An 84,984-nucleotide genomic window follows, 5' to 3' on the forward strand; every position below is an offset into this window, starting at 1 on the left:
AAGGAGAGAGCTTTGACCTTCTCCTTTATGACCTCCACAGACGGGGCTACGGAGAGAACCGCTTTTTTTACCATGTTGTAGATCGTTCCCGTGGATATAGGAAGTTTACAGGCCCCGTGGAGTATGTCGTGGATGCGGTCTATGGATACGGCTCCTATAGTGTTTAGGACGGAGACCAAAGCGATAGTCTCTGGACCATACTGGACGGTGGACCTAAGGAAAAGCCTAAGGAAAAGGACGAGCTAGGTCTATAACAGCATACATGCCCGCAAACTCCAAGTTAGCTAAAGGGAACCTCTAAAAACTCACTTTCGAGTCTCCTCGGAGAGACCGTCCCGCCTGCGCCCTGTTTCGCCCAATCGTATACTCGACCTGCCTGTTCCGTAAGAACCGCCTCGGAGGGCACGTCCTGTGCCCCCTCGGCTTGGGGCGACGTCCTGTCGACCCATTCTTACTACACGACGGCATGTCGAGTATACGGGCTCAAGTGGGCTCCGTCGGAACGGTCTCTCCGAGGATTAGAGTTTTTAGAGGTGCCCTAAAAAGAGTGGCAATTAAAGGGGGGAGAATTGACCCTTTAGGTGTGACAGGAGGTCCTCAAAGGACATGGATCCGAGATCGCCCTCGGAGCGATCTCTCACCGCCGCCGTGCCGCTCTCAAGCTCCTTATCGCCGACTACCAGCATGAAGGGGACTTTCTCCATCTGGGCGTCCCTTATCTTTTTGCCTAGCTTCTCGTCCCTTACGTCTAGCTCCACCCTGTAGTCCTCACATTTAAGCCTCGCCATGAGATCTCTGGCGTAAGCAACGTGGTCCTCTCCGACCGCCAATATCTTTATCTGGACAGGAGCTATCCAGAAGGGGAAGGCTCCTGCGTAATGCTCTATGAGTATGCCGAAGAACCGCTCCAGGCTGCCGAGTATCGTCCTGTGGAGCATGGCGGGACGGTGTTCTTTTCCATCAGGGCCTATGTAGTTTACGTCGAACTTCTCTGGCATCTGGAAGTCAAGCTGGATGGTGCCACACTGCCAGGTCCTGCCTATGCAGTCCTCCAGATGGAAGTCTATTTTAGGTCCGTAGAAGGCTCCATCACCGGGGTTTAGGATGTACTTCACCCCTCTTCTTTCCAGGACCTCCCTTAAAGAGTCTTCCGCCAGCGTCCAAAGCTCATCGGAACCCATGGAGTTCTCCGGCCTTGTGGAGAGCTCTATGTGGTATTTAAAGCCAAACACCTCGGAGTAGATATAGTCCACCATATCCATGATCAGGGAAACCTCGTCTTTGATCTGATCGGGGGTGCAGTAGTGGTGAGCGTCGTCCTGGGTGAAACATCTGACCCTCATCAGACCGTGAAGCACTCCGGACTTTTCGTGACGATGGACGGTCCCCAGCTCACCGAGCCTCAGGGGCAGCTCTCTGTAGCTGTGGAGGTCCGATTTATAGACCATGATCCCTCCAGGACAGTTCATAGGCTTGATGGCGTAGGGCTGTTCGTCGATCTCGGTGAAGTACATATTGTCCCGATAATGATCCCAGTGGCCCGACTGGATCCACAGATCTCTGTTGAGGATCAGAGGGGTCTTTATTTCGTCGTAGCCGTTCTTACGGTGGACCTTTCTCCAGAAGTCCACCAAGGTGTTGATAACCACCATGCCCTTAGGGTGGAAGAATGGGAAACCAGGCCCCTCTCTGTGGAGGGTGAAAAGGCCGAGCTCTCTGCCGAGCTTGCGGTGATCCCTCTTTTTGGCCTCCTCCATCCTGTGGATATAGCCTTCCAGCTCCTCCTGGGAGGCGAAGGCGGTTCCGTATATCCTGGTGAGCATTATGTTATTCTCGTCACCTCTCCAGTAGGCACCGGCGACGGAGAGAAGCTTGAAATACTTGAGATATCTGGTATTAGGAGCGTGAGGTCCACGACAGAGGTCGACATACTCGTCTTGCCAGTAAACGTTGACCGAGTCGTCCTCTATGGCCTCAAGGATCTCCACCTTATAGGGATCCTGACGTTCCCTGAAAAGGGCGATGGCATCCTCTCTGGAGATGTTCTTTCGGACTATAGGAATGCCTTTTTTTACGATCCGCCTCATCTCTTTCTCTATCTCAGAGAGGTCGGACTCGGAGATAGGCTCTTTAAACTCTATATCGTAGTAAAAACCGTCTTTTATAACCGGACCGATGGCCACCACCGAGCCAGGGAAAAGCCTGGTCACCGCCTGGGCGAGAAGGTGAGCGGTGGAGTGCCTGAGTATGTCCAGCCCCTCCTCCGATTCTGCGGTGATAGGGAGCACCTCGGAGTCGGCGGACAAAACCACGTCCAGATCAAGCTCCTGCCCGTTTACCTTAGCTGCCAGAGCCCCTTTATCCTGTTTCCACGATTTAAGGACGTCGCCGGAGGATAAAGAATCCGACTCCATTACCTTACCGTCTGCTCCAGAAAAACGATACATAAATATTCCTCCTAACGGTTAAATACAAAAATTGAACTTAATAGAACCTCTAAAACTCACATTCAGGTCCCCTCGGAGAGACCGTCCCGCCTGCGCCCTGTTTCGCCCAATCGTATACTCGACCTGCCTGTTCCGTACGAACCGCCTCGGAGGGCACGTCCTGTGCCCCCTCGGCTTGGTGCGACGTCCTGTCGCCCCATTCGTACTACACAACGGCAGGTCGAGTATACGGGCTCAAATGGGCTCCGTCGGAACGATCTCTCCGAGGGTCAGAGTTTTTAGAGGTGCCCTAAAGCGTTAACTGACTTCGCCGGGACTGGAGGATAGGCCGGTGCTGCCGAAGCCTCCTTCACCTCTCTCCGTTGAATCCAGGGAGTCTACATCCTCCCAGACAGCTCTGACAACAGGAGTCAGCACCATCTGAGCTATTCTATCCCCGGGGGATACCTCGAAAGGAGAATCTCCAAGGTTCATCAGAATTACCTTGACCTCTCCTCTGTAATCCGAATCTATGGTGCCAGGGGAATTTGGGACCAAGATAGATTTTTTAAGAGCCAGACCGCTTCTCGGCCTTATCTGAGCCTCAAAGCCAACTGGGACGGCGATCTTAAGGCCTGTAGGAACAGCCTCACATCGTCCTGGAGGGATCGCAACCGCCTCGGAGGCCAGTAAGTCCATACCGGCGGAGCCTTCGGTTTCATAGCGAGGAAGGGGAAGCCTTTGGGCTTCCCCTTCCCTTACCACGGGGACGAATACATCCACCTTTTATCTCCTGCCTCTTCCGCCGTCTCCGTTGCCGCCTCTGCGACGATCGTCACCACCAGGACGCCTTCTAGGTCCGTCAGATCCTGCAGGAGGTGCGGGAGGAAGGGTCCCTATAAAGGTGTCCCTCTCCGCCTCAAAGGGCAGGCAGGTCTCGAGGCCAGCCTCTTTAACCTTCGCCTCGTCGGCGAGGATCTTCTTTCTGGTTAGGTTAATTCTTCCCATGTCGTCGATCTCCCTGACCATGACCAAGACCTGATCTCCAGGCTTGAACACGTCCTCCACCTTGCCAACCCTATGGGTGCTTATCTCGCTGACGTGAAGGAGTCCCTCTTTTCCGGGAAGAACCTCCACAAAGGTCCCGAAGGCCATCAGTCTGGTGACCTTGCCCAGGAAGACCTCCCCGGCCTGAACCTCACGGACTATATCGCTGATCATCTTGATGGCGGCGTTGACCTCTTCCTGAGTCGCCCCTGCGACCAGAACCTGGCCGTTATCGTCGATGTTCACCTTAGCTCCGGTCTCCTGGGTGATCCCTCTGATGACCTTTCCGCCAGGTCCTATGACATCCCTGATCTTATCGACGTTGATAGTCATAGTCTGCATTCTAGGGGCGTTAGGTGAAAGATCTCTGGGCTCTGAGATAGCCTCTTCCATAACGTCCAGGATAGCCATTCTGGCATCTCTGGCCTGAGCCAACGCCTGCTGGAGGATAGCTCTGGTGATGCCTCCCGCTTTGTTGTCCATCTGAAGGGCGGTAACGCCGTCTCTGGTTCCAGCCACCTTAAAGTCCATATCTCCGTAGTGATCCTCAAGCCCCTGGATATCGGTCAGGACGACTACGTCGTCTCCCTCTTTGATCAGACCCATAGCGATGCCAGCGACGTGCCTCTTGATAGGAACTCCAGCACTCATGAGGGCCAGACTTCCGCCACATACCGACGCCTGGGAACTGGAACCGTTCGACTCGAGGATATCGGATACAACCCTGGTTACGTAGGGGAACTCGTCCTCTTTCGGGACCACCGGGAACAGTGCTCTTTCCGCTAAAACGCCGTGGCCTATCTCTCGCCTGCCCGGACCTCTCATAGGCCGAACCTCTCCTACGGAGAAAGGAGGGAAGTTATAGTGAAGAAGGAAGCTCTTGTTAGGCTCATCGTGCTTCAGGCCATCGATAAGCTGATCGTCTTCACCTAACATCCCCAAAGTGGCGGTAGCAAGCGCCTGGGTCTCTCCTCTGGTGAAAATAGCCGAACCGTGAACCCTGGGCAAAACGTCGACCTCACAGGATACCGCCCGAAGCTCGTCGGTCCTTCTGCCGTCGGCCCGTCTCTTTTCCTTGACGGTGATGGCTCTCATCATGGTCTTTACCCAGTGCTCTACCACCTTGGAGATATAGCCGCCTTTGTCGGGGTAAGACTCGGCGAAATGCTCCCTTGCCTTAGCCTCTATCTCCCGAATAGCCGATCCTCTCTCCTTTTTCTCGTGGATCATTACGGCACGGCCGATATCCTCTTTCAGATTGGCCTCGACCCACTGGTCTATCTCGGAGAACACCTGAGGAGGCTCGATGACTATCTTAGGACGTCCGATCTCCTCCCTCATCTGAAGCTGAAGGGCGACGATCTTCTTTATCTCCTGATGGGCCATCTCCATAGCGTCGACTAAAAGCTCCTCGGAAACCTCTTTAGAGCCCGACTCCACCATGGTGATACCGTCGGCGTGACCGCTGACCACAAGCTCCAGAGAGCTGTCTACCATCTGAGCCTCTGTAGGGTTAACGACCAACTCTCCGTCGATACAGCCGATCCTTACCGCTCCTACCGGTCCTCCCCAGGGGATATCCGATATAGTCAAAGCGGCGGATGCGGCGTTTATCGCCAGTATATTAGGGGCGTTAAGCTGGTCCACCGATAGGACCGTCGCGACAACGTGGACATCGTGACGCATCCATCCCTCAAAAAGCGACCTTATGGAGCGATCTATGACCCTCGCACTTATGGTGGCGGTCTGAGACGGACGGCCCTCCCTCTTTATGAATCCACCGGGAATCTTTCCTGCAGAGTAAAAACGTTCCTCAAAGTCGACGAGAAGGGGGAAAAAGTCCAGCCCCTCCCTGGGCTTATCGGTCATACAGGCGGTGGTAAGGACAACCGTCTCACCCTGGCTGGCCCAGATGGACCCAGAAGCCTGCTTTGCGACCTTACCGGTCTCAAATACCATCTCCTGTGCCCCAATAGTTACCTTATAGGTCTTCTTCATTCAATGAGTCCTCCTCTTCTTTTCTATCCCTTTTGATGGGGCTAAGCATACCACAAAAGCACCTAAAAAAAAGCGGGAACGGATAAAATCCGTCCCCACAAAAGCCCAAACTAGTGTCTGAGTCCCAGCCTCTCGATGAGGCTCTTATAGCGGTTGAAGTCCTTCTCCCTGACGTAGCGAAGCATCTTACGACGACGGCCGACCATGGTAAGGAGGCCCTTTTTTGAGTGATAGTCGTGCTTGTGGATCTTAAGATGCTCGGTGAGATCCCTGATCCTCTTGGTGAGGATGGCGATCTGAACCTCAGGAGATCCGGTGTCGCTACCGTGAGTGTGATAATCCTCGATAATTACGCCTTTCTGTTCTTTTGTAAGCATTTACGCACCTCTGAATCTGGCATTTAGCCGAAATCCTGAATCCAAGAAAAACCTCTACGGGCAAAACCTAGAACCAGGTGAGTCGAATTCTACCATCAAACCATGGCCTATACAAGAAGCAACGAAAAGATCCAGGAAAAAAACTCAAAAAAATCCTATTTCACTCTCGACAGAAGACTGTGGTTGTGTTTTAATACATGTAAACGGTGGGATACACCGATGAAATACAATCTTTTACCAGGGGTGGTACTAGTGAGAATTCTGATGATAGGGGATAAGGATACGGTAAACACAGGTGAAAACCAGAACCTTTTTGGAGATCTTTCCAGAGAGTTCACGGTGGTCAGGATAAGCGATCCTCAGGAAGGCCTGGAGATGCTTAAGTCCAACAAGTACGATTGCGTCATCATAGACAGAAAGAACGAACAGGACTCCTGCGGCATGGACCTCCTCAGCTTCAACAAAGAGAGCGGCATGGGGCTTCCTATAATGATCATATCCAGCGATAAAACCGTCGAAGATCTGGTCGAGATGTTCAACCAGGGAGCGGACGACTACGTTGGAGCTCCCTGCGACAGCAGAGAGATAATATCCAGGGTTCACTCCCTCATCCGTAGGAGTGCCCAGAGCCACAGGCCTCTTTTAACCTGCGGCAGATTGATTCTCGATCCTATCGCAAGGGAGTGCCGAATAGACGGAAACACCGTCCCATTGAGAAGAAGGGAGTTCGACATACTCGAGCTTCTCATGAAACACGATAATCAGGTCTTCTCCAGGGAGAGGATAATCACCGAGGTATGGCAGAAGGAGTACGACGGCACGAGCAACGTAGTCGACGTACACATAAAATACCTCAGAGACAAGCTCAGAGAGCATAAAATGGACTCTATCGTCGTAACGGTAAGAGGAGTCGGCTACAAGGTACAGTGTAGCGATCTAGTTTAAAAAAAGCCCTGAACCACACGGTTCAGGGCTTTTTTTAGATCTAGTTTTCCCTGGAGACGAGACCTTGAGATCTGCCGCTCTCGGACAGCTTGAAGGACCTGACCAACCCTCTGAGTTCCATAGAGACCTCCGCCAGCTCCTCCGATCCACGGGCTACCCGCTCCGCAGCGGAAGCCACCTCTCCTATCTGACTGCGAACCGTATCGGAAGAGGACGCCGCTAAACTCACCTTCGACGAAACGCCTTGAACCGCGCTGGCTATCTCCTCGCTGGACGCCGCCTGTTCCTGAGAGACCGCCGCGAGATCCTGGGTCGCCGAGGCTATTTTGGAAAGGCCGTCCATCATCTTATCTATGATAACCTTGGTGTTTTCCGCCAGGTCGCTAGACTCCTGGGACTCTTTAGCGTTTTTCTCCGACGAGGACACCACGATATCGAGGTTCTTGGTTATCTCGGAAGCCAGGTTCGCTATCTTCGTCGCCGCCTGATTGCTCTCCTCCGCCAGGTTCCGAACCTCCTCGGCTACCACAGCAAAACCTCGGCCAGCCTCGCCCGCCCGGGCCGCCTCTATAGCGGCGTTCAGGGCCAGAAGGTTGGTCTGATCCGCTATTCTGCTTATCTGAACCACAAAGCTCTGGATCTCCCTCGCTTGATCGCCGAGACCTTTCATCTCCTTAGCGGCACGAAGGGCCTCTTTAGCCATACCTTTAACGCTGGAGGCAACCTTACCGACGGCGTCTATTCCTTCCTCCCCGGCGGAACGAGCCTCATCGACCTCGTTGGCCATATCGGTACCCTTTTGTGCCGTAGACTGTGCCCCACTGGCGACCTCGTCCACCGAGACGTTCATCTCCTTGGCGGTTATCGCCAGGCTGTCCATCTGAGAGGAAACGTCATCCGCACCGGCTCTGGTCTCCTCCACTCCGGCGTTGGTCTCCTGGGCCACCGCGGAGAGATCCTCGGCGGTATTCCCAAGCCTCTCGGCGACGGAGGAGATAGCCTGGAGGGACTCCCGTTGTTTCGATATCATATCGGCGATGGCATCGGCCATCTGTCCTAACTCGTCCCCTCTGGTAGGGCCAAAGTCCTCCCTGGCGACGGTAAGATCGCCGCCTCTAGCCCTCTGAGCCAGCCCTATAACCGTCTGAAGAGGCCTGGTGACCCCTCTAGCCGCCATCAATACGACTAGGGCGACCAAAATCGTCACAGCCAGAGCCACGAAAGCTATGTAATAGAGGAGCGACCTGACGGGCTCCATGACCTTATTAATAGGGACCCCTACGACGAAGGACCAGGGAGTATCGGTCCCTCCGATGGAGATAGGCGTAGCCATAACGTAAATATCGGTGTTCATATGGTCGGCATATACGGTATGGGAATGCTCTCTGCCAGCTTTGACCGCATCGGCAAAGTCGTCGGTCCTATCGCCGTTCATGTCCCTCTCCGAATCCCGCATCTGCTTACCGATCCTCGAGGGATCGAAATGAGCCACCACTGTGCCGTTGTTGCTGAATATGGCGGAAACTCCTGTGCCGTAGGGCTTAATGCCCTCCACCATCCTCTGAAGCTCATCGACTACGATATCCACTCCTACGACACCTAAGACCTTGCCGTCTTTCTTAATAGGGGAAACCAGGCTTATGAGCAAAGTATCCTTTCCGTTCAGAGGATACATGTAGGGTTCCACTATCGTGTCCTCTCCTGTTTTAAGGGGAACCTGATAGTAGTCTCCAATCCCTGGCTTGTCGTAATCGACGAGAGGCTCCAGCTTTATCTCACCGCTCGAGCGATTCCAGTAGGGTATAAAGCGACCGGTTTCGTCGGAGCCTTCCCTGTTAGCGTAACGAGAATCGAGGCCGTCAAGGGCTTTAGGCTCCCAGCAGGACCATATACCGATAAAGCTTGGGTTTGACTCTAAAACTTTTTGAAGCATGTTGTTAAAATAGTTTCGTCTACCTCCAAGACCTATGGTTCCAAAGCCCTCCATTATCTGGGCCATCACCTGGGCGACCCCCAGCCCGGCCTCAAGCTTAGCCTGGACGTCTTTAGCGTGAACCTCCGCCAGGGCATGGGTGTACTCGATAGCCGAATCGGACTGCATAGATCCGGTCCTGGTGTACACCACCGTAGCCATAATGGCTATCCCCAAAACAACGGCACCCAAAACCACCGAGACAAGCTTCTTTCCTATGCTCAAAGTCTTCATAACTAGGCCGCTCCCCCCTTATCAAGAGTAAAAAACACAGTCTATTATAACACCAAGAATACCTATTAATCGGACTGCTAGCCCATAAATCGGGAGGCAGGACAGCACACAATAAAAACGACGTTCCGAACTCTATAGCTCGGAACGCCGTTTTTATTTTACTGGTTTAGAGGTATGGAGATAAAGGAGGTCCTTCCGTCCCTTCTTATGAGCAGAACCGCCGAATCTCCCTCTTTTAACGCCTTCGCCAGATCGGAAGGGCCGGATAGAGACAGGCCGTTGGCCTCTAGAATGACGTCTCCCTCTTTGATGCCCGCCCTTGCGGCGGCCGATCTCTCGCCGACCGACAGGACGACCACACCGTCGTCGGAGGGCAACCCGTATTTCTCTCGCCACTGAGCGGTGACTTTAGCTACCTTAACCCCAAGCCTGTCGACCTGACCGGAATCGGAAGCCCCAAAGGCCACAGTATCGTCGACCTCCGCTAAAAGCACCTCTACTGTCTCCTTCTTCGACCTGCGGACTATCTCAAGGGGGACCTTCTCCCCCGCCATATGGTGTCTGACCTTCATGACAAAATCCTGATGGTCTTTGACCTTCTTGCCGGCGATGGATTTTATGACGTCACCTCTACGGAGCCCCGCTTTCGCCGCCGGTGAATCAGGTATAACGTCGCTAACCAGGGCACCTTCGGTGCCCTCAAGTCCGTAGGCCTGGGCGAAATCTTTGGTGACAGGCTGGACGTACACCCCAAGCCAGCCCCTTCTCACCTTGCCGTAGGTCACTATATCGTCCATGACCTGTTTAGCCATGTCGATAGGTATAGCAAAACCGATCCCCTGGGCGTAGGGTATTATGGCGGTATTTATGCCGATAACCTTGCCGTCCAACCCAAGAAGAGGACCTCCGCTGTTGCCCGGGTTGATGGCCGCATCGGTCTGTAGGAAACCGTCAAAGTTGAAGTTTCTGGCGTTTATGCTCCTGTTTTTAGCGGAGACCACCCCTACTGTCACCGAGTGCTCCAGGCCAAGAGGGTTACCTATGGCGATAGCCCACTCCCCCACTCTGACACCCTCAGAATCGCCAAGCTCGAGTACCGGCAGATCTTTGGCCTCTATCTTAAGGACCGCCAGATCGAAAGTGGGATCCTTTCCTACCACCGAAGCCTCAAAGGTCCTGCCGTCGGAAAGGGTAACGGTTATCTTGTCCGCGTCCGATATGACGTGGTTGTTGGTGAGGATCTTCCCGTCGTCGCTGACGATAAACCCCGATCCCCGACCTCTCATAGGGACCATTTGAGAAAATTCCTTGAACCTATCGCCGAAGAACTCCCTGAAGAACGGATCGTTGCCGAAAGGAGACAGGTTCCTTCTGACCATCGCCTCGGTATCTATGTTGACCACCGCCGGAGCGGCCTTCTCGAAGAGATCGGCCACCGGGTTACCTGAATAGATATCCTGAGCCCATAGAGAAGAGCTTAGGGACAGAACGACGACCAATGCCCCAGCTAAAGCTGTTTTTTTAAGGTTAAAACTCATTATAGCCACCTCCCTGTGTTTTGTCTCACTTTACACCAAAGGGAAGTAATCTACATCGTAAATTTTACCGACCTAAATCAGAGCAATTTGACCTAAGGACGGCGATAGACCTGAAAAGCCAAACCATACCGACTATGGCCACCGCTATTCCGAGAACCTGCCCTAGCTTAAAGGGACCTATCCTGTCGCCTTCCCTTAAGACATCTACAAAAGCCCTCTCAAGGCCGTAGAGAATCATGAGCACCGGCCAAAGAACCGCTACAGGCGATTTTCGATCCGCTGTGCCGATCTTCGACTCAAGGTACCAGAGCAAAAGGGCGATCGCCGAGGCCCCACCGGAATAATAAAGCTGGGTAGGGTGAACCGGTGCGGTCATACCGGGAAACCGTACCCCCAGTAAACAGGAGGTCTCTCCACCGTAGCAACAGCCGTTCAGAAAACAGCCCCACCGACCTATGGCGATACAGGCCATAGTGGGAATGGAAGCGGCGTCAGCGACTTTCCAGACGGGAATCCCTTTTTTACGACAGAGCCATATCCCCGCAAGACCACAGCTCAAGGCAGCGGGCAAAGAGGACATCCCGCCCTCTAAAAGGTTTAGAAGCCTAGAGGGGTCGGCGGCGTAAACCGACCAGTTATCGAAATAACCGCCTATTCTGGCACCTAACAACATCGCCAGAAAACTCCATACCAGAATAGAGTGGAGCTTGTCGGGGTCGACTAAATAGCGAGCCTCCGCCCTGGACCTGGTCCAGAAAAGGGCCACCCATAAACCAGCGGTCCACAGCAGATAATAGCTGTGAACCGGGACGGATCCCAAATAAAAAAGGACCGGCTTCATCGACTATGGCCGCTTGGAGCGGTGTCTTTTACGGCCTTGATTGGTCAACCTCACCGCTACCTTTCTGTCGGGATCGACGCCGATAGAGTGGGTCTCTACGTCTTTTCTGTCCTTCAGAGCCATATGGATTATGCGTCTCTCCCAGCTCGTCATAGGATCGAGGTACACCGTCCTTCCGGTGTTGAGGACATCCCTAGCGGCGGAATTTGCCAGCCTCTGGAGGGAGATCTCCCTTCTATCCCTGTAACCATCGCTATCGAGACGGATCTTTCCGCTGGATGCCTGACGAGACATAAGGTTAGCAAGGTACTCCAGGGCCTTTATCGTATCCCCGTGCTTGCCTATGGCGATAGCGGCATCAGGACCGGAGATATTGAGTCCGAGACCGTCTCCCTTTTCTACCACGAGATCCAGATCCATCCTGGAAAGGAGCTCTCTGATCAGGTCCTCCTCGCAGGAGGGGCTCTCGCACTCGCAGGAGGGCTCGTTCAACGGCTCCTCCACCGGGGTCTCCACCGGTGCCTCTTCTACCGATGGCTCCTCTTCCGGCGAGTAGGCCATTTTAACCTCGACCCTGAGCCTTCTTCCGAAAAGACCGAAAAAGGCCTTTTCCTCGTCGAGAACCTTTACCACCAAGCTATCGGGAGATACCCCCCAAGATCTGGCTACCTGATATCGGGCCTCGTTTTCCGTCTTAACCTCAAGGACAACCTTCTGATTCTCCAAAACGAATCACTCCCTTCCGGTTTTAAAGCTCACCTTTCTTAAGGGGATTTTCCTTGTAAAGGGTTGGCTTTTCCTCGGTAGACACCTTACGGACGACCCACCACTGCTGGGCTACGCCGATAAAGGACGACATTCCCCAGTAGAGCATAACACCGCCAGGAAGACTAAGGCAGATAAATCCCATAAAAAGAGGCATGAAATAGTTCATCATAGCCATCTGAGGATTGCCGCTGGAGGTCATCTTCTGCTGATACCAGGTGACGAAGATTATCAAACCGAGGAGCAGAAGGTTGGGCCCGTAAACCCCTACGGAAGCCAATCCTCCGGGGTTTGCCGCTATGCCCTTAAGGACAGCGGTAAAACCTACCTGGACCCCCTCCTCTGTGACCATGCCAAGAGCGGAGGCCATAGTGGAGAGGACGGACCCTTCCAGGGTAACCCCTAAGAAAGAGGCTCCTCCGAAATCGGAGTTCATAAGGACCCTGAAAAGGAGGATCAGAATAGGCAGCTGAACGAGAAGAGGCAGACAGCCAGCGGCGGGGTTTACCTTGTTCTCCTTGTAGAGAGCCATGGTCTCCCTGCTAAGAGCCTCTTTATCGTCTTTGTACTTCTCCTGGAGCATCTTCAGTCTGGGCTGAAGCTTCTGCATCTTCTGCATACTCACGAGCTGCTTGTGGTTCAAGGGGTGAAGGGCGAGCCTCACCAGAAGGGTCAGACCTATAATCGCTAACCCCCAGGAACCTACAAAACCGTGAATGGCCGACATCAAACCGTACATAGCGTTACTCGCTGCTTCCCACAAAACGCTCACTCTCCCTCTATTTTAAGCGACCTCTGAAGCTATCGTCAGAGGGCACCGGATCGTATCCACCGGGGTTCCAAGGTCCACATTTAGCGATGCGACGGATAGTCATCCAACCGCCACGAAGGACCCCAAACCTATCCAGAGCCTCTATGGCGTACTGAGAACAGGTCGGATAAAAACGACAGTTTTTTCCTAAAAAAGGGGATACCAGAACCTGATATCCCCGAATAATCAAAATCACGATAGACCTCATCGGTTTTACCACGAAGGGCCAGGCCAACTATCGGTCAAAAAACCGGATCTCTTCATCAAAGACCCTAGATCGTAGTAAATATCCCTGCCGTTTGCGGTCAAACCTCTTGTACTGAGGCTAAACACCAACCATACCCCAGGACGAACCCAGGGAGCCAGCCTGCGGGCCGCCTCCCGAAGCACCCGTCTTCCGCGACTGCGGACACAGGCGTTACCCTGTCTTTTGCCCACCACCACGCCGAAACGGGTAACCCCGTCAGGCGCCTCGATAAACAACAACCGCACCAGCGAACCTCTGTGCCGACCGCCGGTGCGGAACACAGCGTCAAATTCCCATCCCTTCCTGAGACGCAAGGAAGGTGGATACGGAAAAGCCAACGCTACGGAACTATACTGCCAGTCTCTTACGACCTTTAGCCCTGCGGTTTGCCAGGATACGACGTCCGCTTGGGGAGCTGGAGCGGGCGAGGAAACCCATCTTTCTCTTCCTAGGTCTGTTGTGAGGCTGAAATGTCTGTTTCATTGCTACACCTGCTTTCTCTAATGTAAATAAAGGTATTTGCCGACAATTAAACCTATCGTTATACGGAGATAGGCGATCCCTCTCGCAGGATCTTCAACCGGGACAATATATCATACTCCACCAATGTGAGCAACAGCCCTATCTATCACTCTAACCCTCTTAATGGGCACGGATGGCAAACTTTCCAGGATCCTCCAGTTGGCTCTGGAGAGGACCCTGCCGTCGAGTATAGCCACCTTTCCTCTGTCCGAACCGGAGCGGATAAGCCTACCTATCGCCTGACGAAGGCTCATCTTCGCGCTAGGCAGGACGGATCTCATAAAACTGGCCTGTCCCTCCAGGTCTCGTCGAGCTATCTGAACTGGATCCTCTGGGTGGGGGAAGGGAACTCTGTCCACTATAACCTGGGTCAGCGAATCTCCGGGAACGTCCACCCCTTCCCTAAAGGACACCGTTCCAACCAGCACGGAGGTCCGGTCCTCTCGGAAGAGCCTCAATAGCTCGGACCTAGGTAATTCCCCCTGGACGAGTACAGAGTATCCGTCGTCGTTTTTCTTGAGATAGCTACCGACCCGCCGCAACAGCCTGGTCGAGCTGAGCAACACCAGAGAGCTACCTCGGTTATCCTTACATAGCTTTCGGACAACCCGACACACCCTATCGTCGTATCTTTCGTCCGTGACCGCCGTATCCAGATCGACCACCGAGATATCCATCTGACCTTTGAGATCGAATGGGGAATCGAGCAAAAGGGTCCTGTCGGGAACCAACCCCGTCTCCCTGATCCAGTAATCCAGCTTTCCGTCCACCGCCATAGTGGCGGAAAGGGCCACTATAACCGGCGAATCGCCGGAGACCCCGAAAGAGGAGGGTAGCATATCGCCGCACCAGCTAGGAGAGCTAAAAAGCCCTCCCTCCTCCCTCCAATAGGTCCAATGGGGATAGTCGGACACGTCCAGACACCACCGGAGGGACTCTATCATCTCCACCAGCACCTGAGACCAGGCCAGATACTCACCGTTATCCCTGGCGACATCCTCCCCTGCTGGCCCCATGTCGGATATATAGTCGTCGATCTTTCTACCTATAGAGGTTATAGGGCCTAAGCTATCCATGAGGGCCCTTCCGTCCCTGGTAAGCTGCTCGGGGGGATCGTTAAAGATTCCTCCTCTACCCCCTAAACTGTCCAGCCTGTCGAAAAAGGCCTTGGCCAGCTCCCCGGACTCTTTAACCAGCCCGGCCTGAGACTCTGGATCGTAGCCCAGGGCGTTACAGACGGCCTGATCCAGCCTAGGGAGGGGAACCCTTTTCAGATGTCTGAGCCAATCGTCTTTTCTGACCGATTGAGTCGATACCGACGAAAGGGCCTCCGCCATCCTATGGGCCTCATCGCAGAAAATCGCCTTAACAGGCACCGGGAAAGCCCCCCCTCTGCTGAGGGTATAGGCGAAAAAGAGGTGATAGTTAGCCACTACAACCTGCCACCTTGCGGCGTTTCTGAGAGACTTTTGGACGAAACATCGCTCTCTAAAAGGGCATCTGCCGCCGAGACAGCCCCTAAAGCTCGCCGATATACGCTCCACCACCGGATGACCTGGAGGCAGAGGTATCTCCGACAGGTCTCCTTCGTCGGTGGTGGAGAGCCAGGCCATTATGGTCTCCGACGCCTCTCCTCCGTCGTTGAAGGAGAGAAAGCCGTCGTCTCCTAAGTCAAAGGCCTTTCTCATACATCCGTAGTTTCCTCTTCCCTTCAGAAGTCCGAAAGAAACCGGGACCCCCATAACCTGGGAAAGGGCGGGAAGATCTTTCGATATCAGCTGTTCCTGAAGGGGAATACTGGAGGTAAGGACCAATACCGCTCCCCCCTCCTTTTGAACCCACTCTATAGCAGGAGCCAAAAAGGCAAAACTCTTCCCTACCCCTGTAGGGGCCTCGGCGGCCAGAAGATAGCCTCCTCCCGCTTTAAGACCCTCGGCAATAGCCTTAGAGAGGGTCTCCTGCTGGGCTCTATACTCGAAGCCCTCGAGTTTTGAACAAAAAAGGCCATCAGGCCCAAAGAAATCGGTCATGCAATCACCGTCGTTTTCTGATACAATCTTGTATTGCGCCCGAAGCATAGCCTATGGCTCTCGACACGACGAGCGTGTTAGAATATAATACGATTTTTTTCGAGGAGGTGAAACAAGGATGCCCAACAAACAGTCCGCAAAGAGACGAGTACGTACTTCGGAGAAGAACCGTCTTTACAACCGCTACTGGAAGAGTCGCTGCAAAACCGCAGCCAAGAGGGTTATCGAGTCCATAGCGGCGGGAGATACCGACCTGGCAGCTAAAAGGCTTGATATGGCTCAGTCCGTACTGGACAAGGCAGTCGTCAAAGGCGTGGTTCACAAAAACACCGCCGCTCGCCGCAAGTCCAGCCTGGCCGCAAAGGTCAAGGGACTGGCCACAGCCAAGGCCTAATGAAACGACCTCCTATGGAGGACCACCACCGAGAGGATGCGGAGACGCACCTCTCGTTTTTTTATGCCTAAAGCCTGGGGAGCAACAGCCTCTCAAGGCCTATCCATCCTTCCCCTGCGCCGGTCCTCTCCGCCATAGAGAGGCCCACGACCTCAGCCATAAGGGCCACAAGCTCTGAGAGATCGTAGAGCCCTGCCCCTTCCCAGGCCTGACGGGCCTGATACTGGGTCATGCCTAAAGCCCTCTCGAAGCCTCCGTCTTTTCCGTACTTTTTGAGATAAAAGGCAAAACGGATTCGCTTGTGAAGTGCCGCCAAGACGGGGATAAGCTCACCGGCATCCTCAAGCTCTCTCAAGCCCTGAATGCACAGCCCCGCCCTTCTTGAGCAAAAACCGTCCAGCAAAGTCAGCATTCCCCGTCCCTGCTGGTTTAAAACCATCTCCTTAACAAGCCCAAGGTCCACAGTAGCACCGTCGGCAACCTCGCCTAAAGTAGCCAGTACGGAGAGGAGCTCCTCTCCGTCGTCGAGCCACTCCACCATCGTAGAGGCCCCTTCGTGGGACAGGTCTATGCCCGAAGAACGGGCCTTGCCTATCAGCCATGAGACCCTTTTTGAGGGCCAAAAAGGCACCACCTCCGCCTCCATCAAGGAGGATTTTGCGACGACCTCTTTGCCCAAAAACTTCTTGTGGTTTCCCCGGTAGACTAAGATCAGCCTTACATCGCTATCGGGACCCTCGAGAACATCTATAGAAGCCGAAGGGAAACTCCCTAAAGAGGTCGGATCCTCCAGTATTCGTGCTACTTTCGAGGAAAACAGCCCTGTTGCCATCGAATCGGACATAAGCTCCGACCAGCTGTCCCAGGATTGGCCCTCTCTGACCTCATACCCCTGAGATCGACACTCGGAGACCGCCTCGGAAAGGAGACGCCGCTGAGAGGACTCAGCGGCGCTCACGATCACCAGATGGGGCACCGACTACTTCACCACCAGATTGACCAAACGGCCGGGGACCACTATGACCTTTACGACCTTCATCCCTTCCATTCGCTTCTGAACTCCAGGATGCTCTAAGGCTATTTTCTCCAGATCCTCTTTGGATATATCCGAGGGAACCTGGAGCTTTTCCCTGACCTTGCCGTTGACCTGAATCGCTATGGTAACCTCGTCGTCCACGGTCATATCGGGGTCGTACTCAGGCCACGCCTCAAGAGAAGCGCAGCTGGTCTTGCCAAGCCTCTCCCACAGCTCTTCGGCCATATGGGGAGCGTAGGGGCAGAGACAGAGGACGAAAGGCTCTATCAGCGATCTATACACCTGATCGTGCTTATAGCTCTCGTTTACGAAGACCATCATCTGGGCTATGGCGGTATTGAAGTTCAGAGAATCGGTGTCCTCGGACACCTTCTTTACGGTCTTATGGAGACACCGGGCCAGCTCCACAGGGGGAACGTCGTCAACCATAGGCCTGTCCATCAGACGCCACAGCCTCTCCAGAAAGCGGTGAACTCCTATAAGCCCCTGGGTGGACCAGGGCTTGGACATCTGGAGGGGGCCCATGAACATCTCGTACATCCTCATGGAATCGGCGCCGTAGTTCTTTATTATGTCGTCGGGGTTTATGACGTTTTTAAGGGACTTGGACATCTTGGCCACGACCCTCTCAAGGGGCTCCCCTGTGGCTGTCTCGACGAAAGAATCGGGACCGACCTCTGTGACCTGATCCATGGCCACCAGGGACTTGTCCTTCCTCTGATAGGCGTAGGAGGTTATCATTCCCTGGTTGACCAGCCTCCGGAAAGGCTCGTCGGTGTTGACAACTCCGATATCGAAAAGCACCTTATGCCAGAACCGGGCGTAGAGCAGATGAAGCACAGCGTGCTCCGCCCCTCCTACGTAGAGATCCACAGGCATCCAGTAGTCCACCTTATCCTGGCCGACGAACTCTCTGTCGTTTTTGGGATCCAGATACCTGAGGTAATACCAGCAGGACCCGGCCCACTGGGGCATGGTGTTTGTCTCCCTCTTGCCCTTACCGCCGCAACAGGGACAGGTGGTGTTTACCCACGACTCTATAGCCGCCAGTGGAGATTCTCCCGTCCCGGTTGGGACGTAGCTCTCCACCTCGGGCAACAGAAGAGGAAGCTGATCCTCCGGCACCGGCACTATGCCGCACTTCTCGCAGTGGACCAAGGGGATAGGCTCTCCCCAATACCTCTGCCTTGAGAAAACCCAATCACGGAGCTTGTAGTTTATGGCCCTGTTGCCCTTTCCCCTCTCCTCCAGCCACTGAATCGTGGCCTCTATGGCCTCCTCCTTGCCCATACCGTCCAGAAAACCCGAGTTCACGTGAGGACCGTCGCCGGTAAAGGCCTCCTTCGAGACATCGCCGCCCTGAAGAACCTCGATTATGGGAAGGTCGAACTTGGTGGCGAACTCCCAGTCCCTCTGGTCGTGGGCGGGAACTGCCATAATGGCCCCGGTCCCGTAGGATATTAGGATATAGTCGGAGATCCACACAGGAACTCTCTCGCCGTTCATGGGGTTTATGGCGTAGGCTCCGGTGAAGGCCCCGGTCTTGTCCTTGTTCAGCTCGGTCCTCTCCAGGTCAGATTTCAGCGACGCCTGTCTTATGTAATTGACCACCTCTTCCCGGTGCTCGTCGGTAGTTATGACGTCCACCAGGGGATGCTCAGGGGCAAGAACCATGTAAGTAGCACCGAAAAGGGTGTCGGGCCTGGTGGTGTAGACCCGAAGCTCTCCCTGTCCTCCCTCTAAGGAGAAGGCCACCTCAGCCCCGGTGCTCTTGCCTATCCAGTTTCTCTGCATGGCCTTTATGGCCTCGGGCCACTCCACCTTGTCGATATCCTGCAAAAGCCTCTCGGCGTAGGCGGTTATCCTGAGGATCCACTGGCGAAGGTTCTTCCTCTCCACCTGAGCCCCGCACCTCTCGCAACGGCCCTCTTTGACCTCTTCGTTGGCGAGTCCGGTCAGACAGGAGGGACACCAGTTGATAGGGGTCTCGGACTCGTAGGCCAGGCCCTTCTCGAAAAGCTTCAGAAATATCCACTGGGTCCAACGATAGTAGTCAGGTGTATGGGTCGATACCTCCCTGTCCCAGTCGTAGGAGAAACCCAGGGACTTTATCTGCTCCCTGAAGTTATCGATGTTGCTTTTGGTGGTTATCTCCGGATGGGTCCCGGTCTTTATGGCGTAGTTCTCCGCCGGAAGTCCGAATGAATCGAACCCCATAGGATGGAGGACGGCGTAGCCCTTCATCCTGAGGAATCTACAGTATATGTCCGTAGCGGTGTAGCCCTCTGGGTGGCCGACGTGAAGCCCTGCCCCGGAGGGATAGGGGAACATGTCGAGAACGTACCGCCTTCTGTCCTTCGGTATGGAGGGATCCTCCACCGCCTTGAAGGTCCTGTTGTCATCCCAATACTTTTGCCATTTACCCTCTATGGATCGAAAATCGTAATCCAAAGTCAACTCCTCCTCCGTATCTCTTTCTGGGCCGATTATACCCACAAAACCGCTGAGCCGCTAGCCAAGGCCTACGGAGGCCACAGCCTCAGCCAAAGACCTAACCCTTATGACCTTAACGTCAGGAGGCAGCTCCTCGCCCTCTCTGGCACTGACCACGGCGGTCTTAAAGCCCAGCCTGGCGGCCTCTTTAAGCCTCTGAGGGGTTCGACCGACAGGACGAATCTCCCCCACCAACCCGACCTCCCCGAGCAGACAACAGTCCGACGGTAGTGCCCTGTCGGACGCCGAGGAAACCAGAGCCATCGCCAGAGCCAGGTCCGCACCAGGGTCTCTCAGGTCAAGCCCTCCCGCCACGTTGGCGTAGACGTCCAGACCGGAGGTAGAGAGTCCACAGCGCTTTTGGATCACCGCCAACAGAAGGTGGAGCTTGTTCAAGGAAAAGCCCCTCGCCGTCCTCTTAGGATAGGGGAAAACGGTGGTCGCAGCCAAAGCCTGGACCTCCGCAACGAGGGGCCGACTTCCCTCCATGACCACGGTGACAGCCACCCCTGGAACCGACTCATCCCCCCTATTCCAGTAGAGGCCACTGGGATCCTCCACCGCCTTAAGGCCCCGCCCCTCCATCTGAAAGAGGCCCACCTCGTCGGTGCCACCGTATCGGTTTTTCGTGGCCCTAAGGACCCGATAGGCGGAGCTCTCCTCGCCGGAGAACAGCAGCACCGTGTCCACCATGTGCTCCAAAAGCATGGGCCCGGCGATCCGTCCCTCTTTGGTTATGTGGCCCACCAAAACCGTGGGGATGCCTCTGCTTTTTGCCACATCGATACACCTCTGGGCCACCGCTCTCACCTGGGTCGGAGTCCCAGGCCATCCCGACTCCTCGCCGGTCTTCATGGCCTGAACGCTGTCCACCACCAGCACACCGTGGTCCGACAGGACCTCTAACGCACCGTCCACGTCGCTGTGGCAGAATATCTCCAGCCCCTCCACGTCCGCCCCAAGCCGAGACGACCGAAGGGCAACCTGAGAGGCGGACTCCTCGCCGGAGACGTAGAGCACCTTAGATCCCGACCGAGCCAGGTTACCGCAGACCTGAAGGAGCAAAGTCGACTTCCCTATCCCGGGCTGTCCTCCTAGTAGGACCACACCTCCCTCGACCATACCGCCGCCTAAAACCCTGTCCAGCTCGCCTATCCCGGAGGAAAAACGCCGAGGGGGCTTTAGCCCCAGGACCTTCTGAGGTGACATAGGCCGAGCCCTTTCACTCTGGGCGCTAGAGGAGATCAGCTCCTGCTCTACGGACCCCCACTCTCCGCATTTAGGACACCTGCCCACAGGAGACAGGCTGACGTAGCCGCACTGGTAGCAGGAATACCTCACTTCGTTTTTTTTAGCCACAACATCACCCCCTTTGAGAATTTCCTCGGAGAGACCGTCCCGCCATCGCCCTGTCTCGCCCGGGCGTATACTCGACCTGCCTGTTCCGTACGAACCGCCTTGGAGGGCACGTCCTGTGCCCCCTCGGCTTGGGGCGACGTCCTGTCGCCCCATTCGTACTACACGACGGCATGTCGAGTATACGGGCTCGAACGGGCTACGTCGGAACGGTCTCTCCGAGGATTGGCGTTTTTAGAGATGCTCTTTAGACAAACGTGATCCATTTTAGCTATATTCCGGGAAACACGCCACTTTACAGCCGCAAAGAGAGATGTTATCATCTCTCCCATTGTCACTCTAACGATTTACCACAGTAAAGGATGTGCTCCTATGACCTGCACCATGATCAGAGTGGCCGAGGGATCGTCCAACGCCGGAGGAAAGATGGCCATAGCAATAGAGAGATGCCGACACCTTATGGTGGACCGGTTTAACCGCCACGGATACAGGCTCTTTTGGCCCTCAGGGCTTCAGCTTCTGGAGACCTGCTGGCTACTCCCTCCGTCCATAAGACGACAGCTAATAGTCCTAAACTCGCCAGCAGGAGAGCCCTGCTGTCTAAGGCCGGACATAACCTTAGCGGCGGTCAGCTACATGGCGAGCAACTACCCTCTCGACCAGTGGCCTCTCAGGATATGCTATTCCGACCGGGTGTACCGAAAGGCCCCTAAAGGATCGGCGATAGAGACGTTTCAGATAGGTGCGGAGCTACTGGGATGGGAGGGAGAGGGGGCGGATCTGGAGATGCTCCACCTTCTGGTTAAATCCCTGGACGACCTGGGCCTGACCGACACGGTGCTGGTGCTGAGCGACCCTTCTCTGGTGTCCAGGGCCATGGAGGGCATCGACCTGGACATGAGGGGAAAAATGATCCGGTCCCTTCAGGATCGGTCCTACCGTTCCTATATGGACCTTGCCAAAAACGCCCCAGGATCTCACAGAAAGTTTCTACAGGCCCTTCCGGAGCTCAAGGGCAAGGGGGAGGCCCTGGAGGAGATAAAAAAACTGACCGGCAAGGGAGAGACCGAGGCCTTAGAGAGGATACACCGTTCCATATCTTCGGTGATGTCGAAAGACAGGGTCTTCTTCGACCTGGCATCGGTGAGGGAGCTGGACTACTACAGCGGGCCGATTTTCGACGTCTACTCATCGGGATCGGGAACCTCCCTGGGGGGAGGGGGAAGGTACGACGGCCTTCTGAGCCGCTACGGCCTTTCAGGACAGGCCGTAGGATTCGGTTTAGACCTGGAGGAACTGGCAAAACAGTCGTCATATCGAAACCCCGAGCCTATCGTGGCGGTGTGGGGAGGGGGAACATCGGTGGAAAAGGCCCTTAACTCCTGCTCCCTCCTCCACGACCTAGGACTCACCACGGAGATACTGTGGAGCTCGGAGAAAAGCCAGTCCCAGGAGCGAACCAGAGCCAAAGGATACCGATGGTGGTTCGACCCGGAGAACAGGCTGATAATCGACGTCGAGAAGGGCCTGGAGATGGCCTTAGATAGATGGATAGAGGAAAGGAATGAACTACCATGATAACCATAGCCTTGCCAACAGGGCGGGTGCTCAAAGAGGCTATAGAGATACTGGAGGACGGAGGACTGCCCGTAGAGGGCCTTAAAAATCCCGGCAGGGAGCTGGTCATAGAGGAAGGTTCAACGAGGTACATTCTGGCAAAACCTATGGACGTACCTCTCTACGTCCACCGTGGGGTGGCGGACCTGGCACTGGCGGGAAGCGACGTCCTCTGGGAGTCGGGAAGCCAGCTTGTGGAGCTTCTGGACACAGGGAGGGGGCTGTGCTCCCTACAGGTGGCCGGTCCACCGGAGCTGTCGGATAGATTCAAAGGCCACAGGTCGGAGCTGATGGGACTTAAAGTAGCCACAAAATACCCGGAGATAGCTGACAGACACTTCTCTCGAAAGGCCATACAGATAGACCTTGTACACCTAAACGGCTCTATAGAGCTGGCCCCTAGGCTCGGCCTCACCGACTGCATACTGGACATAGTCCAGACCGGATCGACATTGAAGGCAAACGGCCTGGTCCTGCTGGAATACGTCGCTCCGGTTTCTCTGCGGCTGGTGGCGAGCAGAAAAGGGGCCTCCACCATGTGGGACAGAATAGGCCCTCTGGTGAACTCCATAAAAAAGGAAAGCTCCCAGCAGGTGGCCTCATGATCTCCCGGACAAGGACGACGAAAGAGACCTCCGTGGAGATATCCCTGGAGGTAGCCCCTACCGAGCAGACCGTATCGATAAAGACAGGATGTCCTTTTATGGACCACATGATAACCCTGCTGGCCTTCCACGGAGGATGGTCCCTGACGGTCTCCGCCCAAGGGGACGACGTGGACGACCACCACATCGCCGAGGACCTTGCCATAACCTTAGGGAGCGCCGTCCTTAAATCCCTGGAGGGCAGGACCTACAGAAGATACGGCTGGTGCGCCATGCCTATGGACGGAACACTGGTTCTTACGTCGGTGGACCTTAGCGGAAGAGGAAGCCTAACCTCGGACCTCCCCTTCCCCACCGAAAAGTGCGGATCCTTCGACACAGAGCTGATAGAGGAGTTCTGGAGGGCCTTTGCCCGAGAGTCTAGGTCCACGGTACACCTGAGGGCCCTATCGGTGGACAACTCCCACCACCTGGCAGAGGCCACCTTCAAGGGAATGGGACAGGCACTCAGACAGGCACTGGAGGACGACCGATCGGTCCGATCCACCAAGGGGGTGCTTGTTTGAAGATCGGCATCATAGACTACGGAGCGGGCAACCTGGGCAACGTGGTCAGAGCCCTGAAGAGGCTGGACCTGGAAGGTGCGGTGCTGTCTTTACCGGAGGAGGCTAAAAAGGCCTCCTTTTTGATACTGCCCGGGGTCGGCGCCTTCGATCCAGCTATGAAAAACCTGGCGGCCAGGGGCTGGGACGAGAGGATAATCGACTGGGCGGAGCGTGGAAACCCCATTCTAGGCATCTGCCTTGGAATGCAGCTAATGGCTCAAAGCAGCACCGAAGGAGGGCTGACACCGGGCCTAGGCCTTATAGACGGCCAGGTGGTTAAACTGGACATAACCCCATCCCCTCACATGGGATGGAACACCCTATCGGGATCGAAGGAACACTACTACTTCGTCCACAGCTACGGCATCGTCCGTTCTAAAGACGTTGCGACCACCACCGAGGTGGGAGGAACGTCTTTCGTGTCGTCGGCGGTCAAAGGCTCGGTGACGGGACTACAGTTCCACCCGGAGAGGAGCGGCCCCTCGGGGCTTCGGCTGCTGGATAAAATAATCAAAGGGAAGGGGCTGTGAGGACGTTGGAGCTATACCCCGCCATAGACCTGTACGGAGGAAAAGTGGTTCGGCTGGAGAACGGCCGGTTCGACATGATGAAAACCTACGGAGAGGACCCAGTGGAGACCGCACTGGAGCTGGCCCGCTCGGGCTGCCGATGGCTTCACCTCATAGACCTGGAAGGAGCCGAAAAAGGAAGGCCGATCCATCTGGAGACCTTAAAGGACATAAAGGCCGCCACAGGGACGTCCATACAGTACGGAGGAGGGCTGAGGACCGAAGGGCAGGTGGAAGAGGCTCTGAACTGTGGGGCCGACAGGGTTTACCTCGGGAGCCTTATATTCAAAGGAGACCCAAAAGCACTCTGGGGCAGGTTCGGCCCGAAAGTGGTCCCCTCGGTGGACGTCAAAGGGGGAACGGTAGCCATATCGGGCTGGACCGAGACGACCTCCCTGTCCCCAGACGAAGCCATAGGCCGACTGATGGACCTAGGCTACAGGACCTTTTTGGTGACCTCCATAGGCAGAGACGGAACGGCCTCGGGACCAGAGCTGTCCCTTTACGACGGACTGGACCACGAAAAGGCGAACCTCATAGCGGCGGGAGGCATAAGGAACCTGGAGGACATTAAAAATCTGGATAACGCTGGGGTCTCCGGCTCGGTCCTCGGGACGTGTCTCTACGAAAGCACCTTAAACCTGAAAGAAGCCATGGAGGCCCTGCAATGCTCACTAAAAGGATAATACCCTGCCTGGACGTAAAGGCCGGGCGGGTGGTGAAAGGCATCAACTTCAAAGACCTTAGAGACGCAGGAGATCCGGCGGAGCTGGCGGAGAGCTACATGAAAGAGGGAGCCGACGAGCTGGTACTGCTCGATATAAGCGCGTCGGAGGAAAGGAGGGGGACCATGGCCCGGTGGGTCCAGGCTGTGGCGGACAGACTGACCATACCTTTCACAGTGGGAGGGGGCATCTCCTCGGCGGACCAGGCCAGAGAGCTTGTATCCATAGGGGCGGACAAAATATCCCTCAACACCGCCGCCGTGGGCGACCCGGACCTCATATCCCGCTGTGCCGACCTCCTAGGCTCTCAGGCGGTGGTGGTGGCCATAGACGTCAAGAAAAAGGGCAAAAGCTGGAAGGTGTTCACCCACGGAGGAAACCTAGAGACCTCTTTGGACTGTTTAGACTGGATAGGGCAGGTCGAAAGGATGGGATGCGGCGAGATACTGCTCACCTCCATGGACGGCGATGGCACCAAAGAGGGCTACGACCTGGAGCTGCTGATTGAGGCGTCTAAAAGGACGTCGGTCCCTATAATAGCCTCCGGCGGGGCTGGATCGGCGGAGCACATAGCCCAGGCCCTGGAGTCGGGCGCTCAGGCGGCCCTGGCGGCGTCTATATTTCACTACGGCATACTCAGGATCAAAGAGGTAAAAGAACACCTCTCGGACAGAGGGATTTCCGTTAGAATAGGAGAATAATCGTGGAACGTATAAAAGACCTTAAATACGACGACCGAGGGCTCATACCGGTGGTCGTCCAGGACATAGACTCGGGGCAGGTCCTCATGGTGGCCTACTCCACCGAGGAGACCCTCATGATGACCGTCGAAAAAGGGGAAATGGTTTTCTTCAGCCGATCCAGACAGGAGATATGGCACAAAGGGGCCACCAGCGGCAACACCTTGGCCCTAGTCTCCCTCCACGCCGACTGCGACAGCGACACTATCCTGGCCCAGGTCCGTCCATCGGGACCGGCCTGCCACACAGGGGAGATCAGCTGTTTTCACAGGCCCATAACGGGAGACGACGGTGAGTCGCCGGTCTTTCTGGGAAAACTCTGGTCCTATTTGACCAAAAGGTCCAAAGCCGACCCCTCAGAGAGCTACACAGCCAGAATAGTCCAAGGGCCCATAGAGAGGGTGGCACAAAAAATAGGGGAAGAGGGAGTGGAGACCGCCCTGGCGGTGGTCCAAAGGGACGTAGAGCAGACGGTCTACGAGACCTCCGACCTGCTGTATCACTCCATGCTGGGGCTCATATCCCTTGGGATACCACTTGGCAGAATATGGCAGGAGCTTAAAAAAAGACACGAAGAGGACCGGAGATAAACTCCGGTCCTCTTCGTGTTTAACGATCGACTGGTGTGTCAAAAAAATATCCCGGCCCAGACTCGGAGAGCTCTATAGATCCCTCCTCTATCCACACGCCGCCTTTGGCCCTCATAATCGAGATAGCCCGACTAGCGGGTCTGTGGGTGACGGGGCTGACGTCCAGAGCCTGACCGGCGAGGGGAATACCTTTAACATTCGCCATAGACTTAACTATCAGGGACACCGTCCCATCGTCGTCGGACCCCTCAAGAGCCCCTATTATCCACCGACATGCGGCGTAAGCCTTGGCCGCCAGCAGAGAATCTCCGACCCTTACTCTGGTCGAATCCCACACATCGGTCTTGAGCCGTCTAAGGTCTCTGTCCTGCTTGAGCACAGGCCAATCCTGATCGACGGAGAAAATGCCGTCCAGCAGGACAACTCCCGAACGGGCGGCCCCAGCGGACCAGACAGGTATAGTCCTGTTTACGTTTCTCAGCTGACGGTACATCTCTCTGGTGGACATATCGTCCATCCAGATAACCATCATATCCGCCCCAAAACCGAGCATCTCCTGGATCACCATATTGTAGGAATCCTGCCCCCCTCCGGCAATCCAGAATATCTCCGGGTCCATTCCCTTTTTGGAGAGGCCCTCAGCGGTAGCCCTGGCACCTCGGGAAAGGTAGGGAGTCAGCATATCGGAAAACAACGCAACCTCGCTGGCAGGGGGAAGGACCGAGCTGGACATCTCCACCGAAGCCCTGGTGATGAAGCTCTTATGAAGCTGGAGGGCGAAGACCCCATCCTGAACCCCACCGGAAGACGATCTTATTGACGTATCCGAATCGTCGGCCAAAAGCAGAGGGGGATAACCGGGCCTCCAGGCCTCGACCAAAGCTCCGTTGGTCGAGGGGCCGGCAAAGGACAACACCGCCCGATAGCCCGACCGACTCCAGTCTCTCCAGCTAGCAACAGGGTCCCCTATATCGTCCTTTTTTAGCTCAAATAAAATATCTCTGCCTCTGATGCCTTGAACGGAGTCGTTAATCTGCGATTGAGAGTAGGAAACAACAGGTGAAATAGACTGGCCACTTGGACCACTCCAACCATCGGAGGGAGACAACACCAGGACAGGCCAGACCCACCCCTCCTTCAAGCCTCTCGCTACGCTATCTCCAAAGGCACAACCTTGAAGAGACATCAGAAGCAGGACGACAAAGAGGGCCCTCAATCTCACCGCTTATAACCTATAACGTTTTTAAGAAGGTCCACCCTCTTAGCGGCATCATCATCGGTTTCGATGCCCTTAGGGACGTAACCGTCTACCACTCCCACTATGCCACGGCCCTGATCGGTATCGGCGATTATTACCTGAAGGGGATTGGCGGTAGCGGCGAAAATTCTGCATACCTCCTGACAGGACTTCACCCTGTCCAGGACGTTTATGGGATATCCGTTTCGCATCATTATGACGAACGAGTGACCTGCGGAAAGAAGACAGGCGTTCTCCGCCGCAAGATCGGTCAGATCCTCACGGTTGCCGTCCTTTCTGACCAGACACTCTCCAGAAGCCTCACAGAAAGCTATTCCGAACTCAAGGGTCGGCGACGACGTCACCAGGGCCTCGTAAAGATCCTCAACGGTCTTTATGAAATGACTCTGCCCCAGAATAACGTTGCAACCCTCGGGAATAACCATCTCCGCGATGCTCCATCCTTTGATTTCAGCCATAATAAATAGTGCCTCCTTAGATATATTTTAGATTTTCGGAATGAAAATCTAAAAGCCTGCGAACCAAAACCGAGGGGCCATCCTCCTCGGGGGGAGGGACCACCCAGTGAGCCACCGAAAGCAGATCCTCAGGAGCGGAAGAAACGGCGACGGCCATATCTGCGAACTTTAAAAGCTCCAGATCGTTTTCGTTATCTCCCACAGCCACTATAGTATGATACTTAATCTCGGAAAAATCAAGCCATCTCTCCAGAGCTTTTCCCTTACTCACACCCTGAGGCAGGACATCTACAAAGCCATCTCCGGCCAGAACGACCTCCGTTGTACCTTCAAACCTCCGTCGAAGATCTCTGGACACAGCACCTGCCAGGGAGCCAGTGGGATCGAAGAACATCACCCTGAAAATCTCTCCCTCCGGTATTATCGGATCGGTCAGCATAGGAGAATAGGACAGCCCAGTTCGATCGAAAAACGCCATAGTCTTGACGTCCTGAGGACGGCAGAAGACGATCTCGTCTCCCATGACCTGGACCTCAAGTCCGTACTCCCAGCCTGCACTGAGAATCGCCAAAGCCAACTCTCGGTCCATGGTCCTCTCCCACAGAGCCCGGCCATTTCGGTCCATAACCCTACCTCCGTCGTAGACCACCGCAGGCAGATCGGAGCCTAAAGACTCCATGTGGGAAAGGGAGGTCGACAGAGTTCGCCCCGTCGCTACCATGACATCCCATCCGGCGGAGATAAGCCCCTCTATAGAGTCGGAGGTAGCCTTTGAGATTCTATCGGAACGATCGACCATAGTGCCGTCCAGATCGGTCACCAGAAGACGGCGAAAGGGCCCCGTCGATCGACGAGACCCTTTATCTTTAGGCGAAATCAATTGGACGCGTTCATCTTCTTCAGCTGCTGGATGACGTCCTCGGTGACATCGATCCCTCCGAAGAACACCTGAGCCTTATCGAGAATCACTGTGACGCCCTTGGCCTTCGCCACGGTGCGGATAGCCAGGTTTATCTCCTTGAAGAGGGGGGCCATAAGGGTCTGCTCCTCCACTGCGGCCTCCTGCTTCTTGGTGGCGTAGATCTCCGCCTTCACCTTGTTGTCGGTGGCCTTCTCTATTGCGGACTTAGCCTCGTTCTGCTTGGCCTCAAGGACCGCCTGTACTCTCTTGGTTACCTGCTCGAACTTAGGGTGCTGAAAGAGAATCTTCTGGGGCTCTATAACACCGATCTTCTCCGCTGCCAGGGCCACAGAGGAAAGGGCCATTGCGAACAGAACTCCCAGAGCTACCAACCTGACGGACTTTACAACACGCATACAAAAAAACCTCCTCGAATTATTTCTTTCCACGCCTCCAAAGGAAAGCGATCTGAACTCTTGTCTAAAAGCCCCTATATTACTGGGGAAAAATTCTACATCCTAAGTCACCGTAAGTCCACCGTAAAAATGCCTAATTCCTATAAATTAGTGTTTTCTTCCGCCAGCCTGAGACCTAAGATAGGACACCGCATCGGAAACCTTGTCCAGAAGGGGAGGGACCTCTTCCCTCAGGACCAAAGCGGGCTTAAAGGTCTTGCCTGCCTCAAAAGATCCTACAATGGATTCCATTATGGCCTCCAGTTCGCCTCGGGCCTTCTCAAAGCCCGCAAAGGCCTTTTCCTTCCCGCTACAACCCAGAAGCGAAGCGCACCGGCTAACGGCACTGAGGACCCAGTCCAACCCCTCCATTGCCTGAACCGACAGGGCCATAGCCTCGTCGATCTTCTCCTGCTCCAACAGGTCGGCCACATCGACCACTCCCTTACGAAGCTTAGGGATATACTTTTCCGCCGAAAGCAGGGACTGAACCACCAAATCGCCGATCTCCATAGAGACGAACTCCACCACCGATCCACCTTCGGTAGCCACAAAAGCCTGGGGATCCATCTCAACTCCGTCGATAAGGATAGAAGAGACAACCCTGCTCTGTCCAGCCAGTATAGAGGACACTTTTTGATAGACTTCTCCTTTATCGACCTCGTCAAGAGCCAGATCTACACCGTCAAGAACGATTTTCTCCATAAAAACACCTCCGATTTATCCCAACGATTATACCAGTAGATAGGGCAATATTAACACAAAAAACTAGGTCTTAGGTCTCTTAACTAAATCCACCAGGCCCAAAATACTCGCTGGACCGTAGCAGCTTTATTCGAGCTTACCGGTCTGCCGATGGAGAAGGTTCAGGACGTAATCAAAAAAACCTGCCTTGTATCCTGTGTCTAACTGGACTAGAATATGGATATGGGACAAACCGACTTAGGATATAAAGACTTATTTTCAAACAAAGAGATGGTGAAAGATCTTCTGACTGGATTTGTAAAGGAAGAGTGGATAGAGGAACTGGACTTCTCCAGGATGGATCGAGTCTCCGGGACATACGTCTCCGACGACCTTCGGGAAAGACAGGATGACATGGTCTGGAAGATAGGCTTCCGAGACAAGTGGATGTACATCTATATCCTTCTGGAGTTTCAGACCACTGTGGATTACTGGATGGGAGTGAGGCTCCTGACCTATATCGGACTGCTGTACCAGGATCTCATAAAAACTGGGGCTATCGATAAGAAGGAGGGACTCCCCCCGGTGCTGCCTCTGGTGCTCTACTCCGGCAAAAGACGTTGGACCGCTCCGATCTCTTTGGATAAACTGTTTACTAAAATCCCCCTAGGGCTGGACGTATACCAGCCCAGTTTTCGCTACTTTCTTATGGACGAAGGAAGATACGACGATAAAGATCTAGATATGCCAAAAAACCTGGTAGCGGCACTGATCAGGATGGGAAACAGCCCTTCCATTCACGATCTCCGTACGGTTATAGGGGAACTTGTAGACTGGCTTAAACTCCCGGAACACAAGAGAATACAGAGGTCTTTCATTGTTTTCCTGAGAAATGGACTGCTCTCCAAGAGGATACCAGGAAAGGACTTCTCGGATTGCGAGGATTTACTGGAGGTGGATACTATGCTTGCAGAAAAGGTAAAAGACTGGACCAGAGCCTGGGAAAAAGAGGGCCTACGAAAAGGGATGCGCCGAGGACGTCGAGTGGGTATAGCACAAGGCAGACAAGAAGGCATAGTGAAAGGCAGAGAGGAAGGTAGAGAGGAAGGCAGAGAGGAAGGCAGAGAGGAAGGCAGAGAAAAGGGCCTCATCCAGACTGCCATAAAGATGCTGGATAAAAACATGGACCTCGCCATCATCTCCGAGCTCACCGGTCTGTCGATGGAGAAGGTAGAGGACATCTCCCGAAACAGGGACAAATACACCGTAATGCTCGATGGATAACTATCGGCCTGCCCCACACCTGGGACAGGCCGATTATCTTGGATTCTATTTTTGATAACCAGACTACGTCTCATTCTTCTTCACGCTTGCGTGAAACACTTTCAACCTCAACCCTTCATCAACTCCGGCAGGATAGATGTTGCCCTGTCCTAATCCTCCTCCGACAGGCCCACGTAGATGGGAAGGGATATCTCAATGGAGTAGAACCGCTCGGCCACGGGAAAATCGCCGGGAGGGTAGCCAAAGCTTCCCAGACGTCGTTCGCCCTCAAATGCTCGAAAAGCTTAGTCCTTAATCTCTAGCAACTTTATGTCCAATGACTTCCATAGTCTCTCTGGCAGTTATTACCTAAAGTGCTAAAATAGAGCTATAGCTAGTATCTGGAGGTGAATCAGGATTGGCGAAAAAGCAGAGTTCAAACCAAGGACAGGACGATTCCCTGTGGAAAGACCTTCTGGAGCGTTTTTTCGTTCCCATGATACAGGTCGTCCTGCCGGATATGGCGGAGGACCTGGACCACTCCAGGCCCGTGGAGTTCTTGAACAAGGAAATGACCAGCTTAGCCCTGAACACCGAGAAAAATCCGACCCCTAAACAGTACGTTGACATGCTGGCGGACGTGCCCCTGATCAACGGTGAGAATGCCTGTATACTGCTCCACGTCGAGGTCCAGGGCAAAGGCGGCAAAGAGGACCTTCCCACCAGGATGAACCGATACAGAAGCATACTGGAGGCCAGATATCATCGTCCTATCGTAGGTCTGGCGATAATAACCTCCCCTATAGGGGAAAAACAATCCAAAGGGCTGTACCACTGGAAGATGTACGGGACAGAGGTTCTCTATCGATATTCGGTCCTAAATGCCTACGAAGGAGACGTGGAAAAACTCTCAGCCAGCGCAAACCCCTTCGACCTAGCTCATTTGGCGGCGATAAGGGCCTGGGAATGTCGTAAAAAAGGGGTCAGTAAGCTACGATACCTGAAGGAACTGGTTATAATCCTTAGGAACAGAGGCTGGCAGGAACACGAAAAAGCCCAGCTTGTCACCTTTATGGAGGGCATCGTCCGAATATACGACCCAGATAATCCCCAGGAATACCTGGAATGGATAGCTTTTCTTCAGGAGGAAAAGGAGGCAGGAGCCATGTACGTAAGCCTGATGGAGAGAAAAGGAATAAAAGAGGGAAAAAGAGAGGGCATACGCAGAGGTCTAGAGCGAGGAATGCAAAGAGGCATAAAAAAAGGCAGGCAGGAAGGCAGACAGGAGGGGGTCATTCAGGCGGTCATCAAGATGCTCGAAAAGGGTACAGACATCCAAACAATCTCCAACCTACTGGACCTGCCACTTGAAAAGGTCAAAGACATCTCGGATAACAGGGAAAAATACGCCGCCGAACTGGAAATGGGAAAATAGCCCAAGTACCTGCCTGCCCCTAGGGGCAGGCAGGTACTCTTTGGTTAGCGGGAATAAGACTACAGAGCTAACCGGTCGGCGATCAGGGATATTACCCTGTCCTGATCCTGCTCCGACAGGCCCACGTAGATTGGAAGGGATATCTCCATGGAGAAGAACCGCTCGGCCACGGGAAAATCGCCGGGAGCGTAGCCAAAGCTCTTTCGATAATAGGGATGAAGATGGACGGGAGGATAATGCACCTGAACCCAGATATCGTTCGCCCTCAGATGCTCGAAAAGCTCCGCCCTTATCTCTGCTGGCACACGGAAGGCGTATAGATGGTAGCCGTGGCCCGGATCGGACGCGGGGACGATACACCCAGGCAGAGAGCCAAACACCCTGTCGTACCTCTTAGCTATAGCTCGCCTGCACTCTATAAACCGGTCCAGCTTGGACATCTGGCTCAGACCCAGGGCACACTGGATATCGCAAAGACGATAGTTGTAGCCCAGGTCGATCATCTCGTTTGACCACGGCCCCTCGTAAAACTCCATCCTGTCTTTATCCTTGATTATCCCATGAGACCTGAAAACCCTGAGCCTATGGGCTAGATCGTCGTCGTCGGTGACGACCGCCCCACCTTCTCCGGTGGTGATGTGCTTTACAGGGTGAAAGCTGAAGGCGGTCATATCCGCGTCCTGTCCCACCATTCGCCTCCCCCTGGAGGCTCCAAGGGAATGACACCCGTCCTCAACGACCAAAGCCCCTACGGACCTGGCCATATCCAGAAAAGGCTCCAGGTCGACGGGATAACCGCTGTAGCTGACCGAGGCTATGACCTTCGTTTTAGGGGAAAGCCTATCCCTGACCGCCTCTGGGTCGAGACAGCCGGTCTTTTCGTCTATATCGGCAAAGACCGGAATCCCTCGCTGATAAAGCACCGAGTTCGACGTAGCGGCAAAGGTCAAAGGAGAGGTTATAACCTCCTCCCCCTCTACCACTCCAGCGGCGTACATAGCCCCATGGAGAGCTGCTGTTCCGCTTGAGAAAACCACGGCGTGGCGACACCCAACCTTCGCGGCCAAAGCATCCTCAAAAGAATCCACAGCTGGGCCCTGGGTCAGCCACTCTCCCCTAAGCACCGCTGAAACAGCGGCGATATCGTCGTCGTCGATAAACTGATGGCCGTAAGGTATCATAGAATCCCTCCCAAAATATCTCAATAAGGCAAAACAGGATCCCAGGCCAATTTACGATGGAGGTCTATCGACCCATTCGCCAGGGACAGCTCCACCACCTTCGTACTGACCTTATAATAATCCGCCGCATCCTCTACGGTGGACTCGGAAAAATCGGAATTCATAAAATCCAGGAGACCGGATAAGGGGCTCAAAAACTCCGACGCAAAAGCCCTTTGAAACTTTTGCCGAGACTTCCGAAAATCGGTGGAAACCAGATAGGATCCATTACCGCCGTACTCTATACAGTCTCCAATGAGACGAGCTATCTCAAATCTCTTACCGTCGGGATGTCTCTTTCTAAGGTGAAACGAAAGGCCGTCGCCATCTGGGGCAGCAAGGGATATCCTCTGTTTTTCGGGAGGAATCCAGCCTTCGAGATCGGAAATTTTCACCTCTACAAGCTCACATAGCTTTTCCGTGGTGATAGGGCTATTGCCTAGGTCAAGGGCCTGGCGTAGGCTGTAGGCCATCTCCTTAGCTCTCTGCCAAGGGTAGGCACGGCCATCTCTATCAGGAGGGCTATACCAACCTAAGTTGGGCTTGCCAGCCAGACCTGAAGACTCAAGGAGATCTTTGACCTTCGCTACATTTCCACCGTAAGCCGGTGCTATTTCCGAAAAGACCGGCTCTCCCATACTGTCGGAAAAGGACAAAGCGACCTCAATAACATCCTCCGGGCATTCATCGGGATCATAACCCAACTGGGCCTCAAGCCTTCGGTAAGCGGCAGAAGAAAAATCGCCTCTCTCTTCGCTTAGCTCATCCCAAAGTCCCGCCAGGTCGGAAGCAGCTATATTTTCAGCCTCCAGTCTGGCTAGGACTAAACTCACAAAGCCCTCAAGTTCCCTCTCAAAGACAGCGCCGTCTATCTCCTCCGGAAAGCTTAGGCTTTTGATATATCTAATAGACTGAGCAGAATCGGAGGATGGAGCGGACCATACCCTCATACAATCGCCGTCTGTCGCCATTACAACCTTAGGCCAGATAAAACCCTCGTTGGCCGCAGCGAGCTCATGGGACATTCGCCAGTTTACGGTAGGCATAATCCCCTGAGGTGGAAGAGGTTCATAGAGCAAACGCCACCAGGACGAAGCAATCCAAGCAGCTAAAGGATACGCCGATAAAAGCACCGACTCTTCCGTCTTCTCGGACCAAATATTCAAGTTTTGAGCCAGGTTCTCACCGTTTACCTGAAGCTGGAAGAATCCCATAGTCCGAGCAACTTCCACAGGTCCAGGATCCTCCGGTCTTGGAAACCACTCAAAAGAAAGGTCAAAAGCCATGGGAATCCCTCCATCGAGTCAAAATTAAGTCATAAAAAGGATTATCTCTCTGCAAAGGATAGCCGTGATAGGATCCCATTTGGGACGATTCCAACTGTGCCTCAAGAGGAACACCCTCCTTAACAGACCATATATTTTTGGGCCAATCACCTACAAAGCGATCGCTGATAAGACCACTGCGACATCCCTCCCTTAAAAGACAGAGAGCCTCTTTTCGAGAAAACACATGGACAACATCGCACAACGATTTTCCCGGTCTCGCACCGCTAGGTGGAGTTAACCCAAAATCGCCAGGCTTCATTTTATGTTCAGGGTTCCCACCGTAAACGACCCTACAAGCAAGAGAGTTTAGGTATTCTAGTGGCATAGGGACAGCTAATTTTCTCTTTAAATTAAATTTACCGTTTCTTTTTTTGATAACGATCACCTCTTAGTGGTTAAAAAACTCGTTACCTGGTCGGCTCCGTCTAAGGGGATGCAGCCTTTTGGGGGAGGGGTTGCGACGGTTATTCCCTCCAGAAGGGACGACTCGGTGACGTCGAGCCACCAGCCAAGGTTATGGCCCCAGCCTAAAGACGACAGAGTAGCGCCTATGGCTCTCTGATTCTCGGCAACCTGAAACACCACCGTGGGCTTTCCCAGAGCAAGGGCCTCGTAGCTGGTCACGCTGGAGGTGCACACGACCTTAGAGGCCCTTGAGATAAGGTCATCAAAGGATCTAGGAGCCCTCCATACGGTGAGCCCCTCCTTTCCCTGGGCGGCATCAAAGACCTCCCTGCGGTAATCGTCGGATACCATCGGCCCCAGCACCGCCACAACAGGGGGCCAGGATGGCCCATACCATCGTGCCATATCCAGCGTCGCCCCACCGATATCGGAAGATCCAGCGACGAAGAGGACGAAACCGTCGTCTTTGGGAACCAGCTCCCGAAATGACCTTCTGAGCAGGCAATACTTTGGCCCAAGGAGCTTCACCACGTTATCGCTGTAGGGGATAGAGTCGGAGCCGACGTTATAGTTGAGGATAAAATCGGCGTGTCTATCCACAGGGATATGGCGAAAATCGTCTACGATCATCAGCTTAGCATAATGTCGAATCCCATCGAGGACCGACTGAGAAAGACGATAGCTGTCGGCGATGACCATATCCACCCCATCGAACTGCCCCGGCCTGTGGAGTTCCGAATAAAAGGCAGGGGAGCCAAAATCGGGAAAATCGCCACCGGCGGCCTCGGGTATACAAAAGCGAACCGAGAAGCCTCCCTCCTCCAAAGAGGCGGCCAGGGCCCTGCACCGGCTGATGTGTCCTCCACCGATGGAGGGACCTCCGTCGGCTAGGATCAGTACCGAGAGGGAGCCCATTCGGATCGTAACATTCCCATCCAATAGATATCGACTGCCTTACCGTCCCTGAGGAGATGCTCCCTCCAGCACCCCTCAACACGAAAACCATGACGTATGTACATGGCGAGGGCTCGCTCGTTTGTAGAGAGAACGGAGGTATAGAGACGACGGAGCCCCAGGTCGGAGAATCCCCAGCCTACAATGTGTTGGACCATCAAAGATCCCAACCCTCGTCCGATATAATCTCTTTCCCCTATGTAAAGCCCCCATTCTCCGTGACCTTGGACAAAATCGATATCTCGAATGGATACCATGCCAATCGGTTTATCCTCATAAAAGACCACCGATACCTTTGACGATTGACCTTTTAGAACACTATCCAACCACATAAGATGCTGTTCCTCGGTGATAAAGTCGCAGGATATCATCGACTTAGATATAAAAGGATCGTTTCTCCACACACAAAGAAGAGATCTAACCTCTTCCGAAACGTCAGCTAGATCTCTGAATAAAAGAGTCATTTTTATTAGATCATCTCCCAGCCTATCCACTGGTCAGCCTCGATATCCACCTTTGCCACCCTGCCCTTGACCAGGTCGCTGTGTTTAGGGGCTATGCCGTATCCCGGCCTTTTGCAGCAGATCATATCCTCGGTTATTACGGTTCCGGCGGGAATGTCGCATCGGGCGTGGAGGCTTCTCCTCGCCTTATGGTAAAACTCCATCTCCTCTTCGGAAGGGCCAAGCTTCCTGCCGTCTCCCATAGCGGACTCCACATCCCGAATCTGGCGGACCAGCTCCTTTAGCTCCCCAGGCTCTATAGCGAAGGGATGGTCCGGTCCCTCCATGGACCTGTCCAAGGTGAAGTGTTTCTCCACGACGGAGGCCCCCATAGCCACGGCGGCCACGGAAACGTGGACCCCTGGGGTGTGGTCCGAAAGGCCCACGGCGGTGCCGAAAGCCCTGCGGATGGTCTCCATGGAACGTAGGTTCATTATATGGGCCGGAGCCGGATAGACCGAGGCACACTGGAGAAAGACGATCTGCTCGTTTCCTGCGTTCCGACAGGTGATGTAGGCGTCCTGTATCTCCTCCATGTTGGCAAGGCCGGTGGATATTATCATGGGCTTGCCCTTTGAGGCGCAGTAGCCCAGCAGATCCAGGTCAACTATCTCGAAGGAGGCGATTTTGAAGAAATCGCTCAACTCGTCCAACTCGTCAACCGCCTTATGGTCGAAGGGGGTAGCGAAAAATAGAATGCCCTTTTCTTTGCAGTAGGAAGCCAGATCGGGAAGCCAGTGCCTCGGGGTCTCTATCTCCGATATGAGGGTGTGGAGATTCTTGTCGTAGCCCGAGTGATGAGGTGTCTTCTTGGAATAAAGGCTGTCCGCCGAGTATATCTGGAACTTTACCGCGTCCGCTCCAGCCTCAACGGCGGCGTCTATATGCCGCAACGCCAGGTCGTAGGAACGATTGTGGTTCGCACCTATCTCGGCGATTATAAAGCAGGAGCTACCTTCCTCTATAGGTTTTCCACCTAGAGAAATAGAACATACCATATCTCATACTCCTCCTATCCTTTGGGATAAAGCCTCAAAAATTCGTCCCTAAGGACACCGTATTCCAGAAGGTCTCTGAACTCGCCGTGTTTCCACAGGGCCTGTCTCCTTCTCCCCTCTTGGACCATGCCCAGGGATGCGGCCAATCCCTGCATTCCCAGATTGTCCTCAGAGGTTCCGCAGTGGATTCTATGAAGACCCAGCTCGGAAAACCCATGGGCACAGAGAAGGACTGCCCCCTCCTTGCCGTACCCCTTGCCCCAGAAGGCCTTATCTCCCATCATCACGGCGAACTCGGCGCTTCTGTCTATCCAGTTTATGGACTGAAGGGACATATTTCCTATATGGACGTCACCCTCCCTCAGCACTACCGCCATGACCAGAGAGGACCGGCTTCCGGTGACCGAATCGACGTAGGCCAGGGCCTCTTTTTTGGATAAAGGCCACCGACCGTGGGAGTTAAACCGACAGACCTCCTGATCGTTGAGCCACTGGGGATAGTTACCTTCGACATCCTCAGGAGCAAGGGCCCTGAGATAGACCCTTTCGCCCTGAAGAAAAACCATCAGAGAAGCTCCTCCCTGTTGTCCCACACCTTCCAGAAGGCCTTTAGAACGTCGTCCAGATCGTCTTTGGTCATAGGGGGACGCATGAGCTCGTGAAGGAACAGCTCCTCTCCGTACATACGCTCGGCGACGGGACAGATCCCTTTGGAGTAATCGACCTCGCCGTCGTACCAGGGAGCCACGAAGGGACAACCGCCGCTTCCGTAGGCCATTTTATTCTGGAACATCGGCTGTAGATAGAGAGGCTTGCAGTAGCCCGAGCTGACCTTCACTCCCTCCCCTTCCCTCAGTTCGGTGAGAGGAAGCTCCGCCTTCACCGCCTCGATAAAGGTATCCCTGTCCACTCCCGCCACAGCCCTGTCGAACTTAAGGGGATGGACGTAGAAAGCGTGGGTGGTGTCGGGACGGATAAAGGTAGGCTTTATGGCGGGGATCTCACTAAGGGCATCGTTCAGGTATAGACAATTCTCCTGCCTTTTTTCAAGAAGGTCTGGAAGTCTGTCCAGTTGGCACCGGGCTACGGAGGCCTCCAGCTCGGTCATACGGTAGTTAAAACCTATCATATTGTTCAGGTAGGTCCTACCGGCCTTCTCCACCACAGCCTCGGCGTGGTTTCTTATCAGCCTGACCCTCATGGCAAGCTCGTCGTCGTCGGTTACGACGAAGCCTCCCTCTCCTGTATGGATGTGTTTGTGGTAGTTGAGGGAAAAACAGCCCATGTGGCCCAAGGTTCCGGCCTTTTTGTCCTTCCAGGTCGCTCCAGGTGCCTGGGCACAGTCCTCTATGACGTAGAGACCGTGTTTTTGGGCTATGTGGTTTATCCTGTCTCTGTCGTAGGGCTGGCCGAATATATCGACCACTATTATGGCCCTGGTCCTGGAGGTTATCCTGGACTCGACGGAATCGGGATCCAGACAGTAATGGTCCTCCTCTATATCGGCGAAGACCGGGACGGCGTTATAGACCAAAGGAGCGGTGGCGGAGGCACTCATGGTATAGGGAGAGACTATTATCTCCTCCCCTGGCTCCACTCCTGTGGCACCGACGGCACAGTAGAGGGCGGAGGTGCAGGAGTTGACTGAAATAGCGTGTTTAACCCCTAAAAAGGCCGCCCACTCCCTCTCCACCGCCTGAACCTCGGGACCGCCGTAAAAATCGTCGTGCCATACCCCCAGAAAACGGGACAGAACCCCTGAATCGATGACCCGACATAGGGCCTCTTTCTCCCTGTCGCCCATGATACGGTAGGCGGGGAATTTCTCGGTCCTGACCGGATTTCCACCTTTTATAGCCAGCTTCATAGCTCCACCTCCCCGGACTCCTGCAAAACCCTGTACATAAGCTCCGCCCTGTGCCAGTCCTCTGGGGTATCTATGTCCTGAACCAGATATCTGGGGAGGACAAATCCCAAGGCGTCGGCCATGTAGACCTTTTTTTCACTTAAGAACTTAGCCGCATCGAGCCAGTAAAACTGTCCTGCGTCGTGATAGCCATCGGGCAGGTCGTTGGACCTGGTAAGCTCGTGCTCCGGCCAAAACATGGAGACAGTGCCGTCTTCGGACATCTTGAGGCCCCTGAATATGGGAAAGGGAAAGGAGGTCACGGAGAAAACCGCCCCTACGTTCCGCTCCACAAGCATCTCCTTGGCCTTGGATATATCAGAAGGCCGTACGAAAGGGGCGGTGGACAATATACAGCAGGCCCTCTCGACGTGGTGGCCCTGTCCCTGAAGCTCCTTTATGCCGTGCTCTATAACAGGGGCCAGAGGGGTGTGGTCGTCGGAAAGCTCCTCGGGCCTGAAGATAACCTCCGCTCCGCAGCTCAAAGCGACCTCCCCAAACTCTTTCGAGTTGGTCGATACCACCACTTTATCGAAACATCCAGCGGCCAGAGCGGCCTTTATGGGATAGGCCATTATGGGCATTCCCAAAAAGGGCTTTATGTTCTTGCCCTTTATCCTCTTGCTTCCGCTTCTAGCCGGTATTAAGGCTATGTCCACAAAAACCCCTCCGATCGAGAAAAAGTAATCTACTAACCCCTCATAGACTGAATTATATCAGAGCAGAGGGAGCTGGCGGACCTGTGTCTCTCCAGCTCGGGCCGGATCGGTCCTCTGCCTTTGGCGGCCTCATCGACCCAAAGCCCCACCGATTTGGGAACGCCCTGTTCAGTGGCGGAGAAAAAGATTCCCTCTGGCCTGGTGATATAGGCCAGATCCTTTCTGACCATGCCAGGCTGAAGGCTGAGGGCTGGAATGCCCATAAGCCAGCACTCGTAGAGCAAAATAGAGGCCATTCCGGCCACGGCGGAGGACGAAAAGGCCAGCTCCCTGCCCTCGCCTGGACGGATCACCTCGCCTAAGAGGCCCCCTCGGTGTTGGTCCCACATGGAGATAAGGGCACATCGGTCCTCTCTTGGATGGGGGGCAACCATCACCTTCACGTCGCCACAGTAGGGCTGAAGGGCTCGGCAGAAAAGGGGAAACACGGTCTTTTCGGTGTACCCCCTGTAGCCTGGCGAGGACCGATCGGTTCCCTGGTCCATCTCCACAGGCTCGGAGGCGAAAACCACCGTCATTCGACCATCGTCGTCCCTGGGGAGAGGGGAAGATGGAACCAGTCCCGCAAAGCCCGGATGGCCTACGACCTTTATAATCCCCTCCGGTATGCCCTCGGAAAGAGCGTCCTCTCTGGCATCGTAGTCCACAACTCCGTAGATATCGGGCAAAAAAAGCCCCTTGCCGTCTATCTCAAGCCTGCGGCGGTAGTTGACCCAGCTTTCCAACATACAGAAAACCGGAACATCCCCCGATCGACAGGCTCTGGCGAGGGCAAGGGGATCTGTGTCCTTCACGCTAGTTCCCATGGCGCAGCCGTCGAAAAGGCCCTTTTTTGCCATATCCACGGCGGTGGAAAGATCCATGTCTCCGTATCCAGTGGTGTGCCAGAACCCCTGGTCCACCGCACAGATCCGATGCCCTCTGGACCTCAGCTCTTCGGCCACAGGCTGAAGGGCTCGGGCGGACCCTACGTCACCGCCTACAAACAAAAAATTCATCTCAACCCCTCCATAACCATCTCCATTATCCTCTGGGTCTTCATAGCGGAGGACAGGGAACTTACGGGCTCTCGTCCATCCTCGAAGGAGGCTATAAGGTCCTCCAGGGACAGGGCCATGCCGTTACAATCGCTGAGGGAGCCGAAGGGGTGGCTAGGGGTGGACCTCATAAGCCAGGAGCTTGGATATGCGTGGTCTTTTTTTACCTCCCTAAGCTCGACCCAGCTCCCTCCGTTTCGTATCTCCAGCTGTGCCTTTTGGAAGGTCAAAGTCCAGTCAAGACAGTGATAGTCTCCCGCCACACCGATAAAGGTGACCGGAACATCACCGCACAGAAGGGAGAAAGAGGGGGTTCCCCGGTCCTGTCCCGCCCAAGAGGATATAAAGGACATATCCCTATCTCCGAGAAGATAGTGGACCGTGTCCAGGCCGTGACAGCCGTTGCGATAGAGTTTTTGACCGTAGTGGACCGTCACCGAAAGGACCTCTCCCCAGAGGGATCTGGCTATAGACTCCCTAATCGAGCTAAAGGGCTGGGCATATCGACGCTGATAGCCGACCATCAAGGTTGTGGCCCCAGACCTCAAAGCCTTTATAAGCTCCTCGCCCTCCTTGACCGAAGCCACAGGGGGCTTTTCCAGCCACACCATCGGGATCTTGGCCTGAATACAGGCCAAGGCGTGGGAGAAATGGTGTTCCGTCGGGGAGCAGATACTGACCAGATCGGGGCTCTCTCCCTCAAGCATAGGGGCCAGGTCGTCGTAAAGGGCCACTTTGGCGAAACCGGCAAAAGACTCCCTCTCGGAGGGAACTGGTGAACAGGCCGCCACAAGCTGGACCTGAGACCGCTGCAAAAGGCAGGACAGGTGGGTCAGAGGGGGCACGCCGATGCCCCCATCGTACCCCCAGGCTATGTTGCCAAGTCCGACTAAAACCGCCCTGTAGGGGTTAGTCTTCGTCAAAGTCGATCCCCACCTGGAACCTGGGAACCCATCGACCTTGCTCCTTGACGAACAGCTTTTTGTTTACGAACCGGTCGGCGACATCCCAGAACTCATCTACGGATATGTCTATATATCTGCAAAAATCTCGAATATAGCTATCTCCGCACTTGCCGTCGTACTCCTTGACGAGCCAAATAGCGTCCTCTCTGGTCAGGCGGCCCTCCCTTATATCGTAGCAGGCCTCGTCGGTGGCGAAGCCAAAGCCAAACTTGAGGTATTTGAGCATCTGGTTGACCATGACCATGTCGGAGTCTAAAGCGGTAAACCTCCTATAACGACCTATATCGTGTAGATCTTCGTAGGCACGCCCCCAAAGTCCTCTTGAAACGGCGAAATCGGCGTTCCCAACTTGAGACCACTCTTTAGCATAGTACTGAAGAAAAATAGCACGAATACCCTTATTTTTCATAGATTCTATATTGGGCACTTGATAGAAGAAGAGATCCTCAGCAACAACATCCTCGCCGACCAGGTCGAGAGCGTTTCCACCTGCCATAGAATCAAGGTTAACCACACTGTAAGCATCGTCGTCACAGCTTTGACCAGTTCCAGCGGTCCCCAAAGTAAGAGCAGCGTTTTCACCCTGGATAATAAGTGGAATATTAAAAAAATCAGCAGCGATATAGGACGAAGCCCAAAGGAAATATTCCGTAGGCTTTACTGGGTTTCCACAACTATAGAAATATCGCTTAAAAAGAGAACGAACGACCTTAGGATTGGGACGAAGATGGATAGCGTCGAAACCAGCGGAGACGAGGTTTTCAAGGTTATGCCTTCCAACATCGGTGATGCCATCGGGAAGGGCGTTCACCAGAAGGGGCCTCAGACCAAGTTTGTCCCTGGCATAAAAGGCCTGAAAGGTGCTGTCCTTGCCGCCGCTGACGCCGACGACACAGTCGTAGGGAGTGGAGCTGGATCTAGACCTAGCCTCATCGGCTATGGCCTTAAGGGCCTCCTCTCTGGAGGACCAGTCAATTAATTTTTTTTGCTCCTCATAGCGACAGGCGTAGCAAACCCCTTCTTCGTCGAAAACAACGCCGGGACGGGTATCGGGCTGAAGGCATTTCTTGCAATATTTCATAACCCCACCTCCTATAGAAGACATATTTTAGATATCGCTTCGGGACTTAAAAACACATCGTTCGTTCCAGAGTTGTACTCAAACCCCAGAGGAACCATGGAGCCCACCTCCCCTAGAGGGTTTTTCAGGTAGTTACAGGATCCATCGAAAGGTATGGAGGGTATTATGACGTAGTGGTCGTCGAACTCCACGGTCCTAAGGGAATCGTCGGCAGGGCACATAACCTCGTGGAGCTTCTCCCCAGGCCTGATGCCTACTATCTTGTGAGGCAAACCGGGGGCTATGGCCTCCGCTATGTCTACCACCTTGGCAGAGGGAATCTTAGGCACGAATACCTCCCCCCTACCCATCCTCTGAAAGGCCTTCACCACGAACTCGACCCCCTGATCCAAAGTGATCCAGAACCTGGTCATACCTTCGTGGGTTATAGGTATCTCGGTGGCCCCATCTTCGACCAGCTTTTTGAAAAAGGGTATGACCGATCCTCTGGAGCCTATGACGTTTCCGTACCTGACCACGGCAAAACGGGTTTTACCGTCGCCTACCAGGTTATTGGCGGCGGTGAACAGCTTGTCGGAGCATAGTTTTGTGGCTCCGTAGAGGTTTACAGGGTTTGCGGCCTTGTCGGTGGAGAGGGCAATCACCCTGTCCACGTCGTTGGCGATACTGGCCCTTATGACGTTATAGGCCCCGTCGACGTTGGTCTTTATACACTCCATAGGGTTATACTCGGCGGCGGGAACCTGTTTTAAGGCGGCGGCGTGGATGACGAAATCCACCCCCTTCATAGCCATGGAGAGCCTCTCTCCATCCCTGACGTCTCCGATAAAGTACCTCATGCAGTGATGGTCGAAGGTCTGGGCCATCTCGTACTGTTTGAACTCGTCCCTGGAGTAGACTATAACCCGTTTTGGGGCCCAGTTCTTGAGGAGACGGCCTATAAAGGCCTTGCCGAAGGAACCGGTTCCACCGGTTATCAGCACTGTTTTACCGTTAAACATAGATACACCTCTATCCTGTATTTTAAAGAAAAAGAGGCCACCGCAGCCAAAGCGGAAGCCTCTTCCTGTTCAGTCTTTTTAAGCCTCCAGGTCGATAAGGGCCCCAAACATATCCTTTACGTGCTGGATGAAGTTAACCACTTCATCGGGTGGGATCTTTCGGACCACGTTGTCGTGGCCCTTGTTGTCCATCTCCATCACAAGCACCTGGTAGACGTCGGCTTCCTTGCGATATTCGAACTTGAGGTTTCTGTCGAAAGCCGAGGCAACCCTCTCCGCCTGCTGTAGAGCCTGGTCCAGCTCTTTAGGATCAAGAGCTTCCTTAACCGCCGGTTCCTGTTTTTGGTACTTTACCTGAGGATAGGCGGCACCGGACCGGATAGACGACTCGCTGGAGGCCACCTTCCCGACTCCGTTATAGGTTGCGGGAACTGGCGCAGATCTCTCGATCATGGCAAACTACCTCCTCTGCGAAGAGGGGAGAGGGCTAGCCCTCTCCCCCTTTTTCGTTCGTCTATGCCGCTATACTACCTGAGGAGCTGAAGGACGTTCTGAGGCAGCTGGTTAGCCTGTCCCAGCATGGAGTTTCCGGCCTGCATGAGGATGTTGAGCTTGGTGAAGTTCATCATCTCTTTGGCCATGTCGACGTCTCTGATACGGCTCTCAGAAGCGGTCAGGTTGGTGCTTGCGGTGGTCAGGTTATTGATGGTGTGCTCCAGTCGGTTCTGGTAGGCACCGAGGTTCGCCCTCTGGTCGGACACCCTGGCTATGGCGCTGTCGAGCACGGTGATGGACCGAGCGGCGTTCTCCCTGTCGGTAACCTGGATGTTGTTGACCCCAAGGGCACGGGCGTTCATGTTACCTATGTTGATTCCCATATCTTCCTTCTCGTTGGCGCCGATCTGGAAGACGGTGGTGTTGTCCGCAAGGTGGACGGTGGTCTCGTAGCTGTCGTCCTTGGCGGACGCAACCCACTTGGCGGTATCCTTGTTCCACTCGACCTTGACGTCGGCCATGGAGTCGAAGGTGACGTCGATGTTCTTGTGGACCACACCGACCAGGTTGTTGCCTGTAACCTTGACGTCCTTGGCTATGACCTTCGCAGGATCGTGGGCGTCGGTTACGGTGACGTTGAAGCTGTTCTCGACGCTCTTTTGGATTACGTTGAGGCTCAGGGCGTTGATGAGCTCCTCGTCTCCTATGAAGGTCAGCTCTCCGTCCTTGCCGTTGATGGCACTGCTGATTACCATGGTTCCGGCAACAGAGTAGGGAGAATCGGGGTTGTCCGCCGCCTCTTCCACGGTGATGTAGTTGGCAAAGGTATCGGACTTGGAGAGACCGTCAAGCTCGCCCTGGCCTAAGGTGTCCCTGATAGCGTCGTTAAGCTTCTCAGCCACGCTGTCAAGAGTATCGTCCTTATAGAGGGTAATGGAGGCTTTTTTGCCGTCTCCCTGGACTATGGTAAGGGTCTGGGGGTCCTCCATCATGAAGTTACCGTTGGAATCCCAGAACTTATCAAGGTCGTATACCTTGGTTCCGCCGTCGGCGATCTCACCTATGCCTTGCTTCTCGATCTTGAAGGAAGCGGCATAGTCTCTACCATCAGGCGAAGTTAAGTTGTTGTAGGCGTTCTCAAGAGCACCGAACTCAAAGGTGACAGTGCTCTTCTTAGCTTCACCGAAGTCTGCACTGGTGGAGACGGTGTTGAGCTGGAAGAAGGAGAAATCCACCGAATTGTTGTTGAGCGCATTATCGTTAAAGGCATACTCCATTACCGTAGAAGGAGAGGAAGCTGCAGTACCCGAGTCAGTACGGTTTATTGTAACGACATCGTCGGTAGCAGCAGCAGAAGACCTAAGGTTTATGACCGTTTTATCGCCAACGGTGAAGGCAGTAAGAGCATCAGACACATCAAACACCGATATAGTATTGGCACCGTAGTCACCACCTAAACTATTGTCGGCACTTACTATTTTGGTGATCGTTCCCTGCCCCTCTGCACTGGTTCCGTCTTTGTTGACCTGAACGTACGTATAGGAGAAGGTTACTGTTTTAGCATCCTCATCAATACTGTCAACCTCGAAAAGTAGAGACATATTTGCACCAACGGAAGCAGTCGCAGCGTTTGCGACAGAAAAAACCGATAATGAAGAAGTATCTACGCCAGCCTTCTCGTAGAATACCTGGGTTACATCACCATTACCGGTTGCAGCAGGGCTGGTTCTAGTCTCTACCCTGTAATCTCCCTCTATGAGGTTGGCGCCGTTCATGGAAATGGCCATGATATTGTCATCGGAGGGCTTGACCGTTGTCATGCCTTGGTTATTCGATGCGCCACCGTTACTCACGATTCCGGTTCCATCCTCTACGCTCCAGCCGATCTCAAAGGTAGCTCCCGCCTCTTTTAAAACTATAGCGAACGTAGCAGCACCAGAATCAGCGGTGATTATCGCATCGTCTCTCAGACCGGGAGTATCGTTAAACTTATCCGCCAAAGCGGTAGCGGTATCAGCATTAGCAACAGTCTGGGTAAAGTTAAGGGTGTAGGTGTTGCCGTTTACCTTTAAGGTTACAGAGTCTCCGTCATCCAAATCTCCGTTAAACTCTCCCTCAAAGTTGGCAAAACCGGTAGTGTGCTCGGTCATGCTCTCCTGAACGGCGTGTTTGACCTTGAAGATATCGGTCTTCTGGATCTGTCCCTTACCGGCAGTAGCGTCTATGGTGAGCTTGTAGTTGCCCTCCATGGCCGACTTCTGGCCGAACTGGTCGATGGTGCGGAGACCGCCACGGACGTTGACCTTGGTGTCGAGGTTGTCGGTGGACCAGAGGACTGCGGCGTCGCCGTTGAGGAGCTTCTTCTTGTTGAACTGGGTCGTGTTGGAGATACGGTCGACTTCCTCGGTGAGCTGATCGACCTCAAGCTGGATAACCTGACGGTCGTTGGCGGTGAGGGTGTCGTTGGCCGCCTGGACGGAGAGCTCTCTCATCCTCTGGAGGATGGAGTGGGTCTCGCTGAGGGCTCCCTCGGCGGTCTGGATCATGTTGATGCCGTCCTGGGCGTTGGCGTTTGCCTGATCCAGGCCACGGACCTGAGAACGCATCTTCTCGCTGATGGCGAGCCCTGCGGCGTCGTCGGCGGCGCTGTTGATGCGAAGACCGGATGACAGCTTGGCTATAGCCTTCTGCATGCCTCTGTTGGTGGAGTTAACCGCGTTGTAGGCGTATAACGCCGGTATGTTGTGATTGACTCTCATGGTTTAAACCTCCTTGTGATTTATATTCCCCTTCCGTGGGGAAAACTTGGACAAACAGGCTGAGGTTATGACCGATCCCGGGAACACGGTCAATCCCCTTCGCCTACCTCTTTTATCGGATCGCCATCTATAGGACTTGAGCTTTTTTCCTGAAGAATTTTTACCAGATATCTCTCTATGACGTCGGCCCTGTCGGTGTCGGAGTTTAGCCTTTCAAGCTCTTTCTCCAGGGCTGAAACCATGGCCTGAAAGTATTTAATGTTATCCGGATCGGTCTGTTTTATCAGCATGTCCTCGGTGTCGACCTTCCGCCTTTCGAGAAGCCTTTCGAGCATGTAGACAATCTCCGGATCCTCAGGGGTGTAGGAGTAGGCGTTTGCAAGGCTCTCCAGAGCTGCCTGGGGATTTCCGATCCAGCACAGATCCCGTCCCATGAGGGATCTTGCCCTGTCTTTAAGCAGAGCTGTGGCAGCATCAAGGCCCATTTGGGATCCCTCAAAGCCCTCTATGGCGGCTTGATAGCTGAAAGAGGCCTCGACGTAACGGCCTTCTTGATGGAGATGGCGACCGATAGCCCAGAGGACCCAAGGGCTCCATTTCGCTGAGACAGGGTCAACCCTGGACAGGAGAAAATCCACCATCACCGACTCAACTATAGTAAGGCCCTCTTCCTGCTCTTTCTTCAATAGAGGCTCAAGCTGGGCCTGGATGGCCTCCTCGTCAGGTGGAAACTGTATGTTTGAGGAATTAAAAAAGTCGGACAGAGTGGAGGAAGCTCTCATATATCTGATCCAGTCGAGAAAAACAGTGGCCGCTATGCCGTGGGCCTGGAAAAACTCTCTGTGGACCTTGAACCAGGTGGACCTTTCGTCTTCGTCGGACAGACTTAGTCTCGATTGGTCCGCTATCAGTATAGCTACGTAGCTCTGTCCAACGTAGCCTAAGAAAGGGTTCTTTTTCGACAAGTCACAAAGTAGATTTGTCATTCTAGACGCCATTTGGTGTGGAAATTCGCCAGTCGCCTCAATAGCTTCCTCCAGATCGTCCATAAGGGTCTTGCCCTCTTCAATAAAGTCCAGAGATTCTTTAAACATGCCTTCTATGGAGTTAAGTTTTTTTTCTACCTCGGCAATGTCTCTATCCTTAGGGGCAAAACCTACGCCGGAATTAACCCTGTCAAAACTGTTATCTACGGAGATATCTATTCCTGCTAGGTATTCCGACAGGGGCCTTATCTCGGTCCCTCTTATCAGTGCCCCTCCCTCGGTGCAGTCCCATACGGAACAGGATATCTTAGGGATCATCTCCTCGAAGGTGTCCACAAAGAGCTTCCATGGGACGATGCTATCGACCATTCCCCCTAGGGCTCCGGGAATACTGATCGGCTGTTCAAGCTCCGCTCCGCTTTTTTCCTCTATCCAGGGAGTTCCTCCTGCGTGGGTGACCTTTCCCGGGCCGAAGGCCAGGTCCTGGCCCACCAGGGCAATTCTGTCAACCCCGAGGAATGAAAGTATCCCCATAGCCATATGGGCCACAGAGGAACCGGAGGGAAGAACAGAACCTCCTAAAGCTCCAGCTATAACCTCTCGGTCCAGGTTTATGCTTTCTTTGCCGACGACACACAGTTTTCCGGGCCATCTTCCGGCTATCTGTGGATAGCATACCGACTGTACCACCAGGACTATATCCTTGAGGCTAGGGTCCTCCCGATCGTACATAGGCCTAAAGTATTTGGTGTAGGTCGGCTCTCCTCTCTCCAGGGCACAGACAAAATGGGGCCTTATGCCCATCTCGGAAAGCTTGTTAAGAAGGGTGTCCGCCGCCACTATGACCAGCTTATCCTCCATGCCCTTTAAAAGGTGGATGTTTTTATCCAGGGAGGGACCGGCGGAAAGGACCACGCCGTGGTAGCCTTTGAAGGCGTTTTTTAGGGGCTCCAGCCTCTCTCTAAACATTATCCAGGGCGCCGCCATAGCCATCTGGCGAACACCTAGAAGGGTATCCTCCGCCGAGTCCCCGAGGGTCTGCATCCTGTAACGTATCCTTTGGACGTAGAACCTGAGAGAAGCGTTAAATGTCTCAGATGCCTGTTCCACCTCTCCAGGGTGGGAGTGAACGTCCAAAACACCACCTACAAAGGTTCCTCTATTGGCATAGGCCTGAGATATTAGTTCATCTATAAGCGTTTGTTCGCTCCCAAGCATGAAGTAGACATTACTAGGGTGTCCCTCAACGAAGAAAGGTATGCTCTCGAGAGCGAACATCATCATCCTCATATTAGGCTCCAGGAGGACTATTGTCTGCCGTTTTTTCGAGTTGTTCAGGATGCCCGTCAGGTAACGAGGGCTACCCAACCCCGCCATTATGAGGACCGGTTTTGTGCCCTCAGGGGTGGCGTCAAGGCACGAGTTCGGCTCGAAGAAGGGCTGTTCGTAGAGGCCGGACCACCAGGTTCCCCTTGGGGTCTCTCTGGCGTTTATGGAGAACCGGTCTTTGGCGTTTTTCATGTAGTCCCTGACCTTCTGGGCGAAGAGGGGCTGTCTTTCGTCCAGGGCCTTGAGGTTGGCCACAAGTATGGGGTTCAGTTTTTCCTCAATCATGGCTGGCCTCCTGTTTTGTCTCGTCTTTTTTGTTTTTTTTCCCCAAGGCGTCGCCTAGGGCCTTTATGGTCATAGAGTCTTTGGTGTAGCCTCCCGCTTTCAGGTTGGCCGCTTTTATGTCGTCCATAACCTCTTTTCTCCACACCGGAACGTCTCTAGGGGCCTTTATGGCGAGTCTGACGCTGTCCCCTTTAACCTCCACCACGGTTATCTCCATCTCCTGGCCTATGAGGAGCGATTCACCGGGCTTTCTACTGAGGACCAGCACCGCTAGGCCTGGCTTTCTCTGCCCTGCATGGCCGCTTTCGCCTCGGCGCTGAGCACCGGGTGCCAGACGGAGTACCTTTCGTCTATGGCGACTATCTGCCTGGCCTCACGGCTGTCTAAGTTGACCACTATAGGGGCAACCATATTGGCTGTCGCCTCCCAGGGGGAGTCTAAAGGTATGGTTATGACCACCAGAACCCCGGTCCTGTCGGGCTTCGACCTATCGAGGCCGATGGCGTCGGCGTCCTCTCCCGGTATGTCCAGGGTGTAGCCCTGATCCACGTAGAAAGGGGAGGATACAGGCAGGGCCAGATTGCCGTCGTCCAGGCTCTGGAGCCATTTTACCGGGTCGTCCTCCTCTCCCAGCAGTATCCAGTTTTTTTTCTCCTCGAAGGCCGGTATGCCCTGGGCGAAGTGAATTGCGTCCTTTTCGTCGTAGGAGACCGAGCCGAAGCGGCTGGTCTCCAGGCTGTGAACTGTGTCGGTCATGGCGTAGGCTCCTTTATCTCAGAAAGTCCACCAGTGTGGGCTGGATTATTTTGGCGACCGTGGCGAGGCCCGCCTGGTATATGGCCTGGGCCATGAGGTATTCCATAGAGCCTTTTGCCAAGTCGGTGTCGCCTATGGTGCTTTTTAGGTCCGAGTAGTTCAGGTTGTTCTCGGTGAGTCGGCTCTGGCTGCCTTCGTAGCGGTTTATGAGAGCTCCCACCTCGGTTCTGGCCTTTAGGACCGTGGTTATCTGGTCGTCTATGTCGGAGAGCATGGAGGATACTCCCTGCACGTCCTGGCTTCTGACGGCGTCTATGAGGTCGTCCATGAAGCCGAAGAAGTCGGTAGCCCTCTGGTCCGCTCCGGTCCGTCTGGTGACGTTCTGTCCCCAGGGGGTGTTAGGGCTCCTGTCGGGGGATGATAGGGTTCCTCCACCGGTCAAAGCGGTGGCGGACGACACCTCGAAGTTCAGGCCCCTCGGGGAGGACATTATTATGTGCTTATCCCCAGAGCTATCGGTGTAGAGCTCCGCCTTTACGTCCTGTCCCTGAAAGCGGGCGTTGATCAGGTCGGGTATTTTCTCAAGCTCCGATAGCTCCAGCGCATCGGTGTTATCGATATCCAGCTGTCTCAGGTCGATGGTGTGCTCATAGCCGTCAACCTTTACGGTCAGCGTGTGGTTAGCGGATATATCCATCGGGTCGAGTGCCCCAAGGTCGTCTATCTTGACCGCAGTGTCGATTCCAAAGGCCTCGGCGGCTCCTGTTGAGCCATCGCTCATGGTGGCTGGCTCAAGGTCGACTATGTTCACCGCCGAGCCGTCCTTTGCGGCGATGGAGAGGCGGACGTCGTTGTTGTTGGGATCGTCGAGGTCCGTGTCTATGTAGGCCACGTCAAGCCAGTCTCCGGCGTATTTTTCAATTTTCTCCGCTAGGTCCTTTGAGGTGTCCCCTGGGGATACGGAGATATTGACCGACCGGCCCAAGCTCTCGAACCGTATGACACCACCGGATCCGGCGGCTACAGCCAGATTCTGGTCCACGGCGTTACCGGCTACGCCGGTGGATATGCCGCTTTGGAGGGCCAGCCCTGCGCTGTAGCCTTTAAGTGCGGGGTCTCCGAAGGGGAGGTCCGCAAACCTCATAGGTTCGCCGCTGGTGGAGAACATGGCGACCTCGGGGTTTCCTGCCGGTCCGGTCAGGTCGACGGTCTTTATTAGGTATTGGCCGTCGGAGCCTTTGCCCACCTGTTTTTGGATCTCTTTGGCCATTTTTGCGGAGTCCACTTTTCCGGTGACGGTGTCGACCACGTCCTCGGCGTACAGCTTTACCGTGTAGTCCCTGTCTCCGACGGAGACCTTCATCCTCGCAGGCATTCTGGGGTCTAAGTCGGTCCCGGTGGGGAAAGTGGCCCCTGACTGGGCGTAGACGGCGGTGGAGAGCCCCATGGACTGAGCCAGGTTGGTGTTTGGGTTTGCAAGGTCCGAATCGGGAGCTATGTCTATTACGTTGACGGGCTGGCCGTCTTTGGTCCTCAGAATCAGCTTTTGCGTTCCCTTTTCCTCGTTGCTGCCGGAGGTATCGGGACCGGCGACCTTGTCTCCCGGGTCGGTCTGGACTATTACGTCGAGCCAGTCTCCAGCTACCGCCCGGATCTCTTTAGCCAGGTCGTCCAGGGACATATCGGGGCCAGCGTTTACCATGACCTCCGCCTTGTGGTCCCCTCCTTCTAAGTACCAGTGGACTTTGTTATCGTCGCTTAGGCCGGTTATCGCGTAATCCGGCGGGAACTCGGTGCTTTTGAGGGTCGTCTCCATTCCCAGCAGGGAGGATAGCCCCGTGTGGCTGTGGTCGGGAGGAAGGGTTACCTCCTCCGCCACTACGGTGGAGGCCCCGAACATGGTCTCAAGGCCGTCGGTGAAGTCGACCTCAAGCTGGGTTCCCGGCTGTTTTGCCACTATGGCCAGTGAGGCGTTGGCGGTTCCTCCGTTTACGACCTTGCCGTAGACTCCCTCAACCTCCGATATGGCCTTGGCCATATCTTCGAGGCTCATTCCCGTTCCGAAGGATATGGTCGTAGATTCTCCGGTTCCAAGGGATATGGTCATGTCCCCTCCGTCGGGGAGGGTATAAGCGCCACCGGTATCGTCTACGTTGGTGGATCCTATGGCCCTGGGCATCTGGATTACGTCGGTCTCCGGCCAGGATGTCAGGGCTATTCTCTCCCCTGTGTGGCTCCTTATCTGGAGTCTCTGGGTCTGGGAGTCCGATCCCTGAACGACCCTGACGGAGACGAGACGGCCTGAGTCTCCCATGTTCATGGAGTTCTCTATGGTCTTTGCGATGTCGTCGAGGCTCATCGGCTTCATCTCTTCTGGGTCACGGTAGCGGTTGTAGTCGGTGTCCGGGCTGTTGGCCACGTAGCCGTTGTCGTTGTCTAACCAGCCGTCCTCGGGGATTCGGACCTTTACCGCCCTGTCGCCGACGGTTAACTGGATTATCTCGTTTCTGCCGGACCACTCGAAATCGGTAGGCAGGTCGACGCTTTCGAGGGTGTACTGGGTGTGGTCTTGGGGAAATACCTGTCTGCCGTTGAAGGAGACGTCGCTGACTATGCCCCGCTCCATCTCGTACTGAACCCTGAACTCGTTGCCCATGTAGGCTACGTCGCCGTTTGCGTCCCTCTGAAAGGGCGGAATCGCGGTGGAGGCGCCTGAGAGCAGGTAGCGCCCCTCTACGCTGTAGTTCGCCGCCTGTCTGATGCCCTCTTGGATCTGGATAAGCTCCTGGGCGACCGCCTCGGCCTCTTCGTCGTCGTAGCTTCCGTTGCCCGATTTGACAGCCAATTCCCTGACACGGGCGATCATGTCGCCTATTTGGTTCATGGCGGTGTCGGTGTTTTTCAGCCAGGTGAGGCCGTCGTCCATGTTCCTTATGTACTGTTCGTTTTCGTATATGGTGGTCCCTAGAGAAAGCTCTCTGGTGACGTCTATAGGAGAGTCGGAGGGACGGTGGTTGAGCTTGCCGGTGGAGAGCTGTTTGTTCAGCTTCATCAGCTTGGACAGGTTGTTGTGCATGTCGTTCATTATGCCGCCGTACATCATAGAGTTTGTGACTCTCATGTTTTTCCCTCCTTACATACCGACTCGGCCCATGCCGTTTATTATCTTGTCCAGCATTTCGTCCAGTGTGGTGACGTAACGAGAGATGGCGTTGAACCCCTGCTGGAACTTCATTATGTCCATCATCTCCTCGTCGATGTTTACCCCCATGACCGACTGTCTCTGTTGCTGAATCTGGTCCACCAGGGCGGTCTGGTTGGACTGCATGGACTGAGCCCTCTGGCTCTGGACTCCCAGCCTGGCGATGAAGTCCTCGTAGTATTCGTTGAAGGTGGAGCTGTCGCCGTCTAAGACCTTTGCCTGTTTCAGCTGGGCCATGTTTATGGCGTTGCCACCGTCTCCCTCGCCTTTGGTCTTTCCCGATCCGTCCCCTGCGGCGGTAGCCAGCATGGCGGGAGCGATCTTCAGCTCTCGGTTTACGGTGAGAGATCCGGCGGCGCCTTTCATCTGCCCTATGGACTCGAAGAAGGCGGTTCCTGTTACGTTAGCGTAGTTTCCGGTGCCGTGTCCTGCGTAGTGGACGGCGTTCATCTCCGACGCAAGGCCGTAGGCTATTTCGTCGAAGTTAGCCATGTGCTCGAGGATTACGTCATCTCGAACCTCAAGCATCGACCTTATCTGGCCGCCTTTTACGTGATGTTCTATCCTTATGGAGCTGTTTCCAGTGGATTTGAGCTGGAACTCGATCCCCTTTGACGCCTCGGTCATCTCCGAAGCCTGGTAGCCGTCGGAGGGGCCTATAGCCCTTGCCTGGCGAAACTCGTTGAAGGAGGATAGAAATTTATCGTTGTTCACCATCAACATGGCGTCGGTGGAGCTGGTTATGACCTCGGTGGAGTATTCGGTGGCCGTTCCCCCCATGAGGCCGAGCCTTCTTGCGGCGTAGGTGTCCCCTTTGTCGGAGCCCATTATGTTTATCCTGTTGGCCTCGCCGATTGAGTTGCTCTCCAAAACCATGTAGTAGTCTCCGCTGCCGTCGGTCTTTATCTCCGCCCTCAGCCACTGGGATGGGTCGGAGGGTGCTCCATCTCCCGCTTTGTAGGAGCTGTTTATCTTGTTAGCGATGGTCCTCAGGCTGTCTCCGTCCTCTATTTCGATGGTCACCTCAGGGGAGTCGTTTTTGAGTCCCACCACGGAGGATAGGAAGTCGCCTTTCATGTCGCTGAACGAGAGAAGGTGATCGTCGCCGGATCGGACCACCAGTCGATCCACGGTGCCGGAGGACTCGACCATGACGTTTAGCCTGCCTCCGACCCCTGTGTCGTTCTGGAGGAAGGATTGAAGGTCGTCGAGGGAGACTTCCTGCCCTACCCCTACTGTAGCGGAGGTGGTGTTCCCACAACGGCTGGACAGCTCCCATTCGGAGGTTCCACTATTCCACTCCAAGGTGACGTACATCTCGTCGGGGTTGCCGGGCATGTCCTTCAGATCCTGGGAGGCGATTCGGAAGACGTGTTCCGTAGGGTCGTCCCCACCGGGAGCCTTTAGCAGAATGGGGCTTCCTGTCTGGTTGTCCAGCTGTTTTCCCGTGGCCCTTACGCCGGAGGTCCCGACCTGAAGCCTGAGGGTTCCCTCTATGTTCATGGCTGAGTCGGGATCGCTGACCGGAAGTCTGCCTATGGCACCGTTTATCTGGGCTCCTCCTACGGACCAGGCGGTCTCGGTTGCAAGTCGTTCTACGGATACCGAGTGAACCGCCTCGGGGGCCTGCTGGTCGATTATTACCGACAGGACGTCCAGGTCGGAGACGTGGTCGAAGGTGTTGTCCTCGACCTGTACGTCGTAGTATCCCTGGTTGCCCGGGACAGGGACCAGCTCCAGGTGTCTGGCTTTATCGCCCTGGACCAAGGTCCTGCCGCCTAGGTATATTTTGTACTCGCCGTCGGTGGTGTCGCAGGGAGAGCCGACCTCGGCGTCTATGAGGGAGCAGAGTTTTTCCGCCATGAGGTCACGACGGTCGTAGAGGTCGTTAGGGTTGCCACCTACTCCCTCTATCTCGCTTATTGTTACGTTTAAGGCGGCTATCTGGTCGATATAGGTGTTGGCCTCTTTGACTTTAAGGGATACCTGGCCGTTTAGGCCGTTTCGGTATTCGTCGTAGTTTCTGGAGAGACTTTCGAGGTAGACCCCAAGGGTGTCCGATTTGGTTATGAGGTTCTGCCTCGCCGAGGTGTCGTCGGGCCTTTTGGATACCTCCTGTAAGGCGGACCAGAAGTCGTCCAGGCCGACCCGGACGCTTTCTCCATGAGGCTCGTTTACGAAGGTCTCTAAGGTGTCCAGAGCCTGGGTCATAACGTCCCAGTAGCCTTTTACGGTGCTTTCCTCCCTGTATTGGAGGTCGAGAAACTGGTCCCTGAGCCTGACTATGGCGTCGATTTTGACCCCCGTCCCTATCTGGCCTGGGAGGGCGGGGCGGTTTAGGCCCGGCTCTGTGAATGGGTCGGTGGTGGAGGCCTCCACCCTCTGTTTTGAGTAGCCTTCGGTGGCGGCGTTTGAGATGTTGTGACCGGCGGTCTCGAAGCCTCTACGGCAGTAGTCCAGAGCCCGTCTTCCCATCTCGAAGCCGAAAAAGCTGTTTATCATGGAGGTCACCTAGCCTTTCAGGTCGAGGCCCGATACCTCCGAGGAGGTGCTTCCGAGCCTTCGCCATTCGTTGATCATCATTTCGTTGAGGGCCTTGCTCTCCTCCACAAGGGTGCCAAGTATCTGTATCTCCGACTGGGCTTTGGTCACAGTCTTTCGGAGGGCTTTACCGGCGGAGAGAAGTTCGTCCCTTTTAGGTCCCGATACGGCCACCAAGCTGTCCAAGGTTGGATCACAGCCCTGTTCGGAGGCTATCTTTGTGACCAAGGCGGAGCGGAGAGAATCCTCCACCGAGGCCTGTCTCTGGGCCCGATCCAGTTCCTGCATCAGGTCGGTCAAAAGTTCGAGGCGCCCCTCTTTGAGCGCCTCTCTCTGCCTCTTTACAACGTCCAGCACCGCCTCTATGGCCTTGGTCTGGGACGAGAGGTGCTGGATCAACTGAGCCTGCCACATATCAGTCCTCAAGGATTCCGGCGGCTATGAGCCGGGCTGCGATGAACCGGTTATCGGGGTTGTAGGTTCCTGACTCTATGCGGTTTTTTATGCCGTCGACTTTGTCCTGTCGGACGTCGGGAATTTTTTTGGCTTCCGCCATAGATCTGGACAGCACCTGGCCGAAGCCGCTAACCTCCAGGCCATCGGCGTTTCTGTCCTGCTCTTTGGGCAGGGGATTGGATTTTTTTACCGCCTTTGATACGGTGTATGTGTAGCTCGGGCCTATTTTGTCTATCATGGAGTATCCCCCCTTGTTTGTCTGCTTGAGTATCGGGCTTTTGTAACCGGGGCTTTAACGCCATCGGGACAAAAAGAAAAGAGGCCCTAAGGCCTCTTTTCTCGGTACTAACCGCCTCTTTTTTCCCTTCGTTCCTGACGAAACATGGTCTTTCTTTTATGCTCCCCTTCGGAGGAGAAGCCCTGGACCAGCCTTTGCCGACAGGAGTCGCAGTAGTCCTGACCGGGGAATACCTCTGCCCCACAGGAACGGCAGCGAGGTCTGCCATCGTCTTTAGTGGCCAATTCGAGCCGACCCTGGTCGACCAGTATCTGGATGAACTCCTCTTCTACGTCTATTATCTCCGCTAAGGTGGATACGTCCATCCTTTCGTTTCGGTGGTCCCTTATGGCGGTCCTGGCAAGGGCGTAGATCTCGTCCAGTTTTCCCCAACAGTCTGGACATACGTCAGGACCTGGGGTGGCAAATACCTTGTCGCAAAAGCGGCAGTGTTTAAGTTCCAAAGGAAATCCCTCCTTTTTTTTCGACCACAGATCGACTCCACGTGATAAATCGCACCCTATCAGGACGGGCTTCCCCTAAAGCCCGATAGGCCCTGTAAAGGGTTGTCCCGGTGGTCTTTACATCGTCAACTATAACAGCTTCCCTTCCATTCAGACAAGGGCCGTCCCAACGGAGGGCGTTTTCGGGCATTTCCGTTCGACCCGATCCATCCAAAGAGGTCTGGCAGGAGAGGGTTTTGTTCCACCTCAGTTTGTCGACTATAGGAAATCCCCAGACCTTCGATATTCCGGCGACGATCCACCGGGCCTGGTTGTATTTTCTGGGGCTCCCTCGGTGGAGGGGAACGGGGATTATCGCCGCATGTTCGGGCTTTGGAAAAACCGAGGCCATCTGTATCCCCATCTCAAGGCCTATCGCTCCGTTGCCCTGGTACTTTAAGGATAGCACCAATTCCCTTGCCATTCCACCGTGAGGTGCGGCGGAGTACCATTCGAGGTTCCCGTGAGTTGGGCAGGGCAGAGAGCCTTCGCAGAGCAGACAGACAGGCCCTGATGGGACGATCAGCTCGGAGCAGCAGCTGGGACAGAGGTCCTCCCCTATGGCACCGCAGACCGGGCAGGCGGAGGGCCAGATGAGGTGAAGCAGGTATTTCAGCATCAGGAGTACTCTATAGGACGGCGAAGGAGCATCATCATTCCGTCTTTTGGTTTAAATCCCTGGTTTGCCAAGAAAGGCTCCAGTTCGCTGGTGTAGGTTATGACCATAGGGACGTCTTTCATCATCGGGTGGTTGAGGGCGTAGTCTATGAGCGACGATCCTAGCCCTTTGCCCTGATGGTCTGGGTGGACGACGATGTCCCATAGGGAGGCTCTGAAGACGAAGTCGGTGAGCACCCGGCAGAAGGCTATGAGCTGGCCTTTATACCTTATGGAGAAGCAAAGGTCGGTTCCTAGAAGCATTTTCTCTATCTGGGAGACCGACCGGCTTCTCCCCCAACCGGTAAAACGATAGAGCCCCTGGAGTTCCCCTGGAGAGAGGGCCATTTTGCTGTCGTAGAACAGGTATTCTCGATCGGTCAAGAGTTTCACCTCCCGCTGGGCTCGACTTTTATCAGAACCCTGACAGGCCCTTCGGTGTATATGTCCCTGTCCGCCAGCACCTCGACTATCTGAGGGGTGGAGGCGTCTTTGAGCTTTTCGACAGCTTCGTAAAAGTCTGTTGCGTCTATCTGCCCCACCGTCCTAGTTAAGGGGTCCGCCAGTATGCCGTCTCTGACCGCTATACCGTTGACCTCCCTCAGGACCGAGTGGAGGGCCGATTCTATTTCGTCGTTACCCATGGAGGGGGGAAGAACTCGCCTCAGCAGGATTTCCCCTTCACGGTAGACCTGGACGCTTTCGTATACCCGATACTCCAGGTAGATAGGTTCTCCGGCTATTACGTTCGATTTTGCCCTGGCCCTTATGACTTTTCGGCTGTCTATTACCTTGCACCGATCCATAACCCTTCTTTCGTCCGCTTCGTCCCAAGATACTGATATGTCCTGGTAGGGCATAGATACCCGTCTGGATACGACGAACCTGACTTTGTCCTTGAGCCTGGCCATTATATCCAGCAGGTCTTCGTCGCTAACTCCCTCGGGGACCACTTCCTGGGCTAGAAGCTCTTCCGCAAAGGCGACGACTTTACCTTCTCTGACCTCCTCAAGGCCTTTTCTGAGTGTACTGGCCTCCAGGCTGAGGGATTCTATCTGGCTTTGAAGCGATTCCCTCTGGGTTTTGAGCTGGGATATCTCTTTTTTGGTGTCCTCAAGCTCTGTGGTCGATCGCTCAAGTTTTTCGAGGCTGTCGATATACTGGATTTCCATTAGCTCCGATTCAGTCCTGCTGGTCTGGAGGCTGGCTGTTAGTTCGGTGATCTGCCTCTGGACGTATTTCATGCTGAAAAGGGCGGTTCTCACCGTGTCGGAGAGTATGGAAAGGGCGACCATTATGCCAAAGGCTATGACCATGCCGGTCAGGGCGGTTATTACCGAGCTGGTGTATTTGGGCCTCAGTCCCAGCAGGGTTATCCTTTTTTTGGCTATTTTCATGCCTAATATGTCGCCAAGAAGGGCTACCGCGGAGCTCAGGAGAAGGGTGAAGAGGATGAGACTCCAGTTTATTTCGGGCAGTATCTCTCCGAGGCCGGTCATAGCTGATCCTCCAAAATAGAGCGAATCTCGCTCTCCGTCCATAGTCGGCCTTCGTCTATGCCAGGGCACCGTCTGGAGGCCCAGGCCCACTGGTCAGGGCTTTCCAGTATGTCCTCCCAGAAGGGCCAGGTTCGGCACTGAGTGGGTCTGACCTGGTATATGGCACAGCGGGCGGTGGCGGGATCGTAGAACAGGCATTCGCCGTTGGCTTTTTCCCCTATGCTAGGGTCCCCCCAACGGTGAGTTACGTATTCCGCCCTGAAGCGTTCTTTCGATATTTTCAGGTGGTCACAGATCTTTTCTTCTTCTCCTTCGGTGAAGTATATGGCCCCAGGCTCCCCTCGACAGCATCTTCCGCATCCGATGCAGGAGAACCGGAGTCCTTCGCTCCACCAAGGAGATAGTTCAGCCAGGCTATTCATCGCCCTTCAGGCTGTCGTACAGGACTTTCCAGAGACCGTTGCCGTCTTTACCGGCCAGGGATTCGGCGGACATCTCTATGGCCAGGTCCTCCATGGCCCCGAAAGGTCTATCCTGGTCCTTTCGACCTCCCATTTCCCTTGCCTGGGAGGCCATTTTTTTCCACATCTGGGCCAGGAATATTGCCTCAAAGTCGGCACAGGCTTTTTTGAGGGTTTCGTTTTCCTTTGCTCTAATTAGCGATGGAGCGGGAGTCTCGGATATTTTCATCGTTGTAAAACTCCTTTCTACATTATGACAAGCTCTCCGTGGAGTGCCCCTGCCCGATCGATAGCCTGGAGTATGCCTATGACGTCTCTAGGGGTGGCACCTACGGCATTGACCGCGTCAACAAGCTGGTCCACGGTGGTGGTGGAGTCCATCTTTATAAAAGACCCTCTCTCTTCCTCTACGTTGACCTGGTTGTTGGCGTAGGGTGTCGTTACCCCCTGAGAGAAGGGGTTGGGCTGGGATACCTGGTTGTCCTGGTCTATTCTGACGGTTAGGTCCCCGTGGGCCACAGCCACAGAGCTTATCTGGACGTTTCCTCCCATTACCACCGTTCCGGTCCTTTCGTTGACGACCACTCTGGCCTGTATATCCGGGGTTACCCTCATGTTTTCCATGTCCGCCACGAAGGCCGAAGGAGATGAGGCGTAGGCACCGGGAAGCTGTACCGCCACCCTTCCGGCGTCTAGAGGGGTGGCTATGTTACCGAATTTTCCGTTTATGGCGTCCGCCACCCTTCTGGCGGTGGTGAAGTCGGGGTTTCTCAGGAGAAGGGACATGTATCCTCCAGAGCTGAACATGGTGGGGACATCCCTTTCGACTATGGCTCCCCCACCTATCTGGCCGACTGTGACGACGTTTTTAGCCACGCTCGACCCTCCTTTACCGGCGGAGAATCCCCCCACTAGAACCGGGCCCTGGGCCACTGCGTAGACCGATCCGTTTGCCGCCTGGAGGGGTGTCTGTAGAAGAACGCCACCTTGGAGGCTTTTTGCGTCACCTATGGCACTGATGGTAACGTCCACTGTCTGACCGGGCCTGACGAAGGGAGGAAGGGTTGCTGTGACCGCCACCACCGCCACGTTTTTGCTCTTTACGTCCTTTTCGGTTAAGGTGACGCCAAAGCGTCTCATGAGGTTTCTGAGGGCCTGGATGGACATGTTGGATTTGTCTCCCGTCCCCTGAAGGCCCATGACCACCCCAACGCCGGAGAGCTGGTTCGATCTGACGCCGTCTATGTCGACCAGGTCTTTTATGCGAACCTGAGGGTGGATGTTGGCCCAGGCGGTGGAGGTTATTATGGTCAGAACTATAAGCAACTTTAGCGTGGCAGATAAGGTTTTAGACATAGGTTTTCCCCCTAGAATATGGCCTGAAGAATCTGGGTCAGGAATCCAGGCTTCTGTATTTTTGTTAGGGTCCCTTTGCCGTCCACTATGAGGTCTACGTTGGCGACTCTGCTGCTGTCGATGGTGTTGTTGCCGTCCACGTCCTGAGGCCTTATGGCTCCCCTTATCCTCATCCGTAAGGTCTCTCCGTGGGTCTGGAGGTCTCTGGTTCCCTCTATGACAAGGTTTCCGTTAGGAAGGACCTCGGTGACCATACAGGTTATCTGGGCATTGGTCGAGTAGCTCCTGCTGGATTTTCCGTCTCCTGTGGAGGATGCGGTGGAGGAGAGCCCCAGCCCTCGGATGAAGTCCAGAAGCCCCGTTCCCTGGGAGACCGTCGCGCTGCCGTTTTTGGTAGTAGCGGTTTGGGCTTGGTCTTTGGTGGTGGTTTTTTCGTCCACCCTTACGGTGACGATGTCCCCTACACTCCTCGGCCTTTCGTCCCCTATGTAGTTGGTGCCGTCCTGCCAGAGGGACTGGGCCCAGATGGGAGAGGTCCAGAGGCTCAGGATGCAAATTGACATAATTATCGTTTTTTTATTCATTTGAGGTAACCTCCACTGTGTCCGGGCCGGTTACGGTTCCCGATACGATAGATCTGGTCCTGTTGTTTCGGACCTTTATGACGTCCCCTATGGATCCGCTTTCCATAGCTCTTCCGGAGGTAGAGACTATTAGGCCCCCTTTTCGATGGATAATCCGCACCCTGGAGCCGGAACGGACGATCTCTACGTCATCGATAGTCCTAGCGGTAAAGGGCTGTCCTTTTGCCATGTCTCTGGTGGCTGCCATTCCGATCAGTACAGCTGGGTCGGAGTAGTAGCTTCTGTTTCTCTCGTACTCTACCGTCATCATCGCAAGATCGGAAGGACTAACTATATCCCCTCTCCCTATGGGCTTTTGGGCTACCACCCCGGGAATGAGCCATCGAAGTCTGACGGGGATGGTCTGCTCTCCCTGGTTCGTCGAGAATCGCAGGTTGACCGACGGCGAGCCTGGATAGAGACGTTCGGGGAGGAGAAGGCCTGCTGGGAGGGCTCTATCGCTGACGACCTCCAGCACTCCCGGCCAGCCTGCGGCCTTTCTAAGCTGGATTTCCAGGTCAGTCTCCTTTCTGAAGGGGACCGAATCGGCCATGGTCAGTTTTATCTTTATTCCTCCGATTCCAGCCTGAGCTAGGGCGGAGGTAACGTCACCAGGGACTATTCTGTTTCCTTTAGGGCTGATCTCCGCCGAGGAAGCGAGCATAAGCAGATCAGGACGATCGCAGGCTATTTGGGCCAGATGGGATAGGCGGATGTTCGATCTCGGGACGACCGATCCACTACCTATCTCTATGAATAGGTCCACCGCCTGGGCTCTACCGCACAGGCAGAGAGCGAAAGCTAGACCTATAGCCATACGACGACGGCGGGTCCAGAGGACCCGCCGGACATCGAAAATCACCGGTAGCACCTCAAATCAGCGTTTGAGGTTGTTGGCCAGTTCGAGGAACCTGTCGGCGGTCTGGATGGTCTTGGAGTTGGCCTCGTAGGCCCTCTGAGCCACTATGAGGTTGACCATTTCCTCGACGACCTGGACGTTAGATCTCTCAAGTATGCCCTGTTCAAGGGTTGGAAAACCGTCATCCCCTGGGTTGCCCACCTGTGGGGCTCCGCTGGCCTCGGTCTCTCTGAAGAGGTTTCTGCCTATAGCCCTGAGACCGGCGGGGTTGACGAATCGGACCAGCTCTATCTGGCCGACCTCCTGGTTTGCCTCGTCTCCAGGCTGTTTGACGAATACCTGTCCCGTGGAGCTTATGGTTATGTCGGTGGCGTCCTCCGGTATGACTATAGCAGGTTCCAGAAGGTAGCCGTCGGAGGTGACTATCTGGCCGTCGCCGTCTTTACGCCACTCGCCGTTTGCCGAGTAGGCTATCTCCCCGTTAGGGGTTATAACCTGAAAGTAGGCGTTACCCTCTATGGCTATGTCCAGAGGGTTGTCGGTTACCTCAAAGTTGCCCGGGGTGACTATTCTGGTGGTGCCGGTGACCCTAGCTCCAAGGCCTACCTGAATGCCTGTAGGGACTGTAGTGCCTCCCTCTACAGGGGCTCCGGGCTCCCGGTTTATCTGGTAGAGTAAGTCGGCGAAGTTGGTCTTCACCTTTTTGAATCCCACGGTGTTGACGTTCGCCAGGTTGTTGGAGGTTACGTCCAGGTTCGTCTGCTGGGCGATCATTCCGGTGGCTCCACTCCAAAGGGATCTTATCATGGCTATTCCTCCTTACACTTTACCAAGTGAGGTTATCAGTCGGCCGGTCATGTCGTCGGAGGTCTGAACGCCTTTGGAGGCCGCCTCGTAGGATCTCTGAGCCTCTATCATTCGGACCATTTCCTCGACTACGCTGACGTTGGACCTCTCCAGGATTCCAACGGTCACCTGAGGGTTTTCCTGAGGGATAGGTCCTCCAGATTCCTCGGTCTCCACGAGAAGATTTTTTCCGACCTGTCTGAGGTAGGTGGGGGTTTCGAACTGGACTAGCTGTATCTGGCCCACCGCCTCTCCGTCCGCTATGACCTGTCCGTCGTCGGAGAATCCTACAGTGGCAACCTCTCCGACCTCAATAGGACCGCCTTCTCCAACCAGCAGGTGTCCGTCAGGGGTGACTATCTGGCCGTCCTGGTTGACGATGAAGTGGCCCGCTCTGGTGTAAAACTGGTTACCCTCTCCGTCCATGACGACGAAGAAGCTGCTGACGTCCTCAAGGGCCAAATCCATTTGGCTGTCGGTTACCTGCATGTTTCCCGCCTCGGTTGACATATAGGTCTCCGAGAGTACCTGGTTCATAGAGGCCACTCCGATAGGCCGACTCCTCCAGGGCCAGGGGGGGATCTCCCCTTGGCTCTTGGCGGGGTCGATCCTCTCCATCAGAACCTCGGGAAAGGATTTCGCTACCGCTTTTCTGGCCCTGAAACCTGCGGTGTCCACGTTAGCCAGGTTGTTTGCGGTGGCGTCCAATGTAGTCTGTTGGACCATCATCGCCGATACTCCGGCGTATATTCCCTTATGCAAAGCTATGCCCCCTTACCAGCGGCGACGTCGACCCCTTCTGGCGGAGAACAGTATGCCCCCTTTGCCGGAGTCGAGAAGCCGGTTTATGTTGGCAAGAGCTACGCCCGTTCCCAGGGCCACCGATTCGGTGGGCTGGTCAGCGGCAAAGCACCGTATGCCAGTCTGTCTGGAGATAAGTTCCGGTAATCCCCTCAGGAGAGAGCCTCCTCCTGTGAGGACCACTCCTCCGTCTATTATATCGGCGGAAAGCTCCGGCGGCGTGAGCTCTAAAACGTTTCTGACCCCGTCCACTATGGACTGGACCCTTTCGCCTATAGCGGAACATACGCTTCTGCTGCTGACCTCTATCTGACGAGGGAGTCCCTGAACCAGGTCTCTGCCTTTTAGTGTCATTTCCATTTCCTCTCCGTCAGGGAGGCAGGTTCCTATCATTATCTTGAGGTTTTCCGCCATCTGCTCCCCTATGGCCAGGTTATACTGTCTGCGGAGATACCTCATTATGCACTCGTCGAATTTGTCGCCGCCGATTCGGAGGGATTTGGATACCACTATTCCCCCTAGGGATATGACCGCTACGTCGGTGGTTCCTCCGCCTATGTCGACGACCATCTTGCCTCTCGGTTCCTCTACGTTTAGGTTAGCCCCTATGGCAGCGGCCATCGGCTCCTCTATGAGGTAGGCTTCCCTGGCTCCGACCTCGACGGCGGCCTCAAGGACCGCTCTTCTCTCTACGTCGGTAGCACCGGAGGGAACGCATATCATTACCCTATTTCGGAAGAACCGTCTGAAACCGGTGTTTACCCGTCTCATAAAGTAGCGGAGCATGGTCTCGGTCATGGTGTAGTCCGCTATGACTCCGTCCCTGAGGGGACGGACGGAGACCACGTTGCCAGGGGTTCTGCCGACCATGTTCTTGGCCTCGTAGCCGACCGCCAGTATTTTACCGCTCTCTTGGTCTACTGCGACTACCGAGGGCTCTCTGAGGACTACACCTCGACCTTTTACGTATATGAGGACCGTGGCGGTCCCCAGATCTATTCCTATATCGTTTCCAAAACCAAACACCTGGCGATCTCCTCCTAAGTTGCAACCTTTGTCCTTATTCTCTCTAACACCGACGATTTTACCGTTAAAAATCGTCGTAGCCAACCCGCCAGAAAAATAAACCTGAAGATGGGGCTGTTGTGGCCGAGTCGGTTCGATTTCCTCCGTTCAGTAGGTCTTTAAACCACTCGGGGGATCTTCTCCCTTTCCCTACTTCGTCCAGGTTGCCGACTATTATCCTGACCATGTTGGTAAGGAAGGCGGTTCCTCTTATCCTGAGGACCGATAATCTGCCTCGTCGGATGTGTCTCGCCTTCAGTATCTCTCGGTAGCTGTTTTCCGGTTTCTCCGATAGCTTGCAGAAGGCTCCAAAGTCGTGTCTGCCGAGTAGAAAGGAGCAACACCTATCGACCAGAAGATTATCCCAGTCGTCCGCCTTTCTCCACCACACCATAGGCCTTATATGGGGGTAACAGGATGGGCCGTGCCATATGAAGTAGGCGTATTCCCTCCAAAGGGCACTGGCTCTGGCGTCGAAGTCTTCTGGCACCGAAGAGGCCCTGATAACCGATACGGTATCAGGAAGGTTGTTGTTCAAGGCCATGGTAAGTCTATAGGGGCTCCACTCTTTGGATAGATCGAAAGAGGCCACCTGTCCTCTGCTATGGACTCCTCCGTCGGTCCTGCCCGCTCCGGTTACCCTCACTGGGCTTCCTTCCAGTATGGCGAGGGCGTCCTCCAGTGCTTTTTGAACGGTGAGGACTTCCGGCTGTAGCTGCCAGCCTGCGAAGGCGTGGCCTATGTAGGATAGCTCTACGGCATATCTCACAGGTTTAACCGCCTTTCCAGCACCGTTATGGCTACGACGGAGATTATCACAAAGGAGAGGGATAGGCCATCCCTCCAGCTCCAGATGAAGGGCTTCATCCTGGTTCGCCCTCCACCGCCTCTGTAGCACCGAGCTTCCATCGCCACGGCGAGGTCATCGGCCCTCTGAAATACTATCACAAAAAGAGGTATAAGAACCGGTATGAAGGCCCTAAGTCGCCTGATGAGACCACCTCTGTCCAGATCCGCCCCTCGGGCCAGCTGGGCTTTCATTATCCTGTCGGTTTCGTTGAGCAAGGTCGGGATGAACCGGAGGGCTATGGTCATCATCATGGATATCTCGTGGGCCGGCACGCCTATTCTCTTGAAGGGCGACAGAAGAGACTCTATTCCGTCCGCCAAAGCCATCGGGCTGGTGGTCAAGGTCAGTAAATTAGCGAAAAGGACGAGAAACAACAATCTGAGGGACATATAGATGCCCATCCTTATGCCTTCTTCGGTTATCGACAGAGGTCCGATCTCCCATAGAGGCACGCCTGACGTGAAGAATATATTGATGAAGGCGGTGAAAACGATAAGTATCATAACAGGTCGAACGGTCCTTAGCATCATGGAGATCCCTATTCGGGATATCTGGGATAAAGCCAGCAGGATAAGCGCCCAGAGGGAGAAGCCTAAGGGCTCTTTGACCATAAAGACCCCTGTTACCAGGGCGATGACCGAGATTATTTTACACCTTGGATCTGCCCTGTGAACAGGGGATTCGGCAGGAACGTACTGTCCAAAGCTCATGTTGTCCAGAAATTTCACTTTGGGGCTCCTTTTCTTTTTTCCTCTATGCTGTTCGCCAGCACGGTAGGGTCACAGGAGAAGGGCAGCTCCATTCCCTTTAGGCTCAGCTGAACCCATAGTTTGGCTACGTCAGGAAGGATCAGTCCTGGAACAGGGCTGGAGGATATGTAGAGAGAGGTTTCCTCCGGTGTGCCTGAGTGAACTACCTCTCCTAGCTGAAGGGCGATTATCCTGTCGCTGAGCTCCAGGGCTATCTCTAGGTCGTGAGTAACCATGATTATCGCCGTTCCCTGGTGATGGACTTTTCTGAGGAGCGAGAGTAGGTGTCCTCTGCCCGATGCGTCCAGCCCTGCGGTAGGCTCGTCCAGCACGAGGTAAGAGGGTTTTACCGCCAGGACCGAGGCTATGGCGACCCTCCTTTTTTCACCGCCCGATAGTTTGAAGGGAGATCTATCCATGTAGGTACTATCCAGGCCTACCTGTTCCAGAACGCTTTCAGAGAGGTCGTCCAGGCTTTCCTTCATTCCCCAGTTTTTAGGCCCAAAGGAGAGTTCTTCTTTTACGGTCTCCGCAAAGAGCTGTTGTTCGGGATATTGAAACACCAATCCAACTCTTTTTCTTATCTCCCTCAGGTCTTTTTTGGAGGATACCGATAGTCCGTCCACCGACAGGGTGCCCACGTGAGGCAGTAAGAGTGCGTTCATGTGCTGTGCCAGAGTTGATTTGCCGCTTCCTGTGTGGCCTACTATGGAGGTCCAGGAACCTTGAGGTATGTCCAGGGTTATATCCTGGAGGGCGGTCACCTCCAGAGGTGTGCCTTGATGGTATACGTGACCTAGGTTGTTTATAGAGATGGACATAGAGCCTGTACCAGCCTTTCCGGCTCAGGAGGGACGTCTTTGGCTATTAGCCCCTTTTTCACCAGGTTTCGCCATAAGGACATCATAGGGGGAAGCTCAAGACCCCAGGCCTCAAGCTCTTCCCTCAAGAAAAGTTCCTCTGGGGTTCCGGTCCACTGAGTTTCGCCTTTTTTAAGCACGACCACTTTGGTGGCGCTATCTATCTCTTCCAGTCTGTGGGTTATGTGGATTATGGTCGTCCCTTTGCTGTGAAGGGATTTTAAGAGGTCCATTACCTCTTTTCGACCTTGAGGATCGAGCATAGCGGTAGGTTCGTCCAGCACTATACAGGGGGTGTCCATGGCGATAGCTCCCGCTATGGCCAGTCTCTGTTTTTGTCCTCCTGAGAGGGTATAGGAGGCCACGTCCCCTTTATCCCACAGTCCAGCTATTTTCAAAGCTCTATCGACCCTGGCCCTTATTTCCTCGGTGGGAAGACCAAGGTTTTCAGGTCCAAAGGCGGTGTCGTCCTCCACCACCGTGGACACTATCTGATTCTCCGGGTTCTGAAATACCATGGAGACGGTTTTTCTGATGTCCCAGAGGTTTTTCTCGTCTTTACTGTCCATACCGGAGATAAAACAAGCGCCCTGCATCGGAATGAGCAGGGCGTTGAAGTGTTTAGCCAGCGTGGACTTTCCGGAGCCGTTGCCCCCTAGTAGGGCAACCCAGTCGCCCCTTTGCACCTCGAGATCTATTCCGTCGAGGGCAAGATTGCCCGCCTCCATGTAGGAGTAGCAGATACCCTGGAGAGAGGCAATGGAGATTTCGTCCATCCTAGACCAGTGCGATGACCGCCATAGGAGAGGCGTCGCCGTTCCGATACCCCGTACGGACGATACGGGTGTATCCACCGGGACGCTCGGTATAGCGCTTGGCCACGTCGTCGAAAAGCTTGTTGACCGCGGCCTTGTGGTTCAGCCTCGATATGACGATCCTTCTGTCATGAAGGGAACCACCTCTGGCCCTGGTGATTATTTTCTCCGCCACCCGGCGCACCTCTTTTGCTCTGGTCACCGTGGTCTCGATGCTCTCTTCGAGGATCAGGCTGGCGACCAGGTTGGCCAACATGGCCCTACGATGGCTGCCAGGGCGACCGAGTTTTCTTCTATCCACTCGATGTCTCATTCAGACTCGTCCTCCTTGTCCGTTGTGTCTCCAGCTCTGTCGTTCTGGAGGGAGAGACCGAGGTTTTCCAGTTTTTCCTCGATCTCCTTCAGGGAAATTTTGCCGAGGTTTCTGATCTTCAGGAGATCGTCCTTTGCTCGACTCACCAGATCGCCGATGGTGTGAATGCCCCCTCGAAGGAGACAGTTCTCGCTTCTTATGGAAAGCTCCAGGTCTCGAACGCCTCTGGAGAAAAGGGTATTTTCCTCTTTCTCTGAAGCGTCATCTACCCCGTCTTCTTTGGATTCGACCTGAGGTACGTCCGCTTCATCGACGACGGGCTGTTCCGACGGGTGAAGCTTCTGTATGTCCTCTACGACTATGGTGAAGTATTTACGAAGAAGCTTGGCAGCCTCGGCGACAGCCACGTCAGGGGCTACTACCCCGTCGGTGACCACGTTCATTACTATTTTTTCGTAGTCCGTCTTCTGGCCGACCCTCTCCGCCTGAACTTCGTACTTCACCCTCTGAATGGGGGTAAAAATAGCGTCGATCAGGAGAGCGTCCACAGGAAGATAGTTGGGCCTGGGACGGTCGTTGGAGGCGTACCCTACGCCTTGCTCAATGTAGACCTCCAGGGACAGTCTGGTTCCCTCGGCCAAGGTGCATATGTAGGCCTCAGGATCGACAAATTCTATGTCGCTATCGGGCTGAAAGTCGGCAGCTGTTACCTTTCGTTCTCCCTCTACGTCGAGCCTCAGCACCCTGACTTCGGGACAGTGAGACCTTATAGGAATGTGCTTCAGGTTCAGCAGCAGTTCTATTACGTCTTCTTCGACTCCAGGGATGGTGCTGAACTCATGGACGACGCCGTCAATGCGCACAGAGGTTATAGCGGCCCCTTTAATGGAGGACAGCAACACCCGCCTCAGGGCGTTCCCTAAGGTAACGCCAAAGCCTCGTTCCAAGGGACCGATGACGACCCTGGCACTGGTTGCCGAACATTCTTCAACTCGGATTTCAGGCCTCATAAATTCCAATGATCCCAACACCTTTCGCTGATAAATCGTCGTTCCTGACTATCTCTCCCAAGGTCAGCCACCGGTTATGTCTGTGACCGCCTACCACCGCTATACGCGACGTCTTTTGGGAGGACGGCACCCATTGTGTGGTATGGGGGTGGCGTCTTTTATGCTGTTGACCTGGATACCCGCACCCTGAAGGGCTCGGATGGCCGACTCACGACCAGGGCCGGGGCCCTTGACCACCACGTCGACCTCTTTGAGACCGTGATCCTGGGCGGCTTTGGCAGCCTGCTGGGACGCGATCTGTGCTGCGAAAGGAGTGGATTTTCTGGTTCCTTTGAATCCGACGTTTCCGCCGGAGGCCCAGGCTATTACCGCTCCGCCTTTATCGGTGATGCTCACGATGGTGTTGTTGAAGGTGGAGAATACGTGAGCGACACCGTAGGATATGTTCTTTTTCTCTTTCTTTTTGCCTCTACGCTGTATACGCTTGGCCACGAAGGTTTACCTCCTTTGACTCCCGGCTACTTCTTCTTGCCGGCAACGGTGCGTTTCGGACCTTTTCTGGTTCTTGCGTTGGTTTTGGTCCTCTGGCCTCTAAGAGGAAGCCCCTGTCTGTGGCGAATCCCTCTGTAACATCCTATATCCATGAGACGTTTTATGTTCATGGTCACCTCACGGCGAAGGTCTCCCTCCACCATGTAGTTGGCAAGTATCTCCGTGCGGAGAGACTGGGCCTCCTCTTCGGTGAGGTCCTTTACCCTGGTGTCGGGGCTAACCCCTACCTTGGCAAGTATCTTCTGGGAGGACGTAAGTCCTATGCCGAAGATGTAGGTTAGACCTATCTCAACTCTCTTTTCCCTTGGCAGATCGACTCCTGCAATACGGGCCATCGCCTTACCTCCTCGCTCCCTGGCGCTGCTTGTGGCGGGGATCCCTGCTGCATATAACTCGGACCACGCCTCTTCGCTTGATTATACGACAATGCTCGCACATCGGCTTAACCGAAGATTTAACTTTCATTTTACACGCTCCTCCTGCTATTGTTCCCCGAGCTGGGGCGGAGTTTTGAGGACAAACTACTTATATCTATAGATAATTCGCCCTCTTGTCAAGTCGTAGGGTGAAAGCTCTACGAGAACTTTATCGCCTGGCAGTATACGGATGAAGTGCATTCGCATTTTACCGGACACGTGGGCCAGTACTTTGTGTTCGTTCTCCAGCTTTACCCGAAACATGGCGTTAGGCAGGGGCTCTACGACTACTCCGCGAACTTGGATGACATCGTCTTTATTGGGCATATATTTCCCTCCTTAGTCTTCCCAGGGAGTCAGGATTTCAGGGTCCCCATCGGTGATGAGCACCGTTTTCTCAAAGTGGGCCGCATCGGATCCGTCGGCGGTAGAGACTAACCAGCCATCGGCTCCCGATATGAGTTCCTCCCGGCCAGCCATGACCATAGGCTCTATGGCCAGTGTCATGCCGGGCTTGAGGGTTATTCCTCTACCGGGACGACCGTAGTTAGGCACCATAGGTGCCTCATGAGGTCTTTTGCCTATGCCGTGGCCCGAGTATTCCCTGACCAGGCCGTAGCCTGCCGGGATAATCAGCGATTCCACCGCATGGCCTATGTCGCCTAAGGTGTTGCCCGATCTGGCGGCGTCCACTGCCCTGTCCAGACTCCTTCTGGTGATTTCCAGAAGGGCTTTCCTTTCCCCGGAGATCTCTCCCACAGGGTAGGTGTAGCAAGCGTCTCCGTGATAGCCCTCTAAACAGGCCATTATGTCGACGCTGACGATATCACCGTTTTCAAGGTACCGGTCCTCGCTGGGGATCCCATGGACGACCTCGTCGTTTATGGAGGCGCACACGGATGCGGGGTAAGGGGTCGGGATGCCTGGAACTACATATCCCTTTTCAGAGGGGTAGGCTCCCGATTTCCGGATGTAGTCCTCCGCTGCCCTGTCTATGTCGGCGGTGGATATGCCGGGCCGGATCATCTCCCGAAGGAGCATGATCACGTCGGCCACTATTCGGCCAGCCCGGCGCATTTTACCTATTTCCTGGTTCTTTTTTATGGAGATCATCAGGACCGTCCAACTATAGCGTCGATCTTATCGGGCACGTCGTCGCCTTTTACCGCATCCACTTTAAAGAGCTGTTCTCTGGCGAGGTAATAGGTGACTAACGGTGCGGTCTGTTCGTGATAGACCTCCAGCCTGTTCCTGATGACAGATTCGTGGTCGTCGTCTCTCTGGTAAAGCTGGCCATCACAGCTGTCGCAGATATCCCCTTTTGAGGATGGTTTGTAGGATACGTTGAAGATCTTCCCGCAACCTCTGCACATACGACGACCTGAGAGCCTATTGACGACGGTTTCATCGTCTACGTCCAGCAGTATTACCCCGTCCAGGGCTATGTTAAGTCTGGTAAGAAGCTGGTCCAGAGCCTCTGCCTGAGGCACCGTCCTGGGGAATCCGTCCAGGAGAAAGCCTTTTTCGCAGTCTTTCTCCTGAAGCCTGGACTCGACCATCTCTATGATCAGGTCATCAGGGACTAGCTTCCCTGAGTCCATGTATCCCTTCGCCTTTACGCCCAGTTCAGTGCCCGCTTTTACGTTGGCCCTGAGGATATCGCCGGTGGAGATATGAGCCACTCCGTGTCGCTCAACGATTTTTTCCGCCTGGGTTCCTTTGCCGGCTCCAGGAGGGCCGATGAGTATAATCCTCATTTCAGCCACCTAGAACCTCAAAAGTCCCGCTCCAGCGGCACCGTTACGACGTTTGAGGATTCCCTCGTAATGCCTCATCAAGAGCTTACCCTCTATCTGGTGTACCAGGTCAAGGGCAACTCCAACCACTATTAGGACCGCCGTTCCACCGAAGTAGAAGGTGGTTATCCCCATGAGGTTGGTCATCAAGTTAGGTATCAAGGCTATTACAGCGAGGAAGGTCGCCCCCCCTAAGGTGATCCGAGACATTACCTTCTCTATGTAGTCAGAGGTCGGTTTGCCAGGGCGTATACCGAGGATAAACCCGCCGTACTTCTTCATGTTGTTAGCTATGTCCGCCGGGTTGAAGACCATGGCGGTGTAGAAGTAGGCGAAGAACAGGATAAGAAGCACGTAGAGAACGGTGTAAACCGGACTCCCAGGAGCCATCATGTTCTGAAGCCTGACCGCAAAGTCACCGGAGAAGAACTTCAATACCGTGTAGGGGAATATGAGGATAGAGGATGCGAAGATTATGGGCATGACCCCTCCCTGGTTGACCTTTAACGGTATGAATGTACTCTGTCCGCCGTAGACTTTGTTTCCCACGACTTTTTTGGCGTACTGTACAGGCAGACGACGCTGACCTTCCTGAAGGACGATACATCCAGCGATAACCGCTACCATGACTATGAGGCTGAGAAGTATAACCAGGACGTGGATCTCTCCAAGACGGATCATGCTCCATGTCCTGATCACCGCTTCAGGAAGCCTGGCGACGATTCCGGCGAAGATCAACAGGGAGATGCCGTTTCCTATTCCGTGATCGGAGATTTCCTCGCCAAGCCACATAACCGCAACAGCTCCGGCGACTATGGTAACCATGGCCGTGATCATGAAGAAGAGGCCACCGGTGAATACCCCTATCCGCTCAAGCCAGAGGACCATGCCTATAGCCTGGATCGATGCGAATCCGACGGCACTCAACCTGGTTATCTGGATGATTTTCTTCTGTCCTTCCGGTCCTTCCTTTTGCATTTTTTCAAGAGCCGGGAACACTACTACCAGTAGCTGCATGACGATGCTGGCGTTGATGTAAGGGGCCACTCCAAGGGCGAATATGCTAAAGCGCCTCAGAGCACCTCCGGCGAACATGTCCAGGAATCCAAGAACTCCGCCTCCCTCGAAAAGGTGGGCCATAGCCGCCGAGTCTATTCCGGGGGTAGGAACGTGAGCTCCCAGCCTAAAGACGAAGAGCATACCTAAGGTGAAGAGTATCCGCCTCTTAAGGTCAGGAAGCCTGAATGCATCACGGAAGGAGTCGATCACCTCAGATCACCTCGGCTTTCCCGCCGGCAGACTCGATCTTCTTTATGGCCTCAGCACTGAAGGCGTTGGCTCGAACGGTAAGGGCCTTGGTCAGATCTCCCTTCGCCAAGACTTTAACCAGACCGTCCTTACTGCGGATGAGACGTTTGGCCTCCAGCTCGATGGCGGTAACTACCGAACCGGCGTCAAAACGATTCTCCAGAAGGTCCAGGTTGATTACCTGGTATGATGTCCCGAAACGGAAGTTGCTGAACCCTCTTTTGGGGGTTCTACGGACAAGAGGCATCTGGCCTCCCTCAAATCCGGGGCGAACGCCGCCGCCGCTTCTCGATTTCTGTCCTTTGTGTCCACGTCCGGAGGTCTTGCCGTTGCCGCAGCCTATGCCACAGCCGACCCTTTTAGCCTTCCGCTTTGTACCCGGTGCAGGGTGCAGGTCGTTGAGATTCACTGGCTTTCCCTCCTTTATTCCTCAATTGGCGAGCACTCAACCAGATGGGCCACTTTGGCCACCATGCCTCTTATCTGAGGGGTGTCCTCGTGGATCACCGTCGAGTTCAGTTTTTTAAGCCCTAGGGCCTTTACCGTTCTACCCTGTCTGGGAGGACGGCCTATTGCGCTTTTTCTCCAGGTAATGAGAAGTTTAGCCATATCAAAAACCTCCTATTCGGCCTCCTGGGTCCGCTTTTTACCGCGGAGAGCCAGGATTTCGTCAGGGGTTCTCATGGCGCCCACAGCGTCCAGGGTTGCCCTGGCGACGTTGATGGGGTTGTTGGTACGTCCTACGACTTTGGTGAGGACGTCTTTGACCCCGCCGAGCTCCATGATGGCACGGACAACACCACCGGCGATAACTCCCGTACCGGGGGCGGCAGGCTTGAGCAGAACTTCGGCGGAGCCGAATCTACCCAGTATAGGATGGGGAATGGTCTTGCCTACCTTCTTAACGGTACGAAGGTCCTTCTTGGCGGACTCTATTCCCTTTCTGACAGCCTCGGATATCTCTCGGGCTTTACCCATGCCTACTCCTACTTTATGTTCGCCGTCTCCGACTACAACCAGGACGCTGAAACGGAATCTCTTTCCGCCTTTTACGACCTTGCTGACACGGTTAATGGCAACGACTCGCTCCAGCATATCGGAACTGGTCTGTCTACCGTTCATGCTCCCCCTCCTTACAGCTTAAGGCCCGACTCGCGAGCGGCCTCGGCCAACGCCTTTACGCGACCGTGAAACATATGACCGCCCCTGTCGAATACCACTTCGGTGATGCCTTTCTCCAGAGCCCTGCGGGCTACCAGAGATCCGACAGCCTTGGCGGCCTCGACGGTTCCGTGACTCGAGAGCTCGGACCTGAGGGCCTTGTCTATGGTGGAGGCGGACACCAGGGTGTGACCTGCAGCGTCGTCTATGATCTGCACGTAGATCTCGCTGAGGCTCCTGAATACCGACATCCTGGGGCGCTCGGGGGTTCCGGCAAGCCTCTTTCTCAGGCGGTTGTGCCGGACGACCCTCATGGTGTTTCTGCTTTTCATTTTGATCATGATGAGATCACCCCTATTTGGATCCGGCTTTGCCGGCTTTGCGGATTATGTGCTCGCCCTGGTAGCGAATTCCCTTGCCCTTGTAGGGCTCAGGCGGACGATAACCTCTGATGATGGCGGCGGTCTGACCGACCACCTGTTTGTCTATGCCTTTGACGCTTATCCTGGTAGGACCGTCGGTGGCAAACTCGATACCCTCCGGTGCCTCATGGACGACGGGATGGGAAAAGCCAAGGTTAAGAAGGAGGTCTTTGCCCTGCATCTGAGCCTTGTAGCCGACTCCCACGATCTCGAGCTTGGTCTCGTAGCCGTCGGTGACACCGGTCACCATGTTCTGGACCATAGCTCTGACCATGCCGTGGGCGGCTTTGGTCTTCTTCATCTCGTTGGCCCTCTGGACCAAGACGGTTCCGTCGGCCACCTGAAGAGAGATGTCCTCTATGACGGGCATAGAGAGCTCTCCCTTAGGTCCCTTAACGACGATTTTATCGTTCACCACGTCCACGGAAGATCCGTTAGGAAGGGCGATGATTTTACGTCCGATTCTCGACATGAAAGTCCCTCCCGTTACCAGACGTAGCAGACTATTTCCCCACCAAAGCCGGCGTTTCTGGCTTCTGCGTCGGTCTTAAGACCGGCGGAGGTGGAGATGATAGCGATGCCAAGGCCACCCATGACCTTAGGCAGCTTGTCCTTGCCTGCGTACATTCTGCGACCGGGTTTGCTTATCCGGCGCAGTCCCTGAACTACCCTCTCCCTGTTAGGACCGTAGCTGAGGAATACCCTCAGTATCCCGTAGGGTTTTTTGGGGTCGTTTATGACCTTGTAATTGCGGATATATCCTTCACCTTTAAGGATCTTGGCTATGGAGAGCTTTGTCTTGCTTATAGGCATATCCACCGCCTCATGGTAGACCATGTTGGCGTTTCTGATCCGAGTGAGCATGTCCGCTATGGGATCGTTGACGTACATCCTGGTTTGTGCCCCCTTTCAGTGACCGCTGTTACCAGCTGGACTTGACGATGCCGGGAATCTGACCTTCCCGAGCCAGCTTGCGGAAGCAGCAGCGGCACATGTCGAACTTCCGCATAAATCCGTGAACGCGGCCGCAGAGAGGGCACCTGTTGTATTTACGTACCTTGAACTTAGGAGTCAAGGTAGCTTTGTGCTCCATGGCTTTTCTGGCCATACTCTGTTCCCCTTCCTCTACTTGGCGAAGGGCATGCCCAGTTTGCTAAGCAGGGCAATTCCCTCTTCGTCGGTCTTGGCGGTGGAGACAAACGAGATGTTCATCCCCTTGGATACCATTATCTTGTCGTAGTTGATCTCAGGGAATATAAGCTGATCCTTGAGACCGAGGTTGTAGTTGCCCCTGCCATCGAAGGACTTGGCTGATATGCCCCTGAAGTCCTTGATTCGAGGGAGAACTACGCTGACAAGACGGTCCAGAAACTCCCACATCCTGGAGCCTCTGAGGGTTACGGAACATCCGATAGGGGAGTTCTCCCTCAGCTTAAATCCTGCGACGGATTTTTTGGCCCTTTTGATCATGGGACGCTGGCCCGATATGGTAGACAATTCCGAGACCGATGCGTTTACGTACTTGGCGTCCTGCTTGCCCTCTCCGACTCCGATATTGATGACTATCTTGACAAGGCGAGGGATCTCCATAGGATTCCCGTAGCCAAACTCCTTCTGAAGCGCAGGAGCGGCTTCGCCTGCGTATTTTTCGAGCATACGAGGTTTCATTGCTGCGCCTCCTCCTCTAGACCTGGTCCACTATTTCGCCGCTGACCTTGGCGACCCTCACCTTACGGCCGTCCTCTAAGAAGGCGTGGCCGACCCTGGTGGGCTTGCCGCTGGTGGGACACACCAGCATAACCTTGGAGGCGTAGATGGGATTTTCCTGTTTCACGATTCCGCCCTGGGGGCTTTTCTGGGAGGGTTTAGCGTGTTTGGAGGCGACGTTTACCCCTTCAACCAGCACCTTATCCCTGTTCTTCTCCGAGTCCCTGAGGATCTTGAGAACTTTGCCCTCTTTGCCTTTGTCTTTACCGGAGATCACACGGACGCGATCGCCTTTTTTAAGTCGCATTCTGCTCATACCATGTGCCCCCTTACACGACCTCAGGCGCCAGCGAGAGGATCCTCATGTACTTCCTGGCCCTGAGCTCTCTGGCAACGGGGCCGAAGATACGGGTCCCTCTGGGATCGCCGTTGTTGTCGATGATCACGGCGGCGTTGTCGTCAAAACGCACGTAGGATCCGTCGGCCCTGCGATGCTCTTTTCTGGTCCTGACTATGACGGCCTTGACAACCTTGCCTTTGGCCACGTTGCTGTTGGGAATGGCTTCCTTGACGGAGGCCACTATGACGTCACCTACGTCTCCCCAACGGCGACGGCTTCCGCCGACCACCTGGATGCACATGATTTTCTTGGCACCCGAGTTGTCCGCCACATTGAGGACGGTGCGAAGCTGAATCATTCTCTACTCCTCCTCTTTGGACTCGGCGGTAGCTCCGAGTACAGGAGCTCTCTCGATTATCCTGACCACCGACCAGCACTTGTTCTTGCTGATAGGGCGCTCCTCGCCGATCAGGACTTTGTCGCCTTTACGACAGGAGTTATCCTGGTCGTGGGCGATGAATTTCTTTGCCTTTATTATTCTCTTGCCGTACAGAGGGTGCTCCGCATGACGGATCACCTGGACCGATACCGACTTGTCCATTTTGTCGCTGACGACTGTACCTATACGTGTCTTACGATGAGGCGTACGGGTCTCCATCTGTCCTTACCTCCTTCCACCGGTTCCCAGACCTTGTTCTTTCTCGTGAACGACGGTAAGGACTCTGGCGATGGTCTTCTTGACCTCACCGATCCGGCTCGTGTTCTTGAGCTGGCCGATGGCGTTCTGAAAGCGCAGGTTAAAGAGCTCCTCTTTGTACTGACGATGCTTCTCCTGCAGCTCTTCTATGGTCAAATCACGCAGACTCTTGGCATCCATGGCTTACTCACCACCCAAACCTTCCCGAGCTACAAGCCTCACCTTGATGGGAAGCTTGTAAGAGGCCGTTCTGAAGGCCCTCTCGACTGTCTCGCGGGGAACTCCCGCTACTTCAAACATGATCCTGCCTCTTTTTACCGGAGATACCCAGAACTCAGGGGATCCTTTTCCCTTACCCATACGGGTCTCAAGAGGCTTCTTCGTGAAGGCCACGTCGGGAAATATCCTTATCCAGACCTTGCCGCCTTTACGAAGCTTTCTGGTTATGGCCACACGGGTGGCCTCTATCTGACGAGCGGTGATGTAGCCGCACTCAAGAGCCTGAAGCCCGAAATCACCGAAGGCTACGTAAGCTCCGCCCTTAGTGTCACCGGTAAGCTTCTCCCTGTGAGGTTTGCGCCATTTTGTGCGCTTTGGCATCAACATCAGCTACGCCCCCCTTCTCTGCGGCCCTTTCTGGGCTGACGAGGCGCAGGGGTGTTGATGGCCTTCTCGTCCCTGTAGATCCAGACCTTTACGCCGATTACTCCGTACATGGTCTTGGCCTCGGCCAGACCGTAGTCGATGTCGGCTCTGAGGGTGGAAAGGGGAAGCTGGCCTTCGTTGTACCACTCGGTACGGGCGATCTCCGCTCCACCGAGACGACCGGCACACTGGATCTTGATCCCTTTGCCTCCGGCCTTCATGGTGCGGAAGATGGACTGCTTCATGGCACGACGGAAACTGACCCTGTGAGCGAGGGCAGCTGCGACGTTTTCAGCCACAAGCTGAGCCTCTACCTCGGGGTTCTTTATCTCCTGAACGTTGACCATGACCTTGGATCCGGTCATCTCCTGAAGCTCGTCCTTTATCTTCTGGATCTCCGCTCCGTTTTTGCCTATTACTACACCAGGCCGGGCGGTCCAAATTGAGAAGCGCAGGACTTTGCCTACACGCTCTATCTCCACTTTGGAGATTCCAGCACCCTCCCAACGGCCTTTGATCCACTCACGAAGCTTGAGATCCTCGTGAAGGTTTTTGGCATAGTTCTTACCGTCAGCGAACCAGCGGGACTCCCAGTCCCTGGTTATACCGACTCTGTATCCAACAGGGTGTACCTTCTGACCCATCTCTCAGCCCTCCTTAACGTTCTGCGACCGACACGGTGATGTGGCTCGTGCGATGGCGGTAGGGATGGGCCCGCCCCATCGACACAGGACGGAAGCGTTTCATGCTAGGTCCCTGATCGGCAAAGGCCTCTACGACTACCAGCTTGTCTACGTCCAGACCACAGTTGTGCTCTGCGTTAGCCACGGCACTCTTGAGGACCTTCTCGATAACCTTGGCGGCTTTCTTCGGGGTGTAGCGAAGGGCTACCAGCGCCTCTCCTACTTTTTTGCCCCTGATAAGGGTCAGTACCTGGCGAACCTTGAAAGGAGAGAGCCGGACCTGTTTGGCACGTGCTTTTGCCTCCATAATCCCTTTTCCTCCCTATCTCCTGACGCCGGAACGGCGCTCCTGTCCGGCGTGACCGCCGAACTTCCTGGTGGGAGCGAACTCCCCTAGCTTATGACCGACCATATTCTCGCTGATGTAGATAGGTATGTGAATACGGCCATTGTGAATAGCGATGGTGTGTCCGATCATCGCTGGGACGATCATGCTTGCACGAGACCAGGTCTTGAGGACCTTTCTCTCGCCACTCTGGTTAAAGGCTTCTACGCGGCCGAGAAGTCTCTGCTCAACGTAGGGTCCCTTTTTGGCGGAACGAGCCATTGAATTACCCCCTCATCTCTACTTGGCAAACCGGCGACGGACGATGAACTTATCCGAAGGCTTCTTCCTGCGAGTCCTGTAGCCCTTTGCAGGCGTTCCCCAAGGGGAGACCGGGTGTTTGTGGGATTTGCTCTTTCCTTCACCACCACCCATGGGATGGTCCACAGGGTTCATGACCATGGCCCTAACATGGGGTTTCCTGCCGAGCCAACGGGTCTTTCCCGCTTTTCCTGCGCTGGCGTTCTCGTGTTCCGTGTTGCCGACCTGACCAATGGTGGCCATGCACTGAAGCAACACAAGGCGAAGCTCTCCGCTTGGCATCCTTATGAAGGCGTACTTGCCCTCTTTGGCCATGAGCTGAGCGGTGGTTCCGGCGGAGCGAACCATTACGCCGCCTCTGCCTGGCTCTAGCTCGATGTTGTGGACCATAGTACCTACCGGTATATCGGCGAGCTTCAGGGCGTTGCCTGGAACTATGTCAGATCCAGGGCCAGCCATGATGGTCATACCTACGTTCAGACCGACGGGGCAGAGGATGTAGCGCTTCTCTCCATCTGCATCGTGGATGAGGGCGATCCTGGCCGAACGGTTGGGATCGTACTCTATCGCGGCGACCTTGCCGGGAACTCCGAGTTTGCTTCTTTTGAAGTCTATTACACGATAACGTCTGGAGTTACCGCCGCCACGATGGCGCATGGTTATCCTTCCGTTATTGTTCCTTCCTCCCTTTTTGCTGAGGGGGGCCAAAAGCGACTTTTCCGGCTCGCCTTTGGTTATCTCCTCATAGGTTGGAATGCTCATGAAACGCCTTCCCGGCGTTGTGGGATTAAACTTTCTGATTCCCATTCTTCCGTCCTCCCGTCAGAGCTAGACGCTGGCGCCTTCGAAGAACTCGATGCGTTCTCCCTCGGCCAGTGTGACGATGGCCTTTTTCCAGGCCCTGCTCTTCCCGAGGAAAACGCCCATTCTCTTGGGCTTAGAGCGAACTTTCAGCGTGTGAACCTTTTCGACTTTAACCTTGAAGACCGTCTCTACCGCTTTGCGGACCTCGGTCTTATTAGCCTGAGGATGAATCTCAAAGGTGTACTTGTTCTCTTCCATCATTCGGCTGCTTTTCTCCGTTACTATAGGCCGTACGATGATGTCGTGAGCCATGAGTTTCATTAGGCGTACACCTCCTCCAGTTTTTTGACCGCCCCTGCGCTCATGACGATATGTCCGTGCTTGAGCAGGTCGTAGACGTTGATGCTGTCGACATGCATTACCCTGGCGCCAGGGATGTTTCTGGCGGATTTCGTCACGTTCATATCCGACGAGTCCAGGATAACCAGAGGCTTGACCGCACCGAGAGCCTGAAAGAAGCCTTTCATGATCTTAGTGGACGGTGCTTCCATGGAAAGGGACTGAATACCCAGTATCTGAGCGTCTCTGACCTTCTGGGACAGGGCACTGCAGATAGCCAGTTTCCGTACCTTCTTGTTTACCTTTTGACGGTAGCTCCTGGGCTTAGGACCGTGGACTACTCCACCGCCGACCCAGATAGGAGATCTGGTACTGCCGTGACGGGCACGTCCAGTGTGTTTCTGTCTCCAAGGCTTCTTTCCTCCACCTCTTACCTCGCCTCTGCTCTTGGCGGATGCAGTTCCCTGCCGGCGATTGGCCAGCTGAGCTACAACCACCTGATGCATGGCGGGAATGTGAAGAGGTACGTCAAAAACCACGTCGGAAAGGTTGAGCTCTCCGACCGATTCGCCGCTTATATTGACAAGCTTGATGCTCGGCATTTTCTATTGACCTCCTTGCCCGTGCCGACTAGCCCTTTTTATGGAGCAGGACCAGGCAGTTTTTGGCACCAGGAATGGCACCCTTGACGAGGACGAGGTTGTTCTCCCGATCCACGGCGACCACGGAGAGGTTTTTCACCGTGACCCTCTCGTTTCCGAGCTGACCAGGCATCGTCTTACCCTTGAAGACCCGACTGGGGCTACTGCTAGCACCGCTGGAGTTAGGCTTACGGTGGGTTTTGGAAACACCGTGGCTCGCCTGGGCTCCTCCGAAGTTGTAGCGCTTCATAACTCCGGCAAAACCCTTTCCTTTGCTGGTTCCGGTAGCGTCGATTTTCTCACCAGGCTCGAAGATGGAGACGTCCACGGTGCTTCCGACCTTATAGTCGGAGGTGCAGCAGAGCCTGAACTCCCTGAGCCACCGTTTGGCCTCGCTTCCTGCTTTCTCGAAAAAGCCCTTCATGGGCTTCGTTACTTTGCGATGATTCGCCTTTCCAAAACCGAGAAGTAAGGCGTCGTAGCCGTTTTCCTCTTTGGTTCTGACGGCGAGGACCGGACATGGACCGGCTTCGACCACCGTGACGGGGACAGCCTGTCCCTGCTCGTTGTAGATCTGGGTCATGCCCAGTTTCAAACCCAGGATACCAAGACTCATATTGTTCACTCCTTTGCTCAGAGCTTCCCGCTAAAGCTTGATCTGGATGTCAACTCCAGAGGGAAGATTCAGCTGCATAAGGGCATCCATGGTTTTCTGATTGGGATCGAGTATGTCGATCAGCCTCTTATGCGTTCTCATCTCAAAATGCTCTCTGGCGTCCTTGTCCACGTGAGGAGACCTAAGAACGCAGTATTTGTTTATCTCCGTAGGGAGAGGGATCGGGCCAGAGACCCTGGCCCCACTCCGCTCCGCCGTCTCAGCTATCTGAGACGCAGATGTGTCTAGGACCTTGTGATCGAAGGCCTTTAGACGGATGCGGATCTTTTTGGACACGACTGTGACCTCCTGTATTACTCTAAGATCTCGGTTACGACGCCAGCGCCGACGGTGTGACCGCCCTCACGGATGGCGAAACGAAGGCCCGGATCCATGGCGATGGGGTGGATAAGCTCGACCTTGAAGGTGGCGTTGTCCCCAGGCATTACCATCTCGACTCCCTCAGGAAGCTCGATGGCTCCGGTGACGTCGGTGGTACGGAAGTAGAACTGAGGCTTGTAGCCCTTGAAGAAGGGAGTGTGACGGCCGCCCTCTTCCTTCTTGAGGACGTAGACCTCAGCCTTGAACTTGGTGTGAGGCTTGATCGATCCGGGCTTGGCCAGAACCTGACCGCGCTCGACGTCGTCTTTGCCGGTTCCACGAAGAAGGACCCCTACGTTATCTCCAGCCAGAGCCTCGTCGAGGATCTTGCGGAACATCTCGAGGGAGGTGGCAACGGTCTTCTGGGTGTCCCTGATCCCGACT

General features: G+C 54.6%; 100 protein-coding genes. 11 read left to right on the forward strand and 89 right to left on the reverse strand.

From position 1 onward, the window contains the following. Window positions 1–554: 554 nt before the first annotated feature. The 4 genes from thrS to rpsO form a co-directional block, all read right to left on the reverse strand. Window positions 555–2,447 (reverse strand): threonine--tRNA ligase, encoded by a 1,893-nt coding sequence (thrS, locus tag B9Y55_RS03115; protein ID WP_085543904.1) that lies wholly within the window; start codon window positions 2,445–2,447, stop codon window positions 555–557. Between the two features lie 297 nt (window positions 2,448–2,744). Further along, window positions 2,745–3,209, reverse strand: a complete 465-nt coding sequence (gene dut / locus B9Y55_RS03120; RefSeq protein WP_085543905.1) for a dUTP diphosphatase — start codon at window positions 3,207–3,209, stop codon at window positions 2,745–2,747. 3 nt (window positions 3,210–3,212) lie between these two features. Continuing rightward, window positions 3,213–5,471 (reverse strand): polyribonucleotide nucleotidyltransferase, encoded by a 2,259-nt coding sequence (locus B9Y55_RS03125; protein WP_085543906.1) that lies wholly within the window; start codon window positions 5,469–5,471, stop codon window positions 3,213–3,215. A gap of 110 nt (window positions 5,472–5,581) precedes the next feature. Then, the gene (rpsO, locus tag B9Y55_RS03130) at window positions 5,582–5,848 is read right to left on the reverse strand and encodes a 30S ribosomal protein S15 (protein WP_085543907.1); all 267 of its coding nucleotides are present in this window, start codon (window positions 5,846–5,848) and stop codon (window positions 5,582–5,584) included. A gap of 252 nt (window positions 5,849–6,100) precedes the next feature. Between rpsO and B9Y55_RS03135 the strand changes: the two genes are divergently transcribed. Beyond that, window positions 6,101–6,793 carry a response regulator transcription factor gene (locus B9Y55_RS03135; RefSeq protein WP_085543908.1) on the forward strand — a complete coding sequence of 231 codons (693 nt, stop codon included), beginning with the start codon at window positions 6,101–6,103 and terminating at the stop codon, window positions 6,791–6,793. 40 nt (window positions 6,794–6,833) lie between these two features. Here the strand turns inward: B9Y55_RS03135 and B9Y55_RS03140 are convergent, their stop codons facing one another. The 9 genes from B9Y55_RS03140 to B9Y55_RS03180 form a co-directional block, all read right to left on the reverse strand. After that, entirely contained in the window at window positions 6,834–8,999 is a 2,166-nt protein-coding gene (locus B9Y55_RS03140; protein ID WP_085543909.1) for a methyl-accepting chemotaxis protein, read from the reverse strand. Between the two features lie 158 nt (window positions 9,000–9,157). Next, window positions 9,158–10,537: a DegQ family serine endoprotease gene (locus tag B9Y55_RS03145; RefSeq protein ID WP_085543910.1), complete on the reverse strand. Its 1,380-nt coding sequence runs from the start codon at window positions 10,535–10,537 to the stop codon at window positions 9,158–9,160. Window positions 10,538–10,601: 64 nt separating this feature from the next. After that, window positions 10,602–11,378, reverse strand: coding sequence for a prolipoprotein diacylglyceryl transferase (locus B9Y55_RS03150; protein ID WP_085543911.1), 777 nt, complete (start codon window positions 11,376–11,378; stop codon window positions 10,602–10,604). Window positions 11,379–11,381: 3 nt separating this feature from the next. Then, window positions 11,382–12,104 (reverse strand): R3H domain-containing nucleic acid-binding protein, encoded by a 723-nt coding sequence (locus tag B9Y55_RS03155; protein WP_085543912.1) that lies wholly within the window; start codon window positions 12,102–12,104, stop codon window positions 11,382–11,384. A gap of 22 nt (window positions 12,105–12,126) precedes the next feature. Next, the gene (locus B9Y55_RS03160; protein WP_234986115.1) at window positions 12,127–12,915 is read right to left on the reverse strand and encodes a YidC/Oxa1 family membrane protein insertase; all 789 of its coding nucleotides are present in this window, start codon (window positions 12,913–12,915) and stop codon (window positions 12,127–12,129) included. 7 nt (window positions 12,916–12,922) lie between these two features. Beyond that, the gene (gene yidD, locus B9Y55_RS03165; protein WP_407641439.1) at window positions 12,923–13,150 is read right to left on the reverse strand and encodes a membrane protein insertion efficiency factor YidD; all 228 of its coding nucleotides are present in this window, start codon (window positions 13,148–13,150) and stop codon (window positions 12,923–12,925) included. 17 nt (window positions 13,151–13,167) lie between these two features. Further along, complete coding sequence (rnpA, locus tag B9Y55_RS03170) at window positions 13,168–13,539, reverse strand: ribonuclease P protein component (RefSeq protein ID WP_234986116.1); 372 nt, start codon at window positions 13,537–13,539, stop codon at window positions 13,168–13,170. Window positions 13,540–13,549: 10 nt separating this feature from the next. Beyond that, the gene (gene rpmH, locus B9Y55_RS03175; RefSeq protein ID WP_005661824.1) at window positions 13,550–13,684 is read right to left on the reverse strand and encodes a 50S ribosomal protein L34; all 135 of its coding nucleotides are present in this window, start codon (window positions 13,682–13,684) and stop codon (window positions 13,550–13,552) included. 110 nt (window positions 13,685–13,794) lie between these two features. Next, complete coding sequence (locus B9Y55_RS03180; RefSeq protein ID WP_159448213.1) at window positions 13,795–15,753, reverse strand: ATP-dependent DNA helicase; 1,959 nt, start codon at window positions 15,751–15,753, stop codon at window positions 13,795–13,797. A gap of 118 nt (window positions 15,754–15,871) precedes the next feature. Here B9Y55_RS03180 and rpsT point away from each other — a divergent pair, with 118 nt between their 5' ends. Next, window positions 15,872–16,147, forward strand: a complete 276-nt coding sequence (gene rpsT / locus B9Y55_RS03185) for a 30S ribosomal protein S20 (RefSeq protein WP_085543915.1) — start codon at window positions 15,872–15,874, stop codon at window positions 16,145–16,147. 67 nt (window positions 16,148–16,214) lie between these two features. Here the strand turns inward: rpsT and B9Y55_RS03190 are convergent, their stop codons facing one another. The 3 genes from B9Y55_RS03190 to radA are packed head-to-tail and all read right to left on the reverse strand — an operon-like array spanning window position 16,215 to window position 21,035. Further along, window positions 16,215–17,105, reverse strand: a complete 891-nt coding sequence (locus B9Y55_RS03190) for a DNA polymerase III subunit delta (RefSeq protein WP_159448214.1) — start codon at window positions 17,103–17,105, stop codon at window positions 16,215–16,217. A gap of 21 nt (window positions 17,106–17,126) precedes the next feature. Beyond that, window positions 17,127–19,634 (reverse strand): leucine--tRNA ligase, encoded by a 2,508-nt coding sequence (leuS, locus tag B9Y55_RS03195; RefSeq protein WP_085543917.1) that lies wholly within the window; start codon window positions 19,632–19,634, stop codon window positions 17,127–17,129. Window positions 19,635–19,694: 60 nt separating this feature from the next. Then, window positions 19,695–21,035 carry a DNA repair protein RadA gene (gene radA / locus B9Y55_RS03200; protein WP_085543918.1) on the reverse strand — a complete coding sequence of 447 codons (1,341 nt, stop codon included), beginning with the start codon at window positions 21,033–21,035 and terminating at the stop codon, window positions 19,695–19,697. A gap of 369 nt (window positions 21,036–21,404) precedes the next feature. On the opposite strand from radA, the gene B9Y55_RS03205 reads away from it, so the two are divergent. Genes B9Y55_RS03205 through hisIE form a run of 7 tightly spaced genes read left to right on the forward strand, consistent with a single transcriptional unit; the run spans window position 21,405 to window position 26,483 of the window. Further along, a complete protein-coding gene (locus B9Y55_RS03205) occupies window positions 21,405–22,610 on the forward strand; it encodes an ATP phosphoribosyltransferase regulatory subunit (protein ID WP_085543919.1) in 1,206 nt (401 codons plus the stop codon). Beyond that, window positions 22,607–23,254: an ATP phosphoribosyltransferase gene (gene hisG / locus B9Y55_RS03210; protein ID WP_085543920.1), complete on the forward strand. Its 648-nt coding sequence runs from the start codon at window positions 22,607–22,609 to the stop codon at window positions 23,252–23,254. Before B9Y55_RS03205 ends, hisG begins: the two co-directional genes overlap by 4 nt. Next, on the forward strand, window positions 23,251–23,820 hold the full coding sequence (locus B9Y55_RS03215) for an imidazoleglycerol-phosphate dehydratase (RefSeq protein ID WP_085543921.1): 570 nt from the start codon (window positions 23,251–23,253) through the stop codon (window positions 23,818–23,820). Before hisG ends, B9Y55_RS03215 begins: the two co-directional genes overlap by 4 nt. After that, window positions 23,817–24,389: an imidazole glycerol phosphate synthase subunit HisH gene (gene hisH, locus B9Y55_RS03220; protein ID WP_234986117.1), complete on the forward strand. Its 573-nt coding sequence runs from the start codon at window positions 23,817–23,819 to the stop codon at window positions 24,387–24,389. The genes B9Y55_RS03215 and hisH overlap by 4 nt, the downstream gene beginning before the upstream one ends. After that, entirely contained in the window at window positions 24,386–25,114 is a 729-nt protein-coding gene (locus B9Y55_RS03225; protein WP_085543922.1) for a 1-(5-phosphoribosyl)-5-[(5-phosphoribosylamino)methylideneamino]imidazole-4-carboxamide isomerase, read from the forward strand. Before hisH ends, B9Y55_RS03225 begins: the two co-directional genes overlap by 4 nt. Continuing rightward, window positions 25,096–25,854: an imidazole glycerol phosphate synthase subunit HisF gene (hisF, locus tag B9Y55_RS03230; protein WP_085543923.1), complete on the forward strand. Its 759-nt coding sequence runs from the start codon at window positions 25,096–25,098 to the stop codon at window positions 25,852–25,854. Before B9Y55_RS03225 ends, hisF begins: the two co-directional genes overlap by 19 nt. Window positions 25,855–25,856: 2 nt before the next feature. Beyond that, window positions 25,857–26,483 (forward strand): bifunctional phosphoribosyl-AMP cyclohydrolase/phosphoribosyl-ATP diphosphatase HisIE, encoded by a 627-nt coding sequence (gene hisIE, locus B9Y55_RS03235; protein ID WP_085543924.1) that lies wholly within the window; start codon window positions 25,857–25,859, stop codon window positions 26,481–26,483. A 19-nt stretch (window positions 26,484–26,502) separates the two neighbouring features. Here hisIE and B9Y55_RS03240 read toward each other — a convergent pair whose 3' ends face one another. The 5 genes from B9Y55_RS03240 to B9Y55_RS03260 all read right to left on the reverse strand — a co-directional run bounded on the left by B9Y55_RS03240 (window position 26,503) and on the right by B9Y55_RS03260 (window position 30,260). Then, complete coding sequence (locus tag B9Y55_RS03240; protein ID WP_143340796.1) at window positions 26,503–27,669, reverse strand: ABC transporter substrate-binding protein; 1,167 nt, start codon at window positions 27,667–27,669, stop codon at window positions 26,503–26,505. Window positions 27,670–27,701: 32 nt separating this feature from the next. Then, a complete protein-coding gene (locus tag B9Y55_RS03245) occupies window positions 27,702–28,199 on the reverse strand; it encodes an adenosine-specific kinase (protein ID WP_085543926.1) in 498 nt (165 codons plus the stop codon). 16 nt (window positions 28,200–28,215) lie between these two features. Beyond that, window positions 28,216–29,079: an HAD family hydrolase gene (locus tag B9Y55_RS03250; protein ID WP_085543927.1), complete on the reverse strand. Its 864-nt coding sequence runs from the start codon at window positions 29,077–29,079 to the stop codon at window positions 28,216–28,218. Beyond that, on the reverse strand, window positions 29,076–29,516 hold the full coding sequence (locus B9Y55_RS03255) for an OmpH/Skp family outer membrane protein (RefSeq protein ID WP_085543928.1): 441 nt from the start codon (window positions 29,514–29,516) through the stop codon (window positions 29,076–29,078). The genes B9Y55_RS03250 and B9Y55_RS03255 overlap by 4 nt, the downstream gene beginning before the upstream one ends. Window positions 29,517–29,663: 147 nt before the next feature. Further along, a complete protein-coding gene (locus tag B9Y55_RS03260) occupies window positions 29,664–30,260 on the reverse strand; it encodes a hypothetical protein (RefSeq protein WP_085543929.1) in 597 nt (198 codons plus the stop codon). Window positions 30,261–30,482: 222 nt separating this feature from the next. Between B9Y55_RS03260 and B9Y55_RS03265 the strand changes: the two genes are divergently transcribed. Then, entirely contained in the window at window positions 30,483–31,523 is a 1,041-nt protein-coding gene (locus tag B9Y55_RS03265; RefSeq protein ID WP_268753273.1) for an Rpn family recombination-promoting nuclease/putative transposase, read from the forward strand. Window positions 31,524–31,920: 397 nt separating this feature from the next. Further along, on the forward strand, window positions 31,921–32,937 hold the full coding sequence (locus B9Y55_RS03270) for an RpnC/YadD family protein (protein ID WP_085543931.1): 1,017 nt from the start codon (window positions 31,921–31,923) through the stop codon (window positions 32,935–32,937). Window positions 32,938–32,996: 59 nt separating this feature from the next. Here the strand turns inward: B9Y55_RS03270 and pseC are convergent, their stop codons facing one another. The 68 genes from pseC to B9Y55_RS03615 form a co-directional block, all read right to left on the reverse strand. After that, the gene (gene pseC, locus B9Y55_RS03275) at window positions 32,997–34,118 is read right to left on the reverse strand and encodes a UDP-4-amino-4,6-dideoxy-N-acetyl-beta-L-altrosamine transaminase (protein ID WP_085543932.1); all 1,122 of its coding nucleotides are present in this window, start codon (window positions 34,116–34,118) and stop codon (window positions 32,997–32,999) included. 20 nt (window positions 34,119–34,138) lie between these two features. After that, complete coding sequence (locus tag B9Y55_RS03280) at window positions 34,139–35,443, reverse strand: M78 family metallopeptidase domain-containing protein (protein ID WP_085543933.1); 1,305 nt, start codon at window positions 35,441–35,443, stop codon at window positions 34,139–34,141. 423 nt (window positions 35,444–35,866) lie between these two features. Beyond that, on the reverse strand, window positions 35,867–36,805 hold the full coding sequence (locus B9Y55_RS03290; RefSeq protein ID WP_085543934.1) for a hypothetical protein: 939 nt from the start codon (window positions 36,803–36,805) through the stop codon (window positions 35,867–35,869). Next, window positions 36,784–37,308, reverse strand: a complete 525-nt coding sequence (pseH, locus tag B9Y55_RS03295) for a UDP-4-amino-4,6-dideoxy-N-acetyl-beta-L-altrosamine N-acetyltransferase (protein WP_143340797.1) — start codon at window positions 37,306–37,308, stop codon at window positions 36,784–36,786. The genes B9Y55_RS03290 and pseH overlap by 22 nt, the downstream gene beginning before the upstream one ends. A 5-nt stretch (window positions 37,309–37,313) precedes the next feature. Next, the gene (locus B9Y55_RS03300; protein WP_085543936.1) at window positions 37,314–38,345 is read right to left on the reverse strand and encodes an N-acetylneuraminate synthase family protein; all 1,032 of its coding nucleotides are present in this window, start codon (window positions 38,343–38,345) and stop codon (window positions 37,314–37,316) included. Between the two features lie 14 nt (window positions 38,346–38,359). Further along, window positions 38,360–38,911 carry a GNAT family N-acetyltransferase gene (locus tag B9Y55_RS03305; RefSeq protein ID WP_085543937.1) on the reverse strand — a complete coding sequence of 184 codons (552 nt, stop codon included), beginning with the start codon at window positions 38,909–38,911 and terminating at the stop codon, window positions 38,360–38,362. Continuing rightward, window positions 38,911–40,212 (reverse strand): DegT/DnrJ/EryC1/StrS family aminotransferase, encoded by a 1,302-nt coding sequence (locus B9Y55_RS03310; protein WP_085543938.1) that lies wholly within the window; start codon window positions 40,210–40,212, stop codon window positions 38,911–38,913. Before B9Y55_RS03310 ends, B9Y55_RS03305 begins: the two co-directional genes overlap by 1 nt. Continuing rightward, window positions 40,209–40,910 (reverse strand): pseudaminic acid cytidylyltransferase, encoded by a 702-nt coding sequence (gene pseF / locus B9Y55_RS03315; protein ID WP_085543939.1) that lies wholly within the window; start codon window positions 40,908–40,910, stop codon window positions 40,209–40,211. Before pseF ends, B9Y55_RS03310 begins: the two co-directional genes overlap by 4 nt. A 32-nt stretch (window positions 40,911–40,942) precedes the next feature. Continuing rightward, complete coding sequence (locus B9Y55_RS03320) at window positions 40,943–41,968, reverse strand: hypothetical protein (protein ID WP_085543940.1); 1,026 nt, start codon at window positions 41,966–41,968, stop codon at window positions 40,943–40,945. After that, window positions 41,965–42,930, reverse strand: a complete 966-nt coding sequence (locus B9Y55_RS03325; RefSeq protein WP_085543941.1) for a Gfo/Idh/MocA family protein — start codon at window positions 42,928–42,930, stop codon at window positions 41,965–41,967. The genes B9Y55_RS03320 and B9Y55_RS03325 overlap by 4 nt, the downstream gene beginning before the upstream one ends. Next, a complete protein-coding gene (locus B9Y55_RS03330; RefSeq protein WP_085543942.1) occupies window positions 42,917–44,053 on the reverse strand; it encodes an N-acetyl sugar amidotransferase in 1,137 nt (378 codons plus the stop codon). The genes B9Y55_RS03325 and B9Y55_RS03330 overlap by 14 nt, the downstream gene beginning before the upstream one ends. Before the next feature lie 11 nt (window positions 44,054–44,064). After that, window positions 44,065–45,054 (reverse strand): UDP-N-acetylglucosamine 4,6-dehydratase (inverting), encoded by a 990-nt coding sequence (gene pseB, locus B9Y55_RS03335; RefSeq protein WP_085543943.1) that lies wholly within the window; start codon window positions 45,052–45,054, stop codon window positions 44,065–44,067. A 78-nt stretch (window positions 45,055–45,132) separates the two neighbouring features. Then, the gene (locus tag B9Y55_RS03340) at window positions 45,133–45,507 is read right to left on the reverse strand and encodes a flagellar protein FlaG (RefSeq protein WP_085543944.1); all 375 of its coding nucleotides are present in this window, start codon (window positions 45,505–45,507) and stop codon (window positions 45,133–45,135) included. 74 nt (window positions 45,508–45,581) lie between these two features. After that, window positions 45,582–48,308 carry a flagellin N-terminal helical domain-containing protein gene (locus tag B9Y55_RS13435; protein ID WP_085543945.1) on the reverse strand — a complete coding sequence of 909 codons (2,727 nt, stop codon included), beginning with the start codon at window positions 48,306–48,308 and terminating at the stop codon, window positions 45,582–45,584. Between the two features lie 89 nt (window positions 48,309–48,397). Then, window positions 48,398–50,908, reverse strand: a complete 2,511-nt coding sequence (locus B9Y55_RS03350; RefSeq protein ID WP_085543946.1) for a 6-hydroxymethylpterin diphosphokinase MptE-like protein — start codon at window positions 50,906–50,908, stop codon at window positions 48,398–48,400. Then, window positions 50,901–51,176 (reverse strand): carbon storage regulator CsrA, encoded by a 276-nt coding sequence (csrA, locus tag B9Y55_RS03355; RefSeq protein ID WP_085543947.1) that lies wholly within the window; start codon window positions 51,174–51,176, stop codon window positions 50,901–50,903. The genes B9Y55_RS03350 and csrA overlap by 8 nt, the downstream gene beginning before the upstream one ends. Window positions 51,177–51,178: 2 nt before the next feature. Beyond that, window positions 51,179–51,664 carry a flagellar assembly protein FliW gene (fliW, locus tag B9Y55_RS03360; protein ID WP_085543948.1) on the reverse strand — a complete coding sequence of 162 codons (486 nt, stop codon included), beginning with the start codon at window positions 51,662–51,664 and terminating at the stop codon, window positions 51,179–51,181. Between the two features lie 13 nt (window positions 51,665–51,677). Beyond that, window positions 51,678–54,785 carry a flagellar hook-associated protein FlgL gene (gene flgL, locus B9Y55_RS03365; protein ID WP_085543949.1) on the reverse strand — a complete coding sequence of 1,036 codons (3,108 nt, stop codon included), beginning with the start codon at window positions 54,783–54,785 and terminating at the stop codon, window positions 51,678–51,680. 12 nt (window positions 54,786–54,797) lie between these two features. Next, on the reverse strand, window positions 54,798–57,368 hold the full coding sequence (gene flgK / locus B9Y55_RS03370) for a flagellar hook-associated protein FlgK (protein ID WP_085544000.1): 2,571 nt from the start codon (window positions 57,366–57,368) through the stop codon (window positions 54,798–54,800). A 9-nt stretch (window positions 57,369–57,377) separates the two neighbouring features. Next, complete coding sequence (gene flgN, locus B9Y55_RS03375) at window positions 57,378–57,821, reverse strand: flagellar export chaperone FlgN (RefSeq protein ID WP_085543950.1); 444 nt, start codon at window positions 57,819–57,821, stop codon at window positions 57,378–57,380. A 1-nt stretch (window position 57,822) separates the two neighbouring features. Continuing rightward, window positions 57,823–58,101: a flagellar biosynthesis anti-sigma factor FlgM gene (gene flgM, locus B9Y55_RS03380; protein ID WP_085543951.1), complete on the reverse strand. Its 279-nt coding sequence runs from the start codon at window positions 58,099–58,101 to the stop codon at window positions 57,823–57,825. 107 nt (window positions 58,102–58,208) lie between these two features. Further along, on the reverse strand, window positions 58,209–58,604 hold the full coding sequence (locus B9Y55_RS03385; RefSeq protein ID WP_085543952.1) for a hypothetical protein: 396 nt from the start codon (window positions 58,602–58,604) through the stop codon (window positions 58,209–58,211). Further along, entirely contained in the window at window positions 58,594–59,262 is a 669-nt protein-coding gene (locus tag B9Y55_RS03390; protein WP_085543953.1) for a ComF family protein, read from the reverse strand. The genes B9Y55_RS03385 and B9Y55_RS03390 overlap by 11 nt, the downstream gene beginning before the upstream one ends. Continuing rightward, window positions 59,262–59,648, reverse strand: coding sequence for a GNAT family N-acetyltransferase (locus B9Y55_RS03395; RefSeq protein WP_085544001.1), 387 nt, complete (start codon window positions 59,646–59,648; stop codon window positions 59,262–59,264). The genes B9Y55_RS03390 and B9Y55_RS03395 overlap by 1 nt, the downstream gene beginning before the upstream one ends. Before the next feature lie 41 nt (window positions 59,649–59,689). Then, window positions 59,690–60,799: a DUF3084 domain-containing protein gene (locus B9Y55_RS03400; protein ID WP_159448216.1), complete on the reverse strand. Its 1,110-nt coding sequence runs from the start codon at window positions 60,797–60,799 to the stop codon at window positions 59,690–59,692. After that, window positions 60,796–61,221 (reverse strand): YkgJ family cysteine cluster protein, encoded by a 426-nt coding sequence (locus B9Y55_RS03405; RefSeq protein ID WP_085543955.1) that lies wholly within the window; start codon window positions 61,219–61,221, stop codon window positions 60,796–60,798. The genes B9Y55_RS03400 and B9Y55_RS03405 overlap by 4 nt, the downstream gene beginning before the upstream one ends. Further along, entirely contained in the window at window positions 61,214–61,489 is a 276-nt protein-coding gene (locus tag B9Y55_RS03410) for a hypothetical protein (protein ID WP_085543956.1), read from the reverse strand. The genes B9Y55_RS03405 and B9Y55_RS03410 overlap by 8 nt, the downstream gene beginning before the upstream one ends. 17 nt (window positions 61,490–61,506) lie before the next feature. After that, window positions 61,507–62,616, reverse strand: a complete 1,110-nt coding sequence (locus tag B9Y55_RS03415) for a flagellar basal body P-ring protein FlgI (RefSeq protein WP_085543957.1) — start codon at window positions 62,614–62,616, stop codon at window positions 61,507–61,509. An 11-nt stretch (window positions 62,617–62,627) separates the two neighbouring features. Then, window positions 62,628–63,200, reverse strand: coding sequence for a flagellar basal body L-ring protein FlgH (locus tag B9Y55_RS03420; RefSeq protein ID WP_085543958.1), 573 nt, complete (start codon window positions 63,198–63,200; stop codon window positions 62,628–62,630). After that, window positions 63,193–64,101 carry a flagellar basal body P-ring formation chaperone FlgA gene (gene flgA / locus B9Y55_RS03425; RefSeq protein ID WP_085543959.1) on the reverse strand — a complete coding sequence of 303 codons (909 nt, stop codon included), beginning with the start codon at window positions 64,099–64,101 and terminating at the stop codon, window positions 63,193–63,195. The genes B9Y55_RS03420 and flgA overlap by 8 nt, the downstream gene beginning before the upstream one ends. A 15-nt stretch (window positions 64,102–64,116) precedes the next feature. Continuing rightward, window positions 64,117–64,905, reverse strand: a complete 789-nt coding sequence (gene flgG / locus B9Y55_RS03430) for a flagellar basal-body rod protein FlgG (protein WP_085543960.1) — start codon at window positions 64,903–64,905, stop codon at window positions 64,117–64,119. A gap of 12 nt (window positions 64,906–64,917) precedes the next feature. Further along, on the reverse strand, window positions 64,918–65,706 hold the full coding sequence (locus tag B9Y55_RS03435) for a flagellar hook-basal body protein (protein ID WP_085543961.1): 789 nt from the start codon (window positions 65,704–65,706) through the stop codon (window positions 64,918–64,920). Between the two features lie 12 nt (window positions 65,707–65,718). Next, window positions 65,719–66,771 (reverse strand): rod shape-determining protein, encoded by a 1,053-nt coding sequence (gene mreB, locus B9Y55_RS03440; RefSeq protein WP_085543962.1) that lies wholly within the window; start codon window positions 66,769–66,771, stop codon window positions 65,719–65,721. Between the two features lie 64 nt (window positions 66,772–66,835). After that, window positions 66,836–67,579: a tRNA pseudouridine(38-40) synthase TruA gene (truA, locus tag B9Y55_RS03445; RefSeq protein ID WP_085543963.1), complete on the reverse strand. Its 744-nt coding sequence runs from the start codon at window positions 67,577–67,579 to the stop codon at window positions 66,836–66,838. Beyond that, window positions 67,576–68,388: an energy-coupling factor transporter transmembrane component T family protein gene (locus B9Y55_RS03450; RefSeq protein WP_085543964.1), complete on the reverse strand. Its 813-nt coding sequence runs from the start codon at window positions 68,386–68,388 to the stop codon at window positions 67,576–67,578. Before B9Y55_RS03450 ends, truA begins: the two co-directional genes overlap by 4 nt. Further along, window positions 68,385–69,230, reverse strand: a complete 846-nt coding sequence (locus B9Y55_RS03455; protein WP_085543965.1) for an ATP-binding cassette domain-containing protein — start codon at window positions 69,228–69,230, stop codon at window positions 68,385–68,387. Before B9Y55_RS03455 ends, B9Y55_RS03450 begins: the two co-directional genes overlap by 4 nt. Continuing rightward, window positions 69,215–70,045: an energy-coupling factor transporter ATPase gene (locus tag B9Y55_RS03460; protein WP_085543966.1), complete on the reverse strand. Its 831-nt coding sequence runs from the start codon at window positions 70,043–70,045 to the stop codon at window positions 69,215–69,217. Before B9Y55_RS03460 ends, B9Y55_RS03455 begins: the two co-directional genes overlap by 16 nt. Window position 70,046: 1 nt before the next feature. After that, complete coding sequence (rplQ, locus tag B9Y55_RS03465; RefSeq protein WP_085543967.1) at window positions 70,047–70,397, reverse strand: 50S ribosomal protein L17; 351 nt, start codon at window positions 70,395–70,397, stop codon at window positions 70,047–70,049. Continuing rightward, a complete protein-coding gene (locus tag B9Y55_RS03470) occupies window positions 70,394–71,407 on the reverse strand; it encodes a DNA-directed RNA polymerase subunit alpha (RefSeq protein ID WP_085544002.1) in 1,014 nt (337 codons plus the stop codon). The genes rplQ and B9Y55_RS03470 overlap by 4 nt, the downstream gene beginning before the upstream one ends. A 99-nt stretch (window positions 71,408–71,506) precedes the next feature. Next, the gene (gene rpsK, locus B9Y55_RS03475; RefSeq protein ID WP_085543968.1) at window positions 71,507–71,899 is read right to left on the reverse strand and encodes a 30S ribosomal protein S11; all 393 of its coding nucleotides are present in this window, start codon (window positions 71,897–71,899) and stop codon (window positions 71,507–71,509) included. A gap of 26 nt (window positions 71,900–71,925) precedes the next feature. Then, window positions 71,926–72,294 carry a 30S ribosomal protein S13 gene (gene rpsM, locus B9Y55_RS03480; protein WP_085543969.1) on the reverse strand — a complete coding sequence of 123 codons (369 nt, stop codon included), beginning with the start codon at window positions 72,292–72,294 and terminating at the stop codon, window positions 71,926–71,928. Window positions 72,295–72,298: 4 nt separating this feature from the next. Then, window positions 72,299–72,424, reverse strand: coding sequence for a 50S ribosomal protein L36 (gene rpmJ / locus B9Y55_RS03485; protein ID WP_085543970.1), 126 nt, complete (start codon window positions 72,422–72,424; stop codon window positions 72,299–72,301). A 56-nt stretch (window positions 72,425–72,480) separates the two neighbouring features. After that, window positions 72,481–72,702: a translation initiation factor IF-1 gene (gene infA / locus B9Y55_RS03490; RefSeq protein WP_085543971.1), complete on the reverse strand. Its 222-nt coding sequence runs from the start codon at window positions 72,700–72,702 to the stop codon at window positions 72,481–72,483. Between the two features lie 12 nt (window positions 72,703–72,714). After that, window positions 72,715–73,488 carry a type I methionyl aminopeptidase gene (gene map, locus B9Y55_RS03495; protein ID WP_085543972.1) on the reverse strand — a complete coding sequence of 258 codons (774 nt, stop codon included), beginning with the start codon at window positions 73,486–73,488 and terminating at the stop codon, window positions 72,715–72,717. Beyond that, the gene (locus B9Y55_RS03500) at window positions 73,488–74,132 is read right to left on the reverse strand and encodes an adenylate kinase (protein WP_085543973.1); all 645 of its coding nucleotides are present in this window, start codon (window positions 74,130–74,132) and stop codon (window positions 73,488–73,490) included. Before B9Y55_RS03500 ends, map begins: the two co-directional genes overlap by 1 nt. A 9-nt stretch (window positions 74,133–74,141) precedes the next feature. Then, window positions 74,142–75,440 (reverse strand): preprotein translocase subunit SecY, encoded by a 1,299-nt coding sequence (gene secY, locus B9Y55_RS03505; RefSeq protein WP_085543974.1) that lies wholly within the window; start codon window positions 75,438–75,440, stop codon window positions 74,142–74,144. Window position 75,441: 1 nt separating this feature from the next. After that, on the reverse strand, window positions 75,442–75,888 hold the full coding sequence (gene rplO / locus B9Y55_RS03510) for a 50S ribosomal protein L15 (protein WP_085543975.1): 447 nt from the start codon (window positions 75,886–75,888) through the stop codon (window positions 75,442–75,444). Window positions 75,889–75,902: 14 nt separating this feature from the next. After that, on the reverse strand, window positions 75,903–76,088 hold the full coding sequence (gene rpmD, locus B9Y55_RS03515) for a 50S ribosomal protein L30 (RefSeq protein ID WP_085543976.1): 186 nt from the start codon (window positions 76,086–76,088) through the stop codon (window positions 75,903–75,905). A gap of 12 nt (window positions 76,089–76,100) precedes the next feature. After that, entirely contained in the window at window positions 76,101–76,601 is a 501-nt protein-coding gene (gene rpsE, locus B9Y55_RS03520; RefSeq protein ID WP_085543977.1) for a 30S ribosomal protein S5, read from the reverse strand. 11 nt (window positions 76,602–76,612) lie between these two features. Then, on the reverse strand, window positions 76,613–76,981 hold the full coding sequence (rplR, locus tag B9Y55_RS03525; protein ID WP_085543978.1) for a 50S ribosomal protein L18: 369 nt from the start codon (window positions 76,979–76,981) through the stop codon (window positions 76,613–76,615). A gap of 13 nt (window positions 76,982–76,994) precedes the next feature. Next, window positions 76,995–77,534, reverse strand: coding sequence for a 50S ribosomal protein L6 (gene rplF, locus B9Y55_RS03530; protein ID WP_085543979.1), 540 nt, complete (start codon window positions 77,532–77,534; stop codon window positions 76,995–76,997). Window positions 77,535–77,548: 14 nt separating this feature from the next. Further along, window positions 77,549–77,953, reverse strand: coding sequence for a 30S ribosomal protein S8 (rpsH, locus tag B9Y55_RS03535; protein ID WP_085543980.1), 405 nt, complete (start codon window positions 77,951–77,953; stop codon window positions 77,549–77,551). 31 nt (window positions 77,954–77,984) lie between these two features. Next, entirely contained in the window at window positions 77,985–78,170 is a 186-nt protein-coding gene (locus tag B9Y55_RS03540) for a type Z 30S ribosomal protein S14 (protein ID WP_085543981.1), read from the reverse strand. Window positions 78,171–78,187: 17 nt separating this feature from the next. Further along, complete coding sequence (rplE, locus tag B9Y55_RS03545) at window positions 78,188–78,730, reverse strand: 50S ribosomal protein L5 (RefSeq protein ID WP_085543982.1); 543 nt, start codon at window positions 78,728–78,730, stop codon at window positions 78,188–78,190. Between the two features lie 16 nt (window positions 78,731–78,746). Next, window positions 78,747–79,085 carry a 50S ribosomal protein L24 gene (rplX, locus tag B9Y55_RS03550; protein WP_085543983.1) on the reverse strand — a complete coding sequence of 113 codons (339 nt, stop codon included), beginning with the start codon at window positions 79,083–79,085 and terminating at the stop codon, window positions 78,747–78,749. Window positions 79,086–79,098: 13 nt separating this feature from the next. Continuing rightward, window positions 79,099–79,467 (reverse strand): 50S ribosomal protein L14, encoded by a 369-nt coding sequence (gene rplN, locus B9Y55_RS03555; RefSeq protein WP_085543984.1) that lies wholly within the window; start codon window positions 79,465–79,467, stop codon window positions 79,099–79,101. Window positions 79,468–79,470: 3 nt separating this feature from the next. After that, entirely contained in the window at window positions 79,471–79,767 is a 297-nt protein-coding gene (rpsQ, locus tag B9Y55_RS03560; protein WP_085543985.1) for a 30S ribosomal protein S17, read from the reverse strand. Between the two features lie 6 nt (window positions 79,768–79,773). Beyond that, entirely contained in the window at window positions 79,774–79,986 is a 213-nt protein-coding gene (rpmC, locus tag B9Y55_RS03565) for a 50S ribosomal protein L29 (protein WP_085543986.1), read from the reverse strand. Between the two features lie 3 nt (window positions 79,987–79,989). Beyond that, window positions 79,990–80,412, reverse strand: coding sequence for a 50S ribosomal protein L16 (gene rplP / locus B9Y55_RS03570; RefSeq protein ID WP_085543987.1), 423 nt, complete (start codon window positions 80,410–80,412; stop codon window positions 79,990–79,992). Beyond that, the gene (gene rpsC / locus B9Y55_RS03575) at window positions 80,412–81,095 is read right to left on the reverse strand and encodes a 30S ribosomal protein S3 (protein WP_085543988.1); all 684 of its coding nucleotides are present in this window, start codon (window positions 81,093–81,095) and stop codon (window positions 80,412–80,414) included. Before rpsC ends, rplP begins: the two co-directional genes overlap by 1 nt. A gap of 13 nt (window positions 81,096–81,108) precedes the next feature. Beyond that, window positions 81,109–81,441: a 50S ribosomal protein L22 gene (rplV, locus tag B9Y55_RS03580; protein WP_085543989.1), complete on the reverse strand. Its 333-nt coding sequence runs from the start codon at window positions 81,439–81,441 to the stop codon at window positions 81,109–81,111. A 15-nt stretch (window positions 81,442–81,456) separates the two neighbouring features. After that, window positions 81,457–81,741 (reverse strand): 30S ribosomal protein S19, encoded by a 285-nt coding sequence (rpsS, locus tag B9Y55_RS03585; RefSeq protein ID WP_085543990.1) that lies wholly within the window; start codon window positions 81,739–81,741, stop codon window positions 81,457–81,459. Between the two features lie 18 nt (window positions 81,742–81,759). Next, window positions 81,760–82,587, reverse strand: coding sequence for a 50S ribosomal protein L2 (gene rplB / locus B9Y55_RS03590; RefSeq protein ID WP_085543991.1), 828 nt, complete (start codon window positions 82,585–82,587; stop codon window positions 81,760–81,762). A 21-nt stretch (window positions 82,588–82,608) separates the two neighbouring features. After that, window positions 82,609–82,905: a 50S ribosomal protein L23 gene (gene rplW / locus B9Y55_RS03595; protein ID WP_085543992.1), complete on the reverse strand. Its 297-nt coding sequence runs from the start codon at window positions 82,903–82,905 to the stop codon at window positions 82,609–82,611. Further along, the gene (gene rplD / locus B9Y55_RS03600; RefSeq protein WP_085543993.1) at window positions 82,905–83,525 is read right to left on the reverse strand and encodes a 50S ribosomal protein L4; all 621 of its coding nucleotides are present in this window, start codon (window positions 83,523–83,525) and stop codon (window positions 82,905–82,907) included. The genes rplW and rplD overlap by 1 nt, the downstream gene beginning before the upstream one ends. 28 nt (window positions 83,526–83,553) lie before the next feature. Next, the gene (rplC, locus tag B9Y55_RS03605; protein WP_085543994.1) at window positions 83,554–84,180 is read right to left on the reverse strand and encodes a 50S ribosomal protein L3; all 627 of its coding nucleotides are present in this window, start codon (window positions 84,178–84,180) and stop codon (window positions 83,554–83,556) included. Window positions 84,181–84,210: 30 nt separating this feature from the next. Further along, window positions 84,211–84,516 carry a 30S ribosomal protein S10 gene (gene rpsJ, locus B9Y55_RS03610; RefSeq protein ID WP_085543995.1) on the reverse strand — a complete coding sequence of 102 codons (306 nt, stop codon included), beginning with the start codon at window positions 84,514–84,516 and terminating at the stop codon, window positions 84,211–84,213. A 17-nt stretch (window positions 84,517–84,533) separates the two neighbouring features. Then, window positions 84,534–84,984: EF-Tu C-terminal domain-related protein (locus tag B9Y55_RS03615; protein WP_268753272.1), on the reverse strand; the 451-nt coding region annotated here is incomplete at its 5' end.

The sequence above is a fragment of the Dethiosulfovibrio salsuginis genome, from assembly GCF_900177735.1.
In the GTDB taxonomy this organism is placed as follows: Bacteria; Synergistota; Synergistia; order Synergistales; family Dethiosulfovibrionaceae; genus Dethiosulfovibrio; species Dethiosulfovibrio salsuginis.

Bases quoted from the DNA above. Each gene is read 5' to 3' on its own strand.
- rplF (WP_085543979.1), bottom strand. From the start codon at position 77,534: ATGTCGAGAATCGGACGTAAAATCATCGCCCTTCCTAACGGATCTTCC.
- rpmD (WP_085543976.1), bottom strand. From the start codon at position 76,088: ATGGCTAAACTTCTCATTACCTGGAGAAAAAGCGCAATAGGCCGTCCT.
- rplE (WP_085543982.1), bottom strand. From the start codon at position 78,730: ATGAAACCTCGTATGCTCGAAAAATACGCAGGCGAAGCCGCTCCTGCG.
- B9Y55_RS03500 (WP_085543973.1), bottom strand. From the start codon at position 74,132: ATGAGGATTATACTCATCGGCCCTCCTGGAGCCGGCAAAGGAACCCAG.
- rplC (WP_085543994.1), bottom strand. From the start codon at position 84,180: ATGAGTCTTGGTATCCTGGGTTTGAAACTGGGCATGACCCAGATCTAC.
- B9Y55_RS13435 (WP_085543945.1), bottom strand. From the start codon at position 48,308: ATGAGAGTCAATCACAACATACCGGCGTTATACGCCTACAACGCGGTT.
- rplX (WP_085543983.1), bottom strand. From the start codon at position 79,085: ATGAGCAGAATGCGACTTAAAAAAGGCGATCGCGTCCGTGTGATCTCC.
- rpsS (WP_085543990.1), bottom strand. From the start codon at position 81,741: ATGGCTCGTTCCGCCAAAAAGGGACCCTACGTTGAGCAGAGACTTCTC.
- thrS (WP_085543904.1), bottom strand. From the start codon at position 2,447: ATGTATCGTTTTTCTGGAGCAGACGGTAAGGTAATGGAGTCGGATTCT.
- pseC (WP_085543932.1), bottom strand. From the start codon at position 34,118: ATGATACCTTACGGCCATCAGTTTATCGACGACGACGATATCGCCGCT.
- rplV (WP_085543989.1), bottom strand. From the start codon at position 81,441: ATGGAGGCAAAAGCACGTGCCAAACAGGTCCGGCTCTCTCCTTTCAAG.
- B9Y55_RS03180 (WP_159448213.1), bottom strand. From the start codon at position 15,753: ATGACCGATTTCTTTGGGCCTGATGGCCTTTTTTGTTCAAAACTCGAG.
- rpsT (WP_085543915.1), top strand. From the start codon at position 15,872: ATGCCCAACAAACAGTCCGCAAAGAGACGAGTACGTACTTCGGAGAAG.
- flgL (WP_085543949.1), bottom strand. From the start codon at position 54,785: ATGAGAGTCACAAACTCTATGATGTACGGCGGCATAATGAACGACATG.
- rplQ (WP_085543967.1), bottom strand. From the start codon at position 70,397: ATGAGACATCGAGTGGATAGAAGAAAACTCGGTCGCCCTGGCAGCCAT.
- B9Y55_RS03290 (WP_085543934.1), bottom strand. From the start codon at position 36,805: ATGGGCTCCCTCTCGGTACTGATCCTAGCCGACGGAGGTCCCTCCATC.
- fliW (WP_085543948.1), bottom strand. From the start codon at position 51,664: ATGACCGACACAGTTCACAGCCTGGAGACCAGCCGCTTCGGCTCGGTC.
- B9Y55_RS03245 (WP_085543926.1), bottom strand. From the start codon at position 28,199: ATGGCTGAAATCAAAGGATGGAGCATCGCGGAGATGGTTATTCCCGAG.
- B9Y55_RS03140 (WP_085543909.1), bottom strand. From the start codon at position 8,999: ATGAAGACTTTGAGCATAGGAAAGAAGCTTGTCTCGGTGGTTTTGGGT.
- rplB (WP_085543991.1), bottom strand. From the start codon at position 82,587: ATGGGAATCAGAAAGTTTAATCCCACAACGCCGGGAAGGCGTTTCATG.
- B9Y55_RS03280 (WP_085543933.1), bottom strand. From the start codon at position 35,443: ATGGCTTTTGACCTTTCTTTTGAGTGGTTTCCAAGACCGGAGGATCCT.
- rplN (WP_085543984.1), bottom strand. From the start codon at position 79,467: ATGATTCAGCTTCGCACCGTCCTCAATGTGGCGGACAACTCGGGTGCC.
- B9Y55_RS03125 (WP_085543906.1), bottom strand. From the start codon at position 5,471: ATGAAGAAGACCTATAAGGTAACTATTGGGGCACAGGAGATGGTATTT.
- B9Y55_RS03340 (WP_085543944.1), bottom strand. From the start codon at position 45,507: ATGATCGAGAGATCTGCGCCAGTTCCCGCAACCTATAACGGAGTCGGG.
- B9Y55_RS03460 (WP_085543966.1), bottom strand. From the start codon at position 70,045: ATGGACGAAATCTCCATTGCCTCTCTCCAGGGTATCTGCTACTCCTAC.
- B9Y55_RS03330 (WP_085543942.1), bottom strand. From the start codon at position 44,053: ATGAAATATTGCAAGAAATGCCTTCAGCCCGATACCCGTCCCGGCGTT.
- rpsH (WP_085543980.1), bottom strand. From the start codon at position 77,953: ATGTACGTCAACGATCCCATAGCGGACATGCTCACTCGGATCAGAAAC.
- flgG (WP_085543960.1), bottom strand. From the start codon at position 64,905: ATGATAAGATCCCTTTGGAGTGGAGCCACCGGAATGATCGCCCAGCAG.
- pseH (WP_143340797.1), bottom strand. From the start codon at position 37,308: ATGACTCTTTTATTCAGAGATCTAGCTGACGTTTCGGAAGAGGTTAGA.
- flgK (WP_085544000.1), bottom strand. From the start codon at position 57,368: ATGATAAACAGCTTTTTCGGCTTCGAGATGGGAAGACGGGCTCTGGAC.
- rpmH (WP_005661824.1), bottom strand. From the start codon at position 13,684: ATGAAACAGACATTTCAGCCTCACAACAGACCTAGGAAGAGAAAGATG.
- rplD (WP_085543993.1), bottom strand. From the start codon at position 83,525: ATGCCGAGCATCAAGCTTGTCAATATAAGCGGCGAATCGGTCGGAGAG.
- rpmC (WP_085543986.1), bottom strand. From the start codon at position 79,986: ATGGATGCCAAGAGTCTGCGTGATTTGACCATAGAAGAGCTGCAGGAG.
- B9Y55_RS03405 (WP_085543955.1), bottom strand. From the start codon at position 61,221: ATGAATAGCCTGGCTGAACTATCTCCTTGGTGGAGCGAAGGACTCCGG.
- infA (WP_085543971.1), bottom strand. From the start codon at position 72,702: ATGCCCAATAAAGACGATGTCATCCAAGTTCGCGGAGTAGTCGTAGAG.
- hisG (WP_085543920.1), top strand. From the start codon at position 22,607: ATGATAACCATAGCCTTGCCAACAGGGCGGGTGCTCAAAGAGGCTATA.
- rplW (WP_085543992.1), bottom strand. From the start codon at position 82,905: ATGAAACTCATGGCTCACGACATCATCGTACGGCCTATAGTAACGGAG.
- pseB (WP_085543943.1), bottom strand. From the start codon at position 45,054: ATGTTTAACGGTAAAACAGTGCTGATAACCGGTGGAACCGGTTCCTTC.
- B9Y55_RS03150 (WP_085543911.1), bottom strand. From the start codon at position 11,378: ATGAAGCCGGTCCTTTTTTATTTGGGATCCGTCCCGGTTCACAGCTAT.
- flgN (WP_085543950.1), bottom strand. From the start codon at position 57,821: ATGTGGCAGGCTCAGTTGATCCAGCACCTCTCGTCCCAGACCAAGGCC.
- rpmJ (WP_085543970.1), bottom strand. From the start codon at position 72,424: ATGAAAGTTAAATCTTCGGTTAAGCCGATGTGCGAGCATTGTCGTATA.
- B9Y55_RS03350 (WP_085543946.1), bottom strand. From the start codon at position 50,908: ATGATTGAGGAAAAACTGAACCCCATACTTGTGGCCAACCTCAAGGCC.
- B9Y55_RS03145 (WP_085543910.1), bottom strand. From the start codon at position 10,537: ATGAGTTTTAACCTTAAAAAAACAGCTTTAGCTGGGGCATTGGTCGTC.
- B9Y55_RS03305 (WP_085543937.1), bottom strand. From the start codon at position 38,911: ATGGTTTTTCTTCAGGGCGAAAGGGTCTATCTCAGGGCCCTTGCTCCT.
- rpsM (WP_085543969.1), bottom strand. From the start codon at position 72,294: ATGGCCCGTATTGCAGGAGTCGATCTGCCAAGGGAAAAGAGAGTTGAG.
- B9Y55_RS03300 (WP_085543936.1), bottom strand. From the start codon at position 38,345: ATGGTATGTTCTATTTCTCTAGGTGGAAAACCTATAGAGGAAGGTAGC.
- B9Y55_RS03390 (WP_085543953.1), bottom strand. From the start codon at position 59,262: ATGCTGAAATACCTGCTTCACCTCATCTGGCCCTCCGCCTGCCCGGTC.
- B9Y55_RS03455 (WP_085543965.1), bottom strand. From the start codon at position 69,230: ATGTCCATCTCTATAAACAACCTAGGTCACGTATACCATCAAGGCACA.
- B9Y55_RS03215 (WP_085543921.1), top strand. From the start codon at position 23,251: ATGATCTCCCGGACAAGGACGACGAAAGAGACCTCCGTGGAGATATCC.
- rplP (WP_085543987.1), bottom strand. From the start codon at position 80,412: ATGTTGATGCCAAAGCGCACAAAATGGCGCAAACCTCACAGGGAGAAG.
- B9Y55_RS03410 (WP_085543956.1), bottom strand. From the start codon at position 61,489: ATGAAAATATCCGAGACTCCCGCTCCATCGCTAATTAGAGCAAAGGAA.
- rpsC (WP_085543988.1), bottom strand. From the start codon at position 81,095: ATGGGTCAGAAGGTACACCCTGTTGGATACAGAGTCGGTATAACCAGG.
- B9Y55_RS03255 (WP_085543928.1), bottom strand. From the start codon at position 29,516: ATGCGTGTTGTAAAGTCCGTCAGGTTGGTAGCTCTGGGAGTTCTGTTC.
- B9Y55_RS03265 (WP_268753273.1), top strand. From the start codon at position 30,483: ATGGGACAAACCGACTTAGGATATAAAGACTTATTTTCAAACAAAGAG.
- B9Y55_RS03240 (WP_143340796.1), bottom strand. From the start codon at position 27,669: ATGTCTCTTCAAGGTTGTGCCTTTGGAGATAGCGTAGCGAGAGGCTTG.
- B9Y55_RS03420 (WP_085543958.1), bottom strand. From the start codon at position 63,200: ATGAATAAAAAAACGATAATTATGTCAATTTGCATCCTGAGCCTCTGG.
- B9Y55_RS03320 (WP_085543940.1), bottom strand. From the start codon at position 41,968: ATGAATTTTTTGTTTGTAGGCGGTGACGTAGGGTCCGCCCGAGCCCTT.
- B9Y55_RS03540 (WP_085543981.1), bottom strand. From the start codon at position 78,170: ATGGCCAGAAAAGCCATGGAGCACAAAGCTACCTTGACTCCTAAGTTC.
- B9Y55_RS03470 (WP_085544002.1), bottom strand. From the start codon at position 71,407: ATGAGGCCTGAAATCCGAGTTGAAGAATGTTCGGCAACCAGTGCCAGG.
- B9Y55_RS03395 (WP_085544001.1), bottom strand. From the start codon at position 59,648: ATGGCCCTCTCTCCAGGGGAACTCCAGGGGCTCTATCGTTTTACCGGT.
- hisF (WP_085543923.1), top strand. From the start codon at position 25,096: ATGCTCACTAAAAGGATAATACCCTGCCTGGACGTAAAGGCCGGGCGG.
- rpsQ (WP_085543985.1), bottom strand. From the start codon at position 79,767: ATGGAGACCCGTACGCCTCATCGTAAGACACGTATAGGTACAGTCGTC.
- B9Y55_RS03205 (WP_085543919.1), top strand. From the start codon at position 21,405: ATGACCTGCACCATGATCAGAGTGGCCGAGGGATCGTCCAACGCCGGA.
- rplR (WP_085543978.1), bottom strand. From the start codon at position 76,981: ATGATCAAAATGAAAAGCAGAAACACCATGAGGGTCGTCCGGCACAAC.
- B9Y55_RS03310 (WP_085543938.1), bottom strand. From the start codon at position 40,212: ATGAAGCTGGCTATAAAAGGTGGAAATCCGGTCAGGACCGAGAAATTC.
- flgM (WP_085543951.1), bottom strand. From the start codon at position 58,101: ATGATAGACAAAATAGGCCCGAGCTACACATACACCGTATCAAAGGCG.
- B9Y55_RS03400 (WP_159448216.1), bottom strand. From the start codon at position 60,799: ATGACCGGCCTCGGAGAGATACTGCCCGAAATAAACTGGAGTCTCATC.
- map (WP_085543972.1), bottom strand. From the start codon at position 73,488: ATGATCTCCATAAAAAAGAACCAGGAAATAGGTAAAATGCGCCGGGCT.
- rpsO (WP_085543907.1), bottom strand. From the start codon at position 5,848: ATGCTTACAAAAGAACAGAAAGGCGTAATTATCGAGGATTATCACACT.
- rpsE (WP_085543977.1), bottom strand. From the start codon at position 76,601: ATGAACGGTAGACAGACCAGTTCCGATATGCTGGAGCGAGTCGTTGCC.
- B9Y55_RS03415 (WP_085543957.1), bottom strand. From the start codon at position 62,616: ATGTCTAAAACCTTATCTGCCACGCTAAAGTTGCTTATAGTTCTGACC.
- B9Y55_RS03260 (WP_085543929.1), bottom strand. From the start codon at position 30,260: ATGGAGAAAATCGTTCTTGACGGTGTAGATCTGGCTCTTGACGAGGTC.